Annotated in this window: 98 protein-coding genes, 4 tRNA genes and 1 pseudogene; 36 read left to right on the top strand and 67 right to left on the bottom strand. The window is 52.7% G+C overall.

Annotation, left to right across the window (positions count from 1 at the left end; all coding sequences use genetic code 11):
• Nucleotides 1-277: 277 nt before the first annotated feature.
• The 6 genes from MWU63_RS15165 to MWU63_RS15140 all read right to left on the bottom strand — a co-directional run bounded on the left by MWU63_RS15165 (nucleotide 278) and on the right by MWU63_RS15140 (nucleotide 9,168).
• Nucleotides 278-1,039, bottom strand: a complete 762-nt coding sequence (locus MWU63_RS15165; protein ID WP_213890834.1) for a hypothetical protein — start codon at nucleotides 1,037-1,039, stop codon at nucleotides 278-280.
• A gap of 297 nt (nucleotides 1,040-1,336) precedes the next feature.
• Nucleotides 1,337-2,731, bottom strand: a complete 1,395-nt coding sequence (gene lpdA, locus MWU63_RS15160; protein WP_213890833.1) for a dihydrolipoyl dehydrogenase — start codon at nucleotides 2,729-2,731, stop codon at nucleotides 1,337-1,339.
• A gap of 116 nt (nucleotides 2,732-2,847) precedes the next feature.
• Nucleotides 2,848-3,420 carry a DUF924 family protein gene (locus MWU63_RS15155; protein WP_213890832.1) on the bottom strand — a complete coding sequence of 191 codons (573 nt, stop codon included), beginning with the start codon at nucleotides 3,418-3,420 and terminating at the stop codon, nucleotides 2,848-2,850.
• A 72-nt stretch (nucleotides 3,421-3,492) separates the two neighbouring features.
• Complete coding sequence (locus MWU63_RS15150; protein WP_213890831.1) at nucleotides 3,493-4,767, bottom strand: MFS transporter; 1,275 nt, start codon at nucleotides 4,765-4,767, stop codon at nucleotides 3,493-3,495.
• Between the two features lie 70 nt (nucleotides 4,768-4,837).
• Nucleotides 4,838-5,905 (bottom strand): tRNA preQ1(34) S-adenosylmethionine ribosyltransferase-isomerase QueA, encoded by a 1,068-nt coding sequence (queA, locus tag MWU63_RS15145; RefSeq protein ID WP_213890830.1) that lies wholly within the window; start codon nucleotides 5,903-5,905, stop codon nucleotides 4,838-4,840.
• Nucleotides 5,902-9,168: a DUF3971 domain-containing protein gene (locus MWU63_RS15140; RefSeq protein WP_247078563.1), complete on the bottom strand. Its 3,267-nt coding sequence runs from the start codon at nucleotides 9,166-9,168 to the stop codon at nucleotides 5,902-5,904. The genes queA and MWU63_RS15140 overlap by 4 nt, the downstream gene beginning before the upstream one ends.
• A gap of 134 nt (nucleotides 9,169-9,302) precedes the next feature.
• On the opposite strand from MWU63_RS15140, the gene MWU63_RS15135 reads away from it, so the two are divergent.
• From MWU63_RS15135 to MWU63_RS15120, 4 genes are all read left to right on the top strand, one after another.
• On the top strand, nucleotides 9,303-9,764 hold the full coding sequence (locus MWU63_RS15135) for a peroxiredoxin (RefSeq protein WP_213890828.1): 462 nt from the start codon (nucleotides 9,303-9,305) through the stop codon (nucleotides 9,762-9,764).
• 17 nt (nucleotides 9,765-9,781) lie between these two features.
• Nucleotides 9,782-10,576, top strand: a complete 795-nt coding sequence (locus tag MWU63_RS15130) for a ferritin-like domain-containing protein (RefSeq protein ID WP_213890843.1) — start codon at nucleotides 9,782-9,784, stop codon at nucleotides 10,574-10,576.
• A 300-nt stretch (nucleotides 10,577-10,876) separates the two neighbouring features.
• On the top strand, nucleotides 10,877-12,199 hold the full coding sequence (locus MWU63_RS15125; protein WP_246531823.1) for a M23 family metallopeptidase: 1,323 nt from the start codon (nucleotides 10,877-10,879) through the stop codon (nucleotides 12,197-12,199).
• The gene (locus MWU63_RS15120; protein WP_213890827.1) at nucleotides 12,189-12,689 is read left to right on the top strand and encodes a polymer-forming cytoskeletal protein; all 501 of its coding nucleotides are present in this window, start codon (nucleotides 12,189-12,191) and stop codon (nucleotides 12,687-12,689) included. Before MWU63_RS15125 ends, MWU63_RS15120 begins: the two co-directional genes overlap by 11 nt.
• Nucleotides 12,690-12,746: 57 nt before the next feature.
• Here the strand turns inward: MWU63_RS15120 and MWU63_RS15115 are convergent, their stop codons facing one another.
• The 5 genes from MWU63_RS15115 to MWU63_RS15095 form a co-directional block, all read right to left on the bottom strand.
• Nucleotides 12,747-13,532 carry a DUF2189 domain-containing protein gene (locus MWU63_RS15115; RefSeq protein ID WP_213890826.1) on the bottom strand — a complete coding sequence of 262 codons (786 nt, stop codon included), beginning with the start codon at nucleotides 13,530-13,532 and terminating at the stop codon, nucleotides 12,747-12,749.
• A 158-nt stretch (nucleotides 13,533-13,690) separates the two neighbouring features.
• Nucleotides 13,691-14,818: a peptide chain release factor 2 gene (gene prfB / locus MWU63_RS15110; RefSeq protein ID WP_213890825.1), complete on the bottom strand. Its 1,128-nt coding sequence runs from the start codon at nucleotides 14,816-14,818 to the stop codon at nucleotides 13,691-13,693.
• A 63-nt stretch (nucleotides 14,819-14,881) separates the two neighbouring features.
• Nucleotides 14,882-17,440 (bottom strand): penicillin-binding protein 1A, encoded by a 2,559-nt coding sequence (locus tag MWU63_RS15105; protein ID WP_247078561.1) that lies wholly within the window; start codon nucleotides 17,438-17,440, stop codon nucleotides 14,882-14,884.
• 149 nt (nucleotides 17,441-17,589) lie between these two features.
• Nucleotides 17,590-18,834, bottom strand: coding sequence for an N-acetylmuramoyl-L-alanine amidase (locus MWU63_RS15100; RefSeq protein WP_213890823.1), 1,245 nt, complete (start codon nucleotides 18,832-18,834; stop codon nucleotides 17,590-17,592).
• A gap of 70 nt (nucleotides 18,835-18,904) precedes the next feature.
• Entirely contained in the window at nucleotides 18,905-20,053 is a 1,149-nt protein-coding gene (locus MWU63_RS15095) for an aminotransferase class I/II-fold pyridoxal phosphate-dependent enzyme (RefSeq protein ID WP_213890822.1), read from the bottom strand.
• Between the two features lie 58 nt (nucleotides 20,054-20,111).
• Between MWU63_RS15095 and MWU63_RS15090 the strand changes: the two genes are divergently transcribed.
• Nucleotides 20,112-21,449 carry a M48 family metalloprotease gene (locus MWU63_RS15090; RefSeq protein WP_213890821.1) on the top strand — a complete coding sequence of 446 codons (1,338 nt, stop codon included), beginning with the start codon at nucleotides 20,112-20,114 and terminating at the stop codon, nucleotides 21,447-21,449.
• Between the two features lie 2 nt (nucleotides 21,450-21,451).
• Nucleotides 21,452-22,216 (top strand): DsbA family protein, encoded by a 765-nt coding sequence (locus tag MWU63_RS15085; protein WP_213890820.1) that lies wholly within the window; start codon nucleotides 21,452-21,454, stop codon nucleotides 22,214-22,216.
• 9 nt (nucleotides 22,217-22,225) lie between these two features.
• Here MWU63_RS15085 and ispG read toward each other — a convergent pair whose 3' ends face one another.
• The 3 genes from ispG to hemA form a co-directional block, all read right to left on the bottom strand.
• Nucleotides 22,226-23,356 (bottom strand): flavodoxin-dependent (E)-4-hydroxy-3-methylbut-2-enyl-diphosphate synthase, encoded by a 1,131-nt coding sequence (gene ispG / locus MWU63_RS15080; protein WP_213890819.1) that lies wholly within the window; start codon nucleotides 23,354-23,356, stop codon nucleotides 22,226-22,228.
• An 87-nt stretch (nucleotides 23,357-23,443) separates the two neighbouring features.
• On the bottom strand, nucleotides 23,444-24,685 hold the full coding sequence (locus MWU63_RS15075; RefSeq protein ID WP_343229477.1) for a RodZ domain-containing protein: 1,242 nt from the start codon (nucleotides 24,683-24,685) through the stop codon (nucleotides 23,444-23,446).
• A gap of 96 nt (nucleotides 24,686-24,781) precedes the next feature.
• The gene (gene hemA, locus MWU63_RS15070) at nucleotides 24,782-26,005 is read right to left on the bottom strand and encodes a 5-aminolevulinate synthase (RefSeq protein WP_213890818.1); all 1,224 of its coding nucleotides are present in this window, start codon (nucleotides 26,003-26,005) and stop codon (nucleotides 24,782-24,784) included.
• 360 nt (nucleotides 26,006-26,365) lie between these two features.
• Here hemA and MWU63_RS15065 point away from each other — a divergent pair, with 360 nt between their 5' ends.
• Nucleotides 26,366-27,751 carry a M20/M25/M40 family metallo-hydrolase gene (locus MWU63_RS15065; protein ID WP_247078559.1) on the top strand — a complete coding sequence of 462 codons (1,386 nt, stop codon included), beginning with the start codon at nucleotides 26,366-26,368 and terminating at the stop codon, nucleotides 27,749-27,751.
• A gap of 21 nt (nucleotides 27,752-27,772) precedes the next feature.
• Here the strand turns inward: MWU63_RS15065 and MWU63_RS15060 are convergent.
• The 12 genes from MWU63_RS15060 to MWU63_RS15005 all read right to left on the bottom strand — a co-directional run bounded on the left by MWU63_RS15060 (nucleotide 27,773) and on the right by MWU63_RS15005 (nucleotide 37,798).
• Nucleotides 27,773-27,849 (bottom strand) — tRNA-Asp (locus MWU63_RS15060).
• A gap of 35 nt (nucleotides 27,850-27,884) precedes the next feature.
• Nucleotides 27,885-27,961: transfer RNA gene (locus tag MWU63_RS15055), tRNA-Asp, on the bottom strand.
• 346 nt (nucleotides 27,962-28,307) lie between these two features.
• Complete coding sequence (locus MWU63_RS15050; protein ID WP_213890816.1) at nucleotides 28,308-28,685, bottom strand: hypothetical protein; 378 nt, start codon at nucleotides 28,683-28,685, stop codon at nucleotides 28,308-28,310.
• Nucleotides 28,686-28,824: 139 nt separating this feature from the next.
• Nucleotides 28,825-28,900: transfer RNA gene (locus tag MWU63_RS15045), tRNA-Val, on the bottom strand.
• A gap of 400 nt (nucleotides 28,901-29,300) precedes the next feature.
• Nucleotides 29,301-29,888: a histidine phosphatase family protein gene (locus tag MWU63_RS15040; RefSeq protein WP_213890815.1), complete on the bottom strand. Its 588-nt coding sequence runs from the start codon at nucleotides 29,886-29,888 to the stop codon at nucleotides 29,301-29,303.
• Nucleotides 29,889-29,983: 95 nt separating this feature from the next.
• A complete protein-coding gene (locus MWU63_RS15035) occupies nucleotides 29,984-30,328 on the bottom strand; it encodes an HU family DNA-binding protein (protein ID WP_247078557.1) in 345 nt (114 codons plus the stop codon).
• Nucleotides 30,329-30,637: 309 nt separating this feature from the next.
• Nucleotides 30,638-33,058 carry an endopeptidase La gene (lon, locus tag MWU63_RS15030; protein WP_213890813.1) on the bottom strand — a complete coding sequence of 807 codons (2,421 nt, stop codon included), beginning with the start codon at nucleotides 33,056-33,058 and terminating at the stop codon, nucleotides 30,638-30,640.
• Between the two features lie 227 nt (nucleotides 33,059-33,285).
• On the bottom strand, nucleotides 33,286-34,413 hold the full coding sequence (gene tgt, locus MWU63_RS15025) for a tRNA guanosine(34) transglycosylase Tgt (RefSeq protein WP_213890812.1): 1,128 nt from the start codon (nucleotides 34,411-34,413) through the stop codon (nucleotides 33,286-33,288).
• Between the two features lie 95 nt (nucleotides 34,414-34,508).
• On the bottom strand, nucleotides 34,509-34,847 hold the full coding sequence (locus tag MWU63_RS15020) for an RcnB family protein (RefSeq protein WP_213890811.1): 339 nt from the start codon (nucleotides 34,845-34,847) through the stop codon (nucleotides 34,509-34,511).
• A gap of 95 nt (nucleotides 34,848-34,942) precedes the next feature.
• Complete coding sequence (locus MWU63_RS15015; RefSeq protein ID WP_213890810.1) at nucleotides 34,943-35,806, bottom strand: methyltransferase domain-containing protein; 864 nt, start codon at nucleotides 35,804-35,806, stop codon at nucleotides 34,943-34,945.
• A gap of 137 nt (nucleotides 35,807-35,943) precedes the next feature.
• The gene (tig, locus tag MWU63_RS15010; protein WP_213890809.1) at nucleotides 35,944-37,275 is read right to left on the bottom strand and encodes a trigger factor; all 1,332 of its coding nucleotides are present in this window, start codon (nucleotides 37,273-37,275) and stop codon (nucleotides 35,944-35,946) included.
• Nucleotides 37,276-37,456: 181 nt separating this feature from the next.
• Nucleotides 37,457-37,798, bottom strand: a complete 342-nt coding sequence (locus MWU63_RS15005) for a helix-turn-helix domain-containing protein (RefSeq protein WP_246531822.1) — start codon at nucleotides 37,796-37,798, stop codon at nucleotides 37,457-37,459.
• Nucleotides 37,799-37,995: 197 nt separating this feature from the next.
• Between MWU63_RS15005 and MWU63_RS15000 the strand changes: the two genes are divergently transcribed.
• The 6 genes and pseudogenes from MWU63_RS15000 to MWU63_RS14975 form a co-directional block, all read left to right on the top strand.
• A complete protein-coding gene (locus tag MWU63_RS15000) occupies nucleotides 37,996-39,414 on the top strand; it encodes a sigma-54 dependent transcriptional regulator (protein WP_213890808.1) in 1,419 nt (472 codons plus the stop codon).
• Nucleotides 39,415-39,421: 7 nt separating this feature from the next.
• Entirely contained in the window at nucleotides 39,422-41,401 is a 1,980-nt protein-coding gene (locus MWU63_RS14995) for a cache domain-containing protein (protein WP_213890807.1), read from the top strand.
• A 236-nt stretch (nucleotides 41,402-41,637) separates the two neighbouring features.
• The gene (locus MWU63_RS14990; protein WP_213890806.1) at nucleotides 41,638-43,341 is read left to right on the top strand and encodes an OFA family MFS transporter; all 1,704 of its coding nucleotides are present in this window, start codon (nucleotides 41,638-41,640) and stop codon (nucleotides 43,339-43,341) included.
• Nucleotides 43,342-43,453: 112 nt separating this feature from the next.
• Nucleotides 43,454-45,148 carry an NAD(P)H-dependent oxidoreductase subunit E gene (locus tag MWU63_RS14985; RefSeq protein ID WP_213890805.1) on the top strand — a complete coding sequence of 565 codons (1,695 nt, stop codon included), beginning with the start codon at nucleotides 43,454-43,456 and terminating at the stop codon, nucleotides 45,146-45,148.
• Nucleotides 45,145-47,952, top strand: coding sequence for a formate dehydrogenase subunit alpha (fdhF, locus tag MWU63_RS14980; protein ID WP_247078554.1), 2,808 nt, complete (start codon nucleotides 45,145-45,147; stop codon nucleotides 47,950-47,952). The genes MWU63_RS14985 and fdhF overlap by 4 nt, the downstream gene beginning before the upstream one ends.
• A 46-nt stretch (nucleotides 47,953-47,998) precedes the next feature.
• Nucleotides 47,999-48,163: pseudogene (locus MWU63_RS14975) on the top strand (IS3 family transposase); the annotation flags it as partial.
• Nucleotides 48,164-48,365: 202 nt separating this feature from the next.
• On the opposite strand, the gene MWU63_RS14970 reads toward MWU63_RS14975, so the two are convergent.
• A tRNA-Leu gene (locus MWU63_RS14970) sits at nucleotides 48,366-48,450 on the bottom strand.
• Between the two features lie 235 nt (nucleotides 48,451-48,685).
• Between MWU63_RS14970 and MWU63_RS14965 the strand changes: the two genes are divergently transcribed.
• On the top strand, nucleotides 48,686-49,717 hold the full coding sequence (locus MWU63_RS14965; RefSeq protein WP_247078552.1) for a Hint domain-containing protein: 1,032 nt from the start codon (nucleotides 48,686-48,688) through the stop codon (nucleotides 49,715-49,717).
• Here the strand turns inward: MWU63_RS14965 and MWU63_RS14960 are convergent.
• Nucleotides 49,714-51,354, bottom strand: a complete 1,641-nt coding sequence (locus tag MWU63_RS14960) for an NAD(P)H-hydrate epimerase (RefSeq protein ID WP_213890801.1) — start codon at nucleotides 51,352-51,354, stop codon at nucleotides 49,714-49,716. The two genes, MWU63_RS14965 and MWU63_RS14960, sit on opposite strands and share 4 nt — an antisense overlap.
• A gap of 168 nt (nucleotides 51,355-51,522) precedes the next feature.
• On the opposite strand from MWU63_RS14960, the gene MWU63_RS14955 reads away from it, so the two are divergent.
• From MWU63_RS14955 to MWU63_RS14945, 3 genes are all read left to right on the top strand, one after another.
• Complete coding sequence (locus MWU63_RS14955) at nucleotides 51,523-51,861, top strand: P-II family nitrogen regulator (protein WP_213890800.1); 339 nt, start codon at nucleotides 51,523-51,525, stop codon at nucleotides 51,859-51,861.
• A 51-nt stretch (nucleotides 51,862-51,912) separates the two neighbouring features.
• Nucleotides 51,913-53,319 (top strand): type I glutamate--ammonia ligase, encoded by a 1,407-nt coding sequence (gene glnA / locus MWU63_RS14950; RefSeq protein ID WP_213890799.1) that lies wholly within the window; start codon nucleotides 51,913-51,915, stop codon nucleotides 53,317-53,319.
• Nucleotides 53,320-53,472: 153 nt separating this feature from the next.
• The gene (locus tag MWU63_RS14945; RefSeq protein WP_213890798.1) at nucleotides 53,473-54,546 is read left to right on the top strand and encodes a hypothetical protein; all 1,074 of its coding nucleotides are present in this window, start codon (nucleotides 53,473-53,475) and stop codon (nucleotides 54,544-54,546) included.
• Between the two features lie 52 nt (nucleotides 54,547-54,598).
• Here the strand turns inward: MWU63_RS14945 and MWU63_RS14940 are convergent, their stop codons facing one another.
• Together MWU63_RS14940 and MWU63_RS14935 are read right to left on the bottom strand one after the other, a co-directional pair.
• Nucleotides 54,599-55,801, bottom strand: coding sequence for a class I SAM-dependent methyltransferase (locus tag MWU63_RS14940; RefSeq protein ID WP_247078550.1), 1,203 nt, complete (start codon nucleotides 55,799-55,801; stop codon nucleotides 54,599-54,601).
• Nucleotides 55,798-56,604, bottom strand: a complete 807-nt coding sequence (locus tag MWU63_RS14935; RefSeq protein WP_246531821.1) for a DUF3445 domain-containing protein — start codon at nucleotides 56,602-56,604, stop codon at nucleotides 55,798-55,800. The genes MWU63_RS14940 and MWU63_RS14935 overlap by 4 nt, the downstream gene beginning before the upstream one ends.
• Before the next feature lie 109 nt (nucleotides 56,605-56,713).
• On the opposite strand from MWU63_RS14935, the gene dddP reads away from it, so the two are divergent.
• On the top strand, nucleotides 56,714-58,042 hold the full coding sequence (dddP, locus tag MWU63_RS14930; protein ID WP_213890796.1) for a dimethylsulfonioproprionate lyase DddP: 1,329 nt from the start codon (nucleotides 56,714-56,716) through the stop codon (nucleotides 58,040-58,042).
• A 99-nt stretch (nucleotides 58,043-58,141) separates the two neighbouring features.
• Here dddP and MWU63_RS14925 read toward each other — a convergent pair whose 3' ends face one another.
• Nucleotides 58,142-59,041 carry an endonuclease/exonuclease/phosphatase family protein gene (locus MWU63_RS14925; protein WP_213890795.1) on the bottom strand — a complete coding sequence of 300 codons (900 nt, stop codon included), beginning with the start codon at nucleotides 59,039-59,041 and terminating at the stop codon, nucleotides 58,142-58,144.
• Between the two features lie 172 nt (nucleotides 59,042-59,213).
• Here MWU63_RS14925 and MWU63_RS14920 point away from each other — a divergent pair, with 172 nt between their 5' ends.
• Nucleotides 59,214-60,431: a bifunctional alpha/beta hydrolase/OsmC family protein gene (locus tag MWU63_RS14920; RefSeq protein ID WP_247078542.1), complete on the top strand. Its 1,218-nt coding sequence runs from the start codon at nucleotides 59,214-59,216 to the stop codon at nucleotides 60,429-60,431.
• Between the two features lie 10 nt (nucleotides 60,432-60,441).
• On the opposite strand, the gene MWU63_RS14915 is transcribed toward MWU63_RS14920, so the two are convergent.
• Both MWU63_RS14915 and MWU63_RS14910 read right to left on the bottom strand, forming a co-directional pair.
• On the bottom strand, nucleotides 60,442-60,855 hold the full coding sequence (locus tag MWU63_RS14915) for a DUF6314 family protein (protein ID WP_213890793.1): 414 nt from the start codon (nucleotides 60,853-60,855) through the stop codon (nucleotides 60,442-60,444).
• A gap of 20 nt (nucleotides 60,856-60,875) precedes the next feature.
• Complete coding sequence (locus MWU63_RS14910) at nucleotides 60,876-61,208, bottom strand: hypothetical protein (protein WP_213890792.1); 333 nt, start codon at nucleotides 61,206-61,208, stop codon at nucleotides 60,876-60,878.
• A gap of 81 nt (nucleotides 61,209-61,289) precedes the next feature.
• Between MWU63_RS14910 and purB the strand changes: the two genes are divergently transcribed.
• From purB to nthA, 5 genes are all read left to right on the top strand, one after another.
• Entirely contained in the window at nucleotides 61,290-62,597 is a 1,308-nt protein-coding gene (purB, locus tag MWU63_RS14905) for an adenylosuccinate lyase (protein WP_247078540.1), read from the top strand.
• A gap of 75 nt (nucleotides 62,598-62,672) precedes the next feature.
• On the top strand, nucleotides 62,673-63,746 hold the full coding sequence (locus MWU63_RS14900; RefSeq protein WP_213890790.1) for a FliG C-terminal domain-containing protein: 1,074 nt from the start codon (nucleotides 62,673-62,675) through the stop codon (nucleotides 63,744-63,746).
• Nucleotides 63,747-63,794: 48 nt separating this feature from the next.
• Nucleotides 63,795-64,133 carry a ScnB-like protein gene (locus tag MWU63_RS20490; RefSeq protein ID WP_343229476.1) on the top strand — a complete coding sequence of 113 codons (339 nt, stop codon included), beginning with the start codon at nucleotides 63,795-63,797 and terminating at the stop codon, nucleotides 64,131-64,133.
• Nucleotides 64,126-64,407: an SH3-like domain-containing protein gene (locus MWU63_RS20485; RefSeq protein ID WP_213890789.1), complete on the top strand. Its 282-nt coding sequence runs from the start codon at nucleotides 64,126-64,128 to the stop codon at nucleotides 64,405-64,407. Before MWU63_RS20490 ends, MWU63_RS20485 begins: the two co-directional genes overlap by 8 nt.
• Nucleotides 64,397-65,035 carry a nitrile hydratase subunit alpha gene (gene nthA, locus MWU63_RS14890; protein ID WP_213890788.1) on the top strand — a complete coding sequence of 213 codons (639 nt, stop codon included), beginning with the start codon at nucleotides 64,397-64,399 and terminating at the stop codon, nucleotides 65,033-65,035. The genes MWU63_RS20485 and nthA overlap by 11 nt, the downstream gene beginning before the upstream one ends.
• 83 nt (nucleotides 65,036-65,118) lie before the next feature.
• Here the strand turns inward: nthA and MWU63_RS14885 are convergent, their stop codons facing one another.
• On the bottom strand, nucleotides 65,119-65,820 hold the full coding sequence (locus MWU63_RS14885) for a DUF1223 domain-containing protein (protein WP_213890787.1): 702 nt from the start codon (nucleotides 65,818-65,820) through the stop codon (nucleotides 65,119-65,121).
• 219 nt (nucleotides 65,821-66,039) lie between these two features.
• Here MWU63_RS14885 and acnA point away from each other — a divergent pair, with 219 nt between their 5' ends.
• Nucleotides 66,040-68,727 (top strand): aconitate hydratase AcnA, encoded by a 2,688-nt coding sequence (gene acnA / locus MWU63_RS14880; protein WP_213890786.1) that lies wholly within the window; start codon nucleotides 66,040-66,042, stop codon nucleotides 68,725-68,727.
• Nucleotides 68,728-68,923: 196 nt separating this feature from the next.
• On the opposite strand, the gene MWU63_RS14875 is transcribed toward acnA, so the two are convergent.
• Genes MWU63_RS14875 through yajC form a run of 11 tightly spaced genes read right to left on the bottom strand, consistent with a single transcriptional unit; the run spans nucleotide 68,924 to nucleotide 76,195 of the window.
• Nucleotides 68,924-69,352: a DUF3995 domain-containing protein gene (locus MWU63_RS14875; RefSeq protein WP_213890785.1), complete on the bottom strand. Its 429-nt coding sequence runs from the start codon at nucleotides 69,350-69,352 to the stop codon at nucleotides 68,924-68,926.
• A gap of 25 nt (nucleotides 69,353-69,377) precedes the next feature.
• Complete coding sequence (locus MWU63_RS14870) at nucleotides 69,378-69,905, bottom strand: DsbE family thiol:disulfide interchange protein (protein ID WP_213890784.1); 528 nt, start codon at nucleotides 69,903-69,905, stop codon at nucleotides 69,378-69,380.
• Nucleotides 69,898-70,053: a heme exporter protein CcmD gene (ccmD, locus tag MWU63_RS14865; RefSeq protein ID WP_343229478.1), complete on the bottom strand. Its 156-nt coding sequence runs from the start codon at nucleotides 70,051-70,053 to the stop codon at nucleotides 69,898-69,900. The genes MWU63_RS14870 and ccmD overlap by 8 nt, the downstream gene beginning before the upstream one ends.
• Nucleotides 70,053-70,781, bottom strand: coding sequence for a heme ABC transporter permease (locus tag MWU63_RS14860; protein ID WP_213890782.1), 729 nt, complete (start codon nucleotides 70,779-70,781; stop codon nucleotides 70,053-70,055). The genes ccmD and MWU63_RS14860 overlap by 1 nt, the downstream gene beginning before the upstream one ends.
• Nucleotides 70,782-70,836: 55 nt before the next feature.
• A complete protein-coding gene (gene ccmB, locus MWU63_RS14855; RefSeq protein WP_213890781.1) occupies nucleotides 70,837-71,493 on the bottom strand; it encodes a heme exporter protein CcmB in 657 nt (218 codons plus the stop codon).
• Entirely contained in the window at nucleotides 71,490-72,104 is a 615-nt protein-coding gene (gene ccmA, locus MWU63_RS14850; protein ID WP_213890780.1) for a heme ABC exporter ATP-binding protein CcmA, read from the bottom strand. Before ccmA ends, ccmB begins: the two co-directional genes overlap by 4 nt.
• Nucleotides 72,105-72,146: 42 nt before the next feature.
• The gene (locus MWU63_RS14845; protein ID WP_213890779.1) at nucleotides 72,147-72,500 is read right to left on the bottom strand and encodes an Mth938-like domain-containing protein; all 354 of its coding nucleotides are present in this window, start codon (nucleotides 72,498-72,500) and stop codon (nucleotides 72,147-72,149) included.
• A 10-nt stretch (nucleotides 72,501-72,510) separates the two neighbouring features.
• Nucleotides 72,511-73,260 carry a sulfite exporter TauE/SafE family protein gene (locus MWU63_RS14840; protein WP_247078538.1) on the bottom strand — a complete coding sequence of 250 codons (750 nt, stop codon included), beginning with the start codon at nucleotides 73,258-73,260 and terminating at the stop codon, nucleotides 72,511-72,513.
• 1 nt (nucleotide 73,261) lies between these two features.
• Nucleotides 73,262-74,230 (bottom strand): protein translocase subunit SecF, encoded by a 969-nt coding sequence (gene secF, locus MWU63_RS14835; RefSeq protein WP_213890777.1) that lies wholly within the window; start codon nucleotides 74,228-74,230, stop codon nucleotides 73,262-73,264.
• 3 nt (nucleotides 74,231-74,233) lie between these two features.
• A complete protein-coding gene (gene secD / locus MWU63_RS14830) occupies nucleotides 74,234-75,895 on the bottom strand; it encodes a protein translocase subunit SecD (RefSeq protein ID WP_213890776.1) in 1,662 nt (553 codons plus the stop codon).
• A 21-nt stretch (nucleotides 75,896-75,916) separates the two neighbouring features.
• Nucleotides 75,917-76,195, bottom strand: a complete 279-nt coding sequence (yajC, locus tag MWU63_RS14825; protein WP_213890775.1) for a preprotein translocase subunit YajC — start codon at nucleotides 76,193-76,195, stop codon at nucleotides 75,917-75,919.
• A gap of 185 nt (nucleotides 76,196-76,380) precedes the next feature.
• On the opposite strand from yajC, the gene serS reads away from it, so the two are divergent.
• Together serS and MWU63_RS14815 are read left to right on the top strand one after the other, a co-directional pair.
• A complete protein-coding gene (gene serS / locus MWU63_RS14820; RefSeq protein ID WP_213890837.1) occupies nucleotides 76,381-77,673 on the top strand; it encodes a serine--tRNA ligase in 1,293 nt (430 codons plus the stop codon).
• A 37-nt stretch (nucleotides 77,674-77,710) separates the two neighbouring features.
• Nucleotides 77,711-78,436, top strand: a complete 726-nt coding sequence (locus MWU63_RS14815) for a hypothetical protein (RefSeq protein ID WP_213890774.1) — start codon at nucleotides 77,711-77,713, stop codon at nucleotides 78,434-78,436.
• 48 nt (nucleotides 78,437-78,484) lie between these two features.
• On the opposite strand, the gene der is transcribed toward MWU63_RS14815, so the two are convergent.
• From der to MWU63_RS14800, 3 genes are all read right to left on the bottom strand, one after another.
• Entirely contained in the window at nucleotides 78,485-79,951 is a 1,467-nt protein-coding gene (gene der, locus MWU63_RS14810; RefSeq protein ID WP_213890773.1) for a ribosome biogenesis GTPase Der, read from the bottom strand.
• A 48-nt stretch (nucleotides 79,952-79,999) separates the two neighbouring features.
• The gene (locus MWU63_RS14805; RefSeq protein ID WP_247078536.1) at nucleotides 80,000-81,361 is read right to left on the bottom strand and encodes a PQQ-like beta-propeller repeat protein; all 1,362 of its coding nucleotides are present in this window, start codon (nucleotides 81,359-81,361) and stop codon (nucleotides 80,000-80,002) included.
• Between the two features lie 69 nt (nucleotides 81,362-81,430).
• Complete coding sequence (locus MWU63_RS14800) at nucleotides 81,431-82,084, bottom strand: tetratricopeptide repeat protein (RefSeq protein WP_213890772.1); 654 nt, start codon at nucleotides 82,082-82,084, stop codon at nucleotides 81,431-81,433.
• A 240-nt stretch (nucleotides 82,085-82,324) separates the two neighbouring features.
• Between MWU63_RS14800 and MWU63_RS14795 the strand changes: the two genes are divergently transcribed.
• Together MWU63_RS14795 and MWU63_RS14790 are read left to right on the top strand one after the other, a co-directional pair.
• Complete coding sequence (locus tag MWU63_RS14795) at nucleotides 82,325-83,428, top strand: efflux RND transporter periplasmic adaptor subunit (protein WP_247078534.1); 1,104 nt, start codon at nucleotides 82,325-82,327, stop codon at nucleotides 83,426-83,428.
• Nucleotides 83,425-87,147, top strand: coding sequence for an efflux RND transporter permease subunit (locus MWU63_RS14790; protein ID WP_247078532.1), 3,723 nt, complete (start codon nucleotides 83,425-83,427; stop codon nucleotides 87,145-87,147). Before MWU63_RS14795 ends, MWU63_RS14790 begins: the two co-directional genes overlap by 4 nt.
• 31 nt (nucleotides 87,148-87,178) lie before the next feature.
• Here MWU63_RS14790 and MWU63_RS14785 read toward each other — a convergent pair whose 3' ends face one another.
• On the bottom strand, nucleotides 87,179-89,017 hold the full coding sequence (locus MWU63_RS14785; RefSeq protein ID WP_213890769.1) for an ABC transporter ATP-binding protein/permease: 1,839 nt from the start codon (nucleotides 89,015-89,017) through the stop codon (nucleotides 87,179-87,181).
• Between the two features lie 124 nt (nucleotides 89,018-89,141).
• Complete coding sequence (locus MWU63_RS14780) at nucleotides 89,142-90,668, bottom strand: LysM peptidoglycan-binding domain-containing protein (protein WP_213890768.1); 1,527 nt, start codon at nucleotides 90,666-90,668, stop codon at nucleotides 89,142-89,144.
• A gap of 105 nt (nucleotides 90,669-90,773) precedes the next feature.
• On the opposite strand from MWU63_RS14780, the gene MWU63_RS14775 reads away from it, so the two are divergent.
• Nucleotides 90,774-91,328 carry a TIGR00730 family Rossman fold protein gene (locus MWU63_RS14775; RefSeq protein ID WP_213890767.1) on the top strand — a complete coding sequence of 185 codons (555 nt, stop codon included), beginning with the start codon at nucleotides 90,774-90,776 and terminating at the stop codon, nucleotides 91,326-91,328.
• Between the two features lie 140 nt (nucleotides 91,329-91,468).
• Here the strand turns inward: MWU63_RS14775 and MWU63_RS14770 are convergent, their stop codons facing one another.
• From MWU63_RS14770 to MWU63_RS14750, 5 genes are all read right to left on the bottom strand, one after another.
• The gene (locus MWU63_RS14770; protein ID WP_213890766.1) at nucleotides 91,469-92,077 is read right to left on the bottom strand and encodes a superoxide dismutase; all 609 of its coding nucleotides are present in this window, start codon (nucleotides 92,075-92,077) and stop codon (nucleotides 91,469-91,471) included.
• 105 nt (nucleotides 92,078-92,182) lie between these two features.
• Nucleotides 92,183-92,749, bottom strand: coding sequence for a sarcosine oxidase subunit gamma family protein (locus MWU63_RS14765; RefSeq protein ID WP_213890765.1), 567 nt, complete (start codon nucleotides 92,747-92,749; stop codon nucleotides 92,183-92,185).
• Nucleotides 92,742-95,753, bottom strand: coding sequence for a sarcosine oxidase subunit alpha family protein (locus tag MWU63_RS14760; protein WP_247078530.1), 3,012 nt, complete (start codon nucleotides 95,751-95,753; stop codon nucleotides 92,742-92,744). The genes MWU63_RS14765 and MWU63_RS14760 overlap by 8 nt, the downstream gene beginning before the upstream one ends.
• Nucleotides 95,750-96,082, bottom strand: a complete 333-nt coding sequence (locus MWU63_RS14755; protein WP_213890763.1) for a sarcosine oxidase subunit delta — start codon at nucleotides 96,080-96,082, stop codon at nucleotides 95,750-95,752. The genes MWU63_RS14760 and MWU63_RS14755 overlap by 4 nt, the downstream gene beginning before the upstream one ends.
• Nucleotides 96,083-96,320: 238 nt before the next feature.
• Complete coding sequence (locus MWU63_RS14750) at nucleotides 96,321-97,568, bottom strand: sarcosine oxidase subunit beta family protein (protein WP_213890762.1); 1,248 nt, start codon at nucleotides 97,566-97,568, stop codon at nucleotides 96,321-96,323.
• A gap of 247 nt (nucleotides 97,569-97,815) precedes the next feature.
• Between MWU63_RS14750 and ccmI the strand changes: the two genes are divergently transcribed.
• The 3 genes from ccmI to MWU63_RS14735 are packed head-to-tail and all read left to right on the top strand — an operon-like array spanning nucleotide 97,816 to nucleotide 99,745.
• Complete coding sequence (ccmI, locus tag MWU63_RS14745; protein ID WP_213890761.1) at nucleotides 97,816-99,039, top strand: c-type cytochrome biogenesis protein CcmI; 1,224 nt, start codon at nucleotides 97,816-97,818, stop codon at nucleotides 99,037-99,039.
• Nucleotides 99,036-99,503: a Holliday junction resolvase RuvX gene (gene ruvX, locus MWU63_RS14740; protein ID WP_213890760.1), complete on the top strand. Its 468-nt coding sequence runs from the start codon at nucleotides 99,036-99,038 to the stop codon at nucleotides 99,501-99,503. Before ccmI ends, ruvX begins: the two co-directional genes overlap by 4 nt.
• Before the next feature lie 11 nt (nucleotides 99,504-99,514).
• Nucleotides 99,515-99,745, top strand: coding sequence for a DUF1289 domain-containing protein (locus MWU63_RS14735; protein WP_213890759.1), 231 nt, complete (start codon nucleotides 99,515-99,517; stop codon nucleotides 99,743-99,745).
• Between the two features lie 49 nt (nucleotides 99,746-99,794).
• Here MWU63_RS14735 and MWU63_RS14730 read toward each other — a convergent pair whose 3' ends face one another.
• From MWU63_RS14730 to MWU63_RS14695, 8 genes are all read right to left on the bottom strand, one after another.
• Nucleotides 99,795-100,586, bottom strand: a complete 792-nt coding sequence (locus tag MWU63_RS14730; protein ID WP_213890758.1) for a hypothetical protein — start codon at nucleotides 100,584-100,586, stop codon at nucleotides 99,795-99,797.
• Nucleotides 100,583-101,401 (bottom strand): sulfite exporter TauE/SafE family protein, encoded by an 819-nt coding sequence (locus MWU63_RS14725; protein WP_213890757.1) that lies wholly within the window; start codon nucleotides 101,399-101,401, stop codon nucleotides 100,583-100,585. Before MWU63_RS14725 ends, MWU63_RS14730 begins: the two co-directional genes overlap by 4 nt.
• Nucleotides 101,402-101,409: 8 nt before the next feature.
• Complete coding sequence (gene dusA / locus MWU63_RS14720) at nucleotides 101,410-102,411, bottom strand: tRNA dihydrouridine(20/20a) synthase DusA (RefSeq protein ID WP_247078528.1); 1,002 nt, start codon at nucleotides 102,409-102,411, stop codon at nucleotides 101,410-101,412.
• A 302-nt stretch (nucleotides 102,412-102,713) separates the two neighbouring features.
• Entirely contained in the window at nucleotides 102,714-103,601 is an 888-nt protein-coding gene (locus tag MWU63_RS14715; RefSeq protein WP_213891368.1) for an MBL fold metallo-hydrolase, read from the bottom strand.
• Between the two features lie 14 nt (nucleotides 103,602-103,615).
• Nucleotides 103,616-104,032, bottom strand: coding sequence for a DUF6691 family protein (locus tag MWU63_RS14710; RefSeq protein WP_247078526.1), 417 nt, complete (start codon nucleotides 104,030-104,032; stop codon nucleotides 103,616-103,618).
• A 1-nt stretch (nucleotide 104,033) separates the two neighbouring features.
• Nucleotides 104,034-104,468: a YeeE/YedE thiosulfate transporter family protein gene (locus MWU63_RS14705; RefSeq protein ID WP_213891364.1), complete on the bottom strand. Its 435-nt coding sequence runs from the start codon at nucleotides 104,466-104,468 to the stop codon at nucleotides 104,034-104,036.
• Entirely contained in the window at nucleotides 104,465-104,683 is a 219-nt protein-coding gene (locus MWU63_RS14700) for a DUF2892 domain-containing protein (protein WP_213891363.1), read from the bottom strand. The genes MWU63_RS14705 and MWU63_RS14700 overlap by 4 nt, the downstream gene beginning before the upstream one ends.
• A 94-nt stretch (nucleotides 104,684-104,777) precedes the next feature.
• Nucleotides 104,778-105,434, bottom strand: coding sequence for a Crp/Fnr family transcriptional regulator (locus MWU63_RS14695; protein ID WP_213891361.1), 657 nt, complete (start codon nucleotides 105,432-105,434; stop codon nucleotides 104,778-104,780).
• 206 nt (nucleotides 105,435-105,640) lie between these two features.
• Between MWU63_RS14695 and MWU63_RS14690 the strand changes: the two genes are divergently transcribed.
• A complete protein-coding gene (locus MWU63_RS14690; protein ID WP_213891359.1) occupies nucleotides 105,641-106,816 on the top strand; it encodes an MFS transporter in 1,176 nt (391 codons plus the stop codon).
• Nucleotides 106,817-107,171: 355 nt separating this feature from the next.
• Here MWU63_RS14690 and MWU63_RS14685 read toward each other — a convergent pair whose 3' ends face one another.
• The 3 genes from MWU63_RS14685 to MWU63_RS14675 form a co-directional block, all read right to left on the bottom strand.
• Nucleotides 107,172-107,555 carry a hypothetical protein gene (locus MWU63_RS14685; RefSeq protein WP_213891357.1) on the bottom strand — a complete coding sequence of 128 codons (384 nt, stop codon included), beginning with the start codon at nucleotides 107,553-107,555 and terminating at the stop codon, nucleotides 107,172-107,174.
• A gap of 263 nt (nucleotides 107,556-107,818) precedes the next feature.
• Complete coding sequence (locus MWU63_RS14680) at nucleotides 107,819-108,523, bottom strand: hypothetical protein (RefSeq protein WP_247078524.1); 705 nt, start codon at nucleotides 108,521-108,523, stop codon at nucleotides 107,819-107,821.
• 461 nt (nucleotides 108,524-108,984) lie between these two features.
• On the bottom strand, nucleotides 108,985-109,224 hold the full coding sequence (locus tag MWU63_RS14675) for a hypothetical protein (RefSeq protein WP_213891353.1): 240 nt from the start codon (nucleotides 109,222-109,224) through the stop codon (nucleotides 108,985-108,987).
• 245 nt (nucleotides 109,225-109,469) lie between these two features.
• Between MWU63_RS14675 and MWU63_RS14670 the strand changes: the two genes are divergently transcribed.
• Nucleotides 109,470-110,147: a TVP38/TMEM64 family protein gene (locus MWU63_RS14670; RefSeq protein WP_213891351.1), complete on the top strand. Its 678-nt coding sequence runs from the start codon at nucleotides 109,470-109,472 to the stop codon at nucleotides 110,145-110,147.
• A 51-nt stretch (nucleotides 110,148-110,198) separates the two neighbouring features.
• Here MWU63_RS14670 and MWU63_RS14665 read toward each other — a convergent pair whose 3' ends face one another.
• Nucleotides 110,199-110,642 (bottom strand): YqaA family protein, encoded by a 444-nt coding sequence (locus tag MWU63_RS14665; RefSeq protein ID WP_213891349.1) that lies wholly within the window; start codon nucleotides 110,640-110,642, stop codon nucleotides 110,199-110,201.
• Between the two features lie 323 nt (nucleotides 110,643-110,965).
• On the opposite strand from MWU63_RS14665, the gene MWU63_RS14660 reads away from it, so the two are divergent.
• Nucleotides 110,966-111,553 (top strand): hypothetical protein, encoded by a 588-nt coding sequence (locus MWU63_RS14660; RefSeq protein ID WP_246531870.1) that lies wholly within the window; start codon nucleotides 110,966-110,968, stop codon nucleotides 111,551-111,553.
• Nucleotides 111,554-111,768 lie beyond the last annotated feature (215 nt).

Raw genomic sequence — 111,768 nt, 5'->3', positions numbered from 1 at the left:
CGACCTGAAACAAGAGTATGCAAGACCAATGAAGTGATGGAACTTTGTCAGCCCTAAAACCAAGAGGCCCCGTGCTTTGTCCTGAACGCTTGCTGTTCGATGTGCGGAATGGGACTTGGTTGGTGGAAACCATCAGGGCCAGCGGCCATGTGCGTCGCGCTAAGAGGCCGAACACAAGACTGCTTCTGACAAAACGCCAAGCACAAAATTGTACTTGCAAAAAGGCGGGGTCCATATACATCCACACAGGACAAAGCGGTTATTACATGCTACTCTGTTACGGCAGGAAAACGTCGCGCGTGTAAACAGGGATGGCGAGTACACCCGTCAGAGCCTCACTACCATCAAATATTTCTGCCAACTCCGGAACGCTGGATTGTAAGGTAACTTCACCTACAAGCTCACGCCCAAGAGCTGTGCTCATGGCTAGATCTGCCAATTGTTCATAGCGGTAAATCCGATGAAAATCCGGGTTGGCCGCAGAGTATGGCGTAGTCTCGGACTTAGACCATACGGGACGTCCGGTCTGATATGCCAGGCTCAGATTTAGCGTACCACCAGTTTCAGGTTCGACAACCCAGGTTTCTCTGTGGTTGCGAGCCCCTTCATAGGGGCCACTAAAGGCCAAGTCCCGGCTAATTCTTGCCGCCACTCCGTTGTCATAACTGCTCGCAACTGGTGGCGTTTCGTAAACACGAGTGACAAACATGCGTGCACCCTCAAACCCCGGATTGACACCATAGGCCACAATGGCCACTGACCTGCGATTGTGTGGAGCAAGCGGCTTGCCTTCTGGATCAAGTGCCAAGTGGCGGTCAATGAAGGCTACAAGCAGGTTAGTTCCTGCAAACGGTCCTTTCGGAAGGGTTAGTACGACCCATCTGTCTGGCAGCATCGACTGAACGGCGTCGTCGTTCACTTTGAAAGCCAAGACAACACGACTATCGATATTCGACCCGACTGACGTTTCGGCCGTAGCCGGGATGACACTTGTCAGAACAAACACCAACGCGAGAGTTCTGGCGCGCCATTTAGCCATTAATTTTCTCATGTTTCCTCTACCTCTTGTCACTTCACCTGCAATGAACCCGGAGGCTCAGAGTTCGACTCAAAGCTAAACCAGAATAGAGGATTTACTCTTTGATATGCGTCAATGGTAAACTGTTGTGAATATTCCCGGGTCAATTGCAGTGCAGCGGTTGTCAAAAAGAGTTCGAAGCAGTCATCTGACTCTTTCGATCAGTTTACCAATCCTGAGCCCTAGGACACAATTGAACTGCAAACCACAACGGCCCGCAATCTTCACGCGGGCCGCTTATGGTCATTACCGAATGGATCACATGTGAATGACGCGCCCGTAGGCATCCAGAACGGATTCATGCATCATTTCAGACAGGGTTGGATGCGGGAATACGGTGTTCATCAGGTCTTCTTCCGTGGTTTCCAGCTGGCGCCCGACGACGTAGCCCTGAATAAGCTCTGTCACCTCGGCCCCGACCATATGCGCGCCGAGCAGTTCGCCTGTCTTTGCATCAAAGACCGTTTTGACCAGCCCTTCGGGTTCCCCGAGTGCAATCGCCTTGCCGTTCCCGATGAACGGGAAGCGGCCAACCTTGATCTCATAGCCCAGTTCTTTCGCCTTGGCTTCGCTATAACCGACACTGGCAACTTGCGGATGACAGTAAGTGCAGCCAGCGATACTTTCGGGTTTAACCGGATGCGCGTGTTTACCGGCAATCAGGTCTGCGACCATCACGCCCTCGTGGCTGGCCTTATGTGCAAGCCATGGCGCACCCGCGATGTCGCCAATCGCATAAAGCCCGTCGACACCTGTGCGGCAGAACTCATCCGTCACAACATGGGTTCGATCGAGTTTCACGCCAAGCGATTCGAGCCCTAGGTTTTCGACATTGCCGACAATGCCAACCGCAGAAATCACCGTATCAAACTCTTCTTTGACAATCTTGCCGCCCGTTTCGATGTGGGCCGTGACCTTGCCCTTGCCGCGATCAAGTTGCTTGACCATGGCTTTTTCCATGATCTTCATACCCTGCTTAACAAACTGTTTCTTGGCAAATGCGCTGATCTCTGCGTCTTCGACGGGAAGCACTCTATCCATCACTTCGACAACAGTCGTATCGGATCCGAGGGTATTGTAGAAACTTGCGAATTCAATTCCGATTGCGCCCGAGCCAATGACCAGGAGTTTTTTCGGCATCCGAACCGGGTCAAGCGCGTGTTTGTAGGTCCAGACCAGATCACCGTCAGCCTCTAGTCCCGGCAGTTCGCGCGCCCTTGCACCCGTTGCCAGAACGATATTCTTGGCTGTCAGTTCTTCGACACCCTTATCAGTTTTCACACTAACCTTGCCCTTCACAGGCAATGTGGCTGTCCCCATGAAAACGGTGATTTTGTTCTTCTTCATCAGATGGCCAATGCCGCCCGAAAGCTGCGCTGCGACACCGCGTGAACGTTTCACAACAGCCTTAAGATCATAGCCGATGTTATCTGCCTTAAGGCCAAAATCCTTGGCCCGTTCCATAAGGTGAAAAACTTCGGACGAGCGCAGCAGCGCCTTGGTTGGGATGCATCCCCAGTTCAGGCAGATACCGCCTAAATGCTCACGCTCCACAATCGCGCAACTCAGCCCTAACTGGGCGGCGCGGATCGCTGCTACATACCCGCCGGGGCCAGCCCCAACAACGACAACATCGAATGACTTGGCAGACATCTGCGCCCTCCGTTAAAAAAGTAGTTTGATATTAAACTATCCGGAGCGCAGCAGCAACCAACCACACTAACGCCTTAGTGACGCAGTCTTAAACTGTTGGTTTATAAGCTAATGTACTAAGCCTGTACCAATTCAACCGCTTTACGATACCCACCTTCAGCCAAAAATGCGGCTTCCGGCGTTGTGTCAGCACGTTCCAAAACTTCATTTCGGTAAGGGAATCGGCCGAACTTACGGATCACTTCCCGATGCGCTTTTGCATGCAGGAGGTTTTCCTCTTGCGTCTCAGGCATTCGCGTCAGCATCAGACGTACGCAACGTTCCTGATCACACAAGCATTCTGAGTGCATCAGCGGCAGATAAAAGAACTGCCTTTCAGGTTCCGGAACGCGCATGTCCCATCCCTTATCAATCGCCTTTTTCGCAGCCGCACGCGCCAATCCATCCGTCGCAAATGCGCGGCTGTCATTTCGGAACATGTTTCGCGGGAACTGATCAATAAGTATCAGATATGCAAGTGTGGTTTCTGAGCGCATTGCCCAATCCGCCATCTTGCCTTCTTTCGCCGCATACCAGGATTTTTCAAACCTGTTACGGATTTTGGTATCAAGCGCTACCCCGCCCTCGTACCAACCATCTGGACCGACTTCCTTAAGCCAGAAGTCCAGCACTTCACTTGGGTTCAGCATCGGACCCTCCTCCGTAGCAATAAAACCCCCTAGACATAGGAAGCGTTACAAAACATTTACACATTTACAACATTAATTTTCATCGAGATTCAGATTGTTGCTTTCTTCATCCATCGACGCCTCTATGAATATCTCCTGGGCAACTTCAAGCGCGACAGGAGATGAGGAAGGCATGAGAGTCGCATAAGAAACGGTATCTTCCACATTTGCCGCTGGCCGCTGCGTCATGCGATAGGCCGAGTAGGCCGCAAGCGCAAGCAGCAAAACTACCATGAACATGAAATATCCATGCGCCCCGATCATTCCCATCAACCACCCGGTTATGACCGGTCCTGCGATTGCGCCAAGGCCATTCACAAAAATCAAACCTCCCGAAGCAGATGCCATGTCCTCGTGTTCAAGAAAGTCGTTGGTATGCGCGATCAGCAGCGCGTAAAGCGGGTTCGAGGTTCCACCAATCAAAAACGCGGAAATCAGCAAAAGCTCAAATACGCCGCCCGCCATGAACCCGATAAAAGACGCCAGCCCGCCAATCAGCGCGACCACGGCAATCAATATCCGCCGGTCCATCCTGTCTGACAACCAACCAATCGGGTATTGCAACAAAAGAGCACCGATGTAGAAGGCCGACACGAACAGCGAGATTTTACCAAGCGACAATCCGATTTGCGCACCATAAACGGCTGACATCCCAAATTGCGCTGAAAAGACACCACCAAGTAGAAACTGTCCTGTGCACCCCAACGGAGATCGTGAGAACAACTCTCTCAGCGACATAGGTTGCGTGGTGTCAAACGCAGGTGTCGGACTGATCGACAGCAGAATTGGTGCAAACGATATCGAGACCAGTACTGATGGAATAATGAAAAGAATGAACCCTGATGGGTCACCCGCCGCGATCAGCGCTTGTGCAGAAACGATCCCGATCATCTGCACCATCATATAGAGCGATAGCGCCTTACCCCGATTTTCGTTTGTGGCTGCGTTGTTAAGCCAGCTTTCTGCTGTGACATACACACCGGAAAAGCAAAACCCGATCAGAACACGCCCCAATGCCCATGCAATTGGGTTGGCAAAAGAGGGGTACAAGATAAGAACCGCAGAAATAAATGACGCCAGTGCTGCAAAGACCCGCACATGGCCAACTCTTCGGATCATTTCGGGTGCAAGGCGCGAGCCACCGAGAAATCCGACAAAATACGCGGACATGACGATAGACATCTCAAAGGTCGAGAACTGCTCAAGCGCGCCGCGCACACCCAACAACGTCCCCTGCATACCGTTGCCGACCATAAGCAAGGTCATACCAAGCAAGAGCGCCCAAGAGCTTCCAAGCACCTGTATCATTTTAATCCTCGCGCGTATTTAAGGGGGGTGTACCCACATTCTGGGCGCGCATACCGCATCGATACGACATTTAAAGTCGCCTTTTGCTTTCAGGCACCAGAAAAGACGCATCGCCATAAGAAAAGAACCGATATTCCTTCGAAATTGCGTGTGCGTAAATTTCTCGGATTTCTTCGACCCCCATAAGTGCTGAAACAAGCATCATGAGCGTCGATTTCGGCAAATGGAAATTGGTCATCAGCGCGTCAGCAGCGCGAAAACTGTAACCCGGCGTTATGAAAATATCGGTATTGCCACGCCGCGCTTGCATCTGGCCATCTGGCGAGGCGGCAGATTCTATTAATCGCAGTGCAGTCGTTCCAACCGGGATTATGCGCCCGCCTTGCGCGCGTGTCTCGTTGATTTCATCTGCGGCTTTCTGTGATACCTCGCCCCATTCAGAATGCATCTTGTGATCGCGTACATCGTCAACTTTAACGGGCAAAAACGTTCCGGCGCCGACATGTAACGTTACGTAGGTGATCGAAACACCTTTCCGAGAAATCTTCCGAAGCAAAGCCTCATCAAAATGCAACGAAGCGGTTGGCGCAGCGACCGCGCCTTTTTGGCGGGCAAATACAGTTTGGTAGTCAGATTTGTCCTGCTCGTCCGCAGCTCGTTTTGCCGCGATGTAGGGCGGTAATGGCATAGCACCGGCAACAGCAAGTGCATCGTCAAAATCCTGACCTGTCAAATTGAACTCAAGATGGGCAGCGCCCTCATCTTTGGCTTTAAGAACTGCTGAAAGCCCTGAAGAAAAGTGAATTTCTTCGCTTTCCTTCACTTTCTTGAGGGGTTTTACCAAGGCGCGCCACGTGCCGTCACCACGCGGGTCCAACAAGGTGACTTCTATTTTCGCTTCGGTCTCACCCTCGGCACCCAGGCGGCGGCGCACACCAAAAAGGCGCGCTGGGATCACCTTTGTATCATTCAAAACCAACCTGTCGCCTGCCCGCAATAGATCGGGCAAGTCAAAGACATGTAGGTCGCAAATACGTCGGTCTTCGGCAACCAGCAGACGTGATGCAGAGCGTGGCTTGACCGGCCGCGTGGCAATCATATCCTCCGGCAAGTCGAAATCGAAATCCGAGAGTTTCATTCGTCGACCTTTGGCGGCGGGCGACGGAATATTTCGCGAAACATGCCGGGTGTAAAAATCGACAGTGGGTTTACCGAAACGCTTGGGTCATCCGATGATCCGGTAAGGCGATAATTGAAGCCAAATATCCCCTCCCCCCGGCGCGTGAAAATCGCCCCGATTCCGTTCACAATGTAGACTGGTGAAATCACACCCTGCATATCCAAAAGCTTTGTTCCCAAGCTATACACACCGTCCATCGACACCCCGAGAGAGGCACCAACTGCGCTGCCTCTCGTGATAATAACCCGGGTTGGCGTCAAGCGGAAATTGGCTTCGACATCACTAAAAACGATACCTTGACCATTCAATTGTTCCAGCAATCCGATAACACTTATTGCGCCCAGCAAATCGGCCAAAGCCGGTGCGTCCCGAACACGAACGGTTGTTGCTGTTAATCGCCCATTGTAACTACCTGTTTCCCCAAGTGGGATCAGGATCAGATCCATATCCCCGCCATGTGCTTTGTCCAAAACACCTGCGGCGCGCATAACCGCCCCCGCGTCCGAACTCCGAATCCTGATAGCGGTTCCGCCTTCCTGAGGGGCCAGTGTCCCAAGAATATCCACCTGGCCATTCACTTTCGCCTGAAATGTTCCGTTGAAAGCCGGGCTTGTCTGAAAATTCCCGCGCAGCCCTGTCAGCGTAATCCCCTCAGAGACAACAAGACGGTCCAACGCAAGAGAGATAGGCCCACCCTGCCCGGTCCCGCCTCCGCGACCAAAGGTTGTTTGACGAATATCGATCATGCCGCCTTCGACCGATACGGCCGGCGTAAGTCCGATACCGCGCCCGCGTAGCACAACAGGTGCGTTTAGCCATTGTCCGACCTGAACGCTTGAAAAGCGGGCAGCATCCAAAGCGCCGCCCTCTTTTAAGGTCACACTGCCCGTTGCGTCCAACCCGGCGGCGTTGATCTTCAGCAACTCTATACGCACTGGATTTCCCAATGAACCGGAAACAAGCAGTTCTCCGGTTACATCTCTTGGCTTCGCCCATCCAAGATCGTTTAGTCGCATCCCTAGCTGGTTGAGGTCAGAGGTCAGGGTGAACAACGACGGCGCGTCTTTTAGCAGCTCTATATTGATCGCGGCACGACCAACACCACTTATGCTTCCGTCTGGTAATCCAAGGTTAAACTCATTTACAAAAACCTGCGATAGCTCCACCGTACCTTCAACCTGCGAGCGACCTTTGTTTGCTTCCCCGAACCCCTGTGTCCATGTGGCGTTAAAAGGCAGGGAGCCAAATTTTCCCATCCCCGAAATTTCGATTCCATCAGGTGATGCGCGCAACGCAAGCTCCGGCGCACTTAGAACCCGATCCTGAACCAATTTGTCTGATGTAACGTCCTGCAACTGACCCGAGACCTCAAAATCCACATCTTCCAGCAAAACGGTATCGGCCAGCGGAAGCCGGATATCTGCCTGCACATCGGCCACGCCTTCTGCCAGATCCGTGGGTTGATCCGCCTTTGACAGAAACTCAAAAGGTGGTTCATCGAGCAGCGAAAGAACAGACGGAATTGTCCCTTTGGCACGCAGAGCGACAACTGCCGGAGGTTCCCGAACAAACACATCAGGTATACTGAAGACGGTGCCTGTTGCATCAAGAAGTCCACCGTTTGGTGCTGTTACAATGCCATTTTCGACGACAAGCGATAGTGTTTTATCGCTTATCGTTGCATATCCATTCCCCTGCTCAACTGGTGGCAGTTTTCGCATGTAGCGAACCGTTGCGTCGTGAAACCGAAACCCGAATGACATCCGTACGTCCTGGCCCTGTGACAGACGCAACGCCCCCGTCACATTACTGAGGTGCCCTGAGTAAACATTTTCTTCCAGCCAGTCCCGGGTTTTCGAAATCAAAACCACTGGCCACAGTTCCATCAGCCGCTTTTGCTGAATCTCATTAAGGTTCAGGTCAAGTGCAACCGCCCAACCGGCTTCATCAACCGCCACTCCGCCACGCACCTGCAAATGTGTATCACCGTCTATTAGCACAAGCTGCCCGATTGTCAGTGAAAAGGGATCCAAGCGAAGTCGAATGTCCAGCGCACCACCATCAAAGGAAACCGGAGCGACAAATATACCAACGGGATTTGCAGAAATTTGCGAAAATGAAAACTGAGCCAGCAAAGTTGAGGGCCAGCCATCAATCAAATCTCGAAGATAGGCTTTACCCTCTGCCTTGAGCTCAGCGGCATCTGTCGACACTGACAATTCGCTGAATGTAATTTTCTGAAGATCGGGGTCGTACGTGAAATACGCCTTGCCAGTGTTAAAACCAATGGGACGTGTCTGCTCTGTCGGTTGCAGCACACCTTTTCCGATTTCAAGGGTTCCGTTCATGGAACCAAGTTCACCGTCCTCTGAAATCTCGGCCCTTACCGCGCCTGACACGGGCGCGTCTATCACCGCAAGCCACGCAAGCGCGGGTGCCTGTGTCGCAAAGTCGTCGGCCGGAACGTCCTTTAGATTTGCCGAAATCGTTGCACGCGGCGACCCTTTGAAAGATCTGAACGAAAGCGACGCTTCTGCCGGTGTGTCTTGACCATAGAAAAGTTCAAACCCGAGGCGGATATCTAGCTTTTCAGGGTCCTGCGTCAGCTCCAACACGCCATCGGTTGCAACCCAGTATCGTGCGGCGCGGGCATCTTCATACTGAAAGGTAACATCGCTGATCTGCACGTTTTCAATGGCGGCCAACTGCGGTGTCGCAAAAAGTCTGTCGATACTTTTCAGAACATCAGAGAGTGATCCGTTCGTCCCCAGCGTTTGCTCCGGATCATCCAGAGATAAATCGAACCGCCCGTTCGGCTCTCGTCGCATCGAAAATTCCGCGCCCCTGACCATCAGCGCGGTGGGTTGAACGACACCTTCAACAAGCTTTGACATCGCAAGCGTAACTTCGATATCCGAGAAGGAAGCGATCGGCAGCCCTGTCCGGTCTTCTAAAAGCAAATCATCAAGTCTGATAACCGGAACCCAGTTGTCTGAAACCTGAAGATTTACGGCACCCAGGCCAACGCGCCCACCCGCCAGCGACTGGTTTATACTCGTCTCTATCCGCGTCTTTACCCAGTTCGGAACCTCGATCGAGCGCCCCAACAAGGCTAACGCAACCAGACCAGCAACCAAAGTCAAAAGCGCAAGACTGAGTAGCATCCAGAGGCCAAAGCCCCTGCGCCTCCGCCGCTTACCTTCTGTCGCGCCGTAGCTCATCTTGCCTCTTCTTATCCGCCGAACCGAATCTTTCGACGGCTGCATTTTTTCGTCTTTTGCCGACATGCTCTTTATCTTCGCAAGTTCCGCGTTAAAACAGAACCAGAAACTTTGCCAGCAGGACATTGATCAACATGGTAGATATAGGCGAGATTGCCCCGGACTTCACCCTACCACGCGATGGCGGCGGCATTTTAACGCTTTCGTCTTTGCGCCCGGATAACGTTGTTCTATTTTTCTACCCTAAAGATGACACGCCCGGATGCACAAAAGAGTCCATCGCCTTTACGCAACATCTTGATGCGTTCAAAGCCGCCGGAACGCAGGTGATCGGTATTTCCAAAGATACTGTCGCAAAACATGATAAATTTCGCGACAAGCATTCGCTAGGTGTTCCGCTGTTGTCAGATGCAGAGGGTACGGTCTGCGAAGACTATGGCGTCTGGGTTGAAAAAAAGATGTATGGAAAAACATTCCTCGGGATTGAGCGCACGACAGTTCTGATTAACGAGTCCGGCGAAATCCTGCATGTCTGGCGTAAAGTGAAAGTGCCGGGTCACGTCGAAGACGTGCTTAACATGGCTGAATCCCTGTGAGCATAACGCTCACAGAGATGGCGGTCGAGGTGCTGAATTGCGCTGACGGCGTGGCAAAAACTACGCTGTCGCGGGCGCATGCAGCAAGCTGGTTCGCGTCCCGCGAGGCCGGGCCAGCATTGGAAATTGGCCATTGCTCTCCACCCTCATTTCCAGCACGCCCAGACCAACCTGTTTTGCTTAGCCCGCGTGATGTTCCGCGCAGAAAGCCTGGCACACCTGCGGGGCGCATCGCGCTTTTGCATGCGGTGGCGCATATTGAACTCAATGCCGTAGACCTACACTGGGACATTATTGCGAGATTTTCGGACGTAAAGATGCCGATTGGGTTTTACGACGATTGGGTTAAAGCAGCTGATGAAGAATCCAAACATTTCAATCTGATCTGTGAATGCCTCAAAGATAGAGGCAGCCACTACGGCGCGCTGGCCGCGCACGCAGGTATGTGGCGTGCGGCAGAGGACACTGCAGAGGATTTCATGGGCCGACTTGCTGTTGTGCCAATGGTTCTGGAGGCACGTGGACTGGATGTGACGCCCGGAATGATCGAAATTTTTCGAAAATCCGGCGAGGCAAAGGCGGTCGAGTCGCTTGAAGTGATTTACCGCGAAGAAGTTGGACATGTTGCTTATGGCTCAAAGTGGTTCAACTTTCTCTGTGGTCGTCATGAGAAGGACCCAAAGGTGGTATTCCATGCCTTGGTCCGCAAATATTTTCATAGCACTCTCAGACCACCGTTTAATGAAGAGAAGCGCGCAGAAGCAGGATTGCCACCGGATTTTTACTGGCCGCTGACGGAAAAACTTGAGTGAAAAACAGATTGAGAAATGCAGCAGATACGCGCGAACTTCGTTGAAATACCGTTGAACCGTCGTGGAGAAAACACTTTTCCGCTCAGTCGATATACTGGTATTTCTACCTTCGCTACGTGTGGATCAAGCCATCAATCGGCAAAAACCCGCCGGTTTTGATAGCTTATTAACCATCTAAGCCCATTAAATACCTGAAATTTCTTGCGACAAAGCGAGCGGGAAGGTAACACTTCGGCGTGCATCGCGATGTGGGGACAAGCGCGTTGCAATATCTGGGGATCGGAGTGAGGGACGGGCAGTTTGACCATAACTATGTTCAACAAGCTAAAAGCAGTGATCGAGCGACGCTTTCCAGAGCGCAGGGTATTCCTGAGGTCTGACACTGAAACACGTTTCATACGTCTCTCTCCCATCGCGCAGGTTACATCACTTCTTGGTGGCACCGCGCTCGTATCCTGGGCCATTGTTGCAACCGCGATTTTGTTGATGGACAGCATTGGGTCCGGCAATGTCCGTGATCAGGCGCGGCGTGAACAATCCATCTACGAAACGCGCCTGAATGCCTTGTCTTCAGAACGTGATTCCCGCGCCGAAGAAGCATTGGCCGCACAGGAACGGTTTAATCTCGCGCTTTCGCAGATATCGCAAATGCAATCCTCTTTGCTCGCCTCTGAAGATCAACGCAAAGAACTGGAAACCGGGATCGAGGTCATTCAACGAACGCTTCGGCGAACGATGAATGAACGTGATGACGCCCTTGTCAAAGCCGATACGCTGAGCGCGGAACTCGAAGGCACAACCGGATCTGTACGTACAGATTCAGGCCGTATTCAGGACATTGAGAGCACCGTAGATTTTCTAACGTCAGCACTTGAATTAACGGCGGGAGAACGGGACGAAATTGCTGATACAGCCTCTGAAGCACAAGCCTCTGTCGAAGAGTTGTTGCTGCAGGCGCGATTGGCTCAGGAGCGTAATGATCGCATCTTCCAGCAGTTGGAAGATGCAGTTTCAATCTCACTCGCTCCATTGGATGAAATGTTCCGCGCTGCGGGGCTCCCGACGGATCGAATTATCGAACAAATTCGCCGCGGCTATTCAGGCCAGGGTGGACCGCTAACACCGCTATCATTTTCGACCAGAGGCGAGCCACCGAGTGCCGAGAGCCTTCGTGCAAACGCCATTCTATCTGAAATGGACCGGGTGAATATCTATCGGATCGCGGCGCAGAAAACGCCATTTGCAATACCTGTCAAATCTGCATTCAGGTACACGTCGGGTTTTGGCCCCCGCTGGGGACGGATGCACAACGGTACAGACTTTGCAGGTGCAAGTGGCACACCCATATATTCAACCGCCGACGGGGTGGTCACACACGCAGGCTGGTCATCTGGTTACGGGCGTCTCGTAAAAATCCAGCATGAGTTCGGAATCGAAACACGCTATGCGCATATGTCAGCCGTTCGCGTCGAGGTTGGTCAAAGGGTCTCGCGCGGAGACCGAATCGGTGATATGGGGAACTCTGGTCGTTCTACCGGAACTCATCTACACTACGAAGTCCGGGTGGACGGCAACCCAGTTAATCCCATGAACTACATCAGGGCAGCAAACAATGTTTTCTAAGAGCAGAATAAATGAACCTGGCCCCAAACAGGGCGGCGACGAAAAAGCAAAAGAAAAGCCGGCAGCACCTCCTGCGTCCGAAATTCCTGCGGCACCCAAAGCAAAACCACCAGCATCGACTTTGTCGCCAGACCTTTACGTAAAGGGCAATCTTAAAACGACTGGCGACATCCAGATCGAAGGACAGGTTGAAGGCGATATTCGTGCTCATCTGTTAACAGTTGGCGAAGGAGCAACTGTAAAAGGCGAAGTCGTCGCTGACGACGTTGTTGTCAACGGGCGTGTTGTCGGCCGTGTGCGTGGTTTGAAAGTTCGTCTGACATCTACAGCACGCGTTGAGGGCGACATCATCCACAAGACGATCGCAATTGAATCGGGCGCTCACTTCGAAGGTTCTGTCCAACGTCAGGATGACCCGCTGAGCACCGGTGCCAAAAAAGCGGCCCCAGCGGCACCCGCCCCTGCCAGCAAACCGGCAACCGGTTCGTAGACCAAAAACAAATTTAAAATCTGGGCGCGTGCAAATTTTGCGGCGCCCATTTTCGTTCTATTTTCCCGGTCGCAATGCGCTGCGATAAAGATGCCAGCTCGCATGTCCCAAAACCGGAACGACAATTAACAAACCCAAAAATCCAGGTATCATCGCCAAAAACATGATTGCGGCAATAAAGACAGCCCACGCAAGCATGACTGGTAAATTTTGCGCGACCGTTTGAAAGCTCGTTATCATTGCAGTTACAAAATCGACCTCAAGGTCCAGAAGAAGCGGCAAGCCCGTCACAGTAATAGCGTAGATCAAAAAGGCTAATACGGCGCCAACCAAAGAACCAATCGCCAGCATAGTCAGGCCATTTGCACTTAGGAAAACATCATAAGAGCTTGAAACATTTGTCATGGTCGACAAACCCAGAAACAGTGCAAAAATCATATGTGCGATGAAAAACCAAAACATAAAAATCAAAATAATGATCGCGCAAATAGACGGGACTTGCCTGTCCTTTTGTCGGTAGATCACGCCCAGAATTTCGCTCCAGTCCAGCGCTTTACCCTCTTCAAGTCTGTGGCTGACCTCGTAGAGCCCGACTGCCGCAAATGGACCAAGTAATGGGAAACCAAACGCCGCAAGGACAAGCCAGTAGGTTTGTCCTGTGCTTATGGTAACCCAGGCCATCAACATACCACCAAGAACATAGACACCTCCAAAGAAAAGGCCAAACTTGGGGGCTTTCAGAAAATCCTGCCAGCCATTTTTCAGGGCAGCGCGCAGCATCTGAATTGTGATCGATTGAATCTCTGGAACGGGTGATGCCGCTTTATATTTATCTTGTGTCATTCTCGCTCCTCCCGAAGTCAGTCTACGTCCGAAATTGCACAAGAAAAGACGTAAGATACGCGCATTGGGAAATTAATTTGTTAAAATTCCCTTAACGGACCTTGCAAGCTAAGAAGCCTCCCAGTGAGCTGTCCATTTTCGATAGAACAGAATTCGCCTTAATTGTCTGCTTGCGCTTCTGAGCGGCTTTTGCCGGCAACATCCAACGCGAGAGTTGCAGCCATAAACCCATCCAGATCACCATCCAGAACGCCTTGTGTATCCGATGTTTCGAAATTCGTGCGCAAGTCCTTCACCATCTGGTAAGGCTGCAAAACGTAGGAGCGGATCTGGTTGCCCCACCCTGCATCGCCCTTCGCCTCATGTGCTTCGAGTATACTGGCATTTCGCTTATCGAGTTCCATCTGATACATGCGCGATTTCAATGCCTTCATCGCGATATCGCGGTTCTGGTGCTGAGATTTCTCAGAGCTTGTAACCACAATCCCCGTTGGCATATGCGTAATCCGGACGGCAGAATCGGTCGTGTTGACGTGTTGCCCGCCTGCCCCGGAAGATCGGTATGTATCAATCCGTATGTCAGCGGGGTTCACGTCAATCTCAATGTTGTCATCAACCACCGGGTAGACCCAAACAGAACAAAATGATGTGTGGCGTCGGGCTGACCCGTCAAACGGGGAAATACGAACTAGCCGGTGAACGCCGCTTTCAGATTTCAGCCAGCCATATGCGTTAGGGCCGCTTATTTTGTAAGTGGCAGATTTGATCCCCGCCTCTTCGCCTGCGGTCTCGGACTGAAGTTCAACTTTGTAGCCCTTCTTCTCTGCCCAGCGAACATACATCCGCGCAAGCATCGACGCCCAATCACAGCTTTCGGTGCCACCCGCACCAGAGTTAATTTCGAGAAAGCTGTCATTGCCGTCCGCTTCGCCGTCCAGCAGCGCTTCGATTTCTTTCTTTGCAGCCTTTTGTGCGAGCTTTTTCAGTGCATTTTCAGAGTCGCGAATGACCTCTTCGTCCTCTTCCATCTCACCCAGTTCGATCAGTTCGATGTTATCTGACATATCCTGTTCAATCGATGAGCAAACACCAATAGCGTCAACAAGCATCTGACGGTCGCGCATCAGTTTTTGCGCTTTTGCAGGATCATTCCACAAATCAGGGTCCTCAACGCGTGCGTTAAATTCCTCTAGCCGATGCTCTGCAGTTTCCCAGTCCAACCTTTGCTTTAGCAGCGCCAGTGACTTTTCAATTGCTTCAACAGCATTCTGTGTATCGGCCCGCATCAAGCTGCCCTTTTCTTGTTCGTCAGTACTGTGTGATAACAATGCTTGCCGGTATCAGCAAGATCAGTATAGCCCACCGGAACTTAGCGTTCCAAACGTTGCCCGCTCTCCGATACGTGCAGTATCACCGGTTGAGGTCGTGACAGTGCGATCAGTGATAAGGGCATCATCACCCGGCGCAAACAATGGCAGGTTAGCCCCCATGGCGAAACCACCATCAATCAGCGCACCCAAGCCAAAGATCGGCTCTTCACCGTCTCTGAAGTATTCAGCAACAACCATTTCGCCGCCCGCCTCATCCGGAAGGCGCTCTCCGGTGAACCGATCAATCTTGATGAAATGCCCACCTGGAGGAACCTCAAATTCACCACCACCATATTTGGCCGTTGCTTCCAGCATGAAACGATTGAAAACCGGGCCACACATGCTGGCCCCATATGCCCCGCGGCCCAACGGGCGCGGACGATCATGACCAATGTAGCAGCCCGCAACAATGTTAGAGGTGAAGCCAATGAACCAGACATCCTTTGCCTCGTTCGTGGTTCCGGTTTTACCAGCGACTGGCACGTTAAGTGTTATGCGTCCCGCTGCGGTGCCACGCTGCACCACGCCGCGCATCATCGACGTCAACTGATAGGCAGTGACAGCGTCCATCACCCGCTCGCGGTTTGACGTGACGCGCGGGGCGCGGCCACCTATCAGGCTTGCATGCTGACATTCCTCGCAAACACGCTGGTCATGCCTGTAGACAGTTTCGCCCCAGCGGTTCTGCACCCTGTCAACCAGCGTCGGTTCAACCCGTTCACCGCCATTTGCAAACATCGCATAAGCAGCAACCATCTTAAAAAGTGTCGTTTCTTCCGAGCCAAGCGCGTTCGAAAGATAAGGATTCATCCTGTCATAGACACCAAAACGCTCAGCATAAGAGGCGACAACCTCCATGCCGATTTCCTGCGCCAAGCGAACGGTCATCAGGTTCCGGGATTGTTCAATTCCCGTGCGTAGCGGTGTTGGACCATAATACTGATTTGAAGAGTTTTGGGGTCGCCAGATACCGGCACCTGTATCAACTTCGATAGGCGCATCAACGATGATCGTCGCAGGTGAAAACCCACTATCAAGCGCCGAGGCATAGACAAAAGGTTTGAACGATGAGCCGGGCTGCCGTGCAGCCTGTGTCGCGCGATTAAATACCGAATGCTGGTAGGAAAATCCGCCCTGCATTGCGATAACCCGCCCGGTGTTCACGTCCATCGCGACGAAACCACCCTGTACTTCGGGAATTTGCCGCAAGGTCCAGCGAATGAACGAGCCATCTTCATCCTTGAACATTGCCCGCACATGGACGACGTCACCAACGTCGACCAGATCACCGACATTGCGCGCGGTATTTGAAAGGCTGCCGTCTTCGCGTAGCTTTTTAGCCCAGGTCACATCGTTGGGCGGAATCCAATGGCCGTCTTCATCTTCTTCGACCTCTTCGATTCCGATCCTTGCATGTGTCTCACCAACTTCGAGAACGACAGCAGGGAACCATCCCTCGATATCACGCGGAACGTCAGCTTCAGAAAGCGCTTCGCGCCAGGTTTCTTCGTCTTTCAGAAGATCACTTGCAATTGTAACGCCTGTGCCTCGCCAAACCCCTTGGGTGCGATCATATTCTTCCAAACCACGACGCAGAGATTGCGCCGCGACAGGTTGCAATTCCGGGTCAACCGTGGCGCGCACTGTGTACCCTTCAGTAAAGAATTCACCTTCACCGAAATCTCTGCTGAGTTGGCGCCGTATTTCATCTGTGAAATAATCACGCGGAGGCAAAGAGGCACGAAATGCCGGATAATCACCATTCTGTACTGAAAGAAGCGGCTTGGCTTCTTCAGCCTCATAGGTCGCCTGATCGATGTAGCCGTTCTCAAACATCTCCTGCAGGACAAAGTTACGACGCCCGGTTGCGCGTTCAGTCTGCAACACCGGGTGGTAGTCGTAAGGCGCCTTTGGCAGGCTTGCCAAATATGCGGCTTCACCGGCGCTGAGTTCCGTCAATGTTTTGTTAAAGTAGGTCTGTGCGGCAGACATCGCCCCAAAACTTCTGAAACCAAGATCAATCTCGTTCAGATAAATCTCCAGAATTTTTTCGCGGCTGATGGTGTTCACCAAGCGGTTTGCAAGAATAATTTCCTGTATTTTGCGTTCGATCGTTCTTTCCCCACCTAGCAGCATGTTCTTTGCGACTTGCTGCGGAATTGTCGAAGCCCCGCGAAGACGGCCACCGCGTGTCTGGATCGCCTCTAAAATTGCGGCTGCGATTCCGCGAACGTCAAACCCGCGATGGGTATAGAAATTCTTGTCTTCCGCAGAAATAAACGCGTGCTTAACCAGTTCTGGAATTTCTTCTATCGGTGCAAAAAGCCTGCGTTCCTGCGCAAATTCATCGATGATACGTCCTTCACCCGAGTAAATCCGGCTGATTGTCGGCGGTGTGTATTGTGCCAATTGTTCGTGGTTCGGCAAATCGCGGCTGTACATCCAGAAAATAGAGACGACGCCCAATACAGCCATGACCGCACCGATCGTCAGCCAACTGAAGATTGCGCCAAAAAAGGACATTATAAACCGGATCAAGACGGCGCTCCTATTCGTATTCCTGCTCTATATAGGCGCGCAGCGGCGCAGGGTCAAAAGAGATCAGCTATTTAGTGCCTGCTAATCACATCACAATAAACTTCAGGTTTCTCTTCTCAGTAAACCTGTTACCGGGCGCTAGGAGTTACCTACTGCCGAATAAGCTGGGCTTCGGCGGCGTCTGCCTTGGCCCATTCCTGCAGCGCGCTGGTGATACCTGCAACTGCCTTGCTGCGCCATTCTTCAGACTGAAGGTTTTCCAGGTCTTTCGAACTGGAAAGAAACCCAAGCTCTATCAAAACTGAAGGTATATCCGGGGCTTTCAGAACAGAAAAGCCAGCCGTAAGTCGGGGGTGTTTGTACATCTCGCCCACGGACTGCATGATCCCCTCGACCAGAGCATTCGCCAGCCTGTCATTTCGTGGCGCGGTATCACGCCTTGCAAGATCCATCAAAACTGACGCAATCACATCGTCCTGATCGGAAAGGTCAACACCTGCAAGCAGATCTTCACGATCATGACGTTCCGCCAAACGTGCCGATGCTTCATCAGTTGCCGTATCGGAAAGCGTATAGATCGTAGCACCGCTTGCGCGCCCCTCTGGCAAAATATCTGCGTGCAAAGATAAAAACACATCGGCCCTCGCGGCGCGGGCAATCGAAACGCGTGCTTCCAGAGGAACGAAAACATCAGAGTCGCGCGTCAGCAATACTTCAAACCCGCCCGTACGGATCAAGGATTCCTTAAGGCTGCGTGCAAAGGTCAGCATAAGGTTGGCTTCGCTCAACCCCTCGCGTTCTGCGCCCGGGTCAATTCCACCGTGCCCCGGATCAAGAACAACGACAAGAGGACGATCCCCGGTCTGCCTTTGGATTGGCTGTTCCAGAGCTTCCCCTTCAAATTGTCCCCAAATCGCCGCGTCAGGTACCCCAGCAGACGCTGCAAAGGTTTCAGCGCTCGTTGGTGTTAACCTTAACTGCACAACTGCGCTGCCTTCGGATGGATTTGTCTCCATTCCGGCTTGCTCCACCCACATAGGTTCTGAAAGCTGCACAACAAGCCGGGACCAGCCGGGGCGAAAAAGGCCGGATCGAAGATCGACGATATGAGAAGATTCAGTAAAGGCGTCACGGTTCAAACCGCTCCAGTCGACTTCTCGAAAGTCAATAACCAGACGGGTTGGGTCTGTCAGGGTAAACAACCGGAAAGGCACCGCCTGTGTCAGCGCAATATCGATTTCAAGGGACCCGTCAATATCTTCAACCGTTGTTGCGCCGCTGTCGACACGGGCAAGCGCCGAAAGCTGCTGCGCTTGTGCTGCCCCCGTCAGAAAGACCATGGCCAACACAAACCGTGCCGTTTTGCACAGGAATCGTTTAAAAATACTGCTCATGCCGGGCTCTTGTTTTCCGCCCTCTCTCTGGGGCTGCTTATCCTCAGTATAAGCTTTTGTCTGAAGCAAGTCACCTGCCACGCGTTGCCATGAATTTTTGCAAGCGCTTCAATCCCTCTTTGATATCTGCTGTTGATCGGGCATAGGAAAAACGCAGGGTCCCTACCCCACGAACTGGATCAAAATCCATCCCTGGAGTTACCGCAACACCGGCCTTTTCAAGTATTTCTGCTGCAAAAGCACGGCTGTCATCCGTGTAGGCACTTACATCTGCGTAAAAATAGAAAGCGCCATCAGGCGGAGCGATCTTCGTGAACCCAGCCTTGGGCAGACCGTCCTGCATCAGTTTGCGGTTTTTGGCGTAAACTTCGAAATTGGTTGTCAGTTCATCGTCACAATCGATTGCGGCCAATGCTGCAACCTGCGCTGCGTGTGGCGCACAGATAAACATATTCTGTGCCAGCCGTTCTATCGTTCGAACATGATCATCCGGAACAACCATCCAGCCAACACGCCAGCCGGTCATCGAAAAGTATTTTGAGAAAGAATTGATGACATAGACCTCGTCCGAGATCTCCAGAGCGGAAACCACCCGCCCCTCGTACTGAATTCCATGGTAAATTTCGTCCGAAATGAAGGCCATATTTTTCGCCTGACAGGCCTTGATAAGCGCGGCAAGCGCATCACGATTCAGCATTGTTCCAGAGGGGTTTGCCGGCGAAGCAACGATCAAACCGTCCAAATCTATACCTGAAAAATCTTCGGGCACCGGTTGCAAGCGATTTTCTGCCGAGGTTTGCAACCCAACTGGAACCAGATCAAGAGCCTTTAATATCTGACGGTAAGATGGATAACCCGGCTCACCCAGGGCAACCTTCTCTCCGGCTTCAAACAATGCTGTGAACGCCAGGATAAACGCACCGGATGATCCCGGCGTCACAATAATGCGCGCGGGGTCGACAGTTACGCCATACCAGTCCTTATAAAGAAGGGCGATGCGGCTGCGTAGCGCTGGCAAGCCCAGAGCAACGGTATAGCCCAGAGACTCTGTTTCCATGGCCTCTGCCAAAGCTTTACGCGCTGCGCGTGGCGCCGGTGTTCCGGGTTGCCCAACTTCCATGTGGACAATGTGGCGCCCGGCCTTTTCAGCCTTGCGCGCTGCCTCCATCACATCCATCACAATGAAGGGATCAACTGAACCACGCCTTGAACTTCGCATCAAACCCTCCTTACACTGCGTCTAGCTGGTGTTGTTCCAGCGCGGAAGCATAAGGTCAATGGCAGGCAGAGTTCTTATTTTCTTAACTGCAGTTGGATTGGCGTTTGTTGCGATATTGCAGCCAGCGCGCGCTCAGGGTTTGATACGCGATGCTGAAATAGAATACTCGCTTCAGCAACTGGCGCGACCTCTTCTAAATGCTGCCGGTCTTTCCCCAAACAGGGTGAAAGTTTACGTCCTTGCTGACAGCTCGTTGAACGCTTTCGTGATCGACAGCGAACATATCTTTGTTCACTCTGGGCTGATACTGAAACTTCAAAAACCCGAAATGTTGCAAGCTGTCTTTGCACACGAGATCGCACATATCGCAAACGGCCATATCACACGCCGACTTACAAATGCCGCGAACTCACGCACAGCAGCGGGGCTTGGTATTTTGCTCTCAGCAGCTGTCGCCGCAACCGGAAACGGCCAGGCCGCCGCAGGTGTTGCTGCCGGGACCAGCGGGACCGCGCAGCGGCTGTTTCTGGCACACACCCGGAGCGAGGAAAGCTCTGCCGATCAGTCGGGTGCCCGTTTCATGGCAAGCGCTGGCGTAGACCCCGCTGCAATGATTGAAGTGCTCGAGATTTTCAGAGGCCAGGAAGCATTGGCTGTGTCACGGCAAGACCCTTACGCACAATCGCATCCGTTGTCTCGGGACAGGCTGCGTGCAGCGCGGGGATATGCCGCCGCGTATACACCTCGTAACAACCCGGAAAACAACAACGCGTACTGGTTCGCACGGGCGCGCGGCAAACTTGAAGCCTTCATCCGCAATCCTTCCAGCACGCTTCGTAAAATCGACCGTAACGATAATTCGGATATTGCGTTGATGCGCCGCGCGGTTGCGTATCATAGAATGCCTAACCGTTCAAAAGCTCTGGAAAACATCAATGCGCTGGCCGCGCGACGCCCGTCTGATCCTTTTGTTCACGAACTCCTGGGCCAAATACACCTTGAATCCCGTGATGCGCGTTCTGCCGTTCGTGCCTATAGCCGGGCTGTTGAATTATCTCCACGACATCCGCTTTTACTTGCTGGGTATGGTCGGGCTCTTTTGGCACTCGATACAGCAGATGGCAATCGGCGCGCATTGCGGGTTCTTGAACAGGCGCGCGCGCGCGACGCACAACAACCGCGCATGTTGCGCGACCTTGCCGTCGCCTACGCCAAATCCGGCAATAACGGCATGGCATCATTGACAACTGCAGAACGTTACGCTCTTTTAGGGCGACTTTCAGATGCACGCATACACGCTACACGTGCTGAAGCGTTACTACCCAGAGGTTCAACAGGCTGGAACCTCGCTCAGGATGTGTTAAGAGCGGCAGACGCCGCAACCCAACGGAGATAAAAATGTTCCGCACCTTCTTTACCACCGCTCTTGTGGCACTTTTCTTTTTGACAGTGACTGCAGCATCACCTGCGAACGCGCTTGATCTATCCTCTATGACCGATGAAGAGCGGGCAGCTTTTCAAACAGAAGTCCGTGCTTATCTTTTGGAACACCCAGAGGTGATTATGGAAGCGGTAGCCGTCCTTGAACAACGTCAGGCCGAACAGCAATCTGCAGCGGACGAAAACTTGGTCCGGGTTAATTCCGACGCTCTTTTCAACGATGGGTATTCCTTTGTCGGTGGCAATCCGAACGGGGACATCACGATTGTCGAGTTTGCAGATTATCGCTGTGGCTATTGCCGCCGGGCGCATCCTGAACTTAATGAGCTACTTGCAAGCGACGGCAATATACGCCTGATCGTAAAGGAGTTTCCGATCCTCGGGGAACAATCTGTGCTCGCGTCGCGGTTTGCTATTTCAACGTTGCAACTGGCAGGGCCCGAAAAATATGCAGTGGTGAATGATGTACTGATGACCTTCCGAGGCGACGTAAGCGTGGATTCACTCGGGCGTATCGCGGCGGAACTCGGGCTCGATTTTGAAGCAATTTCCGCACGGATGAACAGTGACGAGGTTTCCAAGGTAATCTCTGACACCTACGCGCTTGGCCAACGAATGCAAATCAGCGGCACCCCAACTTTCATCCTGGAGGATGAATTGTTGCGCGGTTATCTGCCTCTTGAAGCGATGCGCGAATTGGTTGCCGCGGCGCGCAAGGGATAGGCTAAGCTTTTATTCAGCCGCCTCTTTGGCTGCTTGTTCGGCCTCAATTGCGGCGGCCTTTTCCTCGACTAGCCCGACGATATGCTCGACCATCTGATCGTTGCTAAGTTTGTGGCTTTGTGCGCCGGCGAGGTAAACCATACCAGCGTCCTTGCCTCCACCGGTAAAACCAATATCGGTCATCAAAGCCTCGCCCGGCCCGTTAACCACGCACCCGATTATTGAAAGGCTGAGCGACGTTGTAATGTGCGCCAGGCGGTCTTCCAGTTTCTCCACGGTCTTGATCACATCAAAGCCCTGACGCGCGCAACTGGGGCAGGAAATGATTGTAACGCCCCTGTGGCGCAGGCCGAGCGATTTCAGAATTTCGAAGCCAACTTTCACTTCTTCCACAGGATCGGCAGACAGGCTGACGCGCACCGTATCGCCAATGCCCATCCAAAGAAGATTGCCAAGCCCGATTGCAGATTTGATCGTACCGGACCTTAGTCCCCCAGCCTCGGTTATACCAAGATGGATGGGTGCGTCTGTTGCCTCTGCCAGTGATTGATACGCGGCGGCTGACAGGAACACATCTGACGCTTTGACGCTGATCTTAAACTCGTGGAAATCATTATCCTGAAGAATTTTGATATGCTCCAGACTACTTTCGACCATGGCTTCCGGGCAAGGTTCCGCGTACTTCTCCAACAGGTGACGCTCCAGGCTTCCGGCATTCACGCCGATGCGAATTGAACAGCCATGATCTTTGGCCGCCCGGATCACTTCTTTCACGCGGTCCTGATTTCCGATATTGCCGGGGTTTATCCGAAGACATGCTGCGCCTGCCTCTGCTGCCTCAATCGCGCGCTTGTAGTGGAAATGAATGTCAGCAACGATTGGTACAGGGCTTTCACGCACGATTTCGCGCAACGCTGCTGTAGACGCCTCGTCAGGGGTTGAGACGCGAACAATATCTGCACCGGCTTCCGCGCAGTCGACGATTTGTTTGATCGTCGCTTTGGCGTCCGACGTGTCAGTATTGGTCATCGTTTGCACAGCAATTGGTGCATCCCCACCAATCGGGACATTACCGACAAATATCTGACGGGATTTTCGACGATATACATCGCGCCATGGGCGCACTGGGTTGAGCGACATCGGCCGTCTCCGCCAAATTGGTAAGTTTCGTTTTAGATAAGGGATGGTCACGCCAAGGGCAACGGCCAAAGCTCGTAAGCTCAGGCTCTATTCACCAGCGGTTGGCTGAACTTCTGCTTGAGCGGTTTGCGCTTCTGCAACCATACGCGCCAAATCAGAATCCTGGTTGAGGTCAGCGATGCTATAAGTTTCGGTCAGTTTTTCAGCAGTCAGAACAATATTGGACGTCACGATACCGTCTGGGCCGCTCGGCCCATAATGCTGTCCGTTCACCGCGAAATAAATAGCGCCGGATTCGCCCACGCGCAAAACTGGCGGTTCTTCCGTTTGGGGTAAGACATACTCTTCACCCGCATCCATGACTTTCTCAAAAATCACAGTCCCGCCTGCACCGCGAACCCGTACCCAAGCAGGACGTGCTGCAACCAGTACAAGTTCCGGGGCGTCATCTGCTACGACCTGAATGGAAGTGTCTTCTTCCGTCGCCACGTTTATTTGTGCTGTCTGGGTCGTCGACGGTAAAACCTGGGTGTCGGCAGCAAGACCTGCAAAAGTCCCAAATCGAGCCGGGTCGAGAGCAACGATCGGTCCGTCGCGGGCAACCAGCACGGGCACATCAAGCGCTTCTGGCCGATAAAGCCGCTCTAGCGCTTCTGCATTTGGTGACTGCGTCTCAGTCTCGCCGCTTGCGACAATAATGTTGCTGGTGCCAACCAGTGGGTCAATGCTTGTTGCGATACCGGGTGTTTGTTCCACAGGAATAAACTGGACTTGCTGTACTTCTCGTAAAACTGTCCAACCACCAAAGCCAATCAGCCCGATCAGCGCAGCTAAGACTGCGATTGAACCTAATGCACCGGGTTCGACCTGTGAGAACATCGCGTCGCCACGCGGAACAAAGCTTACGTTCGGATCAGCAAAAGGATCACGAGGGGGTTTGATCCCAGAAAGTTTCTCTGCGCGCCTTGATTTTGCTGTGGACGCCTGAACGGACATCCCGTGGGCCGTTTCAAAATTGCTTTCCTTGCAAAAAGTCGAGAAAGCATTGTCTGGGTCCATGCTCAGATATCGTGCATATGATCGCACATATCCCGCGATAAAACCGGGCGTTTCAAACGCGCTTGGGTCGCAGTTTTCGATAGCGGCAATGTATGTAGCTTTGATTTTCAGCTCTCGCTGCACATCCAACAGGGATTTTCCCATCGTTGCGCGTTCGCCGCGCATGATGTCACCAAGGCGCAGGTCGAAATCATCAAAGCCCTTAAGCGCTTCGGTTTCGGCCTCTCTAGGCGACAATATCCGCCCGATCATCTGCCCTGCCCCTGACATGTACTTCGTTATCCCTAAATGATCGACGCCTGCCCCAAAGCCGACCTACTTAGTCAACAATATCACAGAGCAATCGATTCGACACCAGCCTATAGGTTAACCTGTTAGTTCGGCACGATTTAGCGCACATTGCGACCACAATGCGTCAAGCCCGCGAACAAGCGCATCCATTTCCTTTGGGCCGTGCACTGGGGACGGTGTAAAACGAAGCCTTTCGGTACCACGAGGAACAGTCGGGAAATTGATTGGTTGCGCGTAAATACCGTGATCTTCCAATAACTTATCAGAAATCATTTTACACTTTACGGGGTTGCCGACATGCACCGGAACAATGTGACTGCCATGGTCGATAATTGGTAAACCCAACCCTTTAAGGCGTGTCTTTAAAATTTTCGCCTGCGTTTGCTGTTGCTCGCGCAATGTGCCGTCATTCTTCAAATGGCGCACCGAAGCTGTCGCACCCGCAGCAACTGCGGGAGGTAGTGAGGTCGTGAAAATAAAGCCCGGCGCATAAGAGCGAATCGCATCTACCATCTTGGCGCTTGCAGCAATATAGCCGCCCATCACGCCAAAGGCTTTCGCCAGCGTACCATTGATAATATCGATGCGATGCATCAGGCCGTCACGCTCTGCAACACCCGCACCTCTTGGTCCGTACATACCTACGGCATGCACTTCGTCAATGTAGCTTAACGCATTAAATTCTTCTGCAAGATCAAGTAGTTCCCTGATCGGCCCAAAGTCGCCGTCCATCGAGTAAATGGACTCAAACGCAATTACCTTTGGTGCCTCTGGGTCCAATCTTTCCAGGATCTCACGCAGATGCGCAACATCGTTATGTCTGAAAATGTGCTTCTCTGCGCGACCGTTCCGAACGCCTTGAATCATTGATGCATGGTTAAGCTCATCCGACAAAATTATCAGCCCCGGGAAGAGCTTTGGCAGAGTCGAAAGCGTCGCGTCATTTGCGATGTAAGCCGAGGTAAAGACCAGCGCAGCTTCTTTATGGTGAAGGTCTGCGAGCTCTGCCTCAAGCTCTTTGTGGTACACGGTTGTACCGGAAATGTTGCGCGTTCCGCCCGAGCCAGCCCCAACGTTGTCCAGCGCCTCATGCATCGCGTCCAACACTGCCGGGTGTTGACCCATACCCAGATAATCGTTTCCGCACCAGACAGTTACAGGCTGTTCTTCACCGTCCGGACGGCGCCACGTCGCGTGTGGAAATGCGCCGCGCTTGCGTTCGATATCGATGAACGTGCGATAACGGCCTTCTTCGTGAAGACGTTCGATCGCAAGGTCGAGTTTGGCCGTATAGTCCACTGACGAATCTCCCGGGTATGGTACGGCGTGTTGACTAGCCGCTTTTTGCTCCGAAGCCGAGACCCCGGTTTAGTTTTGTGTACGAAAAAATCAACTGTGACACCAGTAATAGTAAGTAATCAGAATGTAACAATCTGTCGCGGGGTTTTGATTTGCCAGATTGCATCTTTCTGTTATTTGGACGACCCGCAGTCGGCCGCACTGTAACAATCCATTTCCTACAATGTAGCACACGTTTCCGCTGGTTGCGATTTCAGGAAGTTTACTGGCTTTGCACAACCAGTTTCCGTGCGTCTCTGGACATACTTGCACGCCTTGATAGGGTTGCCAAAATTCCAGCATCGATCAGGAGCACCCCCGATGAGTCTCGACGCCGTTCTTTCCCGAATTGACCAGGATCTTGAGGCGGCGACAGACCGTCTTCTGACCTTGCTGCGCATTCCATCAATCTCGACAGACCCAGCCTTTAAAGCAGATTGCGACGCCGCGGCTGACTGGCTGGTGGAAGACCTGACATCCATTGGCTTTGACGCCACGAAACGTAAAACACCCGGCCATCCGATGGTTGTCGCGCATGATACTGAAGTAGCTGATAACGCGTCTCCGCACCTTATGTTTTACGGTCACTATGATGTGCAACCTGTCGATCCACTCGACCTTTGGGATACTCCGCCATTTGAACCTGCGATCGAAGATACCGCTAAAGGCCGGGTAATTCGTGGCCGCGGGTCCTCTGATGACAAGGGTCAACTCATGACATTTGTCGAAGCGTGCCGCGCCTGGAAAGCAGTTAACGGGACGCTGCCCGCACGCATCTCATTCTTTTTCGAAGGCGAGGAAGAATCCGGTTCCCCCTCTCTCGTGCCATTCATGACGGAAAACGCAGATGAGCTGCGCTCTGATGTGGCGTTGATCTGCGATACTGGGCTCTTTGGGCACGACACGCCGGCTATTGTGACAATGCTGCGTGGCCTGCTTGGCGAGGAGTTGACGATCACCGGCCCCAGCAAAGATTTGCATTCCGGCATGTATGGTGGTGTTTCGATGAACCCGGCCCGCGTTCTGGCCCGTATCATCGCAGGTCTGCATGATGATGAGGGGCGTGTCACAGTTGATGGCTTTTACGATGATGTTCCGGAACTGCCCAACTCTCTGCGTGCGCAGTGGGAAGATCTGAACTTTGATCACAAAAGTTTTTTGGGTGAAGTCGGCCTGTCTGTTCCCGCCGGTGAGACGGGGCGTAGCCCGCTTGAAATGATCTGGTCGCGTCCGACCTGCGAAGTGAATGGCCTTTGGTCGGGCTACACTGGTGACGGCTTTAAAACCGTTCTGCCCTCGCAGGCCAGCGCCAAAATCAGCTTTCGCCTCGTCGGACAACAGGACCCGCTCAAAATTCGTGAAAGTTTTCGCGCCTATGTACAGTCGATGTTGCCTCAAGATTGCAGCGTTGACTTCAAAGACCACGGCGCATCGCGTGCTGGTCATATGTCAACAGATCACCCGGCCTTTGAGCAAGCCCGCATAGCCCTGTCCGAAGAATGGCCAAACACGGCAGCCTACGTCGGTTGTGGTGGATCAATCCCCATCGCCGGTCACTTCAAGAATATCCTGGGCGTTGATGCCATGCTGGTCGGATTTGGCCGTGATGACGATCAGATCCATTCTCCGAACGAGAAATATGATCTGGAGAGCTTTCACAAAGGCATCCGCAGCTGGGCGCGTATTCTTGACGCCATGTCAAAATAAAGCGAAAAATTCAAAGAAAAATGGCGCGGTTGACGGGACTCGAACCCGCGACCCCCGGCGTGACAGGCCGGTACTCTAACCAACTGAGCTACAACCGCGCGTTTTACGCTTTGAACTCTCTTGGGCTGGGCAGTGGCGCGGTTGACGGGACTCGAACCCGCGACCCCCGGCGTGACAGGCCGGTACTCTAACCAACTGAGCTACAACCGCTCGCTGCCCGCCCGAGGTTAAACCCAAGCGTGAGGTGCGTTCTAAGCGCGGCGGGCTTCCCCGTCAAGCGGCCATAGCATGTAATTTAAGCGCCTCGTGAAGATTTCTTTCTGACAATTCCATCTTCCCTCTTGTGTAAGCTTTTTTTTAGCTGTCAGAACATCTCACTTAAGCGCCATGAACTGTAAAACAGACCGGAACATTCTTAGTATCCAGCCCAGTTTCCGGGAAACAGAAGAAGATCCAAAACCCACTCAACGAAGTTTACGAAAGACCGCAGGTTTTCGTAGATTTCAGCGTGTTCACACTGAACGAATGTGCCCTGAAATTAAGTAAATATTTCGCTTTAATCTACACGCCGCAACGCAATGCAGCCCTTTGTAGACTGGTAAAACACATAGATAAAAAACACTTTGGGCACTATTCCCAAAACCAGAAGCGGGATGCTGGTGGTAAAAGAAAAATAGAGCAGATCAAGACAAGCGACAAGCACGAGCACCACACCTGCAAAAATCCAGTATTTACGTAGCGCTAACGCAAAGACGACAAGGATGATCGCAAAAACTGCGATTCCGGCAATCTTACAATACACTAAAAAGTCGAAACTGCCCGCTCCCGCCAATGGCAGCACTGTATTAAGTAATGAAAACAAGCTGGTAATTGTCAGGATAGCAGCGATAACGACACCGTTTTTAACTGCGAGTTCGGCTTGTTCTTTTTTCAATGTAGAGCCTATCGCCGTTCTTCTTAAAGAAATATTTGGTTGTTATAATACTACCTTAGCTAGAAAACAATAAAAACCAAATTTGCGTCACAGCTTTCGATTCCTGCACAGAATAAATCTGAAATGGGCTAAGAAATGATGGTGGGTGATGAGAGGCTCGAACTCCCGACATCTTCGGTGTAAACGAAGCGCTCTACCAACTGAGCTAATCACCCGTCCGACCGTCTGATAAACCAAGTTGCCTCTGGTCTGCAAGCCCTCTTTCGCTGAATTTAGTTTCGTTCAAAACAATTTTACGAAGTAAACGAGAGTGGATCGGAAATCGGGAAACATATGCAACGATAAAGATATCCTCTGTTAGTCTTTGATGGTTTTAATTCTTTGATTTAAACGGCTTGCTCAGACATCTTAAGGAAGGTTTTTGCAATTCCCTAACTGCTACTGACAGCAACAAAGACTTTTTATGACACGCACTTCCTTGTCAGGACATACAGGCAAACTAAATTGATCTTGTTAGCCCCATGGAATCGGGCACCGTTTGAAACAAAATATGCGTTGAAACACAGCGCTTTATCAACGCACAGAGGATTTAAGTTTGTCGATCTGCCTTTGGTTTCAGCTTTCTCTAAGGCAGGTTTCTGCACCATTTTCCAGCCTGTAGATGCATCCCTGCCCGCGTTCCAGCTTGTCCATCTCATCGATTGGCAGATCAAGAACCAAGCCACGTAAAACGCAGCCCGTTATGCCGTGCGTTATGATTGCTGTCGGCCTTGTCAGTTCCTGTAACACAGACAGACACCGGTCGTGCAAATCGTCAAAACGTTCGCCGCCGGGTGTATTCAGGAATAAATCAAATTCCGTGACAAAATCTTCCATCGGATTCGGAAACTCTTCCCGAATGACGGCGCGTGTCTGCCCCTCCCACTCTCCTGCAAAAACCTCTTGAACACGATCTTCAAACGTCAGAGAAAGATCCAGCCCCTCGGTGGCGATTTCCGCAGTCCTGCGCGCGCGGCCCTGTGGGCTGCTAATTACAGTCAAATCAGGATAATCCGTATGAACCTGTGCCAGCAGCCGCCTTTGTATTTGCGCCTGCTGAATGCCGAGGTCAGTCAGTGGTGAATCCTGCCTGCCTTGCAGTCGACCTTCGAGATTCCACTTTGTTTGACCGTGGCGCAAAATGAAAAGTGGTGGAAAATGCACCCTCGGCTCCCGTATTTTACCTAGGAAATGCTTTGACAGAATATCATTCGGTCAAAGAAACAAGGTACAGATCATCGCTTCATCAATAAAATTTACTATTCAGCAGCATCAATCAGTGGATTAACAAGTGGCGTTGTCCAACTGTCAGATTGGCGAATGCGGCATGTGAAGACTTTTGCGCCAGGCTGCTCTTTTGTCCGTTTTACTTTCACCTTTCCAAATGGTGGCAAAACGAAATCATCGCCATCAGCCAGAGACGCACCCAGAACCGCTAGCATTGCTTCGATTACAGGTTTCGCATCTTTCTTTTTGATACCGGACCGCGCAACAACCCTTTCGATCAGTTCTTTCTTACGAAGCTCTCTCACTTCTCCGATTTGCACTGAATCGCTCGCCGTAGTCGCGACAACAGCTGCCGTTTTCGTAGCTGCGGTTTTCACTGCTGCTTCCGGGCTTACCGAAACCATTGTTGCAGGTTTCGCCGTCGCCGCGGGCTTTTTCGCTGATCTGACACTGGTCGGTTTTTTTCGTGTCTTTACTGAGCGGGTTTTTGTGGTTGTCTTTACCATTGCCTAACTGGACCTCACTGTTTTTGATTTTAACGTCACCTTAGCGCGAATAGTGCGGACAATCCACCTTGGTAATGTCGGCACCAAACAAAAACATTCAAAATATGGTGTTGTGGGAAGGTCGTGAAACGAAAAAGGCGCGCCTGATCTGGCGCGCCTTTCTGTCAGACTGTCAGCCTATTAGTGGGCCGCACCATGTGTTGTATTCTGTGCGCCACTCTGACCGGAGATCGCAGCTTTTGCTGCTGCCGCATCTTCAGCTTCCTGATCCCATTCAACTGGCTTAGGGACTTCTGCCAAAGCGTGTTTCAGAACCTCTGAAACATGCGAAACCGGTATGATCCGCAAACCGTCTTTTACGTTATCCGGTATTTCCGGCAGGTCTTTGGCGTTTTCCTGAGGAATAAGCACGGTCTTAACGCCGCCCCTCAAAGCTGCCAGAAGCTTTTCCTTAAGCCCACCGATTGCAAGCACATTACCTCGGAGCGTTACCTCGCCCGTCATCGCAATATCCTTTTTCACCGGAATTCCAGTAAGCACGGAAACGATAGATGTGACCATGCCTACACCGGCTGAAGGGCCGTCCTTTGGTGTCGCCCCTTCTGGCACGTGAACATGGATATCGACCTTTTCAAAGACGGGCGGCTTTATGCCCAGTTCAGGACTGATAGAGCGCACAAACGAACTTGCCGCTTCGATGCTTTCTTTCATCACATCGCCGAGCTTGCCGGTCGTCTTCATCCGACCTTTGCCAGGCAACTTCAGCGCTTCGATCGAAAGCAACTCTCCGCCCACGGAGGTCCAGGCCAAGCCGGTTACGACGCCGACCTGATCTTCCTGTTCAGCCAGTCCATAACGGAAACGTTTGACACCAAGATACTCTTCAAGGTTTTCCGGTGTTATAACAACGGTTTCCTCTTCTTTCTTGATAATTCTTGTTACCGCCTTACGGGTTAGTTTCGCGATCTCGCGCTCCAGATTTCGAACACCAGCTTCGCGCGTATAGGTACGGATCATTTCCATTAAGGCCGCGTCGGTCAGTTCAAATTCGCCTTTTTTCAGGCCGTGGTTTTTGATCTGTTTTGCGATCAGGTGTTGCTTGGCGATCTCGGCTTTTTCGTCCTCTGTATAGCCAGACAGAGGAATAATCTCCATCCGGTCAAGCAGCGGGCTTGGCATGTTGTAGCTGTTCGATGTGGTCAGGAACATCACGTTCGACAGATCATATTCCACTTCCATGTAGTGGTCGGTGAAGGTCGAGTTCTGTTCCGGATCAAGCACCTCAAGCATTGCACTTGCAGGGTCGCCCCTGAAATCCTGACCCATCTTGTCGATCTCGTCGAGCAAGATAAGCGGGTTCGTCGTTTTCGCTTTTTTCAACGCCTGAATGATCTTACCGGGCATAGACCCAATGTAAGTCCTGCGGTGTCCCCGAATTTCGCTTTCATCACGTACACCACCCAGTGAAATACGGATGAATTCACGCCCGGTCGCGCGTGCAACCGATTTACCAAGGCTGGTTTTACCCACGCCAGGAGGGCCGACCAAACACAGGATTGGGCCCTTCAGTTTTACTGAGCGTTGCTGAACAGCAAGATATTCGACAATCCGTTCCTTGACCTTCTCAAGGCCGTAGTGGTCGTCATCCAGAACCTTTTGCGCATTCCCAAGATTCTTTTTAACCCGCGACTTTACACCCCAGGGAATGGAAAGCATCCAATCAAGATAGTTGCGCACAACGGTCGCCTCTGCCGACATCGGAGACATTGATTTCAGCTTTTTAAGCTCAGCATCCGCTTTTTCGCGGGCTTCCTTGCTCAGCTTGGTCTCCTCGATGCGGGCTTCGAGTTCTGCGATTTCGCTAGCACCCTCTTCGCCGTCGCCCAGTTCCTTCTGAATGGCTTTCATTTGCTCATTCAGATAGTATTCACGTTGCGTACGCTCCATCTGGCTTTTGACGCGGGTTTTGATCTTTTTCTCGACCTGCAGAACACTCATTTCGCCCTGCATCAGGCCGTATACTTTTTCGAGCCGTTCTGCCACGTCCAGCGTTTCCAAAAGCTCCTGCTTTTGGTCCACTTCAACGCCCAGATGCCCGGCGACCAGATCAGCAAGCTTGTCACTTTCGCGGCTTTCAGCAACGGCTGCCAGTGCTTCTTCCGGTATATTTTTCTTTATCTTCGCGTAGCGTTCGAACTCTTCGCCGACAGAGCGCACCAAAGCTTCGACAGATGCAGGATCACCTGGTGTTTCTTCCAGAAACTCAGCTTGTGCTTCGAAGAAATTATCGTTCTCCAGGTATTCGGTGATGCTCACGCGGTTGCGCCCCTCGACCAGCACCTTCACGGTACCGTCAGGCAATTTCAGCAATTGCAAAACATTCGCAAGTACACCGACCTGATAAATGCCTTCTGCCTCTGGGTCATCAATGCTGGGGTCAATCTGGCTAGACAGCAATATCTGTTTGTCGTCCTGCATCACCTCTTCTAGTGCGCGGACAGATTTTTCGCGCCCAACAAAAAGCGGTACGATCATATGTGGAAACACCACAATATCGCGCAGCGGCAGGACAGGATATGATTGGTTGAGTTGCTCGTGCATGCTCTTTCCTTCTTTGCAAGAAGACGCGTGTCCCGGCTTGGCGGCAACACATTGGTCTTCTCCGGTCTGGTTTTAGGAAGTGGGGCTTGTTCGCCCTTCTTTCAACCCGGACTCATTCAGTTGGACGTTACTTTGCACGCACTGATTGCCGGGGGCAAGGGAGCAGTCTGCAAAACGTCAGGATTTCCGCCTAAAAACCAAAATCTCAGCTACTGTTTCCCCCTGCATTACAAAGGCTCGATGTCGCCTTCAGTTCGTTGAGAAAAAAATGTTTTCTGAAACGCGTCAAAACGATTTTCTTGAATTGCATCGCGCATTCCCTGCATCAATTCCTGATAATAGTGCAGGTTATGCCAGGTCAGCAGCATGCCAGAGATCATTTCCTGTGCTCGAAATACGTGGTGCAGATAGGCGCGGCTGTAATTTGAACAGGCCGGACATGTACATTCCTCGTCGAGCGGTCGCGGATCATCCTGATGACGTGCATTCTTTATGTTTACGACGCCGTGGCGCGTAAAAACCTGCCCCGTGCGGCCCGAACGTGAGGGCAGAACGCAATCCATCATATCGATACCACGGGCAACCGCCCCCACGATATCATCTGGCTTGCCAACCCCCATCAAATAACGTGGTTTATCCGCAGGCAGCATGTCTGGTGCATAGTCCAATACGTCAAACATTGTGGCCTGGCCCTCACCCACAGCGAGCCCACCGATCGCATATCCATCAAATCCAATTTCCTTTAGTTTTTCGGCGCTTTCGGCGCGTTGCTCAGAAAAAATGCTGCCTTGCTGGATGCCAAACAGTGCATATCCCGGCCGGTCACCAAAGGCCGCGCGCGAACGTTCGGCCCAACGCATCGACATGCGCATACTTTCAAGCGAAACCTTCTCTTCTGCCGGAAACGGTGTGCATTCATCAAAACACATCACAATATCAGACCCAAGCATTCGCTGTATTTCCATAGAGCGTTCGGGGCTAAGGTGATGCTTGGACCCGTCAATATGAGATTTAAAGGTCACCCCTTCTTCCGACATTTTGCGCAGGCTCGAAAGGCTCATCACCTGAAACCCGCCGCTGTCTGTCAGAATAGGTTTGTACCAGTTCATGAACTTGTGAAGGCCACCCAGCCGTTCAATCCGCTCTGCCGTTGGCCGGAGCATCAGATGATAAGTATTTCCAAGCAGAATATCAGCGCCAGTCGCGGCAACACTTTCAGGCAGCATCGCCTTTACAGTTGCAGCAGTTCCAACAGGCATAAAGGCCGGGGTTCTAATTTCGCCCCGAGGCATCTGAATGACGCCTTGACGCGCTTTGCCATCGGTGGCGTTCAGGGAAAATGAAAACTGAGTCATTCGCGCCAGATACGACAGGAATGAGAGAATTGCAAAGCGTTGCAGAAGAAAGAAGCCGTCTTCCTAAAATACAGCTGGGATATGATGTGTGCAGATCAATCCAGAACGGCGGCCACTGCTTCGATCAACTCAAGAATTTCACGGGTTTCCCGCTCAACTCGCACGTAGCTATCACCAATCCGATAGTAGCTTTCCCCGCGTCTTAGCCTTGGCAAACGATATCGGTCCGGATTGCGAATGACGTAGTAGTCACCATGCGGCAACCTATCGCCTACACGAAGGCCCTGCATCGCCAGCCCTGGTGGAACACATGGTGGGTTTTTATTCGCAAGACCCGGTGGGCAATGACCATAGCCGTTCTTTGACAATGCGACAGACGGGGCAAAAGTGACCGTTGCCAACAATAAACCGAGTGATAAATACTTAAATTGCACCGAAGCCTCCTATGTTACGCCAAAGATGTACCTTCCGCATTTGATTTACCAGAGGGGCACCTTACGGAAGCGGGAAATCGCCGCCACCTGCAACCTCAGGCTTTAACCGCCGTAAAATAATGTACACGCGCGGGAACACGCATTGCCCCGTCCACCGCAAAAGGCGCGAAGGCCTTGGTCGTTGCCGCGGCGATTGCCAAGCGATCATCCTCTGTCCCGTTATACTCATTCATAAGCCGCGAAACTGGTCCGATATTAGTCGCCAGTTCTGCCGCATCTTCTGGCGTACCTTCAATGTGAAGAAAAAGGTTTAAAGTTTCTGCCTGGCATTGCGTAAATCCGGTAGCCGACAGAATTTCCAATACATAATCTGTTTCGGCAAAAGCAAACTGGCCGGGCGCGCGTTTTGGTTCAACCGGTGCATCACCAAGTTGCGCTATCGCCGCACGTTTGGTGAGGAAAGACCATGGGTTACGTTGCGGCGCATCCCATGTCACGAAAACGGCTCTGCCCCCCGGACAAAGCGCCGACGCAAGGTTTGAAAATGCCGCTACAGGGTCGGCAAAAAACATCAACCCAAACCTTGAGGCCAGAAGATCAAATGCCTCAGGCTCAAACCTGTACATTTGCGCGTCTTCCTGCACGAGGTTTACGTTCTTGATGCCGAAAACGCGGTCTTTCGCAAGAGAAAGAAGTGTCGGAGAAATATCAGCGCCCAGGACTTTGCCGTCAGCCCCCACAGACGCAGCAAGCGCAAGCGTTGTCTCGCCGGTTCCGCACCCGATATCCAACACGCTTTCCCCTGCTCTCACATCACATCGCGCGAGCAGGTTTTCCTTGATTTCTGTAAACAGAGTGTCGAGCTTTTGTTGATGCACCACCCATTTCTGACCGAACTCGGAGCTCCAAAATTCTTGCTGATCATGGTTTGCGGCTAATTTCAAACTGTCCGATGGCATTGGAAGACTCCTGCTGGAAGGCCCAAATAGAGCTATCAGAAAAGGTTAACGCTATTCCGGCGCAGCAATCAAATGCCGAAAACAAAAAAGGGCTGCCCCGCAAAGGGCAGCCCACAAAATCTTCGTGATCTAAAACGTTACTCTTGTTCGAGCGCTTCAACCGCTTTCTGAAGGTCGTCTTTGGTCACTTCTTTATCTTTGACTTTTGCCAGTTCAAAAACGTAGTCGACAACTTTGTCTTCGAAAATAGGCGCGCGCATTTGTTGCTGCATTTGCTGATTTTTCTGAACGAATTCAAAGAACTGGCGTTCCTGACCTGGGTACTGACGGGCTTGGTTCATGATCGCCTGCGTCATTTCCTGATCACTGACCTGAATATCAGCTTTTGTTCCCAACTCTGCCAGCAACAGCCCCAGACGTACACGACGCTCTGCAAGCCCAACATGGTCATCAGTTGGTGTAACTTCAGGGTGATCATGCCCTTCTACATCAGGGTTATCTTCATGCCACAGCTGATGCGCAATCGCTTTGGCTTCGGAGTCAACAAGCGATGCCGGAAGTGGGAAGTCTACTTTCTTGTCCAACACATCCAGAAGGTTACGCTTCAGGATGGCGCGTGCTGCACCCTTGTATTCTTCTTCCAGGCGCTCAGAAATCTGCCCTTTGAGAGCTGCGAGGTCTTCTGCGCCAAATTGTTTGGCAAGCTCGTCATCAAGCTCTGCAGCTTTTGGCGCTTTGACTGCCTTCACGGTGCAATCAAAAACAGCGTCTTTGCCTGCAAGGTGCTCTGCACCATATTCATCCGGGAACTTCACATTAATGGCAACTTCGTCGCCTGCCTTTGTACCAACCAGCTGTTCTTCGAAACCGGGGATGAAAGAATTTGAACCGAGGACCAACGGGTAGTCTTCGCCCGTGCCACCCTCAAAAAGTTCGCCGTCAACTTTACCGGCAAAGTCGATAACGACCTGATCGCCGTCTTTCGCCTTCGCGCTCTTTTTGCGGTCTTCAAACGATTGTGCTGTTTCAGCAAGGTTTGCCAATGCTTCTTCTACGGAAGCATCGTCTGCTTTGACAACAAGACGCTCAAGCTTGATGCCTTTCATGTCAACTTCTGGAATTTCAGGCAGCGCTTCGTAGGTCATTTCTACGGCTACGTCGTCGCCTTCTTTCCAGTCTTCGTTGGTCATTTTAACTTCGGGCTGCATCGCAGGGCGGTCGCCCGAGGCTTCAAAATGCTCGCTCATCGCACCGTCAATGGCTTCCTGCATGGCTTCGCCAAGAACGCTTTGACCAAACTTCTTTTTCATCAGGGCCATCGGCACTTTGCCCTTACGGAACCCTTTCATCTCGACGTCTGGCTGAGCATCTTTCAGCTTTTCGGTGACTTTAGCGTCCAGTTCAGCGGCAGTCAGGGTGATGGCGTATCCGCGCTTCTGACCTTCGTTCAGGGTCTCGGTGACCTGCATATTCGTCCTCATCTCTTACGAAAGGCCGCGCGCGCGCGGCGTGGGTATAAATCAGGGGACCTTCTATTGGCCCAAACGCTGTGTTGCAAGTGGAAACCGGGGTATCGCCAAGGCCGGTCCGATCGCCCCTCGTTCCACGCGAAAGCCCAATCAATGCGCGCAAAAGTGATCTGATCCGGTATCAAAGGTTTTGAGAGAACAGATGGTGCGGGTGTCTGCCTTTGTGCCGCTTACATTCCAGGAACCAAGCAGCGCTCGGGTGACTATCAGCGACACAGCGTACGATCAGTTGTTCTTTTGACTCGCCAGCCAGTTCTTCTATGCGCCTGTACAGCCAGTTCCGGAACCATTCCTCCCTCAAACGCAGCACAGCCAGAACCAAGTCATCTTTCGTGCAAAAGTGATTATAGATCGACGTCTTGGAGATGCCTGTCTCCTCGCCAATCCGATCCATGCCCGTCGCGCCAAAGCCGTTCTGGTTAAACACCTTTGCAGACGCGTTCATCTCTGTTTGAATATCCAATGAGAATTATCATTTACCGTTCGGTAAATGTATGAATAGGTGGATTAAAATATATATAACATTGTATTACATGATATCAACCTTGACAAATTGTGATATTTATTGGCTATTTACCATACTGATCTGTAACTTCTAAATATACCCCTCAACACCTTCCAACTGAGAACAGGCACAACACATTTGGAAAGGAATCACACATGGATCTTCCGCTTCGTCAAAGAAGTTTTGAGCCGCACAGAGTGGCTGTGACTCAACACAAAACAGCATCTCAGGCGTCGCCTGAAGGATTCAAGGATGTGTTGTCAAATGCCTCTGTGCTTGTCATTGATGATGAGCCGGGCATGCGAAACTTTCTCAAAAAGACCCTGACGGAATACTGCGCACGCGTTGACGTGGCAGCCGATACAGACGAAGCAGCGTTATTTCTGGATCAGGCCAACTATGACATCATTATCCTAGACAATGTCATGCCCAAAAAGAAGGGAGTCGATTGGCTGGCAGAGCAAAAGAAAATCGGCCTCTATTCCGATGCGATTCTGATGACAGCCTACGCAGATTTGGAAACAGCGATCGCGGCCATTCGCGCCGGAGCCTCTGATTTTCTACTGAAGCCATTCCGCTCAAATCAGATATTGAATGCCATCACTCAAAATCTGAAACGATCCAATCTGAGCCGACAAAACTTAATTCTGCGCAACGAACTTGAAGCAGGTCAGGACCTGCTGCGCCACCGTCACGCGCTGATCGGAAATTCCGATCTTATTCAAAAAGTCCGGAATACGATTGAACACGCAGCTTCAATTGATGCCCATGTAGTGATTTGTGGTGAGGTTGGCGCCGGAAAGCAAATCGCAGCACGCATGCTCCATGATCGATCCGCACGATCTGACTGCCCGTTCGTCTGGCTTCAATGCCACGGCTTGAACGAGGAAGCTTTCAAATCAACTCTGTTTGGCCGTGTGGATGCATCAGCAGAAAGCGACATGGAAACCAGAGGTCTGTTGCTAAACGCCAAAGGCGGCACATTGTTCCTTGAGGATGTCGAGCGTTTACCACCCGCCTGTCAGAACCTCCTTGTGGAGCTTTTGACAACGGGCCGGTTCCGCCCCATTGGCGCAGAGCGTAGCTTTCCAGTCGATGTTCGCATTGTCTGCTCGACAACGCTGGCACTAAAGGACGCAGTACAGGAAAGCACCTTTCGCACCGATCTTTATTATTTGCTCAATATTCATGAGATCACACTTCCTCCTTTGAGAGAACGTGTTGAGGATATTGTCGCCTTAGCGGAATTTTTCCGGGAAAAGCTCGTTGCACGCATGGGGGTTCCCGCACCAGAGATTTCCGCGTCGGCGAAACGCAGACTCATGGCACATGAATGGCCGGGCAATGTGATGGAGCTGCGCAACATTGTCGAGCGGGCCCTGATCCGTGGCACGTTTGATTCAGTGGTCGACATTGGACAAAACAATACCGAGCCGCAAAGCCTTGCGGCGGTTGAGCGCCGCCATATCCTGTCGGTTCTGGATGCGTGTAGCGGCAACAGGGCCGAAGCAGCGCGACGGCTTGGTGTTGCCCGAAAAACAATTGACCGGAAATGTCAGACATGGGGGGTATAGCCCTCGCATGCGCTCTGTTCGCCTCAGACTTCTGATCCTCGCCCTTCTGCCTCTTGTTGTGTTACTGCCGCTTCTTTTGGGCGTCACGATGGTGCGCTGGATCAATAAATTCGATGAACTTTTGCTGGCCAAGGTGGCCAGTGATCTCAGGGTGGCGGAACAATACTTTGGCCGCATTGAAGCGACACAGGCTGCTGATATAGCCGCTTTGGCACAATCAGGCCGATTTGAGCGTGCGCAGATGGGCGGAGACGCTGGGCTATTGGGCTTCCTTGAAGCGGAGCAAGCCAGAATGGGCCTTGATCTTCTGATCTATGGCGCGCTCGAGGGAAACGATATCCCAAAAAGCGCACATGCGGTTGCTGAAAGGGCACGGCCTGACGCACCAGGCGCAGGGCTCGCGATTTTTTCAGGTCAGGAGCTTGGCGCAATATCACCTGGACTTGCGCAGAAGGCTGAACTGACTCTTGTGGCCACGGAGGCGGCTCGCAAGATCGATCGCACAATTGAGTCGCGCGGCATGATGCTGCTTGCAGCGCACAGATCCCCCAACACCGGAAACATCCTGATCGGCGGGCGATTACTGAACCAGAACCTTGATGTCATCGATACGATGAACAAACTGATTTACCGAGAAGAGGAAAATTCCGAAACCCGCCAGGGCACAACCACGCTGTTTCTCGACGATGTGCGCATATCCACCAATGTCAGGCTGTTTGAAGGTTCACGAGCGCTTGGGACGCGGGTTTCAGAAGTGGTCTGGCAACAGGTCATGCAAGAGGGCAAGCCGTGGTTGGATCGCGCCTTTGTCGTCAATGATTGGTATATCTCAGGCTATGTCCCGGTGACCGATAGTGATGGAGCCCGGATTGGGATGCTCTATACGGGGTTTTTGGAATCTCCTTTTACAAGCGACCGCAACACGACGATTCTCTCACTGATCCTCGCGTTTATTGCGGTGATTTGCATCTCGATCCCTTTGTTTCTGCGGCTTGCGCGCGGAATATTTTCACCACTTGAGCAAATGACGGCGACCATGGCCCGCGCCGAGCAGGGTGAGTTTGCGGCACGCATCGGTAAAGTGGATGCCCGCGATGAGATCGGAACCGTTGCGCGGCATCTGGATCGACTTCTTGATCAGGTCCAGGAGAGGGACGAAGCGTTGCGGGGTTATGCCGACAACCTTAACGAATTGGTGGACCAGCGCACCGAAGAGTTACAGAACGCGAAACAAAAACTGGAAGCGACATTTGCGCAATTGGTGATGTCTGAGAAGCTGGCGTCTATAGGTGAGATTACAGCCGGTGTAGCGCATGAAATCAACAACCCGGTTGCCGTAATTCAAGGCAATCTGGATGTCCTGCGCCGAACGATGGATCCTGGCTTTCAAGCGGAACATAAAACCGAACTCGATCTGATTGATGCCCAAACACATCGGATCAATGTGATCGTTGGCAAACTTTTGAACTTTACACGGCCTGAAGAAATATCTGATGTGAGTTCCCATGTGGATGTCGCCAAATGCGCCGATGACGCGCTGGTTCTTGTGACACCGGACCTGAGGAAACATTCCATTGAAACAGAGACCGCGCACGCCCCAGCCCCGTCGATCATGATTGTTGCCTCCGAACTGGTTCAGGTGCTCGTCAATCTGATGATCAATGCATCTCAGGCCATGCCTGATGGCGGCAGCTTGCGCATCACAACGCGGGCAGCAAAACGCGACGGTGTTCCCGGAGCCGAGATCATTGTCGCGGATTCAGGTCCGGGCATCCCGAAAGAGAAACTGGACAATGTCTTTGATCCCTTTTTCACGACAAAGCCCGCTGAGGGAACGGGCCTTGGGCTGTCAATCAGCCAGACTTTGATCACGCACGCAGGCGGTTTGATCACCGTAAAGAGCGAAGAGGGTGTCGGCTCAAAGTTTTTTGTATGGTGCCCTATCGCGGACAACTCGTCTGACCCTCATTTGAAAACAGCCAAATAAGTGGACATTTTGTCACTCGCCCAACTTTACAAGCGGTGTTTTATGGACATTTTAACCTTTTCTCAGTACAGCCAAATTACTCTAACATATTGTTTTTATTAATTAATAAGTTGACAATCAAAAAAATTAAACGCCTAAAAGCAAAGAAGAGGCTGCTCATCATAATGTTCGTGTAGGAAAGGCAGTTTCCGAAACCGGGGGCTCGGCGTCCCCCGCAACTTGGGAGGACACTTGACATGTCAGAGTCAGCAAGCGGGCCCTTAGGGTTCCTGCGAAAAGAAAATATCGTAGCGCCTGAGGGCTATAACCGGTGGCGCGTACCACCCGCCTCAATCGCAATTCACCTTTGTATCGGATCCGTCTACGCATGGTCCGTCTTTAACCCACCGCTCACGCGCGAACTTGGCATTGTTGCGTCTTCGGGTGCAGACTGGAGCCTGTCTTCGGTCGTTTGGATCTTCTCAGTGGCAATCGTTGCTCTGGGGCTTGCTGCGGCCTTTGGTGGTAAGTGGCTGGAAAAAGTGGGTCCACGCTATGTAGGTGTGGTCGCCGCCACGCTTTGGGGCGGTGGTTTCATCATTGGATCTTTGGGTATCTCATCCCATCAGCTCTGGCTCGTCTACCTAGGCTACGGCGTCTTTGGGGGTGCAGGCCTCGGGCTTGGCTATGTCTCGCCCGTTTCGACACTGATCCGATGGTTCCCTGACCGCAGAGGGATGGCAACCGGAATGGCGATTATGGGCTTTGGCGGCGGTGCTATGATTGGTGCGCCTTTGATTGGATGGTTGCTCAGCAACTTCCAAAAAGCACCAGAGTATCTAGGAGCAGAAAGCACGCTTAATCTGATCACGGAAGGTGGTCGGCGTTTTGCAGAAACAGCCTCCGGGAAAGTCGAAATTGTTCTGGCCACGGCCCAACAGGCGGCAGCCTTTGGCGGCGAAGCAGGCGCCTATGGCGTTGGAACCGGCAACACAGGCGCAGCGGCAACCTTTATGGCGCTTGGCATTGGCTACTTCATCGTCATGATCATCGCAGCTTTCCAGTATCGCGTTCCCAAAGAGGGCTGGAAGCCTGAGGGTTGGCAACCGGCCCCATCGGCCTCTGGTATGGTCACTCGCAACAACGTGCATATTGATCAGGCTTTGAAGACACGTCAGTTCTGGCTGCTCTGGATTGTACTGTGTTTCAACGTGACAGCTGGTATCGGCGTGATCGGGGTTGCCAAGACCATGATCAACGAGATTTTCGGTGAACTGGTAGTTGTGACAGCGGCATTTGCTGGCACATATGTTCTGATGATCTCTGTGTTTAACATGGTTGGCCGGTTCTTCTGGGCCTCGACCTCGGACTTTATCGGTCGCAAAAACACCTATCATTGCTTCTTCATCCTTGGCACGATCCTCTACTTGTCCATTCCCTTCTGGGCGGGAATGGGAGGCGGAGCCGCTCTGATCGGCTTTTACATTGCGACAATGATCATTTTCACAATGTATGGCGGCGGCTTTGCGACCATTCCGGCCTATCTGGCGGATATGTTCGGCACGATGCATGTGGGCGGAATCCACGGGCGTTTGCTGACAGCCTGGTCCACAGCTGGAGTGCTTGGTCCGTTCGCAATTACCTATTTGCGGGATCTGTCACGCAACAACGCGATTTCTGATCTGGTGGCAAGGATGGATCCGGCGGCTTTTGCCGAGCGTTTCGGGGCACCTGTTTCCAGTCTTCAGGAATTGGTCGATGCCAACACGGTGACCATTGCACGGCTGATGGAAATCGCTCCGGCTGGTACCGCTGATCCGACTCCGTCGCTCTACAACACGACGATGTACGCCATGGCTGCCCTGCTGGTGATTGCGTTCTTCGCCAATCTGTTCGTGCGCCCCGTCGGCGATCGACACCATGTAGAGAAGACACATCCGCGGGCGGTGGCCGCTGAATAAACCTTCTTACTCTGCGGCGGTCTTTTCCCTCTAAGATCGCCGCGGTCTATTGCTAGCCACCAGGTGGCTCGCCTTTTTCCTAAGTTCAGATACACCGAAAGGGCCTATTCCGATGGATCAGATCGTCCGACAAAAATTCAAGCGTCGCGATCCTTCGCTGCCAAAGGGACGCCAGATTTCTGATGAGAATGTTGAGGAGATTGCAAAGCTCTTCGGAGATATGCCCCGGCGCAAAGATATGGTGATCGAAGCGCTGCATATCATTCAGGACACGCGCGGACATATTACGGCCACCGACATTGCCGCGCTGGCTGAATATCTACGCCTGGCCCAGGTTGAAGTATATGAAGTTGCCAGCTTCTATCACCATTTTGATATTGTCCGGGAGGGACAAACACCCCCACCGCCGCTGACAATCCGTGTATGCGACGGCCTGTCCTGTGAGATGTCCGGGGCCAAACCTCTTATAGAAGAATTGAAGGCTGCGCTTGGCGAAGACATCCGTATCGACCCCGTTCCATGTATCGGCCGGTGCGATAGCGCTCCTGCGGCGCAAGTGGGCAAGAGGTTGATTGAGCACGCCAGTGTTCCAAAACTGACCGAGGCCGCAACGGGACCGATCACTCCAGTCATTCCAGACTATCAGACTATGGAAGAATACCGCGCTGAGGGTGGTTACGACGTCCTTGCCCAGGTTCTTGCAGGAGACATCACTGCCGATCAGGCGACAGAGACCATGTCGAATGCGGGACTGCGCGGTCTCGGAGGTGCCGGTTTTCCTGCTGGGCGCAAATGGGGATTTGTGCGAAGCTATGCTGGTCCCCGGTTTATGACGATCAACGGCGATGAGGGCGAGCCTGGAACGTTCAAAGACCGTTGGTGGCTGGAACAAGCCCCGCACCGCATGATCGAAGGTGCGCAGATTTCGGCCCGTGTGGTAGGCTGTGAACGTATCTACATATACATGCGCGATGAATACCCGGCTGTGCTGGAGATCCTGAAAACCGAAATCGCGGTGCTGGAGGCTTCTGATATCGAGATGATCCCGATGGAACTGCGCCGTGGCGCAGGCGCGTATATCTGTGGTGAAGAAAGCGCGATGATCGAGAGCATTGAGGGCAAACGCGGCCTGCCCCGCCATCGTCCACCTTATATCGCCGAGGTCGGCCTCTTTGGGCGTCCGACTCTGAACCACAATGTTGAAACACTTTCATGGATTGCGGATATCCTCAAAAACGGTCCAGCCTGGTTTAAGGATCAGGGTTGGTCTGAGGACCACAATGGTCCACGGGCGTTTTCTGTTTCAGGCCGCGTCAAAAACCCGGGCGTCAAGGTTGCCCCCGCTGGCATTCCGCTGATCCGCCTGATTGAAGACTATTGCGGCGGCATGGCCGACGGGCATGAGCTGAAAGCCTTCTTCCCAGGCGGTGCATCCGGTGGGATTTTCCCCGCCCATATGGCCGACCGGCCTATGGATTTCGGGACATGGGAGCCCGAAGGCGGTCTGATCGGATCCCATGCCGTTGTGATCCTGAGCCAACACGACAGCGTGCGTGATGCGACGCTCAACACGATGCGCTTTTTCAAACATGAAAGCTGTGGCCAATGCACGCCGTGCCGTTCCGGGACCGACAAGATGGTGCGCATGCTGGAAGCGCGCGAGGCGGACCGTGCACTTTATGACGATTTGCTGGAGGTGATGGGCGATAGTTCAATCTGCGGTCTTGGACAGGCGGCAGGTAATTGCGTGAAACATCTCATGACGCATTTTCCGGAAGAATTTGAGAATGGGGAGACAACCCAATGAGCCTTGATAATGCAACTCTCCCGACAGTAAGCTTCGTGCTCGATGGTGAAGAAGTCACCGCGCAAGAGGGAGAAACGATCTGGCAGGTGGCCAAACGTGAAGGGACGAATATCCCGCATCTCTGCTGGAAAGACGCGCCGGGATATCGCGCCGACGGCAATTGCAGGGCCTGCATGGTTGAAATCAAGGGTGAACGGGTCCTCGCCGCATCCTGTATCCGCAAACCAACCGAAGGCATGAAGGTCATGACAGCCGGTGAGCGTGTCGAGAAAAACCGCAATATGGTTTTCGAACTTCTCGCCTCTGACATGCCTGCCCGTAACCAAAGCCCTGACCCGGAAAGCCATTTCTGGGATCAGATGGATTTGGCAGGCATGTGCACAAGCCCGCGTTACCCTGGTGGCAGGCCCGGTGCCCAGAAGGACATTCCGGTGGATAGCATCTTCCATGATGCGTCCCACCCGTCGATAGCAGTCAATCTGGATGCCTGCATTTCCTGTGGGCTCTGCGAACGTGCCTGCCGCGAGGTTCAGGTCAATGACGTGATTGGCATGAGTGATCGCGGCATGGGGGCTGTTCCTGTCTTTGACGTCAACGACCCAATGGGTCTCTCCTCCTGTGTGGCCTGCGGCGAATGTGTACAGGCCTGTCCGACCGGGGCCCTGATGGAAAGAACGTTGCTGGATGAAACGGCGACGAAACGGGAAGTCTATCCAGATACGGTCAAACCCTCCGTTTGCCCGTTCTGTGGCGTTGGATGTCAGACAGAGATCAGCCTGAAAAACAATGATATTATACGCGTAGAAGGGCGTCAGGGGCCTGCCAACCGCGGCAAACTTTGTGTGAAGGGTCGATTTGGCATGGACTACGTCATGTCGCCCGAACGACTGACCAAACCACTGATCCGCCGTGCGGATGCGCCCAAGAACGCGAAAGCCAAGCTGACCTTTGCTGATATTCCGGACTATTTCCGCGAAGCTTCGTGGGAGGAAGCCATGGCGCTTGCGGCGGGAGGCATGACAAAAGTACGTGACAGCATTGGTGGAAAGGCCATTGCAGGGTTTGGCTCAGCCAAAGGCACCAATGAAGAAGCTTATCTCTTTCAAAAATACATCCGGCAGGGCTTTGGCACGAACAATGTCGATCACTGCACACGCCTGTGTCACGCCTCATCGGTGGCCGCTTTGATGGAAGGCGTCGGCTCTGGAGCGGTCTCTGCCCCATTTACGACGGCGGATGAGAGTGACTGCATCATGACGATCGGGTGCCGTCCGGAGCAGAATCACCCTGTAGCAGCTACCTATTTCAAACAGGCTGCAAAGCGGGGCACGAAACTTCTTGTCTTTGATCCGCGTAAACAGGAACTGATGCGGCACGCCTCTCACCCTGTGGTATTCGAACCGGGGCGGGATGTGCCTATGCTGAATGCGATGATCCACACGATCATTGAAGAAGGCCTTTTCGATAAGCAGTACATCCAGGCAAATGTCGATGGCTTCGAAGCACTGTCTGAAAAAGTCAAAGAATTCAGCCCGGAGAATATGGCGGAAATTTGCGGCGTCGAGCCGGATTACCTGCGTGAGCTTGCCAGAACCTATGCAACGTCTGAGCGCTCGATCATCTTCTGGGGCATGGGCGTCAGCCAGCATGTCCATGGAACCGATAATGCGCGCTGCTTGATTGCACTTTCCCTTATCACCGGTCAGGTAGGCCGGCCAGGCACCGGGTTACATCCGCTGCGTGGCCAAAACAACGTGCAGGGCGCATCAGACTCTGGCCTGATCCCGATTGTATATCCAAACTACAAATCGGTTGAGGATCCCGACATCCGCGCCAAATATGAAGACGCCTGGGGCCGTTCCCTAGACCCGGCGAAGGGTCTGACGGTGGTCGAGATCATGGATGAAGTCGCCAAAGGCAATATCCGTGCAATGTATGTGCAGGGCGAAAACCCAGCAATGTCTGACCCCGATCAGACGCATGCAAGGGCGGCTTTGGCGAGCCTTGATCATCTGATCGTGCAGGATATTTTCTTCACGGAAACAGCGTGGTTTGCGGATGTTATCCTGCCAGCCACGGCGCAGCCGGAAAAACCTGGCACCTACACAAATTCCAATCGTCAGGTGCAGCTGGCCATGCCCGTGCGCAAAGCGCCGGGTGAAGCCCGCCAGGATTGGAAGCTGATCGTGGAGATGGCCCAGAGATCCGGGCTTGATTGGGATTATTCTGATATCAGTGAAGTCTATGCGGAGATGGCCAGTCATATGGCGTCTTTGGACAACATCAGTTGGGATCGCCTGTTGCGCGAGGGCTTTGTCTGCTATCCGGCCAAGGACAAGGACGGCCCGGGCGAGGAGATCATCTTCTATTCTGGTTTCCCGACCAAAGATGGTCGTGCCAAGCTCGTGCCGACGGACCTCTTGCCACCGGATGAGCTACCGGATGAAGAGTTCCCGATGGTGCTGACAACTGGCCGGATGCTCGAGCATTGGCACACGGGCGCAATGACACGACGGGCTACGCAGTTGAATGCACAAGAAGATGAACCGGTGGTATCGATGCACCCAAAGGATATTGGTCGCAAAGGGTTGACCCGTGGTCAGAAGGTCAAAGTTGCGACCCGGCGTGGTGAAGTCACGTTGACGCTTAGAGCAGACCGCGATGTTACGCCGGGCATGTTGTTTATGCCATTTTGCTTTGTCGAAGCGCCTGCGAATTTTTTGACAAATCCGCAACTTGATCCCTATGGAAAAATCCCGGAGTTCAAATTCTCGGCGGCGAAAATTTCAGCTGCGAGCGACTGATCCTCCCCCACTGAAATGGTCCGCCTCTATAGTCAGGAAATAGAGGATCAAAGACGGAAAAAAACGCCGCAAGCCTAAAGAAATTATTGCTAAATTACGGCAGGTTGAAGTGCTGTTCGGTCAAGGAATGGCGCGTATAGGTGCCATTCGTGAAGTGCAGATTGTTGAACAAACTTATTATCGCCGGCGCAAGCGATTTGGCGGCATGGGAAAGTGCGGAATTTGTCGCAGAATTTTCTCGTATTGCCACAACATCCGAATTCGGGGTGCCTCTTTCGAACGCACCTTTTATTGTCGCCAGAACATGCCAAGGATTTTCGTTTGCAGGCGTCAGTCCGGTCATTTCGATTTCCTCAACAAATGCCAAACTATCCTATCGGTAAGATATCATCGGTCAATCATTTGAAAGAAAATGGTGCGGGTGAAGGGACTTGAACCCCCACGCCTCACGGCGCCAGAACCTAAATCTGGTGCGTCTACCAATTCCGCCACACCCGCACATGGAACAGCAAAGTCTGCCCAAGATTCTGCCCGCCTTCTAACAAAGCCACAGACCAGAGGGAAGACCCCTCCGCAACTCTTTTTACAACACCTCACTCTGCTAAATTCTCCCATTCATCCGAAGGTCTTTCTTAATCGGGATTATGGTAATAAATTTCAGATTGGACCCTTGGCAGCTTGAAGTTCATAAGCTTGTCGGGAATGTTCTATTTTGTTTCAATCGGGAAACACGATGCCGCAATACACCGTATGGGTTCTGCCCGACGATAATATAACGCTCTCGTCAGGGCAGCTTGACGGTATCACGCAGGGTGATGGCTCGCATCTGGTTGGAAAAACCCTGACAATAAACGACAATACTTATCAGCCTATCGTGATCGACGATAACGAAGGTTTCTTTGCGGACAATGATGGCTCACAAAGGCTTCAGTCCGAAACAACGCTGAATGGCGTGACCTATGCCGCAAACACGCGCGTTGAGGCCGAGTACAAGTTTACCGCAACCTACGACGGCGTCACTTATGAAGGGCTGGGGTTCAATGTGCGCGACAGCTATCCATCCTATGCAACCATCGAAGGTGTCGCATGGTTTGGACCCAATGGTGTTCCCCCCGGCAATGTCTCCTTGCTGATTGACGACGCCAGCGAAGGAAACGCGGGTGGTGCGGTCAATGAGACTAATCTGGCGGTACCATGCTTTACACCCGGCACAATGCTTGACGCACCTGATGGTCCAGTTCCTGTCGAAACAGTTGCCACCGGCGACTGGCTGCTTACGCGTGACGACGGCCCGCAGCAGGTTCTCTGGAGAGGTTGCTTGCAACTGTCTGCGTTGGATCTGCATATCGCGCCGCAACTGCGACCGGTTATGATCCGAAAGGGCAGCCTTGGCCCAAACCGCCCATCGCGTGACATGGTTGTTTCACCACAACACCGCGTGTTGCTGGATGATTGGCGGGCCGAATATTTCTACGGCGAAAGTGAACTTCTGGTGCCGGCGAAGCACCAGATCAATGACCAAACAATTAGGCGCATCACGCCCGAGAACGGCATATCGTACATCCACATTTTGTTTGAACGGCATCAGATCGTATTTTCAGACGGGTTACCAAGCGAAAGCTACCACCCTGCGCCAAACAATCTTGGCGCATTTTCCCAAGACACGCAGGAAGAATTTTACGCGCTGTTCCCTGAGTTCGTCGCTTACGGGCCTTCTGCGCGACCTTCCCTGAAAGCTTGGGAAAGTGCAGTGCTCTCGATCTAGGTTTTGTCGATCTCAAGCGCGCGAAACACCTTTGGCAGTTCTTCGGGCAAATCCTCCGCAATCAGACCGGGGCCAAAACTGCGCGCACATTCCACATGCAGCCAGGCGGCGGTTTCTGCGGCTTCCATTGGAGCAAATCCGCGGGCGAGCAACCCGGTGATGAACCCGGCCAGCACATCCCCTGACCCGGCTGTGGCGAGCCATGGGGCCGCGCGTTCGTAGTGGGCTGAATTAATGGAACAACGCCCCGACGGGTCTGCAATCACCGTGTCCGGCCCTTTGAACAGCACCACGCACCCTGCCCGTTTTGCGGCCTCGCGCGTCGCATCGACCTTGGAATAGGCCGGACCTTTGGTCGCCGGAGCGTTCAGTTTCTCAGCAATATCCGGGAACAGACGCGCGAATTCACCGGCATGTGGGGTGAGGACACATTGGTCATGCAGTGCAGAGAAAAGAGTAGCATCGCCCGCGATAAGCGTCAGCGCATCAGCATCCAGAACGATCGAACGCAAGGGCAATGATGCGTCCGGCCCGGGGGTGGGTGCAGAATGCGCCCGCCCTTGGGGGCGGGTCGGTCGCATCCCGGATCGTTCACGACCCGGGGGATTTGGTTTCAACGCTGTCGCAACAAGCGCCGCCTGCGCCTCGCCCGTCCCCAAACCGGGCCCAAGGCAAAGCGCGTTCAGACGCTTGTCTTCCAGAACCTCCGCCAAACCTTCAGCATCCGCGATAAGTTTCAGCATAATCGCGGTCAGATGACTGGCGTTTTCCTGCAGAGCTTCTGGCGGGCTACCGACCGTCACCAATCCTGCCCCAATACGCAAAGCTCCCCTCGCCGCCATACGTGCCGCTCCGGTTTTACCGGAACCACCTGAGAGGATCAGCGCGTGGCCTTCCGAATATTTGTGTGCCAACGTCGCCTTACCCAGGATGCCGCCATCTCGCATCTCGTTCAATACGGCGGTTTCGCTTGTAACGATGTGGCGCAATCCAATATCAGCCACAACTGTCTTACCAGATTTGAATGACCCCCAAGCTAGGTAGTGACCCAACTTCGGCGTGTGAAACGATACTGTTAGCCCGGCAAGAACGGTTTCCGTACTCAAGTTCAGCTCACGACCGCTATCGCTACAAAGCCCTGAAGGGATATCTATGGCAACAGTTCTAGCCGCAACGTACGGGTCAGCCGTGCGATCTGCTGCCCAGTCGAAAACCGCTCCTTCAAGCGGGCGTTGCAAGCCAGTGCCAAACAAACCGTCCACAAAAATATCCGCTTCATGCGTGTATTTTGGCGCTTCTTCAAATGTACCGACCTCCCCCATCTCCAACCACCGCGCACAATTCACCTTCGCATCCGGCGGCAGTTTTTCGGGATCTCCGTAAAGGAAAACCTCCACCTCCCAGCCCCATTCCTTCAACAGGCGCGCGACGACAAACCCGTCGCCACCGTTGTTGCCGGGGCCGCACAATACCACCGCTTTGTGTGAGGTTTTCGCAAGCTCTGGCCATTCCTCGAATATCGCCTCGACCACGCCGCGCCCGGCGTGTTCCATCAGCTCTAGCCCTGTCACTTCGCCCGAGGCGATTGCGGCCTGTTCGATCTCTCGCATTTGCGCGGCGGTCAGCAATTCTGTCATGGCTCTTTGGCCCTTTTCATAAACTGCACAACAATTGTGCAATTTGTTTATTTTTTATGCATTTGCCTTAAAATCATTCAAATGCCTGCACCTGCGCCATCTTAGCCAATTGTCGCGCCTCATTGAAAGTGGTCTGACGCCCCTGAAGCATTAAATGGAGTCGCGACCGTGAAGAAGATCGAAGCCATCATCAAACCGTTCAAACTGGACGAAGTCAAAGAAGCGCTGCAAGACGTCGGCGTTCAGGGGCTGTCGGTGATTGAGGTCAAGGGCTTTGGCCGCCAGAAAGGCCACACGGAACTTTACCGTGGTGCCGAATATGTCGTCGACTTTCTGCCCAAAGTTAAAATCGAGATCGTGCTGGCCGATGATCAGGTGGATGGCGCGATCGAAGCTATTATCGCCGCCGCCAAGACCGACAAGATCGGCGATGGCAAAATCTTTGTTTCCCCTGTCGAGCAGGCCATCCGTATCCGGACCGGTGAAGCAGGCGAAGACGCATTGTAACTCTGCGGATATTTCCGCTTCAACGAACACACGAAAGAAAAGGAAACCCTTATGAACAACGCTGACGTTCTTAAGCTGATAAAAGATGAAGATGTTGAATATGTCGACGTGCGGTTCACAGACCCGCGCGGCAAGCTTCAACATGTAACCGTTATCGCGGATCTGGTTGATGAGGATTTTCTGGAAGAAGGCTTCATGTTTGACGGCTCTTCCATCGCTGGCTGGAAGTCAATCGAAGCGTCTGACATGAAACTGATGCTTGATCCATCGTCTGCATATATCGACCCTTTCTATGCGGAAAAAACACTCGCTGTGCATTGTTCCGTTGTCGAGCCAGACACGGGCGAGCCTTACGAGCGTGACCCGCGCGGAACAGCGCAAAAAGCCGAAGCTTATCTGAAATCAACAGGTATCGGTGATGTCGCCTACATGGGCCCGGAAGCTGAGTTCTTCCTGTTCGATGACGTGCGCTATAGCGTTGAGATGAACAAGGTATCTTACGAGATCGACGCCCAGGACGCGTCATGGAACACAGACACCCAGTACGAAATGGGCAATATGGGCCATCGCCCCGGTATCAAAGGTGGCTATTTCCCGGTTAATCCGATTGACGACGCACAAGACATCCGGTCTGAAATGCTGTCCACCATGAAACGCATCGGGATGAAAGTTGACAAGCACCACCACGAGGTTGCGTCTTGTCAGCACGAGCTTGGGCTGATCTTTGGCACACTGACCCATCAGGCAGACGAGCTTCAGAAGTACAAATACATCATCCACAACGTTGCACATGCCTACGGTAAATCGGCGACTTTCATGCCAAAGCCGATCTCTGGCGACAACGGCACCGGGATGCACGTGAACATGTCAATCTGGAAAGACGGCAAGCCGCTGTTCTCTGGCGATAAATATGCTGATCTTTCAAGTGAAGCACTTTGGTTCATTGGCGGTATCCTGAAACACGCGAAAACACTGAACGCGTTCACCAACCCGTCGACAAACAGCTACAAACGCCTGATCCCCGGCTTTGAAGCCCCTGTTCTGCGGGCCTACTCTGCACGTAACCGGTCTGGTTGCGTACGTATTCCATGGACAGAAAGCCCGAAAGCAAAACGTGTAGAAGCACGCTTCCCTGATCCGGCAGCTAACCCATACCTTTGCTTTGCCGCGTTGCTGATGGCTGGCCTTGACGGTATCAAAAACAAGATTGATCCGGGCCCGGCATCAGACAAAGACCTATATGATCTGCCACCTGAAGAGCTGGCTGAAATCCCAACTGTTTGTGCCTCCCTGCGCGAAGCACTGGACAGCCTCGAGGCAGACCATGACTTTCTTTTGGCCGGTGACGTGTTCACCAAGGACCAGATCGATGGCTACATCGCACTGAAATGGGAAGAGGTTTACGCTTACGAGCACACACCGCATCCCGTTGAATTCAAGATGTATTACAGCTGCTAACTTTGGTGGGCCTTGCCCCATCTCAAGACAGATTAGAAAGGGCGCTCAGTTGGGCGCCCTTTTTCTTTTGCCTTTGGAATTCCTGCAATCTGCCTGATTTCCGGCCTATTTCGCCCCTAGGTTGAGGTTGAAACATCTTAAGGCAGACTGCCCATGACCTTGAATTGCCCAGATAAAATAGAAGCGGCTCTTTTGTATCACAGCTTGGAGCCCGTGAATTTTAAACAACTCAATGCTTTGTTAAACGCGCATCTTTCCGAGACAAAGCTTCAATTTGAAACGACCGAAATTGAAACGGGTGTCTACGCCGTATACTCTAACGGTGAGTTTTCAATCCGGATTCGTGATGAAGACCAGCCGCTTACTGCCGAAAAATTCAGCGATGTTCTGAACTCCCCAGTGACATCCCTGAGCCATGCTGAGATGACAGCAATCATAAGTGGCCATACTAAGCACATATCCGTAACGGTCTGGGACGGGCAGGATTGCGCACCGCAGATCAGTGAAACCCCTTCGCCTTCCGAAAATAATACTTCGGAAACTTTTCAAACAAAGCTGAACCTCTGCCAAAACGCCGTTACGTCGCTCATTTCTTTCAATAAGCCTGACGCGGTTCTGTGGCACCAATCAAAACAGATGTTCTGCCCACAACAATTTCTGTCGATGCGTGATATTGATTTTCCGCTGGCGCTTTATGTCCATCCAAAACCGTTTTCAAGTGGTGAAAAGCTGGACGACACATTGCTTGCAGGATTTCGTGTCGATCATATTTCACAATTTATCGGCAAACCGCTGGTTTATAATGAAACCTTCCTGCCATTTGAGAAAGCTTTTGAACATCTGAGCGAATTCATGGCGTACCACCGAAACACAGGCGAAATAATGCCAGACGGTGAGTGTTTCGGACGTGATAAAAAGAATCAGGTGCGTGTGAACCATATCGCCCCTGATGACGATCATCCGAACGGCATTGTAGAACTTACCTATTTACACACCCAAAAACCAAAACCAAAACCAATCAAAAAAGACCGGTCTCAACGACCGGAAAGCTTGGCCCCGAGATCTGCAGTGACCTTTAAGAGGCCTGCACAGGTCATGACACAGGAAGCTTTGCTAAAAATTGTTTTTCGGGGCGATCCTCGCAAGCCCTTGTTCGATGATGGAACGGTGGAAGACAACCCAGAGGGCAATACACTGTTAAGCCGGCTGCCCTTCGGGTCAGTTTAGAACCCTGACACGTCCTCGAAATCAGCAAGCCGGATAGAAAGACTGTCTAAAGTCAAACAAGCAACCGGGAATAAAGCAAAAGCCCATATCCTGCCAATGCCTTGGCCGCAGGTCCCCACTGCGCGTTGAAACTGAATTGATCCAGCTCCACTGTTTTTGCGATCAAACCCAAGGATTTCCGACCGTCTACCTGTGCCAGCAATGGTGCGGCGTTCTTTGGAATTTTCAGAATGGTTTTATCGGCACCCAAAACCACACGAAGCTGCCCATTAGACGCCACTTCACGTGCCAGCGCCTGCGGATTCACCCCTTTCATATGTGGAATCTGGTTGGGATCACTGTGTTTTGCGAGCGCATCAGGCGCTTGGGCGATCCGGGTCGCATAACCGACATGGGTTTTTATTGTCCCACGCAGTTTTTCCGCAATCTCCATCGCGTCGGTTCTATCTTCTGGCGCCAAGCAACCATCCGGCAACAATGGCGACGGATCGTAAAGCGCTGGCTGGGTGAATGATACCAAACCCAACCCGGCATGGTTCAGCGCTTCAGTTATATCCCTCACGGTATAGGGGCGGTCCTGACTATGAAGCAACAAATCAAAGAACCCCGCATCACTTTGATTGTGATCATCAAGATGTGGATTACGCTTAAACGGATGTCCGTCTGGCAGTGCACGGAATATTTTTTTTGCCTGCGCCAATTGGTTTTCAGGAGACAAACCATCAAGCAGCTGACTAAAGGCTTCCTGCAGCGGATAAACCCCGTTTCGCCCGTAAGGTGCATAAACCATAAAACCCAACCCGCCCCTTGGCGCGAGCGCGGCTGCCAGGGCATCAAACCCAAGCTGGGGTTCGGGCAAGTGATGCAAAACACCACAGCAATCAATATAGTCAAACAAGCCAAACTCAGCCACGTCGAGTAGGCTACCGGTCACGAAATTGATGTTTTTCAAACCTCTGATGCCTGCACGTTTTTCAGCAATCTGGCGTGACGCAGACGAGAGATCAATATAGGTGATTTCATAAGGGCGGTTTACAGAACTCAGCACCTGCGCCAACTGGATCAGCGCATCCCCTGTGCCACCCCCCGCAACCAGCGCACGCAGCGGTTTTGACCAATCACGCTTGCCCCCAAATACGAAATGATCAATTTCCAGCGGATGCGAAGGTGAACCGGTAACGAGCCGCTTTTTTTCATCTTTTGGGTCACGTTCAGGGTACGGAAAGACCTCATACTGCTCTTGTACTTTGCTCATATGCCTACCTCGTCAATCTGAAAGCAGAGTAAGCCGTTTTTCTGTTCCTGCGTAAGGTTCTCATACCGAACAAGGCAGGTGTGGATCGCGAAAACAACTGTATTTGTTTTGGGTAGACGCACCAATGTCTGCCGTTCCGAACGCAGATACTTTGCACGCCCTTTCGGCCTTTGCCTCGGAGCTTCTTCAAGTCGCGGCTGAAAAAGGGCCGGATCATGATAGTGTAATGCATTTGCACGCCAGATCGGGCGACCAACCTTTATGCCGTCAAAAAGACGCTGCACACGTTTGGCGATGTTTGTGTCATACGACTCGACAGGTTGATGAACCGCGACCAGAGGCTTCAGGAATTTCTGTGACAAGGTCCAACTGGCTGGAAAACACAAAAGTGCGCCTGTTATGACATGTTCGTCGTCCTGTTTTTCAAGGATAACAAAATCTTCCTGAACAAGTTTGCTCAATGTCACAAGCGGTTGTTCTTTTAAACAATCGACGCGGGCGCCATCCGGTCGGATAACAAACCTATCCCCGACTTCAAAACCGGATATTTTTGACAATTCAGAAACGACAACATCCAGCAATTCTCGCGCTGCAGGCATCGCCGAGGTTGATACAGCATGAACTTCATCAAAACGGTGTTTCAACAGTTTTTCTTTTAGCTTCAGTTGCCCTTTGTAAGCCTCGTCGATCGTCAGCCAAACAGGGCGCTCGAGCGGCATAATGCCCGGCAATTTGCGCGCTCGCGCATCAAGCCAAGGCGCAAATGGAAGTCTTTCCTGTAAAACCAATTCGTCTTCTTCCATCAAAAACTGCCCTATTATACCAAAACCGACCCCTGTTTTGGTCGGTTTCAGGCAGGACAATGCGGGGAAAGCATTTCATCGTTTTGCCAGCACCGACGGAGCCAAAGCTATGAACACGCATTATCGCGAAAGAAGAAAGATCGACCCAACACGCGGCGACAAACTGCCTGACGGTTCTCCAAATGACAATGACCGGGTCGAAATTGGGCCGACGCAACTTGCCTTTCGCGAATGGGAAGCAGCGGAACTTGTTCTGCCCAACCTTGAAAAGATGCGTGCTTACAGGCTCCAACGATTGGTAAGCCACATCAATGCCCGAGACTACGGCGGCGTTTTGATGTTTGATCCGATGAACATCCGCTACGCAACCGACAGCACTAATATGCAGCTTTGGAATACACATAATTCCTTTCGTGCGGTGCTGGTTTGCGCGGATGGGTATATGGTGATCTGGGACTACAAGAATTCCCCTTTCCTCAGCAAATTCAACCCATTGGTGCGCGAGCAGCGCTCTGGCGCGGACCTGTTTTACTTTGACCGGGGCGACAAGGTGGATGTGGCGGCTGATGCCTTTTCAAACGAAGTGCGTATTCTGATCGAAAAACATTCCTGCGGAAACATGCGGCTTGGTGTCGACAAACCGACAATTCACGGAAACCGCGCCCTTGTTGCACAGGGGTTTGAAGTCATGGAAGGCGAGGAACTGACCGAAAAGGCCCGCTCAGTCAAAGGCCCGGACGAGATTCTGGCAATGCGCTGCGCCTCGATCGCCTGTGAAAATGCTGTGGCAGAGATGGAACGCGCTTGTGAACCCGGAATGAGCGAAGATGAAATCTGGGCTGTCCTTCATGCTGAAAACATCAAGCGGGGCGGCGAATGGATCGAAACCCGGCTTCTGTCCACGGGTCCACGCACCAACCCGTGGTTTCAGGAATGTGGCCCACGTATCCTTCAGAACAACGAAATTCTTTCATTTGACACTGACCTGATCGGCTCCTACGGAATCTGTGTTGATATTTCGCGCAGTTGGTGGGTCGGTGACGCGGACCCCCGCCCGGACATGGTTTACGCCATGCAACACGCCCATGAACACATCATGACAAACATGGAAATGCTGAAACCAGGTGTCCAGATGCGTGATCTTACGCACAACTGTCACAAGCTTGACGAACAGTTTCAAAAACAAAAATACGGCTGTTTAATGCATGGAGTCGGGTTGTGCGACGAATGGCCCCTGATTGCTTATCCAGACCAATTCGTTGAAGGAGCCTTTGAATATGAACTGGAGGCCGGGATGGTGCTTTGCTCTGAAGCATTGGTTAGCCCGGAAGACGGTGATTTTTCAATCAAGCTCGAAGATCAGGTCTTGATTACAGAGGACGGTTTTGAAAACCTGACGACTTATCCCTTTGACTCGCGCTTGATGGGGTATTTTTAAGCAGATCAGAGCAACCTTTGATCCTGCTAAACCTGTTCAGCGAAAATGCTCACGTAGTTAACAATATATCGTTTTAAATCATAAGCTAAAACAACGTAGTTAAAGTTTAAACCGCGCCAAAATGCCCATATGATCCGACCCAAGAAGTGGTCGAAGCTGTGTGCGTGTTTCCTGTCCTTCAGTCGCCGGGACCAAAACGTGATCGATCGGCAATTCAAGAAAACCATTAAAGAGCGAATAGGTGTAACTTACAGCACCTGCCCGCTCCGTTTCCGTTAAATCCAGCAGAGAATGCATGGCGTAGGACCACGGTACCATGTTGAAATCTCCACCAACAACGACCCTCCCGTCAAGCCCATTCAGAAATGGCCGAAGCCGTTCAATCTGTCGGGCCTGGGTATGAGGATACGGCCAGTGCAGGTGTACCGAAACAAGCCAGAGAGGCCCATCAGCGGTTATCACCTGTATCGCAACCGCGCCCAAACGCTCAATACAACGCTCGCTCCCTTCAACCATCGGCCAGCGCGACGCAACGCTAACGGCCCCCACCCATAAAAACCCGCACGTGAGTTGGCTTTGATATTGCCCAGCCAATGCTGACAGCACTTCGGTATTCGCTTCATTGACCTCCTGAAGCGTCACGAAATCCGGGTTATGCTGTAAGATATCGGAGACAACAGCTTGCTTGTCAGCCAAACGAAAGGACAGGTTTTTCTGGTAGAGACTGTATTTTGCCTCTTCCGATACTCGATGTTCGAGCCCGGCCCAAAGGACACCTGTGCCAAAAAAGATCGCCACACCAAACCAGACAGCGGCAACACCCTTTAGCCATTTCCAGCTCATGGTGAATAATATCAAAGCACCAAGGCCGGTCAAAACGGCGAAATGCCAACGGAAAACCGCAAAAGAATCGCCAATTGGATGAAGACCACCAGTCAGACCCAGTACCAAAGGCAGAACTGGTGACAAACACAGCGCGACACCCAAAAATCTTAACATTCAAAACCTCTGATCATACGAAAGCCAATCGCGTATGACATTGACATAGTCAATAAAGGCGACAACCGCAATTCAGTCACACACCCTCACCTTCATGTTACGCAACCGTGACATACCTTGTGTTAAATGCGGTTGCAGCCCAATTTGTGCGGGCAGATAGAAAGGAATCCCAATGGCGACCGAGCGCGTGACTTTTACGGGACATTCAGGCATTAAACTTGCCGCCAGGCTGGATCTACCAGACGGACCACATCTGGGAACCGCTTTATTTGCACATTGTTTTACGTGCTCAAAAGATATTCCCGCAGCACGCAGGATTGCAGGGCGGCTCGCGGGAATGGGCATTGCTGTCTTGCGCTTTGATTTCACCGGTCTTGGGCATTCGGAAGGTGAATTTGAAAATACCTCGTTCAGTTCGAACGTTTCTGATCTTGTTGCAGCGTCCAACTATCTGAAAGAGCGGGACATGGCTCCGGGGATGTTGATTGGTCATTCTCTTGGCGGAGCTGCGGTTTTACGTGCTGCAGATTCGCTGCCAAGTGTAAAAGCTGTTGTAACCTTGGGTGCACCGTTTGACCCCGGTCACGTCACGCATAATTTCGCGGATGCCTTGCCGAAAATACAAGCCGAAGGCACCGCCGAAGTTAACCTTGGCGGACGCCCCTTTCGCATCGGGCGCGCGTTTGTTGAAGATGTCGCCGCCGAAAACCTGGCACCCGCCATCGCCGGGCTGAAACGCGCTTTGCTTGTTATGCACGCCCCGCGCGACACAATTGTTGGCGTCGAAAACGCAACGCAAATTTTCACCGCAGCGCGTCATCCGAAAAGCTTTGTCACGCTCGACAATGCGGATCATCTGATAACCAATTCGGCAGATGCGGAATATGCGGCCGAGGTGATCGCAGCTTGGGCAGGCCGCTACATGGACCTGCGCCCGCCTGCACCCCCAATAGGTGCCCCTGAGGGTGTGGTTCGCGTAGCAGAGGCTGATCCCGAAGGTTTCTTGCAGGATGTGAACGCTGGCCCGCTTCATCATACTGTTGCGGATGAACCACTAGCCTATGGTGGCACCAACAAAGGCATGTCGCCCTACGGCTACCTGGCTGCGGGTCTTGGGGCCTGCACATCGATGACAATCCGCATGTACGCGCGTAGAAAAGAATGGCCGCTGGAACACGTCAGTGTGGATGTAACGCACGACAAGGTTCATGCCCAGGATGCGGGCAATGGCGCCAACACTAAGATCGACACCTTTCAACGAAAAATTCACCTGACTGGCAACCTGACAGATGATCAGCGACAAAGATTGCTGGAAATTGCTGATAAATGCCCGGTGCACAAAACGCTTGAAAGCAGTTCAGAGATCGAAACCTCTTTAGCCACGGCGTAGGCAAAACGCCTTAACCGATATCACCTGCGGCGTAATAGCTGGATGTCATAGTGTAGAGTTTTCGCGGTCCGGCAACATGCCATGTGGCTGACCAGACTGGCCACTCCGAAAAGTCATACAATACGTTATAAGTATCCTCAGCACATACGTGTTCTGCCTTTGTGGTGCGTTGCGTTATATCAAGGCGATGAAAGAATTGCCCATTGTCAAAACAGATATCAATGCCACCGGGGCGTGGTTGCCACCAATACCGACGCGACGCCCGCAATTGAGGTTGCCCTGCATAGACCAAACGCCCGACTTCGATGTACCGAAGCGACGAACTGTCGGGTTCAAATGTTGCCATTCCATCCATATATCCCCGCAGCCCGGTTTTTAGGTCGATTATCTCACGACCTAACCACCAGGAGCCGCAAAAATCCATAAGCTGCTTTGGCCCCCTTCTCACTCCGCCAGGACTCCGATAGTGATATACCCATGTTCCCCCAGAAACCGAATACTCTGACCAGATATTTCCATATCATAGCATGCCCAAAGGTCACTGGGTGGCCACTGAGAGCAATAGCGGTCTTCTTCAACACGCCAGTATCCCCAACTATCTGCGCCTGCATTATATAGGGTTCGACCAGAGGCATAAAAATACTGTGTTGCGGCCTCATAAGTTATGCCTTTGTCGATCAGCGCCTTTTTGATACCTTCTGCTTCAAGTGGTTCCCAGTTTTCGGCAAGGGCAACCGCAGGCCAAATAATCGAGAAAATAAGGACAGCGCGCCGCATGGGACCTCCGGGGTGCTTGCTGTAGACACCGCGTCAGTCTAAGAGAACCCGCGCCCTGTCTCAATTCAAAAGGCCTTTAACATGATCCCCCGTTATTCCCGCCCTGAAATGGTTGCCATCTGGTCGCCAGAAACCAAATTCCGCATCTGGTATGAGATCGAGGCACATGCCTGCGACGCACAGGCCGATCTGGGTGTGATCCCGCGCGCGAATGCTGACGCCGTCTGGAAAGCCAAGGACGTGGAATTTGATGTAGCGCGGATCGACGAGATTGAGGCCGTGACAAAACACGACGTTATCGCCTTTCTTACGCATCTCGCGGAACATGTCGGAAGCGATGACGCGCGTTTTGTTCATCAGGGGATGACCAGTTCCGATGTGCTGGATACCTGTTTCAACGTGCAGCTTGTCAAGGCGACCGATATTCTGATCGAAGATATGGTCAAATTGCTCGCCGCCCTGAAGCGCCGCGCCTATGAGCACAAGGATACGGTGCGCATCGGCCGGTCCCACGGAATTCATGCCGAACCAACAACAATGGGCCTGACCTTCGCGCGGTTCTATGCAGAGATGGACCGCAACCTGAACCGGTTGAAGAAGGCGAGGAAAGAGATTGCGACGGGTGCAATTTCGGGTGCTGTTGGCACATTCGCAAATATTGATCCTGCGGTAGAAGAACACGTCTGCGCGAAACTGGGATTGGAACCAGAACCAATTTCAACTCAGGTCATTCCGCGCGACCGTCACGCGGCGTTCTTTGCAGCCCTTGGGGTGGTTGCGAGTTCAATCGAGAATGTCTCCATCGAAATCCGCCATATGCAGCGCACCGAAGTGCTTGAGGCCGAGGAGTTTTTCTCAAAAGGGCAAAAGGGATCATCCGCGATGCCGCACAAACGCAACCCTGTGTTGACCGAAAACCTTACCGGTCTTGCGCGCCTTGTCCGCATGGCGGTTGTTCCCGCGATGGAGAATGTTGCGCTCTGGCACGAACGCGATATTTCGCACTCATCCGTTGAACGCAATATCGGACCTGACACCACCATTACGCTCGACTTCGCACTCGCGCGCCTGACCATGGTCATAGACAAGCTGGTGATCTATCCCGACAACATGCTCGCCAATATGAATAAATTCCGTGGCCTGGTTATGTCTCAGCGTGTTCTGCTGGCCCTGACGCAAGCCGGTGTCAGCCGCGAAGACAGCTACAAGCTCGTGCAAAGAAACGCGATGAAAGTCTGGGAAGAAGGTAAAGATTTCAAGACAGAGCTACTGGGTGATGCGGATGTTCTAAAAGCGCTAAGTGCAGAAGAAATCGAAGACAAATTCGACCTTGGCTATCATACCAAACATGTCGATACGATATTTGCGCGAGTCTTCGGCAAGGACTAGGTCACTTAGAAACGTTTTAAGGGGTCTCTTAACGCTTCGCTGCCAATATACCGCGACGTGAACCGGAGAGACCCCATGAGCCCCCCCCAACCTGAACTTTCGGGCGGCCCTGCCCCCAGCTTTCCAACGACGGCGAGCAATCTTACCCGCAAACAAAAGGCAGCAATCGTTGTTCGGCTCCTGCTTGGTGAGGGGGCGACACTTTCCTTAGCAAAACTGCCGGAACAGCTTCAGGCCGACCTGACAGAACATATTGGCGCTTTGCGTCTGGTAGACAGGAAAACGCTACACGACGTACTCCAAGAATTCTTGACAGAACTGGAATCGGTTGGGATGGCGTTTAGTGGCGGGCTGGAAGGTGCTCTTTCCTTATTGGATGGGTCAATCAGCCCCGTCGCCGCCGGGCGACTACGGCGTGGAGTTGGATCACATAGCCAAAACGATCCGTGGGAACGTATAGCGGAAACTAAAAACTCAGACCTTTTATCCATCCTTTTTGAAGAAAGCGTTGAGGTCTGTGCTGTTATTCTTTCAAAGTTAAACGTTGCAAAATCAGCAGAACTACTGGGCCTCATTCCAGGTCCAAAAGCGCGACGCATTGTCTATGCGATCTCCATGACAGGTGGTGTCACTAAAGATGCGTTAGAACGAATTGGAAAATCTGTCGTCACCCAAATTGATGCGCGTCCGGTCTCTATCTTCTCTGAAGAACCTGTGGAGCGCGTGAGTGCAATATTAAACTCCTCCTTTTCGACCACGCGTGACGATGTCTTGGTCGGGCTGGAAGAAACAGACGCAGAGTTTGCAAGCAGAGTGCGAAAAGCCATTTTCACCTTTGCTGACATTCCGTCACGCATTGATGCGCGCGATATCCCAAAAATTATACGCGGGCTAGAACAGAAAGATCTGGCAACTGCATTGACGGCTGCCCAGGCAAATGACGATGGATTGGTTGTTGACTATGTGCTTGATAACATGCCGAAACGTATGGCTGACCAACTTCGGACAATGATTGAAGATATGCGTGCGGTTCAAGAACCTATTGCGGAAACGGCAATGAGTGTTGTCATTGCGGAGATCCAGAAACTTGCCACCAGCGGGGAGATTACGATTGCGATCGAAGAAGATGCCGAGAGAAACGAAATCTGAACAAAATGTGATCTGGACAGTTCCGGAACCTATGCTTAGCCTTACTGCATGAAACAGAATGATGGACGCCGCTGGCACGATATGGGGGGACAGGCCGCTGGGCCGGTTCCGAAGGAAGATCACGACTTTGCGCTTTGGGAAAAGCGTATCGACGCACTTATGGTGCTTTGCTCTGCCAAGGGACATTTTACCGTAGATGGCCTGCGCCGTGCTCTCGAGGATATGGGCGAAGACGCATTTGAAACGATGAGCTACTACGAACGGTGGGTTGCTTCGCTCAATCAAAACCTTGTAGAGGCCGGGGTTTACACCCCAACCGAACTTGGCGAGCGCATGGAAGAGATCGCAACGCGTGGTGAAACCTACGGCGAGGCCGCGCATGGCTGAGCGTGTTCGTGTAAAACACATGATGCCCCCTGGGCATGTGCGAGCGCCCGCATATCTGCGGGGAAAAACTGGCTTTGTCGAGCGCAAGCTTGGCGCATTTGGCAACCCTGAACAGCTTGCCTATGGCTTGCCTGCCGAAAAAATCCCGTTGGTCCGGGTACGTTTCTCAATGGCTGAAGTCTGGGGAAGTGACACAGAATACCCGAACGATACGCTGGACGCAGAAATCTTTGCCCATTGGCTAGAATATCCGGAAACACATGATGCCCCATGATCACCATGACCACCTGAGCCCTTCGGGGCACCCGTACCGCAAAGACAATGACGAACCACTGACCTATTGGCAGTGTATGGAGATCGCGATGCGCGAACTTTTGATCGAAAAGGGTGTTACAACGGCCACTGAAATTGCCTCTCAGATAGACACGATGGATGCCCGGTCTCCTGCGAACGGCGCCGCTGTCGTTGCACGTGCCTGGGTAGATCCAGCCTTTAAGGCACGGTTGCTGGAAAACGCGTCCAGAGCCAGCCGTGAAATGGGTTTCGACATCGGCACGTTGCGCCTTATTGCGCTGGAAAACACTGAAGATATCCACAATGTCGTAGTTTGCACTTTGTGTTCCTGCTATCCGCGCAACCTGCTTGGCTTGCCACCCGATTGGTATAAAACAAGGGCCTACCGGTCACGCGTTGTGAAAGAGCCGCGCAAAGTTCTGGCTGAGTTTGGTTTGGAACTACCCGCCGAAACAACGGTTCGGGTTCATGATTCAACTGCAGATATGCGCTATATTGTAATACCTGTGCGCCCGGACGGAACAGAGAACATGACCGAGGAAGAACTTGCTGAACTGGTGAGTCGCGACAGCATGATTGGCACAGGTATCGCAAAATTACCGTCCTGACCTGCATACTTATTTAACAAGAAACGGTAGAACGAAACTCGGTCTGCCCCTGTTTAAAGGCTAAGTTTTATAAATGCAGAGCTTCAGCGTAAACGCGCGGATGCAACGATCGCCCCATGATTAGCCTTTTGCACGATCACGACGACCGGGTCAGAGCCAAGTGCTGGAACAGGAAAAGAAAGTGCCCGGCGGCCATCCCAGTTTCGGATATTTTCCCACGACGTTACAATATTCGAATAGGTGATTGACCGTCCAGCATTCTCTCCGCGTCGAATGTTAACTGTTGAAGATGGCGTATAGCGAACCAGTTGCACAACAAGCGGTCCAAGCACCTGGCCGGAAGGCTCCAAAGTAACATTCAATGATTGCCCCCGTCGTTCCAGAGAAACGCCCGGATTGTTTGTTTGTGAAGCGTGTCGCTGCAGCGTTGCAGCCACTTCTTCAGGCTCGTGACCAACAATATGGTCCTTTCCGCCGACAATCATCTGCGGCGTGTAAACCATCCGTTTGTTTGCAGCGCGTGCATAGGCTTTTTGTCGCGCGGTATAAGCAGGATCTCCGAAACTATCGACCCAACCGATGTAGTCCCAGTAATCAACATGAAGCGCAAGCGCGATCACATCCTCCCGGTCTGCAAGTGATGTAAGCAACGCGTCGGCCGGTGGGCATGAAGAACACCCTTGTGAGGTGTAAAGCTCAAGCACAACCGGATCGGATTGCGCTTGCGTACCGCCTGCAACCGCGACCCATAACCCAATAATTGCGCTGAACAGCTGTTTTCTCATGCTTACTCTTCCTTCGTACTTACCCCTTGCTAAATCACAGTTGCGCCGAACACCAATCAAGGTTTTGCGAGAATACTCTAATTCTTGTTACAAACGCGTGAGGATTGTGATAATTGTGTACAATAGTATACAAAAGTGCACATCTCCTCTTGAATGAACGCCAATGTTAAGGCAATACCAGCCTTAACAATACCCCGAAATCATTTGAGGGAGGCCACGATGCCCATCACCGTTGGACGCGATAGTTCTAAAACCCGCAAAACATTGAAAGTCGGCTCTGAGAGCATTTCCTATTATTCCATCCCTGCCGCCGAGGCGGCCGGACTTGGCGATTTTTCCAAATTACCCGCCGCGCTTAAAGTGGTGCTTGAAAATATGCTTCGCTTTGAAGACGGCAAAACCGTTTCCGTTGATGACATCAAGGCGTTTAGCGAGTGGGCAGTCCAGGGTGGCAAAAACCCGCGCGAAATCGCCTATCGCCCCGCGCGTGTTCTGATGCAGGATTTCACTGGCGTTCCTGCCGTTGTTGACCTTGCAGCCATGCGCGACGGAATCATGGGCCTTGGTGGTGATCCTGAAAAGATCAACCCGCTGAACCCGGTTGATCTTGTGATCGACCACTCGGTCATGATTGATGAGTTCGGCAACCCCCGCGCGTTTCAGATGAACGTTGACCGCGAATATGAACGTAACATCGAACGCTACACATTCCTGAAATGGGGCCAGTCCGCGTTTAACAACTTTCGTGTTGTTCCCCCCGGAACCGGTATCTGCCATCAGGTGAACCTCGAATACCTGTCGCAGACGGTCTGGACCGATGTGGACCAAAACGGCGAAAACGTTGCCTACCCTGACACGCTCGTTGGTACCGACAGCCACACCACAATGGTAAACGGCCTCGCCGTTCTAGGCTGGGGTGTTGGTGGCATTGAGGCTGAGGCTGCAATGCTTGGCCAGCCCATTTCCATGCTGATCCCCGAAGTAGTCGGATTTGAACTGACCGGTGACATGAGCGAAGGCACAACAGGCACTGATCTGGTTCTCAAAGTTGTCGAAATGCTGCGCGCCAAAGGCGTTGTCGGAAAATTCGTCGAGTTTTACGGTGAAGGGCTTGATCGCCTGCCGCTGGCAGATCGCGCGACCATTGCCAACATGGCGCCCGAGTATGGCGCGACTTGTGGCTTCTTCCCGGTCGATAACGAAACGCTGCGCTACCTGCGCACGTCTGGCCGCGACGAGGGCCGGATAGCGCTTGTCGAAGCCTATGCAAAAGAAAACGGTTTCTGGCGCGGCGATGACTACGCTCCGATTTACACGGATACGCTGCATCTTAATATGGGGACAATCGTACCTGCGATTTCGGGTCCTAAACGCCCACAAGACTATGTCGCGCTTGATCAGGCAAAGACTGCGTTCCAAAAAGAAATGGAAGAGACCTTTAAGCGCCCCATGGGCAAGGAGGTTGCTGTTGCCGGTGAAGATTACACGATGGAATCCGGCAAGGTTGTGATTGCCTCGATCACCTCTTGTACCAACACCTCCAACCCTTACGTGATGATCGGAGCAGGCCTTGTGGCACGCAAAGCAGCGGCACTTGGCCTGGGCCGTAAACCTTGGGTTAAAACCTCTCTGGCACCCGGTTCACAGGTCGTGAGCGCCTATCTTGAAGCGGCGGACCTGCAAAAAGATCTGGACGCCATTGGTTTCAACCTTGTTGGCTATGGCTGCACAACTTGTATCGGCAACTCTGGCCCGATCCAGAAAGAACTGTCCGAAGCGATTGCCGAAGGTGATCTGGTGGCAACCTCTGTGCTTTCTGGCAACCGGAACTTTGAAGGCCGCATCAGCCCGGATGTCCGTGCAAACTATCTTGCCTCTCCGCCGCTTGTGGTTGCTTATGCGCTTGCTGGCACGATGGACATCAATCTTGCGTCAGACCCGATCGCACAGGACAAAGACGGCAACGACGTCTACCTGAAAGACATCTGGCCAACGACACAAGAAATTGCGGAACTGGTTGAAAAAACCGTCACACGTGAAGCGTTCCAGTCGAAATATGCCGACGTCTTTAAAGGCGATGAAAAATGGCAATCTGTCGAAACGACTGACAGCCTGACCTATGACTGGCCCACCACATCAACCTATGTGCAAAACCCGCCTTACTTTCAGGGCATGTCAAAAGAAGCTGGCACTATCTCAAACGTGACAGATGCAAAGGTCCTGGCAATCCTTGGCGACATGGTCACAACCGACCACATCAGCCCCGCTGGATCGTTTAAGGACACGACACCGGCCGGGAAGTATCTTGTTGACCGGCAAGTGCCCGTGCGCGAGTTCAACTCTTACGGATCGCGACGCGGAAACCACGAAGTTATGATGCGCGGTACATTTGCCAATATCCGTATCAAAAACGAAATGCTGGATGGTGTTGAGGGCGGCTACACCAAGGGCCCGGATGGGAAACAAGCAGCGATTTTTGATGCTGCAATGGCCTATCAGGAGGCAGGCACTCCGCTGGTGATTTTCGCTGGCGAACAATATGGTGCAGGGTCTTCCCGTGACTGGGCAGCCAAGGGCACAGCCCTGTTGGGTGTGAAAGCGGTGGTCGCAGAAAGTTTTGAACGCATTCACCGTTCGAATCTTGTCGGAATGGGGGTTATCCCGTTTGAATTCACTGGTGGAGACAATCGTACCTCTCTCGGCCTGAAAGGTGACGAAACTGTGACAATCACAGGTTTAGACGGCGATCTCAAACCGCTTTCAAATGTTCCTGCAACAATCAAATATGCCGACGGATCGTCGAAAGAGATACAGCTGAAATGCCGTATCGATACGGAAGTAGAGATCGAATACATAGAAAATGGTGGTGTTTTGCACTATGTGCTGCGGAATTTGGCCAAAAGCTGATCCTCAACGAAACACATTGTTTCCAGTTTTGGGGGGCGTTTTCGAGCGCCCCCTATATTTTTGTTAAGAGTTATACTTTAGATAGAAAGGCATGATAGATCTAAGAGTGCCACAAAATCGCCTCATTATTAAGTTCGGGATCCCGATTGTCCTGCTGGAAGCTGCTGTGCTTCTTGCACTGGCTCTGTAAGTTCTGTCACCCCAAGATCAAAATCATAACAATACCGACGCCAAGCAGAATGCACAGTGGCGAATAGTATTTTCTGTCTAAAGTGCGAAATGGAAATTCCGGTGTAAGGCCCGCCCAAAACTGCGTGAACCCTAAAACACCCCTTGTCAGAAACACTGCTGCAATAAGCGCACAAAGCGTTTGCAGCCAGACTGACCCACCAAACGGTGACCCTGCCCCTAGATAAATGACTGCAGCGGCAGCACCCACCATCGCAAACGATACGGCGCCACATTGCAATGCACTGGGCATCTTTCTGATGTTTCGAAATCCTGCAACGCTGCGCGCGAGGCTTTCTTCGTCCCCGCCGGGCCACCAGATCCGAAAGGCCCAGATGAGATGTATCGCTGCAATCAGGAAGAGGATTGCGCCAATGAAAAGTGCGAACCAGAACATCACGTCCCTTTGACCTCAAACCTATCTATTTGGCGGCTTCTATCGCTGGTCGAACCGTACTTTCCAGAACCCGTTGCGTGATTGGCCCGGCAAACCGCAAGACAACGATACCTTCGCTGTCGATGATAAAGGTCTCCGGCACCCCTGTCGCACCCCATTCAATCGCGGTGCGAGCACCCTGATCCATGCCAAGCGCAGTATACGGATTGCCAAGCTCCTCCAGAAAATCAAGCGCCTTGTCCACATCCGTATCACGGTTGATCCCGTAAATCGGCAAGCCTTCTTCGGCCAGCATCACGAGGATTGGATGCTCAGCGCGGCAAGGTGTGCACCAGCTGGCCCAAACATTTACCAGTTTTACTCCCGGTTCGCGCAACTCTGCATCACCAAAGGTGGGTTCAGGTCCAACAGGGCTTAAAAACAAAGCAGGAGCAGGCCCTCCCTGTCTGGCAGAGGGGTGGCTATCATCCTTACCAAGGCCAAAATAAAACATCAGCGCGAACGCAGCGAAAACCAACGGTGGAGCAACCATCAGGGGATTCAGTTTAGTCACGTTTTGCGCGCCTCTTTTCCAATTCTCTAAGTTGGTGGCGTACTTTACGCCCTTTTGTCCAACTCATTAGAACTAGTGACAGCAGAAGCAAAATACTAGCGCCGTAGGCTGCAGAAACTTCTAAAGCATATTTTCCAAGATCGGGCATCATCCAAGCCTCTCTCGTGCCATGATTGCCTGTATGCGGCGTGAGCGTATCTCTGTCCGTGTGCGCAGCAGAACAAGCGCGACAAACAACAGAACAAACCCCGCAATACAGAAAAGCAACGGCAGGTAATATTCGTTATGAACGTTGGTTTCTTCATCAAGCGAAAGTGAAGCGCCTTGGTGCAGCCCCTGATTCCAGAAATTCACTGCATAACGGCTAAGCAGCGCAAAAACGGACCCAACAAGACATAGAATCGAGGTAAGGTCCGCAGCGGTATCAGGGTTTTCCACCGCTTCCCACAACGCGATATAGCCAAGGTAAAACAAAAACAGGATCAGGAAAGACGTAAGTCTCGGGTCCCAAACCCACCATGTCCCCCACATGGGCTGTCCCCAGACCGCACCTGTTATCAAGGCAATCAAAGTCATCACAAGCCCAATCGGCGCTGCCGCCTTTGCCGCCAGAGCAGACACATGGTGACGCCGCACAAGCCAGACCAGCGAAGTGATCAGCATCATCACCCAGGCATTTATTGCCATCATCGCAGCGGGAACATGCAGATATATGATTTTGACTGTGGCACCCTGCCGATAGTCGTCAGTGGTAAAGAAAAATCCCCAGACAAGACCGATAACCAGACAAACCGCAGCCAGCACAGCAAAATATGGCAGCAAGACCTGCGAGGTCTGCATGAACTTTTTCGGATTTGCATATTCCCAAAGCGACATCGCGTTTACCTATGGTTCTTTTTGGTTGTTGCGGGTGATCATAACCGCATTCGGCCTATCGTAAATTGATGCGGATTGCCGCAGCCGCGGCGAAGGGTAGGATTGCAATGACTCCAAAGGTAATTCCTGCCAGCATCAGAAGCGGTGTCGCGTTATCTAGACTGGCTAAGCCACGGGTCAGCGCCTCCGCACCAAAGATCAATGTGGGCACATAAAGTGGAAGAACAAGCAGCGAAAGCAACAGCCCACCGCGTTTCAACCCAACCGTCAAAGCGGCGCCAAAGGTGCCAATCATCGAAAGTGCCGGTGTCCCGAGAGCCAGCGTCAGGACAAGCCAGCCATACCCACCCTGAGGTAGGTTCAGCAAGACCCCAAGCGCAGGTGCTGCAAGTGTCAGCGGCACCCCAGTGACCAGCCAATGCGCCAATGCCTTGATAACCACAACCGCCTCCATGGGGATTGGCGCAGTCGCCAGCAAATCGAGCGAGCCATCCTCGAAATCCAGCGCAAAGATGCGGTCAAGCGAAAGCAGGCAGGCCAAAAGTGCGCCAACCCATAAAACGCCCGGAGCGATGCGCGCCAGGACCGCACTCTCAGGACCTACGCCAAATGGAACAAGAACCGTGACGATCAGGAAGAAAGCCAGCGCCAGACCAAAGCCGCCGCCTGCGCGTGTTGCCTGTCTCAGATCTCGTATCAAAAGCGCGATCATAAAAACGCCTCATCAAAATGATCTTCTGACTGCCGATCGGCCCGAAACTGCGTCAGGTCCAGAGCCTCGGCTTCAATGCCAAGGTCGATATGTGTCGCAATCAGCGTTATGCCCCCTGCCCGGCAATGCGCGGCAACAGCTGTGGCGAACAAGCCAACACTTTCCTGATCAAGCGAAACCGTTGGCTCATCAAGTGCCCAAATGGGCCGCCCGGTCACCAAAAGCCGCGCGAGCCCAAGGCGGCGTTTCTGGCCAGCAGACAGGTTGTGCGCAAGTCGCGTTCTGAGCTCTGTCAAGTTGAACGCGACAAGCGCGGGTTCGATATCATCACAGCCAAAAACATCTGCCCAAAACCGCAGGTTTTCTTTGACAGTCAGGGTCGCCTTCAACCCATCTGCGTGCGCGGCATATGCGATCTGATCTGCGCCAGGTGTAATTGATCCGTGAGCAGCAGGCTGTAGCCCAGCAATTGTGCGCAACAGCGTTGTTTTTCCAATACCATTTGGCCCGCGCAACAGCAGCGTTTGCCCTGCTTCCAGCGTAAAAGACACCCCTTCCAGCACCGGAATGCCGCCACGGGCACAAGCAAGGTTGGAAATGGAAAAACTCATGGGTAAGGGCTTAGCCTAAAGAAGCGACAGCGAAAAGCGCGATCACACACATAGTAACGCGGCTGCGACTCTACGGCCTTCTGACAACAAAACATTATAGGTTCTGCAGGCAGACGGGCTGGCCATGGTTTCGACGCCAATCTCTGCAGCTTCAAGCGCCGTCCTAAGGTGTGCGGGTATATGGGCTATTTCAGCGCCTGTGCCGATGAACAGCACGTCAATCTCGTCGGCTTTCGCCAACAGTGATTCCGAATCGTCGTAGCCCTGCCATTCCACTACCCCGGTAGGCATCACCAGAATGGCGTTATTGTAGACCTTCCCGCCGACCCTAAAAAAGCCCGGACCGTATCCTTCTATTGGTAAAGCGTCGGCAAAGTTCATTTCGTTCAGTTGCACAGCAGCATCCTTAGTCAAACAACGGTAGCCCAGACAGGGCGGAAACCGCGATAATCAGATAGGCAACAGTACGGTAAACCCGTTCCCGGCCCGGTTTGAAAATAGCAGCCCCAGCGAGATTGGCCAACAGGTACGGAACGACCAAAATGATACCCGTAAAGATTGCCGAAACCACAAGATGACCACCGATCTGGAATACGACAATCATAGAGATATCTGCAAGGATGAGGAACAGCAGCGTATTTGCGCGAATGACTTCGGCTGGATGTGGGCTCGCCATGTAAAGCATGATCACCGGGGGCCCGGCCAGGCCAACACTGCCACCAAGAAATCCGGCAAGTCCGCCTGCGGCAAACATCATGTGGTTTTTTAAAGGTTTATTATACCTCACACCTGCAACAAGAAGACCTAGCAGTGCAAGCGACACAAATGAAACGCCATATCGAAAGACTTCTGCAGCGATCACGGATAACAGCAAAACACCAAGGGGCAGCGTAACAACCATACCCATTCCCAGCCGCAGGACATCGCGCGGATGACCATCACGCAATGCGCGCGGCACAATGGGTATTGGGCCGAACATATCCATAATGACCATCGTGGTCAGCGCCTCAAAGGGCGGTATGACCTGCCCTGCTAACGGCAGGTAAACCATTGCGGTTCCAAAGCCTGAAAAGCCCCGCACCAAACCTGCGATAGAAGCGCCAATCACCAGCAGCCAAATACCGTCAATGGTAAAAACGGCGCTCAGCGCCTCCATATCAGGCGTCTATGCCGGAAAACTGGGTACCTGCGTTAGCATCTTGCTTGGTCCAGTCACGTTTCACACCGAGATACAGCAAGAAGGCGGATGCAACGAAGATTGAGGAATACGTCCCAACGATCACGCCCCAGATCATCGCGAAAACAAATCCGCGGATAACATCTCCGCCCAGAATGTAGAGCGATACCAGCGCAAGCAAGGTCGTGACAGATGTCATCATGGTTCGCGACAGCGTTTCGTTGATTGAAAGGTTCAGAACCTCTTTCAGGTCCTTCTTCTTGTATTTGCGCAAGTTTTCACGAACCCGGTCAAACACAACAACAGTATCGTTCAGCGAATACCCAACAATTGTCAAAAGCGCCGCGATGATCGCAAGGTCAAATTTTATCTGAACCTCAGAAAAGACTCCAATCGTCAGGATAACGTCGTGGATCAAGGCCGCGACTGCCCCAAGCGCGAACTGCCATTCAAACCGCAGCCAGATATAGATCAGCACCGCCCCGATCGCCAAAGCGACGGCAAGGGCGGCGGTCTGGATCAACTCGCCTGACACCTTTGGCCCAACGGATTCGACAGATGGAAACTTCATATCCGGATCAATCTGCAACAAAGCTCCACTCACGCTCTCTAACAGGTCTACGGTCACGCTTTCCTGATCGTCCTGCGCCTGAATACGGATCATCGAAACATTCTGCTTTGGCCCAAACGTCGGGTCAAAAACTTCGGTAATTGAAACATCACCAAGGTTCAGCGGCTCGAGCGCCGAACGATAGGCGGCGACATCCAAAGCCTGTGCGCTTTCCGTTCGAATGGTTGTGCCACCGCGAAAATCGATGCCGTAGTTCAGGCCCTGCAACATGAAGGAAACAAAGGCCACAACCATCATCACTCCCGAAACACCAAGCCACAGCTTCCAGCGCTTGAAGAAATCCCAGTTCGTCTCGGACGGTACCAGTTTAAGACGCATCTCTCAGACCTCGATTGTGTTGGGTTTGCGGCGTTCAAACCACATGATGATCATCACACGGGTTACAAAAATCGCAGTAAAGACAGATGTGATAATTCCCAGCCCCAGCGTAATGGAAAAACCCCGTACAGGGCCTGAGCCCATGACAAACAGGATGACGGCCGTGATAAACGTGGTGATGTTGGCATCCAGAATGGCGCTGAGCGCCTTTTCATACCCAAGCTCGATCGCACGGGCTGGTCCTTTTGCGGTTTTAAGCTCCTCACGGATCCGCTCAAAAATCAGCACATTGGCATCTACTGCCATGCCGATTGTCAGAACAATACCTGCGATACCTGGCAAGGTCAGCGTCGCACCAATCATGCTTAGCAATCCAAAAATCAAACCAACGTTGATGATCAGTGCGATGTTGGCGAAAAGACCGAAAAGTCCATAACTTAGCGCCATAAAGATCAACACGGCAGCAAACGCCACGATACAGGCCAGCTTGCCCGCATCAATGCTGTCTTGTCCAAGTTCCGGGCCAATGGTGCGCTCTTCAAGAAAGGTCATTTTCGCTGGCAATGCACCTGCGCGCAGCAGCACGGCAAGGTTGGTCGTCTCTTCAACCGAAAAACGCCCGGTGATTATGCCTGATCCGCCCGGAATATGGGACTGAATAACAGGTGCTGAAATAACCTCTTCATCAAGCACGATAGCAAAGGGAGAACCAATATTTTCAGCAGTATAAGTTCCGAATTTTCGTGCACCCGTCGGATTAAAGCGGAAATTGACAGCAGGGCGCCCATTCTGGTCAAAACTGGGCTGTGCATCGACGAGTTCTTCACCTGACACGACAGCAGCGCGTTCAAGAATGTAAAACACGCCTTCTTCGTCAATCGAAGGCAGTAGCTCATTTCCAACACCGGGGTTGGCGTTGCTATCCTGCGTACGCCCAACAACCGGTTTGAATTCCAGCTTTGCCGGTGTGCCGATAATATCCTTCAGTTCAGCTGCCGAGCCAACGCCGGGAACCTGAATCAGAATTCGTTCTGTCCCCTGACGCTGAATTGTTGGCTCGCGGGTGCCAACCTCATCCACACGACGGCGGATAATCTCAAGCGATTGCTGAACTGTACGTTCATCTGTCGCAACCTTTTCGGCATCTGAAAGGTTCACGACGATCACATCGTTTTCAGCGCGCACCTCAATATCACTGGCACCGACACCCGCCAATGTTGTGACAGGGCGCGCAAGACCGCGAACGATCTCCAGCGCGCGCGCCATACCCTCTGGCTGCGAGATACGCACACGAAGTTCGTCGGCGGCGCTGTCCTGAAGGCGGATTGTGCCAACGGTTGTACGTTCCGGGCGCAACGCATCGCGCACTTCAGACCACATTCCTTGAAGACGCGCTTCGTAAACATCGGAAACATGCACTTCGGCCAGCAAATGTGCACCCCCCCGCAGATCGAGCCCCAGATTGATAAGCGACGAAGGCAACCAATCAGGCCAACTTGCCTGATCTGCCAGTAATTCCGGCGTTTCCCCCGACAGCTCAATGGCCTGAAGGGCATCATTGTGGGTTTCGACCTTTGTGTAAAATGCGTTTGGCATCGCCATCAGCAGCCCAAGCGCACAAAACGCCCAGATCGTGACCCGCTTCCAAAGAGGGATTTGAAGCATGTTTTCTGCCCGAATAAAGGATTAAGACGCAGGTTCGGTTTTGCTGATAACCTGCGCGATCGTGGCCTGCACAACACGCACTTTCACGCCGTCAGCAATTTCCACTTCGATCTCGTTGTCTTCTTTGACCTTAGACACTTTTCCGATCAAACCGCCCTGCGTGATCACCTGATCGCCCCGACGCAATGCCATCACCATTTCCTGATGGGCTTTTGCCTTTTTCTGCTGTGGGCGGATCAACAGGAAATACATGATCGCAAAGATCAAAATGAGCGGAATAAACTGGCCAATGGCTTCCATAGGTTCTCTTTCGTTCTGTGACCGGGCTTTGGCCCGCAATTTGAATAGCGGGCACCCTATATGTGGCCCAATTGCTTGGCAAGGCGACGAACATGCATTTCGAAATGCATTTTCGCGGTTCAAAACCCCGTATGCTTGGTGCATATGGGGGTTGAATGACAATGATCAATCCAAGGAACGGACAAATGCACGACATCCGCGCGATCCGCGAAAATCCCGCAGCCTTTGACGCAGCTATGGCGCGTCGTGGTTTGTCCGGTGTCTCAGCCGAGGTTCTGGCGATTGATGAAGCGCGCCGCGCCAAAATTCAGGCTGCCGAAGAAGCCAAGGCAGAAAGCAACGCTGCTGCAAAAGAGGTGGGTGCTGCGAAGGCACGTGGTGACGATGCAGAATTTGAGCGCCTGCGTGCTCTGGTTTCTGAAAAGAAGGCTGAAATTGCCAATCTGACGGATATGGCAAAGACCGAAGACAAACGCCTGACAGACCTGCTTATGGCGCTGCCGAACATTCCAATGGATGATATCCCCGACGGGGCTGATGAAGACGACAACGTCGAAATCAGGCGCTGGGGTACGCCGCGTGAGTTTTCTTTCAAACCGAAAGAGCATTACGAAATTTCGGCGGCACAGGACGGGCTCGACTTTGAGACTGCGGCCAAATTGTCAGGATCGCGTTTCGTTGTGATGTCTGGGGCAATTGCCCGTCTGCACCGTGCTCTGGCGCAATTCATGCTCGACACACATATCGATGAAAACGGGTTGACAGAAACCTGGACCCCGATCCTTGTGCGCGAAGAAATGATGTACGGCACAGGCCAACTGCCAAAATTCGGCGAAGACAGTTACCAGACCACCAATGGCTGGTGGCTGATTCCAACGGCAGAGGTGACACTGACAAACATCGTGAATAGTCTGGTTGTGGACGAAAGCTACCTGCCCCGCCGCTATGTTGCCCATACACAGTGCTTCCGCTCAGAAGCGGGCAGCGCCGGGCGTGATACCGCAGGCATGTTGCGTCAGCATCAGTTTGAAAAAGTCGAAATGGTGTCTATCACCCATCCGGATAAATCACAGGAAGAACACGCGCGCATGACTCGGTGCGCCGAGGGTATTCTTGAAAAACTGGGCATCCCTTACCGGACTGTTGTTCTTTGCACCGGCGATCTTGGTGCCGGTATGCGCAAAACCCATGATATCGAGGCATGGCTTCCGGGACAGAACATGTACCGCGAGATCAGTTCCTGTTCGGTCGCTGATGCCTATCAGGCACGGCGTATGAATGCGCGGTTCAAACCGGCGGATGGTGGAAAACCTGAGTTTGTTCATACGCTCAACGGCTCTGGCCTAGCGGTCGGGCGTTGCCTGATTGCGGTTTTGGAAAACTTCCAACAGGAAGATGGCTCTGTTTCGCTGCCAGACGCGCTAAACAGGTATCTCGGTGGAAAAACAAAAATTTCGGCAGAGGGAATATTGGTCTGAAAGTGATCCAAGAGCAGCTTTCTAGCGTATCCAACGTATGACAACGTTGAAAGCCTCTCTCACGCTCTTTGCCGCGCTTGCTTTTATAGCTGCGCCACTTTTTCTGATACCCGGGTTTGGTGGATTTGATCCGAACCGCTATCCGATTCCGCAAATCAATCCGCCAATACAGCCTGCAGGATATGCGTTCTCCATCTGGGGTTTTATCTACACGTGGCTTCTGGCGATGGCGACCTATGGTATTATCGGGCGAAGAACTGATGCAGAGTGGGATAACACGCGCACGCCACTGATCCTGAGCCTTGCAATAGGTGCTAGCTGGTTGTCCGTTGCGCGTGTTTCGCCGCTTTGGGCGACAATCCTTATCTGGATAATGCTTATCACTGCGCTGATTGCGCTGTTTCGCACCCCAACGAAGGATCGTTGGTGGCTTGAAGGGCCAGTTGCGCTTTATGCGGGCTGGCTTTCTGCCGCGAGCTTTGTATCAATCGCGCTTCTTGGAGCCGGGTATGGTTTCTTGACTGACATGACTGGCTGGGCGTGGATCTGCCTGTCGGCAGGTGTTATTTTTGCGGCAGCGATACAAACAAGTCTGGCTCGCGCGCCGGAATACGCGGCGGGGGTGGTTTGGGCTCTTGTTGCGATCGCGGTCACAAACTGGTCTCGCGACACCGGCATAACCATTGCCGCATTGCTCGGGTGTGTGGTTATGATAGTACTTGGCGTGAAAGCGTTGTTAGGACAACGTAGCTTAGCCCGCTAAATGAAAAGAAGCGCCTAAAGGCGCTTCTCATTCGCATAGGCGGATTGATCATTCACCGTGCGGCTTTTTATTGAGGTGCTTTCTAAGACGAGACGGCTTTGTCTTTTTCTTGTTTTTATACGGATTAGCTTCAGACTGGCTGCGTACGTAAAGCCTGATCGGCGTGCCAGGCATATTAAAGCTTTCACGCAACCCATTGACAAGATAGCGTGAATAGCTTTCCGGCATCTTCTCGGGGTGGCTACACATCACGACAAATCCTGGCGGACGTGTTTTTGCTTGTGTCATGTAACGAAGCTTGATCCGCTTTCCGCCAGGTGCGGGCGGCGGGTGAGCCTCCAGCATTCCCGACAGCCAGCGATTTAGCTGAGCTGTGGTAACACGGCGGTTCCAGGTTTCATGCGCTTCCAGCACTGCCTCGCGCAATCGCTCCAATCCCCGGCCAGTCTTGGCTGATACCGTGATAAGCGGCGCGCCCCGAAGCTGCGGCAACAAACGTGTGAAAGCTTCTTTCAGATCACGTAGTTTTTCCTGCTTGTTTTCTTCGATATCCCATTTGTTCACGGCCACAACAACAGCACGCCCCTCGCGTTCCGCGAGATCTGCGATCCGTAAGTCCTGCTGTTCAAAGGGAATCTCTGCATCCAGCAGCACCACGACAACTTCGGCAAATTTTACCGCGCGAAGACCATCCGATACTGACAGTTTTTCAAGTTTGTCCTGAATTTTTGCTTTTTTGCGCATTCCCGCCGTGTCAAACATCCTGACTGGCGTATCACCCCATTTAAAACGTAATGAAATCGCATCGCGTGTGATCCCGGCTTCGGGTCCGGTCAGAAGGCGTTCTTCGCCCAGTAATTGATTTATCAGCGTCGATTTGCCCGCGTTTGGACGCCCGACAACAGCAATTTGCAAAGGTTTTCCCTTTGAAAAATCACGCGACTTACCCTCTGCTTCGTCATCGTCCTCAGAAACATCTACGTCGGTTTCAGGAGTGAGGTCTTTTTCACGTTCCGCGAACTCATCTGAAAGCGGTAGCAGGGTGGTATAGAGATCCTCGAAACCTTCACCGTGCTCGGACGATATGGCAAGGGGTTCGCCCAGACCAAGCGCATAAGCTTCTAGCACACCGGCCTCGCCAGCCTTGCCTTCGGCCTTGTTCGCAGCAACGATGACATGCGCATTCTTTTTGCGTAAAATTTCAGCAAAAACCTGATCAGCTGCCAACACCCCTGCCCGCGCGTCGATCATGAACAGGCATACGTCCGCCATTTCAACAGCGCGCTCGGTGAGCCTGCGCATCCGACCCTGAAGGGATTCGTCTGTCGCCTCTTCCAACCCGGCCGTGTCGATAACAGTAAACCGCAAATCGCCGAGGCGTGCATCGCCTTCTCGCAAATCACGTGTGACACCCGGCTGGTCATCAACCAACGCAAGGCGCTTGCCGACAAGTCGGTTGAAAAGCGTAGATTTGCCCACATTGGGGCGCCCTACAATGGCAAGTGTAAAACTCATTTCGGCTCTCCGAGGCGGTCCAAGTCGCCCCGATACACCATTCTTTCGTCAGCGGAAAGCGTGGAGTGTTCCTGAAGAGGAAACAACATAAAGCGTACCGTTCACAACGATGGGGTTCGTCGTAGCGCCCCCTGGCAACCCAACCGAGGATAACAGGCTTCCGTCGACCGGATTATAGGACCGGATTTGTCCATCGCCTGAGGCGACGATCAAACGGTTTCCGGCAAGAATTGGCCCGTAATGTGCATAAACACCTTTGCGGCGGCGTTCGCGCCTTGTTGTGTAATACGGCAGTTCAACAGCCCAGATTCGGGCACCTGTTTCTGCGTCGAGGCGAATAAGCTCTGCCTGATCAGAGACAAGAAAGACCGACCCGCCTGAAGGCCACACCGGGCTGTAGGTTCCTTCTGTTGCGGTCCATATCCGCTCGCCGCTGCGAGCGTTCAGCGCAATCACACTGCCAGATGAGTTACCCGTGTAAACAACATCGCCGTCAATGACCGGGTCACCGCTTACATCGTTGACAGTCGCGTAAACACGCCCACGGCGCTGCCCCGCGACGCGCGCGCCCCAAAGCCGCACACCGGCCTGCGGGAAACCGGCAACCAAGTCACCAGACCCAAAAGGAAATACTGCGACTTTGTCATTCACAGCGGGGCCTGCACCTCCAACCATAACAGATTGAGTTGGCACGCCCGGCAATTCCCAGCGCACACGCCCATCGGCGATGTTAACCGCCCAGGCGCGGCCATCTCTGGAAACAACATAGACAAGATCGCCCAGAACGGTAGGTGCACCCGTTGCCGGTGCATTCAGGCGCTGCGTCCAGCGCATCTGCCCGCTGGCTGCATCAAGCGCGTTCAGCGTTCCAAAGCCCGTTGTTGCGAAAACGATATCGCCTGAAACCGCAAGCCCGCCACCTGATGCGTCACTTGTCCGGTCGGATCCTGGAGTCAAATCCCTGCTCCACAGCAAGGCGCCATCGGTTGTATGTGCCCTTACGCCCGATTGCGAATCCATGGTGAAAAGACGACCGGCAGACGCAACCGGATCAGCCGTGATTCTGAATCTGCGACTATCACCCGCACCAATGTTTGAAGACCAGACGCGGGAAAGCTCCTGTCCAAGCGCAGGATGGATAATCCTGTGCGTTGCAGTGCCATTCCGGTGGGTCCATTCTGAATGATTTACAGCGGCCGGCAGCGTGATCGGAAGCGCAATGTTTCCATCGGTTCCCAGCGCGTTCACTGCTGGAGTGACCCCGTCCTCGGTCTCGCCGGTGGCCGCTTCATCGGAACGTGTTAAAGGCGTCCGCAGATCAAGCCGCTCACCTTTTAACACCGGCTCCCTGGAACAGGCGATCATCGTAAGGATAAGGGCCAAAATTCCGGCGCTCTGGATCAGCTTCACTGCTCACGTCCCCTTAGTGCTCCGAGGTATAAACCACCCCGGACTTCTATTACTCTTTACCACCAACAGCTAGCTTGCTGCCAATGACCCTCCTAGCGCCACAATCAACTGAGACGCACGGCGACGCAAGCCCGCTGTTGCTTCGGTGTCAACCATAAGCGATTGCAGACGGGCAATTGCCGCGTCTATCTCACCGGTCTCCACATCAATCATCGCGAGCTGTTCTTCCGCCAAAAGACGATAAGGCGCACCAGGCGTCGCAATGCTCTCAAGCGCTGCACGCCGGTTTTCCACTGGGGATTCTGTGCCCTCAAGAAGTACCAGCTTGAATGTTGCAAGATCGCGGTAGACTTCCGGTAATATCGCGTCCGATACAATAGATTCCAGTGCTGTGCGCGCGGTTGGAAGATCCTCAGCGATTTGCGATTCAGCAGCCGTTAGCAGCGCCAGAACCGCAGCTGATTCTGCGTCGGCTGAAATTCCTGACAACGCAGAAACTCTTTCGCTTGGATCGTCTGCTTCCAGCGCTGCAAGCACACCATTGCCCACGGCCTCGGCGGCTGCAATTTTGCGCGCCTTTTGCCATTCATTGTAGGCAGCACCGCCAACCACAAGAACAACAAGCAAAGCCGCGATCCAACCATAGCGCCGCATAAGCAGAAACAATCTGTCGCGCTGAACCTCTTCGGTTACTTCTTCAATAAAGCTCTCGGTATTGCTCACGTTCGCCTCCGCATCGGGTCTTCACCCCGTATTCGGCCCTCATACCCCGGAAGACATCGCTTTGCCAAGGGCTCTGACATCAAAGCTTCTGCAGGAAAGAGCGAACCTTGAACCCTGCTGCAGAAAGGACTATTCTAAACCGGATAGTTCAGAATTTAAGTTGGAACGCATTGTACCAGGAAAATGCGCGCCTACATGCAAAATCACATTGTGCCGTGACGGCAGCCAAACGAGGTTAAGATGCGGTTCTTTTCAGTTCTCACCGCAATTTTAGTGGCGGGATTTCTTTATGCGCTGATTATGGAGCGCGAATCGCTGCTTAGCTTTGCTTCCGGTGATCCGTCGGTGTCGGAAGCCCCCGCCGGCGAAGCCGAAGAAGTGCCATCAGAACCGAAACGGTTGGTCTCGGTTGTCGCATTAAGAACGATGGCTCAAACTGTTGATCAGGCAGTACTTTTACGAGGCCAGACCGAGGCGGCAAGGCAAGTCGAAGTCCGGGCCGAAACGTCGGCGCTTGTTCTTTCTGAGCCGCTCCGAAAAGGCGCCCATGTCGAGGCAGGACAGGTTCTTTGTGAACTTGACCCCGGAACGCGGGTAGCCACGCTTGCAGAAGCAGAGGCCCGCCGCGCCGAGGCACAAATAAATTTCACCGCTGCTGCCAAGCTTGCCGAAGACGGGTTTGCCTCTGAAACAAGGGCGGCTGCCGCGCGTGCCGCGCTTCAAGCTGCAGAAGCCGGTGTGGAGGCCGCCAAAAAAGAAATTGAAAGGCTGCGTTTGCGTGCCCCCTTCGCCGGGCTCCTTGAAACAGACACGGCGGAACTTGGCGCGCTGCTGCAACCCGGTGCGCTTTGCGCAACTGTATTGCAGCTAAATCCGATCAAATTGGTTGGCTTTGTTCCGGAAACAGAGGTCAGCCGCGTGTCCCTTGGTGCGATGGCCGGGTCAAGGCTTGCGACCGGGGATGAAGTCGTGGGTCAGGTCACGTTTCTTTCACGCTCTGCTGATCCGTTGACCCGCACCTTCAGGGTCGAAATTGAGGTTAACAACGTTTCATTGAACATCCGCGACGGCCAAACAGCCGAAATCATTATTTCTGCAGAGGGCACATCGGCGCATTTGCTACCTCAATCCGCCCTGACGCTAAATAATGATGGTCGGCTTGGTGTGCGGCTGGTTGGCGAAGGCGATGTTGCAGTCTTTGCCCCTGTCACAATTTTACGTGACACCATCGAAGGCGTGTGGGTAGCCGGCCTTCCCGACACGGCAAGCGTTATCACCGCCGGGCAAGAGTATGTAACAAGTGGCACCAGAATTGCAGTAACCTACAGCGAGGTTGCGCAATGACAGGTTTGGTCGATTGGGCTGCTGAACACGCCCGAATGGTTCTTGCGTTTATCGTCCTGTCGATTCTGGCTGGTGGGCTGGCCTATGCCAACTTGCCGAAAGAAGGCGAGCCTGACATCGAAATTCCTGCTCTTTTCATTGCGGTTCCCTTTCCGGGGATTTCAGCTGAAGACGCAGAAAAATTGCTGCTGAAACCCATGGAAACAGAGCTTTCTGACCTTGATGGTCTGAAATCCATGACAGGAACCGCTGCAGAGAATTATGCAGGGATCGCGCTTGAATTCGAATTTGGCTGGGACAAGAGTCAGATCATCGCGGATGTCCGCGATAAGATGGGTACTGTGGAGGCAGATTTTCCGGATGGCGCGGAAACCTATACCATTACCGAAATCAACTTTTCCGAATTCCCGATCATCATCGTGAACTTGACCGGTGACGTGCCGGAGCGCACCTTGCTGCGCGTGGCGACCAATCTGCAGGACCGGCTGGAAGGTTTGGAACCTGTGCTTGAAGCCGGTTTGGCCGGTCATCGGGACGAAATGCTTGAAGTGGTGATCGATCCGCTGCGGCTGGAAGCCTATAACGTCACGGCGGATGAGTTGATTGGCGTTGTGACACGCAACAACCTTTTGATCGCCGCGGGCGAAGTTGAATCCCCGACCGGTGCGTTTTCGGTTAAAATTCCGTCTTCATTCGACGAGGCGCGGGATGTTTACGACTTGCCAGTCAAAACAAATGGCGACCGGGTTGTTACGCTTGGCGATCTGGCTGACATTCGACTGACCTTTGAAGACCGTCAGGGAACCGCGCGTTTTAACGGAGAGACAACCGTCGCTTTACAGGTGGTGAAGCGCAAAGGCTTTAACATCATCGATACCGCAGCCTTGGTCCGGGCCGAGGTGGAAGCCGAACGCGCCAGTTGGCCGCCAGAATTGCAGGTCGCGATTGATGTTGGCGCGTCAAATGACCAGTCGCGCACCGTGAACAGCATGGTGCGCCAGCTTGAAGGGTCTGTTCTGACCGCAATTGCACTTGTCATGATTGTGATTCTGGCAACGCTTGGAATCAGGTCCGCGCTGCTGGTTGGTTTTGCGATCCCGACATCGTTTCTGCTGTGTTTTGTTTTGCTCGCGATCATGGAGGTTTCGGTTTCAAACATCGTGATGTTCGGCCTTATCCTTGCTGTTGGGATGCTGGTCGACGGCGCAATTGTTGTGGTTGAATATGCCGACCGGCGTATTTCCGACGGCGTTGGCCCGATGCACGCCTATGTCGAGGCGGCCAAACGGATGTTCTGGCCAATCATTTCATCTACGGCAACGACCCTCTGCGCCTTTCTGCCAATGTTGTTCTGGCCCGGTGTGCCGGGGCAATTCATGGGGATGCTGCCGATAACACTAATCTTTGTGCTTTCGGCATCTCTTGTGGTGGCGCTGATTTATCTGCCGGTGATGGGCGGTGTGTTTGGCCGCGCGTCCCGCACCTTTGGCAGGGGTTCAAACGCGTTAAAAGGGTTGCCATGGCTTGCGCGGGCCTTGCTCGTTCCACCCTCTCTTTACCTCATTTTTCTGGGTGCAATGCTGACTCTAAACCCGGTGAATCTGATTAGCGGCCCGTCCCTACTACCACCGGTGATCAACTTGTTACCGGGCGCTTTGCTGTTCTTTTTAGGAACAGTTCTTTCCTCGATCACGGTTGGCGCAGCTAAAATCGAACGGCGCGCAAAGAAAGTCGACGCGGGCTATCGGCGCTCCTTCTTTGGCTGGTTCATTCATTTTATCGCCGGCAACCCCGTGATGCCGCTGATATCTATTGCTGCGGTCGGTACCTTTGTTGCCGCGACCTTCATCACCTTTGGTGAAAACAACAACGGCGTTGAATTTTTCGTCGACAGTGAACCGGAGCAGGCCATCATCTTTGTGCGCCAGCGCGGCAACCTTTCTCTGGTGGAAAAAGATGCAGCGGTCGCGAAGGTTGAAGAAGTTGTCCTGCAAACCGTTGGCGTGGAAACCGCCTTTGCCTTTGCTGGCGCTGGTGGGCTGACAAACAATGACCGTGGCTCAGGAGCGCCGCTTGATTCAATCGGCCAGGTCCAGATCGAACTTATCCCATGGGAGAACCGCGCAAACGACGCCAACCTTGACGGAGATCTGGTGCTAGAGCGACTGGAGGCATCGCTTGCTGAAATACCCGGAATACGGACGGAAATCCTGAACCTCAGCCGCGGTCCGGCCTCTGGCAAACCTGTTCATCTGCGCCTGAAAAGCGACAATTGGGAAAATCTGCAAACTGCTGCAGGCCTTGTTGCAGACCGCTTTGAAAACACAATCGGATTGGCTGACGTCGAAGACACCCGCCCCCTGCCTGGCATCGACTGGCAAATTAACGTGGATGTCGAAAAGGCTGGACGCTACGGCGCCGATGTTGCGACTGTCGGCGGAATGGTTCAACTCGTCACGCGCGGTCTGCTGCTTGACACGATGCGCGTCGACAGTTCGGACGAAGAAATCGAAATCAGGGTGCGCCTGCCCGAAGCGGACCGGGTGCTATCAACACTTGATACTCTAAAACTGCGTACCTCTGACGGGCTCGTCCCGCTTTCAAATTTCATCACCCGTGAGCCGGTTCAAAAACTTGGCCAGATCGACCGGGCAGAGCAAAGCCGTTACTTTGATGTTAAAGCAGCCGTAGACGATGGGTTATTTAACGAAGAAGGCGCACCGATAACTGCGAACGAACGCATCGCGTTGCTGACAAGCTGGTTAGAAACGGAACGCCCCCTGCCACAAGGCGTGAGCTGGGAATGGACGGGCGATCAGGAAGAAGAAGCCGAATCCGGCGCGTTCCTTATGAAAGCTTTCGCAGGTGCGCTGGCACTGATGTTCATTATTTTGCTGGCGCAATTTAACAGTTTTTACAATGCCACACTCGTTCTATTGGCGGTCGTTCTGTCCACGGCTGGTGTTCTGATCGGAATGCTGGTGATGGATCAGGCCTTTTCAATCATTATGACGGGCACCGGCATCGTTGCGCTGGCCGGGATTGTCGTGAACAACAACATCGTGCTGATCGATACCTATCAGGAATATAGCAAGTACATGCCGCGGATTGAGGCGATTACCCGAACGGCACAGGCGCGTATTCGCCCTGTTCTGCTGACAACGATCACAACAATGGCAGGACTTGCGCCAATGATGTTCGGTCTGTCGCTCGATTTTTTGAATGGTGGCTATTCGATCAACAGCCCAACGGCGCTCTGGTGGAAACAGCTTGCAACAGCTGTTGTGTTTGGGCTTGGCATTGCAACTGTGCTGACACTGATTTTTACGCCATCAATGCTCGCACTGAGGGTATGGATATCAATCGGAGCCTACAAGTCTTTCGCAGGTTTAAAAGCGCTTTCCATGGGCCAATCGAGCCGCGCTGCGCGTGACATCGCGCTCAATCGGGCTGCTCGCAAAATCAAACATCCGGAAATCCTTTGGGAAACAGACGTTATGGTCGACGTAGAAGCCGCTGTTCAGACTGACAAAAAGGCTGAAACAGTAGCTGAGGTGAAAGATGTTAAAACGTCAAAAGCAAAGGCGAGCCCTAAACCCCGCAGGAAACCCACGGCTAAAGCAAAAGCGAACACGAACGCAGAGCCTGAAGCCGCTGAGAGCTCCCAAAATCAGGATAACGCCGACAAAGCGACCCTTCCCATTAAAGCTGCGGAATAATTCATTTCGTATCGCCACGCCCTCCGGGCGATCAGGCAACAGCGATAACGTCGTCTTCGCCCTGCTGTTGGCGGTGCCACATCTGCGAATAACGCCCACCACGTTCCAATAGCTCTTCATGGCGGCCCTGTTCGACAATTACCCCATTTTCCAGAACCACAATCTGGTCTGCGTCTGCGATGGTGGACAGGCGGTGGGCAATCGTGATCACCGTGCGCCCCTCAGCCATTTCATGCAGGGAATCCTGAATATTGCGTTCTGTCTCGCTATCAAGGGCGCTTGTCGCTTCATCCAGCAACAGGATCGGCGGGTTTTTCAGCAGCGTCCGGGCGATACCAACACGTTGCTTTTCGCCACCGGAAAGTTTTAGGCCACGTTCTCCCACAGTGGTTTGATACCCATCGGGAAGGCTTTTGACGAAATCATGGATTTTGGCTGCCCTGGCCGCGTCTTCGACTTCTTCCCGGCTCGCATCTGGCTGGCCGTAGGCAATGTTGTAGTAAATTGTATCGTTGAACAGAACGGTATCCTGCGGAACGACGCCGATTTGGGCATGAACGCTCTGGCTTTTGACATCGCGCACATCCTGACCGTCTATGCGTAGCGCGCCGTCAATCACATCATAGAACCGAAACAACAAACGCCCGATGGTTGACTTCCCTGATCCTGAAGGACCCACGATTGCCAGTGTTTGCCCGGCTTTGACCTTTAGGCTGACGCCTTTCAGAATTGGGCGTGACGGCTCGTACCCAAAGACCACATTGTCAAAGCTGACTTCCCCATTCGTAACCGAAAGGGCTTTGGCATTGGGTTTGTCTTCGATCTCTGCGGGTTGTTCCAAAAGGTCAAACATTTCCCCCATATCAACCAGCGCCTGACGAATTTCGCGGTACACGGTACCCAGAAAATTGAGCGGCATGGTGATCTGAACCATATAGGCGTTGACCATAACAAAGTCGCCAACCGTCAAATCACCTGACTGAACACCAATCGCCGCCATGACCATCACCCCCACCAATCCGGAGGTGATCAGCAAGGACTGGCCAAAGTTCAAAAACCCAAGCGAATAAGATGTTTTGAGCGCCGCAGCCTCATAGCCTTTCATTGAGGCGTCATAGCGCGTGGCCTCTCTCTCTTCAGAGCCAAAGTATTTCACCGTTTCAAAGTTCAGCAGGCTGTCGATCGCTTTTTGATTGGCATCAGTGTCCTGATCATTCATTTCTTTTCGAATTTTGACGCGCCATTCAGTGACTGAAAATGTGAACCAGATATAAAGCGAAATCGTAACAACAACGACTGCCAGGTACCAGACATCAAACACAAAAAACAAAATTGCTGAAATCATCAAAAGTTCCAGCACAAGCGGGCCGATGCTGAACAAAAGGAAGCGCAGCAGAAAATCAACGCCCTTCACACCACGTTCGATAATGCGGGACAGGCCACCGGTTTTACGCCCGATATGATACCGCAACGAAAGACGGTGCATATGGCGGAATGTCTCTAGCGCAAGCGAGCGGAGCGCGCGTTGTCCGACCTTTGCGAAAATTACATCGCGAAGCTGTTGGAAACCCACAGTAACCAGACGGGCACCCCCGTAAGCCACCGTCAGACCGACGGCACCGACACCCAGCATCCAGGGGGCGTCCGTACCATCCCCGGCCAACACATCAACTGCCGCTTTGTAAAGAAATGGGGTTCCCACCGCGACAACCTTCGCCAGCAGCAACATAAACATTGCTGCGAAGACCCGAAACTTTACCCAGCTCTGATCGGCTGGCCACAGGTAGGGCACAACCTTTTTAATCGTGCGCAACCCACTGACACGGGCAGTATCGCTTAGGTTTGCATCCGTATGGGTTAATCTGCGCATTCTGCGGTCTCCGCCTGCCTGAACGCAGAAAGTAGTCACCCTCGTCCGGGATTGCCAGTGGATTAACACATATTAACAAGCAGTGTCGCTGCAGCTTACATGCGGAATTGTTTTGGTCGCAATCTCAATTCGGTACAGTGAAAATCTGGCCGGGATAGATCAGATCAGGGTCACGAATACGATCTTTGTTCGCCTCGTAAACCCGAACATAAAGCAACCCGTCGCCGTAGTTTTCCTTGGCAATCCCCCAAAGTGTGAAGCCGGGCTGCACGGTTACTACACTTACTTGAACACGGCTTGCCGGTGCCGCTGTCGCAGTCACTGTTTCTGACGCAGATTCCGTCTCCGTCTCAGCTACTGTTTCAGCGACTGTTTCAGCTTCTGCAGCCGCTGCGGCTTCGTCGCGCGCAGCAGCTAAGACCTCTGCAGCTTCGCGTTTGAAAGGAGTTTCCACCCGTGATGTCACCGCCCCTGCTTCGTTCAGCTGATCAATGCGCATTGCATAGACGCCAGGTTCGATTCCAGACAGTTCGACCGACCAGTTACCGTTATCTTGTATTTCTGTCGCTCCAACCGGCGCGTTGTTCAGATAAATCCTGATAAAGCTGTTTTCCTCACCCCTGCCGCTAACAGAGACTTCTCCTGCAGCGCCGTAAGAAATGGCGTCAATTATAACATCTTGCAAAACGTCGGGTTTTGGAATTGCAGGTTGTAAGACGCGCACACCGGTTGCATCAGCCAGCAAAACGGCTGGAGCTACTGGTTCTGGATCGGCAGATTCAGTTTCTACTGTTGTTGTTTCGGTTGCCGCTTCTGCAACTTCAGCAACCGGCTCTGAGATCTCTTCAACCTCTAGCGCCGGATCTGGCGCGTTTTCCTCAGTTGCTATCGTCGCGCCTTCGCTTGCGGACGCTGTCTCATCGACTTCATTTTCTGTCTGCGTCGAGTCAGCCATTGCCACATCAACACCTGTTGCATCTGCCTCCGCTGCAGCTTCATCTTCAGGCAGTGTTTCTTCCTGTGTCACTGCCTCTTCTGCCGGGGCTTCTGCGACAACAACAGGGGCAGGTCTTGGTGCTAAGATAACATTCTCGTCGGACACTATCGTCTGACCGTTCGCATCAGTTGCCCGCAACGTCAAAACCTGTGGAAGATCGCTTGGTTCAATATCAAACAAAGCGACAAATTTTCCCTGCCCATCGGCAACCGCTTCTGCCGCGACGCTACTATCAACAAGAATTTCGACAGACGATCCAGCGGGGGATTGCCCGGCAATCAACGCAGCACCGTCCGGATCAACGCGCACAACATCAAACGTCGGCGGCTCGGGCGTTACATCAGCCTCGGTCGCTGTGTCGTCGACCGGCATTTCGCTGACAACTTCTTCTGTCATTTCAGCCTCTTCAACCGCTGCCGTATCGTCAGTTGCTTCACCTGCACCCGTTGCACCGTTGTTTTCCGAAGGCTCTGAAGCCTCGGGCGCCACCAGCGCGACTTGTTCTGTTTCTCTGTTTCCTTCTGCTATCACAACGGGTTCGCGTGCAGCTTCCAACGCCTTATACCCAAAATGCCCCAGGAATGCCGTAGCGGCGGCAACGGTGCCACCAACTAGCATTCCTTTACTTACACCGGAAAGTTTTCCGTCTGCCATTCCCCAATCTCCAAGATAACGCCGCCCCCCCAAAGAGCAGCGCTTGTACGACCATAACAACGCAGGTATCACGGGTCAAAACAACCCCTTTCATAGGCCTGTGCTATGCTTCCGTTTTCTGTCTGTGTCTATTGTGGTTCCCGAAAAGGTGAAAACCCGGCATTCGAAACCGCGGCAATCGAACTTGGCGAATCAATTGCAAGGGAAAACTGGCGTCTCGTCTATGGTGCCGGTGATGTCGGGCTCATGGGCGCCGTTGCAAATGCCACGCAAAAGGGCGGTGCCGAGACTTTCGGCGTAATCCCTGTCCACCTGATGCAGCTTGAGGTCGGGAAACGCGATCTGTCACAATTCATTGTGACCGAGAACATGCATGAACGTAAAAAGATCATGTACATGAATTCAAACGCAATAATCGTACTGCCAGGCGGCGCCGGTTCATTGGACGAATTTTTCGAAGTTCTAACATGGCGTCAGCTTGGACTGCACCAAAAACCGATCTTTCTGCTGAACTTGGACGGCTATTGGGATCCGCTCATTGCCTTGCTTGATCATGTAATTGTCGAGGGGTTTGCGGACCCTTCGCTTACAACCTACCTGCGCAGTGTGAACAGCGTTGAAACACTTGTCTCCGAGCTAAAAACCACAATTCCTTCTTAAAACGCTCTGCACCTCTGCAAGAACAGCTTGTCTGTCACGGCACTCGATACCCACACTAAACACGAAACCCCGCAGTCTTGGCTGCGGGGCTGAGATATGTCTTGATCCGGGCCACAGGCCGGATCTCAATTCTTCAAAATTCAGGCGTTAGAAAGACGCTCAGCCACGTTTTCCCAATTGACCAGATTATCAAGGAAGTTGGTCAGATAAGCCGGGCGCTTGTTGCGGAAATCGATGTAGTAGGAATGTTCCCAAACGTCACAGCCAAGCAGCGCTGTCTGGCCAAAGCACAGCGGGTTCACGCCGTTTTCCGTTTTGGTCACTTTCAGGCTGCCGTCTTTGTCAGCGACGAGCCAGGCCCAGCCAGAACCAAACTGGCCTGCACCTGCAGCGCTAAACTGCGATTTGAAATCATCAACGGACCCAAAGGCGTCCGTGATACGTGATTGCAGCTCACCCGGCATTGCTGATTTGCCCGGACCCATCATTTCCCAGAACTGGTTGTGGTTCCAAAGCTGGCTGATGTTGTTGAAAATACCGTTCTGCGCAACAGACAACGCGTCATAGGTACCAACGATGATCTCTTCGAGAGATTTGTCCGCCCACTCTGTGCCATCGATCAGCTTGTTGCCGTTATCGACATAAGCCTTGTGGTGCAGGTCATGGTGATATTCGAGTGTTTCTTTCGACATACCGGCGTCAGCCAGCGCATCATGGGCATAAGGAAGTGAAGGAAGTTCGAAAGCCATTGTTGGACCCCTTTGTTCGCGTGTGAAACTCATCGTCTAAATGGCGGTTAGCTGCCCCAAAGGTCAAGGGGCAAGCCAGAGATTTCCAACAAACCTGCGCACCGTTCAGAGGTAACCCACCTCGGACCCCGGCTGCGCCCCGATTTTGAGAACGCCAAAGACATAATCGGCGACTGACCGAAAGGCGACCAGTGTAAATTCATCCTCGCCGGACATCCAGAAGGCTGCCGCAACCTGTGCAATCCGGCTGCGGCGCAGGTCACCTTCTCCAAATGCATCAGATGACAAATCAACCGGGGCAACCTTGGCCAGCACTTCGCGTGCACCAGCACCCTTCAGGCGAAACATGACCCGAGCGTCCGAAACATTGACCGCCATGAAATGTGCCTTGGCGAGCGTTTTTTGCAGGCCAGTAACGGTCTTTTCAACCTGAGCGTACGGCACGAGTAGCAAAAGCTCGTCCGGCGACATCCAGCCAGCGCCCTTGCCGTCGGCCATAGCCATCTTACGCTGTTCAGGAACGCCCACCCCTACGGCAGTTTTGACAGCTTTTTTGATCGCGGCAGAAGACAGATCACCGCGTAGCGTGATCATGCCCTGAAGGCCCATTTCCGTGACCTCGACAAAGCCCGCGTAGCTTGCGTTATTCAATGCGCTGACTGCTTCAGACATTTTGCTTCTCCCCGTCTTTGTCGTAGAAAACCGGATCAACGATCTTCGCCTTCACCATGGTCTGATCGGTTTTGCCGAATTCGATGACTTCCCCCATCCGGTCCGGTCCATGCAGAACCAACCCCATGGCGATGCCACGGTTGAGCGTTGGGGAATGATAGGTCGAGGTCACCCGCCCAACCATGTTGCGCTGAGCGTTATCGTTGTTGCCCGGCGCGATCGCGTAGGCGCCATCTGGCAGCACAGACCCGTCAAGCGTTTCAAGCCCGACCAGTTTCCAGCGGTTCGGGTCGGTCATGTGACTACGCTGTTGCGCACGTTTGCCAAGGTAGTCTTCTTTCTTCTTGGAAAGCGCCCAGTTCAAACCCAGATCCTGCGGAATGATCGTGCCATCGGTTTCGTCACCGATCATGATAAAGCCTTTCTCGGCCCGCATGATGTGCAGCGCTTCCGTGCCATAGGCCATCGCACCAAACTCGGCCCCGACTTCATGCAGCGCATCCCAGAATGCCCGCCCCTGCGAGGCAGGCACCGAAATTTCATAGGACAATTCGCCTGAGAACGAAATCCGGTAAACCCGCGCATCAAACCCGCCGATCTTACCTTCGTTCCATTCCATGAAGGCCAGCGCCTCTTTGCTAACGTCCATACCCCCCAGTTTTTCAAGAACCTTGCGTGCGTTGGGGCCAACAACTGCGATCTGCGCGAATTGTTCGGTCAGGTTGGCGACATAGACTTTCCAGTCCCACCATTCGGTCTGAAGCCATTCTTCCATCCAGGCGTGAATGCGGTCTGCCCCGCCAGAGGTCGTGTGGCAAAGCCATGTATCCTCGTCGATGCGCGCGACAACACCATCGTCGGACAGAAAACCGTTCTCTGAACACATCAAGCCATAGCGGCATTTGCCGACTTTCAGGTTCGACATCATATTGGTGTACATCATGTCGAGGAAGCGGCCTGCGTCCGGCCCCGTGACCACCAGCTTGCCAAGTGTCGATGCATCAAGCAGACCTAGGTTTTCACGTGTGTTTTTCACTTCACGGTGCACAGCCTGCTCAACGCTCTCACCAGACCGCTGAAAGCAGTAAGGACGCCGCCAGTGACCGACAGGTTCCCAATAAACACCGTTTTTTTCGTGCCAGCCGTGTATCGGGGTTTTGCGCAGGGGTTGGAAAATCTCGCCCCGCGCCTCACCCGCAATCGCTCCCATCGAGATCGGCGTGTAAGGCGGGCGGAAGGTCGTGGTTCCAACTTGCGGAATATCAGCATTCAGGCTGTCGGCCAGAATTGCCAGACCGTTGATATTGCTTAGTTTACCTTGATCCGTCGCCATACCAAGCGTTGTGTAACGCTTGGTGTGCTCAACAGATTCGTACCCCTCGCGCGCGGCAAGCTGAACGTCGGAAACCTTAACGTCGTTCTGATAGTCGAGCCACATTTTCATCCGTGCCTTGGGGCCAGCGCCCTGTGGCATGATCCAGACCGGTGAAAGAGCAGCTTCGTCAACCTGCACGGCTTTCGGTGCTGCTGTGCGTTTCGCAGTGAAGCCGGCAGCTTTGGCCGCTGCTTTACCTGCCTTATCTGCATCCACCAGAACATCGGCCGTTCCCATAGCGCCATTGGCGATCCCTGCGGGAACGACAAAGGCAGCGCCATCAGCACCTGTTGGCGCACGGTCCGCGTCGGGGCGGAAATGGGCCTGTTCGGTATCCCAGATCAGCTTGCCACCGCAGTGTGACCAGAGGTGCACCACAGGGGACCAGCCGCCGGACATGGCAACCGAATCACATGCGATTTCTTCCAGAACCGCGCCTTCGCCTGCTTGCTGACAAATCGCAACACCGGTCACGCGTTTGCCGCCTTTGACCTTGGCAATTGCTTTGCCAGTCTCGATCCGTATGCCAAGTGCGCGTGCCTGATTTGGCAAGTCGCCGTTAGCCTCGGCTCGGGCATCGATGATGACAGGAATATCAAGCCCCGCTTCTTTCAGCGTAATCGCTGTTCTATATGCATCGTCATTGTTGGTGACAACAACCGAGCGGTCGCCAACCGACACGCCCCAGTTAACCGCATAGTCGCGTACAGCACCTGCCAGCATTACGCCGGGAATGTCGTTTCCAGCAAACGACAATGGCCGCTCAATCGCACCAGTTGCCGTAACAATCTGCTTTGCGCGCACCCGCCACAGGCGGTGACGCGGACGCCCGTCGCCCGGAGTATGGTCTGCGACCTGTTCATACGCCAGCACGTAGCCGTGGTCATAAACACCTGAACCCATGGTGCGCGTGCGGACAGAAACATTGTCCATCGCTGCGAGTGCAGCAAGCGTTTCTGTGATCCACTCATCCGCCGGCTTGCCGTCAATCTTTGCCCCGTCAACCGGCGCACGACCACCCCAGTGTCTGGTTTGCTCAACAAGCAGAACCTTGGCGCCAGAGTCACCCGCTGCTTTCGCAGCCTGAAGACCGGCGATACCGCCACCAATGACCATTACGTCCACATAGGCGTAGAAATGTTCGTACCGGTCGGCGTCGCGGTCCTTTGGTGCTTTACCAAGACCCGCTGACTGGCGGATGATCGGCTCAAACACATGCTTCCACGCGGCACGTGGCGCCATGAAGGTTTTGTAGTAGAACCCGGCTGGCAGAAAGCGTGCGACGTAGTTATTTGCAACACCCACATCGAACTCAAGACTAGGCCAGTGGTTCTGGCTGGTCGCCGTCAGACCATCAAACAGCTCTGTCGTGGTGACGCGCTGGTTTGGCTCGAAACGTCCATCCTGCCCCATGTTCACAAGCGCATTCGGCTCTTCTGCACCGCTCGCGATAATCCCGCGTGGGCGGTGATACTTAAACGACCGGCCAACCATCATCTGATCATTGGCAAGCAGGGCAGCGCCCAGCGTGTCGCCCTCAAATCCCTTAAGGCGCTTGCCGTTAAAGGTGAATTCCACGGCCTTGCTGCGGTTCAGCAGGCGGCCAGCGTTTGGCAGACGTGTGCTCATTTTTCGGCTCCATATCCGGGCCATTGGGGGCGTTTCTTTTTGATTTTCGCGAGCAGTGCCTTTGGTGGCTCTGTCGTTTGCGCGCTGTAGGTGCCGAACACCTCAAGCGTCATGGTGCAGCGCGCGGCATGAAACCACTTGCCGCAACCATTCACATGCCGCCAGCGTTCAAAGTTCACCCCCTTGGGGTTTTCACGCATAAACAAATAGCCTTCAAAATCTTCGTCCGAAGAGGCTGGGCCAAAGCGTTTCAGATGCGCCTCGCCCCCGCCGTGGAGTTCGGTTTCTTCGGCGGCCACGCCGCAATATGGGCAGTCTAGAGTCAACATTGCATCAACGCTCCAATTGGACCATTCTTGATGGCATGAGTATCGGTTGGATTATAACTATTTTGACTTTGGGGCTGGTGGTTTTCGGATGTGTTCTGATTGTTCGCCGTGAAAAACGCGCGCAACAACAACGCATTGCGAACCAAAAGCACGAAGCTCATAAACCCAACGCTGGCCTTAACCGCGCTGAACAAATCAACAAAGGTGGATTCGGAGGAGATACCAGTCAATTGTAGCATCAGTGCGCCACCCCCGCAGCAACGCTTTCGTCGATAAACCGACCCTCTTTGAAACGGTCCATACCAAAGGCAGCAGCCAGTGGTCCGGGTTCCCCTTTGGCAACCAGTTCCGCCATCGCCCAGCCAGACCCCGGAATGGACTTAAAGCCCCCGGTTCCCCAGCCGCCATTCATGAAGCAGTTGCCAAGCGGTGTCTTGGTGATGACCGGTGAACGGTCACCCGTTACATCCACGATCCCACCCCACTGGCGCAGCATTTTGAGGCGTGAAATCATCGGGAAGGTTTCGACCAATGCGCGCACGGTTTCCTCGATATGATGGAACGAACCACGTTGGGTGTAGTTGTTGAACCCGTCTGTGCCGCCGCCAATCACCATTTCGCCTTTGTCAGACTGGGACATGTAGCCGTGCACGGTGTTGGCCATGACCACCACATCCATGCAAGGCTTGATCGGCTCAGACACCAAAGCCTGAAGCGCGACAGATTCCATTGGCAGACGGAAGCCAGCCATACCCGCCAGCTCACCGGAATGCCCGGCAACAACAATCGCCAGTTTATCGCAGTCAATCGCGCCTTTGGTTGTGTCAACGCCAACCACCTTACCAGCGTTCTGACGAACACCCGTAACTTCGCATTTCTGGATGATGTCCATACCCATGTCTGAACAGGCGCGTGCATACCCCCATGCAACGGCGTCGTGACGTGCTGTGCCGCCACGCGCCTGCCACAGTGCGCCAAGCACCGGATAGCGGGGGCCATCGATGTTTATGATCGGACACAGTTCTTTCACGCGCTGAGGGCCAATGAATTCTGTCTTCACGCCCTGATAGGCGTTTGCATGTGCTGTGCGTTCATAGCCGCGGATTTCTGACTGGGTTTGCGCCAACATCATCACACCACGCGGGCTGAACATCACGTTGTAGTTCAGATCCTGTGACATGGTCTCGTAAAGGCTGCGCGCCTTTTCATAGATCGCGGCAGAGGGGTCCTGCAGATAGTTCGAGCGAATGATCGTTGTATTCCGGCCCGTGTTTCCGCCACCCAGCCAGCCTTTTTCGATGATCGCGACATTTGTGATACCAAAATTCTTACCAAGGTAGAATGCTGTCGCAAGCCCGTGCCCACCGGCACCGACAATAACAACATCATACCGTTTTTTAGGCTGCGGAGAGGCCCAGGCGCGCTCCCACCCTTGATGGTAACGAACAGCTTCACGGGCGACTGCAAAGGCGGAATAGCGTTTCATTGGCACGTCCAGATTGGGGAAAGCAGGCCCATACCTGCCTATCCTTCCTTGTGCGGCAGAACTCGGCTGCTAAGGACACCCCCAGCGGCATAAATGATAAAAGATGCGACATAGCGCCCCTAATTGAGGCAGAACTCATGCCGCGTCCCTTCAACCAACTCTTAAATTGTACCGAGTTGCGACCCATCGCCCCTTTTTATCCCTCGGCTTCGCATATAGATGTCTTGCAGGAAATTCGGAGGGGCCAATGGGGTTCTGGATCACATCTGCAAGCCTGAGCATTCTGGTGCTGGCATTGATGCTAACAGCACTTCTGCGGCGACGCGAAAGTGTTGATGCCCCCGCAGCCCATGATATGCGGGTCTATCGTGATCAGCTAAAAGAGCTTGAACGCGATCTTGCCCGCGGCGTTGTACGCCATGATGAGGCAGAAAGAACAAAGCTGGAAATCTCGCGCCGCATTCTGAGCGCTGATAAAGACGCAGCAGGGCGTGACGCAGCCATCAAAGCCCCTGAAAAAATGTCGCGCTTCACTGCTTTGCTTGTGTCGCTGGTTCTGCTGGGTGGCTCATATGCATTGTACCATCAACTGGGTGCTGCAGGTTACCCCGATTTACCACTTCAGGCACGCTTGGAAAATGCGGCAGAGGCCCGCGCCAGCCGACCGGATCAGGCCACAGTAGAATCGAGTGTTCCCGCAACAGCGATCCCGCGCGATCCACAGTTTGTTGAACTGATGGTTCAGTTGCGCAGTGCGCTTGAACGCCGCCCCAATGATCTTGAAGGCTTTCGCCTGCTCGCCTCGAACGAAGCCATCATGGGTAATTTCGAAGCCGCCTACCGCGCGCAAGGCCGGGTTCTGGAACTGAAGGGCGACAGCGCGACCGCGGATGACTACGCAAAATATGCTGATTTCCTCGTTCTGGCCGCTGGAGGGTATGTTTCCCCCGAAGCAGAAAACGCACTCATGCGCAGCCTGCAAATTGACAGGGAAAACGGAACGGCGCGCTATTATTCAGGATTGCTTTTTGCTCAAAACGGGCGTCCTGACCTTGCTTTTCAGTTCTGGCGTGGCCTTTTGGACGGCAGCCCGCCGGACGCCCCCTGGGTTCCGGCTATTCGCGCTCAAATCGAAGATATCGCCTATCTTGCCGGGGTGAAATACACCCTGCCGCCAAAGGAAAGTGCACCCATCGGTCCAAGTGCTGCAGATGTTGAAGCAGCGCAAAACATGAGCGTTGAAGAACGCACGGCAATGATCCGCAACATGGTTGAAGGGCTTTCAGCGCGGCTCGCCTCTGAAGGCGGGACACAGTCGGAATGGGCACGTCTGATTACGGCCCTTGGTGTTTTAGGTGAACAGGATCGTGCGCAGGCTATATGGGTAGATGCACAGGAGGTCTTTGCAGACAGCCCAGCGGCGCTTGCGGAAATCGGTACCGCCGCCAAAAACGCTGGAATAGCTGAATGATCTACGACGATATTTCCGAATTCGCCGCCGCATTGCCATCGATGCAGGCGATCGCCGGGATCGACTTTGGTGAAAAAACAATTGGTGTGGCGGTCTCTGACAGCTACCGCGCGGTTGCTACCCCGCTTGAAACCATTCGTCGTAAGAAATTCACGCTCGACGCCGCTCGTCTGCTCGAAATTGCCGATGGGCGCAGGCTTGGCGGGCTCGTGCTTGGTCTGCCGCGAAACATGGATGGCTCTGAGGGCCCGCGCTGCCAGAAAACCCGCGCCTTTGCCCGAAACCTAAGTCGTCTGACAGATCTGCCAATCGGATTCTGGGACGAGCGTTTGTCGACTGTGGCCGCCGAAAAAGCGCTTTTAGAGGCGGATACGACACGAAAACGTCGCGCAGAGGTCATAGATCACGTCGCGGCAGGGTATATCCTGCAGGGTGTGTTGGACAGACTCGGCCATTTGAAATAGGGCGCCACAAGATGAAAGACGATGTTTGGAAAAGAGATGAGGTGCAATCGCCCTGCATCAAAATCTGCGTCGTCCATCCTGAAGCGCGGATTTGTACGGGCTGTTACCGCACAATGGATGAAATTCGGGACTGGTCGCGGATGACCCCCGAAACACGCAGCGATATCATGTCAGAATTGTCTGGCCGCGCCCCAAAACTCGCCAAACGACGTGGCGGACGTGCGGCACGGCTGAACCGGTAGCACCCAAAAAGTTTTCAAAACTTTTTTAAAACTCTTTGCAAGAGTTTTACTACGGCGCATCCAGCCATTCTTTCACGCCGCCTGTGAATTCCGGTCTGAAATAGCAGATCATCCGGCCCTCGTCAGGGGCTTCTGCCCCCTCTTCCCACGAGCTGACACCGTGCAATGCGTGGCGATGCAAAAGATAGGCCTCACCCGGTTGGGCGGTAACTTTCACCCGCGGGCAGGTTTCAAAAACCTCGCGGCGGGCGGTCTGATACACATTGGTCAAATCGACATCCATCCAAGTTTCAACAGGATGCGCCTTCAGCGCAGTTCTGAAAACACGCTGCATGATCTTGTGGCTGCCTTCCCAGATCACCAGAGGAGCTGTGCGATCATTGCAAGCGGTCATCGGAAGCCCAAGCACGAAGGCATGGGGTTCTTTCACCATGCGGCGCCGGGCTTTCCCAACAGGCTTCAACCCATCAACATGTGCGGCGTCCCGGTTTTGTCGATACCAAAAGCCAGCGTCACTTTCGCCCATGCGCGGACGCGGATACCCCGGATAAACAATGGAAACCTGCCCCTTATCAAAGGGCAATAAAGCGCCCCCAAGATAGCTGCGTAGAAACTCCAATACTGTTCCCTTTAGTGGGCCGGACCCTTCGACCGCGCCGCGTTCATCGGCGTTCAGGGCATCAACGCCAACAAACCAGGTGCCTTCACAATCCAGCCAGTCCCGCACAAAAGCAAGGTCACGCCGTGCCTTCAATGCGACTGGAACTGCAGATTTAAGCCACTCAAGTACCGCCGGATCGCTCGCAAATTTCTGCCAACCCTTATCCAGCAGCGCATTCATAGTCCGGCAGCCTTTCGCAGCATGTTAAGCGCAACCAATATCAGAAAAAATGAAAACACGCGTTTCAGTGGTTTTGGATCCATGCTATGCGCGATCTTTACCCCGTAAGGCGCTGTTATCATGGTCATAAGTATAACAAGTATAAACGCAGGAGCATTAACTGAACCAATGGTATAGGGAGGGCGAACATCCGGAACACTTAGCAAAAACCCAATAACAGAAGGGACCGCAATGATCACGCCAAAGCCCGCAGCTGTTGCAACGGCGCGGTGAATTGGCTGCGCGTAAAGGCTCATCAAAGGAACACCGAATGAACCGCCACCGATTCCCATCAAAACTGAAAGAAACCCTAGTATCGGGGACAGGATAATCCGGGTCAAACCACCCGGCATAGCCGCGCCTAACCGCCAGTTTTCACGCCCAAATCCAAGGTATAGTCCGACGATAATTCCCAGGACACCGAATATGCCCTGCAAAACAACCGACCTTAACGAAGCCGCGACCATCACGCCCAAAACAGCCCCGACGACGATGCCCGGGGCCCACCGGCGCAGAATCTCCCAGTCAACCGCGCCCTTTTTGTTGTGGCTGGCCACCGATCTCAGCGATGTCACAATGATCGTTGCCAAAGAGGTTGCCAGACAGATTTGCATCAGCTGAGAGCTTTGATACCCAAGTGCGCTGAACGTATAGAAAAATGCAGGCACCAGAATGATGCCGCCGCCGACCCCTAAAAGGCCGGCCATAACGCCTGCGAATGCACCAATGACAAGCAATAGACCCGCCATCTGCAAAAGTATCGACATCTCTGGCATGGTGGCTCCTAGGCTGTGGTTGCGGCACTCTCAGGGAATTCTTCAACACAGTCCAGTGCCTGTTCGATCAAACCCCAGTCAGCGCCCGCACGGTGCCCGTTTTCAGAAAGCATCCGTCGCCACCCACGCGCGCCCGGCCGGCCGGCAAACAGCCCAAGCATATGGCGACTGACCGACATAAGCTTGCCACCTTCGGCTATATGCGCGTCGATATAGGGGCGCATTTCGCGCACAACCTGGTGGGCAGATTTGTGGGTGATTTCACCAAATATTTCGCGGTCGACGTCAAGCAGAATGTCAGAAGGTGTATGATAAGTCGCCCGGCCAATCATCACACCATCCAATCCAGCCGCCAGCATTTCTTTTGCCTGAGCGAGGCTCGAAATACCACCATTTATTGATATATCAAGATCTTGAAAGGCGTCTTTCATCTTAAAAACAAGCGCATAGTTAAGCGGCGGTATGTTCCGGTTTTCCTTGGGGCTCAGCCCCTGGAGCCAGGCTTTGCGTGCGTGAATTTGCACGCGACGCGCACCCGCATCCCTGACGCGTGCCAGAAAGTCAGGCAGGACCTTGTCGGGGTTCTGATTATCTACCCCGATCCGGCATTTTACCGTTACTTCGACGGATGAGGCTTTGATCATTGCAGCAACGCAGTCAGCAACAAGCGCCGGGCGCTCCATCAGAACCGCGCCAAAACATCCCGATTGCACCCGGTCAGATGGGCACCCGACGTTGAGGTTGACCTCATCATAGCCTTCCTCGCAACAAATTGCGGTCGCGTCGGCAAGCTCTGCCGGGTCAGAACCACCCAATTGAACAGCAACAGGATGCTCCGCAGGGCTGTAACGCAGTAAATGCCGCGCTCCGCCACGCACCAAAGCAGGCGCTGTCACCATTTCGGTATAAAGCAAGGCACGCCGGCTCATTAACCGGTGCAGGTAGCGACAATGTCGGTCTGTCCAATCCATCATAGGGGCAATAGACAGGCGGTGGGCGGGGTAAGTCATTACAGGACCCGGCAGAAACTTCTTTGCCGTTCCCTAAGCCTTTCATGAAGATTTGCCAAGATCACTCTGCGATGACCGATTCAATTTGCCCATCAGTTTTCGCTTCGCCTGTGCCTGGGGCTATAAAACATTGCATGTAAGTTCATCCAGAAAACAAGTGCGACACAGGCGATCGACCAGCGGGGCATTTGTAAATGAACGCGCAGCAACCATTTATTGCATGCTGCGCGACATCAGACGTTCAGATTTGGGCCGGCACCAAAAGCGTGCCGACAATTTTACGAATACCTATTCTCAAGTTTTCAGAGCTTATTTACAGGAACTTTGAGGAAGGTATTGCCGTCCTCATCAGCTGGCGGCATGTCCCCTGCCCGCATGTTCACCTGTAAAGAGGGAATGATAAGTCGCGGCATATCAAGTGTCGCATCGCGATCTTCACGCATTTTCACAAACACTTCGCGCGATGTGCCGCCACCCACATGAATGTTTGTGGCCTTTTCTTCGCGCACCGTCGTTTCCCAGCGTATCTCGCGCCCGTTAGGCCCATAATCGTGGCAAATAAACAAGCGCATGTCATCCGGCAATGAGAGCACTTTTTGAATTGAATCATAAAGCTCTCCAGCGTCACCACCCGGGAAATCCGCGCGGGCAGAACCGCCATCGGGCATAAACAATGTGTCGCCTACAAAGGCTACGTCGCCAATGACATACACCATACAAGCCGGCGTGTGGCCGGGAGTGTGAATGGCAACCCCCTGCATCGAACCGATCTTGTATGTGTCACCATCTTTAAACAACCGGTCAAACTGGCTGCCATCGCGCTGGAACTCTGTCCCTTCATTGAAAACTTTACCAAAAGTTTCCTGTACCACAGTGATCTTGTCACCCACGGTGATATCACCACCCAGCTTTTCCTGAATATAAGGTGCCGCAGACAGGTGATCTGCATGAACATGGGTCTCGATCTGCAAGATCAGCTTCATACCATTGCTCTGGACAAAATCGATGATTTTATCTGCGCTGTCTGTTGTTATACGACCGGCCGCATAATCGATATCCATCACTGAATCGACGATGGCACAAGCATCAGAGGACGGGTCCTTCACCACATAAGAGATTGTATTCGTGTCCGGGTCAAAAAACGCCGTCACCTCTGGCTTAACATCCATGTTTACCGGGTAATCTGACATTGAATTCTCTCCTCTCATAACAAACGCGCCTGAAACTGTCTGGCGACAAAAATGCCGGCCAGCAGCGCCGCGATAAAATACACTACTTCGATTTTACCAGTTCCGATCACTGGCAGGGCACCGCCCGGGCAAAACCCGCCAATCCCCCAGCCAATGCCAAATATGATCGCACCGCCAACGAGTGGCAGGTCTATCTCTTGCTTGCTTGGCAACAAAAACTCTTTGGCCATAGCGGGCTTAGGTTTGCCCAGCACAACCCGATATCCGAGAAAGGTCACAACAAGTGCGCCCCCCATCACAAAAATAAGGCTGGGATCCCAAGTTCCCGCGATGTCAAAGAAGTTCACGACCTTAGCGGGGTTTCCCATCCCGGAAATGGAAATACCCAATCCAAAGATCAGCCCAACGAGGTAATATGTGATCAAACGCATTTTATCCCGCTCCAAGAAAATGTCGTATTACGAAGACGGTCACAAAGGTCGTCAGCATGAAGGTACATGTCGCTACGATCGAGCGCAGCGAAAGACGTGCCATTCCACATACGCCATGGCCTGACGTGCACCCAGACCCCAACGTTACACCAATTCCAACAACAAACCCGCCAACCAGAAGCATTGGCAGTGAAACCGGCACCTCAACCGCTGGAAAACTTCCTGTCAGCAGCAAATAAAGGACCGGTCCTGAAACCATGCCCAGAACAAGCACTGCGCGCCAAAGCCAGTCGCCAGAATTGGAAGGAAACAGCACGCCCGACAAAATGCCTGTCGCGCCAAAAACGCGACCGTGCAATAGCATCAGGAGAACGGCCGCTAAGCCGATCAAAAAACCGCCGAACAGCGAGGCCCAAGGGGTAAACTCTGTCATCATTTTGAAGACCGGCAGGTTTTAATACCAAAGATCAAGTAAAGCGGACAGACGCGCATTGCCGATGTTGCGAGCATGACCAACCCAACAATAATGGCCCCCCACTTCATCAGGCCACTTTCAAACAAGGTTATATTGCTAAACAAGGCCAATCCCAGCAACACGACGCCAATCAAGGCGCGCAGGCCGCGGTCCAGACCGCCAACATTCTTAGACATTTACTTGCTCCTACTTGCTCCGATTCTTTCTACTCCCATTATTATACAACACCACCGTTCGTCGGTCGGTGATCTTGTCACAGAGCAGTGGTATTTATTCGGAACGCGCTAATTTTTCGAGCGCTGCAGTATCGGTGAGTGTGACCACAGCGCGGCTGAGCACGACCCAACCGCGGCGCTGAAAGTCCTGCAACTGGCGCGAAATCACCTCGCGCGCGGTGCCAAGTTCTGTTGCGAGTTGCTGGTGTGTGGTGTGCAAAGATCCGGTGTCACGACCAAGCTCCAGCAGTTTTTGCGCCAGACGAATATCTATCCGGCGAAAAGCGATTTCCTCGATAACGTAAAACAGGTCGGTAATGCGTCTTGAGTAGGCAGAGAATACAAACTGCCGGAAGTCAGTCGAGTCTGAAACGAGCTTGTCAAATACATCACGCGGAATCGCTGCGGCGACAACATCGGTTTCGGCAATCCCTTCTGCCGAATAATCCTCGTAGGCGAGCAGACAAGCCGTTGTCAGAACGCAGCTTTCGCCAGCGTGCACCCTGTAAAGCACGATTTCACGCCCGCCTTCGGTTGTCTGGCTGACGCGAACAGTTCCTTCAATCAGCAAAAGCAGGTTTTCTGGGGCTTTTCCTGGGCCAAATATCACGGTGTCTTTCGGCACCTTGACGATCATGCTTTTCTCGACGAGCAAATCCCGGATTGGCGCGGGCAGTTTGGACAGCCCGGCAAAACGATCAATCCAATCCATAAAATTCGCTCCTGACATTTGCGCCACTCAAACTAAAACGCGCTGTATGGATGGGCAAGCATGCCATTTCTTTTGTCTCTGATTTGTTCCGGTGCAACCGTTCAACCAAGAAAGAATTGGGAAAGCTCGTTCGTTGCATTTAAAATTCTCATTTTCTTGTTCCCCTATCTAAGCCTAGCATGCAGCTATTAAAGCAGGAGAGCCTTATGCCTAAAGATCGCGCCATACTGCATCTTGCTTTGGGGCAGACACTGGTCTGGGCGGGGCTTTACTATATCTTCCCAGCCTCCCTGCTGAGATGGGAGCAGGAACTAGGATGGTCCAAAACCAGTCTCACCGCCGCGATCACTCTGGCGGTTCTCATATCAGCCATGCTCTCTCCTTTAACTGGCAGGATTATCGACAAGGGGCGCGGGCCGTTGATGATGGCAGGGTCGGCTTTTTGTGGCGGAATCGGATTGCTTTTTCTATCAATGGTTACAGAGCTTTGGCAATTCTATCTGGTTTGGGCCGCTATCGGGATGACGATGGCCGGGTGCCTTTATGAACCCTGCTTCGCCCTGATCACCCGCACGCGGGGAGAGAAGGCAAAAAGCGGGATAATCTTCATCACGCTTGCCGCAGGGTTTGCAAGCACGATTAGCTTTCCGGTGATGCACACACTGGCAAGCCAGCTAGGCTGGCGCACGGCGACAGTCATGTTCGGGCTGATGGTGATCCTTTTCGTTACGCCGCTGCTCTGGAGCGGGGCCCGTGGCCTTGAGCAGGGCCGCATGGATAGCACGAAAAATGAGGAACATGAGACGGGCAAGAAAGACGGATTTTTGAAAAGGCCTACCTTCTGGTTTCTGGCGATCGGTTTCGCCTCAATTGCTTTGGTGCACGGGGCCACTTTGCACCACCTTCTCCCAATCCTTGATGAACGTGGCATTTCGGGCGAAATGGCTGTGCTCGCCGCCTCCTTCATAGGTCCGATGCAGGTTGCTGGCAGGCTGGCGATGATGGCCTCTGAAAAATACACATCTCACCACGGTATCGCTGTCGTGGCTTTTGTGCTGATCGGATTGTCGATTGTTTTGTTAGCGGTCAGTGGTGCGTCGCCCGCCTTCCTGTCGTCCTTTGTCATACTTTTCGCAGGAGCGTATGGAACCGTCAGCATCCTGCGTCCTCTGATTACAAGGGACATACTCGGACAGCGGAATTTTGGTGCCAAATCAGGTGCCCTTGCCCTGCCCTACCTCGGTGGCTCGGCAACAGCGCCCTATCTGGGCTCTCTCATCTGGGAGCGCGGTGGATATGATGTAATGCTCATTATTTTGACGATCCTTACCGTTATAGGGTGTTGTTCCTATCTTGTGGCACACCGGCTTTCAGGCTCTTAACGACCACGACCGGTCCTACTTAGCCAACTTATGACAAAGTGTTTTTCGAAATGGTGATCCCATCAGGCACCGAAGTAATTGTCCCAAATCATACCACCCTGCCCCAATAGCCTTTTGAAGAAGCATGTAAATAAGGTGTTTGGGGTCGCCGACTGTTTCATAGTGTTTCACAATGCCCCTGGCAGTTCCGCGAAAATTGGGGAATATGTGGGGAATGAAACGAATGGCAAAGCTGGCAGCGAACATTCTAAGCACCGCAAGCGCAGGAAAGCATTCCGACGGTGGTGGCCTCTACCGGCCTCATGGTGTTTGATACACGAGACACATAGATGTTAGCTTGAAGTTTCTTGATGTGTTACGTCGGGTCATCTTTTGATCGTATTTTGATGCCCGGACGTTTCGGAATAACTTCCTCCGAACTATTCATGTGCAGATCAACTGGAGCATGAACCTCTTCAACCACTATCTCATCCCCCTGAATACGCCGAAAACCTGCATCGATTGAAACAATTCCTTTGTACCCAAATCTGAATCGGCCCCCGTGGCTTGGTAAGTACCCTTCCGCACCGCGATATGAAAAAGCACAACAGTTCGGATAGTCTGCCAAAAACTCGTCCTTTGTTTCATAGACTTTGTAGGAAACTTGCTCATGTCCGTCTTCGGGCACTTTGACCCGAATGCGGATTGGGAACGCTCTTTCGTTTTTGGCTTTCTTGGGGGAGCGGGAACGAGTTTTCATAGGGAAACCTGTATCAGCAGGAAACGCTTTGTTTCAACATAAGCTATATATCCTTAGGTTGTATTGCAGTTACACAGCCGCATGATTGATTTTACTGTCCCTCAGAACCGTAGGTACTGTCTCGGTGTTCCGATGCTCTTGGTAGAGCTTACAGCGCTGCTGTTGCTCGCATCTTGGCTAGTGTGAGCGATTCTGCTTTCGAACAACACTCACAAGCTTCCATCAGACATCACATGAATCGTTATCGCATCTAGCAGATGGCATCACCGAGTAGCTTTCCCCATCCGCCAAATCGCGACGGTGCTATTCGAACGTCTCACAATAATTGTCATGTCTGCTTGGGGGAAATAGTAAGCATCGTGTAGGTTCAGGTCCGCCTCTGACTTTGCGTATTCTCCCAAAACTTTCACAAATTGGCTCTCATTCCATTGTGTTCCAACCACTACGTTTTCAATCACCCACTTCTGCGCCACATTCCGTTGGTCGGCTTGGCCCTTACTCTCGCCAGAACCCGTCAATTCAATTTCCGCGATTCCTAAAATTTCCTCTCTGATCTCCCTCGCAGCGCTGGGACCATTTTCCGCACCCCACCTCGGATAGAAGGTAACTTCTGCTAAATATTCGCCAGCGGGTAAGTTTTCGCTTTCACCGTCGAGAATTACGGTTTGCACGGGAGACGTAATAGTTACGCGTTTTGACACACCAATGTATGTGTCAGTTGGGTTTTGATCCTTGATCGAAAGACTTGCCATGACCTCAATCGGTAAGGGGATATTAGTATTGACTGTAAGTTCTGCGGTGAAGGCAGAGGCCGGGGATGCTTCAACGAAAATTTCAAAACCAGTCGTGATATCCTGAACCGCAGCATTTGCGGGTGGAGTCTCTTTTGCAACCTCAGGCTCTTCAAAAAAAACGCCAAGAACAATTATCAAAGCTCCGATTGCAACTAGTAAACTAAGTTTTTTCATGATGTTACTTTCAAATTTTTTTATAGACCGTGTGAAGATATCATGTCCATTTCCACTCGCCTAAAGACGAACCTAGACACCCGAAAAGCTGAGGATCTAGTAAAATTCAGCAGAAATTTTCACAAGGAACCCCATCGTTATCCCCATCCAAGCGGCCTCCCCAAGAGCAATTCCGGAACAACCAGTAGGCTTCTTCACAACTTCTAATCGTCCGGGAGCAAGTCTTTTTTGGGCTGCAAGAATAAGATTGTGCAAGTTGCATGACCCTTTCACGCGGTGGTTTGTTTGATTTTTGTACATCGCCTTGTTGAAGGGGTGCAACGGAGGCTGGTAATGAGAGTAAGGCAATAACTGCCAATGTATTTATTTAAACAAAGACCCGCATTTCAAAATTCCAGTATTAGTTTAGATTAACAATTCATGAACAACTTTAAAGTGAAACCAAGAGCGTATCAATCATGCTAAAACAGACTTCGATTTCTGCTCTGGTTTTCGTAGCATCCTTTCAACCCGTTGTTGCTTTCGAGACTGTGGCTCAGTTGAAAGGCATAGCCGTCGTTGCAGACGGTGACGGCGTGCTGTTTGATCAGGTAGAAGTCCGTCTGCAAGTTATACCCGTCTTCAGGCACTTTCACCCGAATGCGGATTGGGAACGCTTGTTCGACTTTGGCTTTCTTGGGGGAGCGGGAACGTGTTCTCATGATAGGGGAACCTAAAGCGAGCAACGAATTTGGAGCCAGGCCAACTACAACAAGCCCTTGTCAATTCTTCGAAAACGATTTTTCTCAAGGCGGTTACCCTGATTGGTCGCCACCATTGGTGAGCGGGCTTTATGGACTGCGGGCGGGTGTTGCGGGCGCGGCTAGGATATTCTAATTTGCACCAACCGGAAGCGGTTGTGGGTTTAAGCTGCTACCTGTCTGCCACAGCAATCAAGGTCAACCAGATGCCCAGTTCAATCAATTGGCGTAGAATTTTGCTGCTCGCATTTTGCCTTCTTCTTGTGGGGGTATTTTTTGTGGTTTGGCAGGTGCCTTCATTTGTCGAGTTTCGCAACAATTTCGATAGTGAAACTATCAAAAAAATGGTGCAGCGAGCCGGGATTTGGGGGCCATTGCTCGTAATCGCTCTGATGACGTTCGCTGTAGTGATGAGCCCACTACCAAGCGCCCCTATTGCACTTGCATCAGGAGCGGCCTATGGCCACTTTCTGGGCACCTTATACGTTCTCGCTGGCGCAGAGGCAGGTGCTTTGATCGCATTTGGATTAGCGAGAGTGTTGGGGCGGGAAACACTACACCACTGGTTTGGTGAACGGCTTGAGATTGGTCTACTGGGATCACAAAATACACTGATGTTAACTGTTTTTTTGAGCCGCCTATTGCCTTTCATCTCCTTTGATCTGGTCAGCTACGCTGCAGGACTTAGCTACCTGCGATTTTGGCGTTTTGCCTTTGCTACTTTGGCTGGAATCATTCCTGCTAGTTTTCTTCTTGCCCATTTTGGGGCCGAGATTACCACTACTAATTTTTCGGGCGCCGCCTGGAGTGCACTGTTGCTTGGCGCTATCACAGGGCTTCCAGTTTTGTGGATCGCATTGCGCCGAAATAATGGGAGGAAATGAATTACCTTCTTTGAGACACACGACATGTCAGTCAGCGTAAGTTTGGCGCGTTCAAGCCCCACTCCATTTTTGAAACACACCTGCAATAAATGCGTAACGGGAAGCTTTGCTAATAGAGACGAGGAGGAGAAAACGAAGCACATCGACGCGTAACGCACCCGCGACGACGGTGATAGGGTCTCCAATCACAGGCAACCAAGAAAGAAGCAAAGACCAGACCCCATACCGATCATACCAAATCTCTGCTCGTTCATAGGCTTTTTCTTTGACAGGGAACCATTTTCGATCGCGGAACATGGAAAAGGTTCGTCCAAGAAACCAGTTAACCAACGAACCAAGTACATTCCCCGCTGTCGCTACGAGAATTAGCATCATTACTTCTTCGCTGCCGCCTGCCAGAAGCGTAAGAAGCATTGCTTCAGATGATCCTGGCAAGAGTGTTGCTGAGGTAAAAGCACTAGCAAAGAGAACGGCAAAGGCAGCAATGGAAGTCATAGGAGCATCCTTTCACGTTCAGAATGCACTGTGCCGAAACGGGTTTGGCCCTTATTGCGCAGCCTGGTACGAGTTACCTGAAAACAAGGAAAGAGGAAAGAAAGTGCATTGCGCTACCTTGTGAAATTTTTCCACAGCAAACTGATTACTGAATAAGGGAAAACTGGTGAAAGGACGCATTAAATGTATTCAGAGTTTCGGCTTCTTTTACATTTCACCTTTGTGCAACAAATAAATGCGGTAAACGAAATTTCGTGATATGCTGTTTAGCTTAGGCCGCTTGCGGCACTCAAGCTGCTTGGCCGCCATTCTGGGGGACAGTCATGAAGCTTATTCATTCAACAAGTTTAGTAATTATATTTTCTCTGACAACGACCGCTGCGCTGTCAGACAGCTATGACCTTAATGCTCTTCGAGCCGCCACTGAAAAATACAAAGATGTAAATGTGGCACTCGAGGAGGGGTTCATACCAGATCCTTCCGGGCATTGTGTATCGGCTGCTGCTGAAGGCCTGCCTGCTGAATGGGGGGCAATGGGCATTCACTACCTTCGTCCAGATATTTTACAGATCACGGGTGATGATCCACGCGTAAATGGAACAGGAACACACACAGATTTTGAGAAACCAGCAATTTTGCTCTATGAGCCTCAGGCTGACGGCTCAATGACCCTTTTGGGAATTGAGAACCTCGTATTTGAAGCGGGGTGGCGAGGAATGGGTCATAATGGGCCGCCAATGACCAATGGCCGCCATTGGGACCATATGGCAGACAACCCGGACACAGAAGGTGACGAAGCGCATGGTTTTATGCCGCATTTTGATCAGCATATTTGGCTTTTCAGGGACAACCCCGCCGGAGATCTCGAGCCATTTAATGTGAATGTTACCTGCGAGCATCACTCGGGATAGGAAACCAGTCCAAGCCAACGCCTAGTGTTCACTTCGTTTTTTCGTGTTCACTACTGACGAAGCCAACAGTCGAAATTGGGGAAGCAGACATTCGTCGGGTTCAGCGGCAATGGCGGCTGAGCAGTGTGGTTTCAACTGATCGCCGCAACACATGCTTCAAATTTCTCTGCTGGCGTTTGGTATTGCAAGGTCTTTCGAGGTCGCTCGTTGAGTTG

This window comes from Pseudohalocynthiibacter sp. F2068 (genome assembly GCF_023015645.1).
GTDB lineage: Bacteria > Pseudomonadota > Alphaproteobacteria > Rhodobacterales > Rhodobacteraceae > Pseudohalocynthiibacter > Pseudohalocynthiibacter aestuariivivens.
This window is presented reverse-complemented; position numbering and strand designations above follow the sequence as displayed.

Coding starts and splice junctions, on each gene's coding strand:
- MWU63_RS15165 (WP_213890834.1), bottom strand. CDS start 1,039: ATGGCTAAATGGCGCGCCAGAACTCTCGCGTTGGTGTTTGTTCTGACA.
- lpdA (WP_213890833.1), bottom strand. CDS start 2,731: ATGTCTGCCAAGTCATTCGATGTTGTCGTTGTTGGGGCTGGCCCCGGC.
- MWU63_RS15155 (WP_213890832.1), bottom strand. CDS start 3,420: ATGCTGAACCCAAGTGAAGTGCTGGACTTCTGGCTTAAGGAAGTCGGT.
- MWU63_RS15150 (WP_213890831.1), bottom strand. CDS start 4,767: ATGATACAGGTGCTTGGAAGCTCTTGGGCGCTCTTGCTTGGTATGACC.
- queA (WP_213890830.1), bottom strand. CDS start 5,905: ATGAAACTCTCGGATTTCGATTTCGACTTGCCGGAGGATATGATTGCC.
- MWU63_RS15140 (WP_247078563.1), bottom strand. CDS start 9,168: ATGAGCTACGGCGCGACAGAAGGTAAGCGGCGGAGGCGCAGGGGCTTT.
- MWU63_RS15135 (WP_213890828.1), top strand. CDS start 9,303: ATGGTAGATATAGGCGAGATTGCCCCGGACTTCACCCTACCACGCGAT.
- MWU63_RS15130 (WP_213890843.1), top strand. CDS start 9,782: ATGGCGGTCGAGGTGCTGAATTGCGCTGACGGCGTGGCAAAAACTACG.
- MWU63_RS15120 (WP_213890827.1), top strand. CDS start 12,189: ATGTTTTCTAAGAGCAGAATAAATGAACCTGGCCCCAAACAGGGCGGC.
- MWU63_RS15115 (WP_213890826.1), bottom strand. CDS start 13,532: ATGACACAAGATAAATATAAAGCGGCATCACCCGTTCCAGAGATTCAA.
- prfB (WP_213890825.1), bottom strand. CDS start 14,818: ATGCGGGCCGATACACAGAATGCTGTTGAAGCAATTGAAAAGTCACTG.
- MWU63_RS15100 (WP_213890823.1), bottom strand. CDS start 18,834: ATGAGCAGTATTTTTAAACGATTCCTGTGCAAAACGGCACGGTTTGTG.
- MWU63_RS15095 (WP_213890822.1), bottom strand. CDS start 20,053: ATGCGAAGTTCAAGGCGTGGTTCAGTTGATCCCTTCATTGTGATGGAT.
- MWU63_RS15090 (WP_213890821.1), top strand. CDS start 20,112: ATGGCAGGCAGAGTTCTTATTTTCTTAACTGCAGTTGGATTGGCGTTT.
- MWU63_RS15085 (WP_213890820.1), top strand. CDS start 21,452: ATGTTCCGCACCTTCTTTACCACCGCTCTTGTGGCACTTTTCTTTTTG.
- ispG (WP_213890819.1), bottom strand. CDS start 23,356: ATGTCGCTCAACCCAGTGCGCCCATGGCGCGATGTATATCGTCGAAAA.
- MWU63_RS15075 (WP_343229477.1), bottom strand. CDS start 24,685: ATGTCAGGGGCAGGGCAGATGATCGGGCGGATATTGTCGCCTAGAGAG.
- MWU63_RS15065 (WP_247078559.1), top strand. CDS start 26,366: ATGAGTCTCGACGCCGTTCTTTCCCGAATTGACCAGGATCTTGAGGCG.
- lon (WP_213890813.1), bottom strand. CDS start 33,058: ATGCACGAGCAACTCAACCAATCATATCCTGTCCTGCCGCTGCGCGAT.
- tgt (WP_213890812.1), bottom strand. CDS start 34,413: ATGACTCAGTTTTCATTTTCCCTGAACGCCACCGATGGCAAAGCGCGT.
- MWU63_RS15015 (WP_213890810.1), bottom strand. CDS start 35,806: ATGCCATCGGACAGTTTGAAATTAGCCGCAAACCATGATCAGCAAGAA.
- tig (WP_213890809.1), bottom strand. CDS start 37,275: ATGCAGGTCACCGAGACCCTGAACGAAGGTCAGAAGCGCGGATACGCC.
- MWU63_RS15000 (WP_213890808.1), top strand. CDS start 37,996: ATGGATCTTCCGCTTCGTCAAAGAAGTTTTGAGCCGCACAGAGTGGCT.
- MWU63_RS14995 (WP_213890807.1), top strand. CDS start 39,422: ATGCGCTCTGTTCGCCTCAGACTTCTGATCCTCGCCCTTCTGCCTCTT.
- MWU63_RS14990 (WP_213890806.1), top strand. CDS start 41,638: ATGTCAGAGTCAGCAAGCGGGCCCTTAGGGTTCCTGCGAAAAGAAAAT.
- MWU63_RS14985 (WP_213890805.1), top strand. CDS start 43,454: ATGGATCAGATCGTCCGACAAAAATTCAAGCGTCGCGATCCTTCGCTG.
- fdhF (WP_247078554.1), top strand. CDS start 45,145: ATGAGCCTTGATAATGCAACTCTCCCGACAGTAAGCTTCGTGCTCGAT.
- MWU63_RS14965 (WP_247078552.1), top strand. CDS start 48,686: ATGCCGCAATACACCGTATGGGTTCTGCCCGACGATAATATAACGCTC.
- MWU63_RS14960 (WP_213890801.1), bottom strand. CDS start 51,354: ATGACAGAATTGCTGACCGCCGCGCAAATGCGAGAGATCGAACAGGCC.
- glnA (WP_213890799.1), top strand. CDS start 51,913: ATGAACAACGCTGACGTTCTTAAGCTGATAAAAGATGAAGATGTTGAA.
- MWU63_RS14945 (WP_213890798.1), top strand. CDS start 53,473: ATGACCTTGAATTGCCCAGATAAAATAGAAGCGGCTCTTTTGTATCAC.
- MWU63_RS14940 (WP_247078550.1), bottom strand. CDS start 55,801: ATGAGCAAAGTACAAGAGCAGTATGAGGTCTTTCCGTACCCTGAACGT.
- MWU63_RS14935 (WP_246531821.1), bottom strand. CDS start 56,604: ATGGAAGAAGACGAATTGGTTTTACAGGAAAGACTTCCATTTGCGCCT.
- dddP (WP_213890796.1), top strand. CDS start 56,714: ATGAACACGCATTATCGCGAAAGAAGAAAGATCGACCCAACACGCGGC.
- MWU63_RS14925 (WP_213890795.1), bottom strand. CDS start 59,041: ATGTTAAGATTTTTGGGTGTCGCGCTGTGTTTGTCACCAGTTCTGCCT.
- MWU63_RS14920 (WP_247078542.1), top strand. CDS start 59,214: ATGGCGACCGAGCGCGTGACTTTTACGGGACATTCAGGCATTAAACTT.
- MWU63_RS14915 (WP_213890793.1), bottom strand. CDS start 60,855: ATGGATTTTTGCGGCTCCTGGTGGTTAGGTCGTGAGATAATCGACCTA.
- MWU63_RS14910 (WP_213890792.1), bottom strand. CDS start 61,208: ATGCGGCGCGCTGTCCTTATTTTCTCGATTATTTGGCCTGCGGTTGCC.
- purB (WP_247078540.1), top strand. CDS start 61,290: ATGATCCCCCGTTATTCCCGCCCTGAAATGGTTGCCATCTGGTCGCCA.
- MWU63_RS14900 (WP_213890790.1), top strand. CDS start 62,673: ATGAGCCCCCCCCAACCTGAACTTTCGGGCGGCCCTGCCCCCAGCTTT.
- MWU63_RS20490 (WP_343229476.1), top strand. CDS start 63,795: ATGAAACAGAATGATGGACGCCGCTGGCACGATATGGGGGGACAGGCC.
- MWU63_RS20485 (WP_213890789.1), top strand. CDS start 64,126: ATGGCTGAGCGTGTTCGTGTAAAACACATGATGCCCCCTGGGCATGTG.
- nthA (WP_213890788.1), top strand. CDS start 64,397: ATGCCCCATGATCACCATGACCACCTGAGCCCTTCGGGGCACCCGTAC.
- MWU63_RS14885 (WP_213890787.1), bottom strand. CDS start 65,820: ATGAGAAAACAGCTGTTCAGCGCAATTATTGGGTTATGGGTCGCGGTT.
- acnA (WP_213890786.1), top strand. CDS start 66,040: ATGCCCATCACCGTTGGACGCGATAGTTCTAAAACCCGCAAAACATTG.
- MWU63_RS14875 (WP_213890785.1), bottom strand. CDS start 69,352: ATGTTCTGGTTCGCACTTTTCATTGGCGCAATCCTCTTCCTGATTGCA.
- ccmD (WP_343229478.1), bottom strand. CDS start 70,053: ATGCCCGATCTTGGAAAATATGCTTTAGAAGTTTCTGCAGCCTACGGC.
- MWU63_RS14860 (WP_213890782.1), bottom strand. CDS start 70,781: ATGTCGCTTTGGGAATATGCAAATCCGAAAAAGTTCATGCAGACCTCG.
- ccmB (WP_213890781.1), bottom strand. CDS start 71,493: ATGATCGCGCTTTTGATACGAGATCTGAGACAGGCAACACGCGCAGGC.
- ccmA (WP_213890780.1), bottom strand. CDS start 72,104: ATGAGTTTTTCCATTTCCAACCTTGCTTGTGCCCGTGGCGGCATTCCG.
- MWU63_RS14840 (WP_247078538.1), bottom strand. CDS start 73,260: ATGGAGGCGCTGAGCGCCGTTTTTACCATTGACGGTATTTGGCTGCTG.
- secF (WP_213890777.1), bottom strand. CDS start 74,230: ATGCGTCTTAAACTGGTACCGTCCGAGACGAACTGGGATTTCTTCAAG.
- secD (WP_213890776.1), bottom strand. CDS start 75,895: ATGCTTCAAATCCCTCTTTGGAAGCGGGTCACGATCTGGGCGTTTTGT.
- yajC (WP_213890775.1), bottom strand. CDS start 76,195: ATGGAAGCCATTGGCCAGTTTATTCCGCTCATTTTGATCTTTGCGATC.
- serS (WP_213890837.1), top strand. CDS start 76,381: ATGCACGACATCCGCGCGATCCGCGAAAATCCCGCAGCCTTTGACGCA.
- MWU63_RS14815 (WP_213890774.1), top strand. CDS start 77,711: ATGACAACGTTGAAAGCCTCTCTCACGCTCTTTGCCGCGCTTGCTTTT.
- der (WP_213890773.1), bottom strand. CDS start 79,951: ATGAGTTTTACACTTGCCATTGTAGGGCGCCCCAATGTGGGCAAATCT.
- MWU63_RS14795 (WP_247078534.1), top strand. CDS start 82,325: ATGCGGTTCTTTTCAGTTCTCACCGCAATTTTAGTGGCGGGATTTCTT.
- MWU63_RS14790 (WP_247078532.1), top strand. CDS start 83,425: ATGACAGGTTTGGTCGATTGGGCTGCTGAACACGCCCGAATGGTTCTT.
- MWU63_RS14785 (WP_213890769.1), bottom strand. CDS start 89,017: ATGCGCAGATTAACCCATACGGATGCAAACCTAAGCGATACTGCCCGT.
- MWU63_RS14780 (WP_213890768.1), bottom strand. CDS start 90,668: ATGGCAGACGGAAAACTTTCCGGTGTAAGTAAAGGAATGCTAGTTGGT.
- MWU63_RS14775 (WP_213890767.1), top strand. CDS start 90,774: ATGCTTCCGTTTTCTGTCTGTGTCTATTGTGGTTCCCGAAAAGGTGAA.
- MWU63_RS14770 (WP_213890766.1), bottom strand. CDS start 92,077: ATGGCTTTCGAACTTCCTTCACTTCCTTATGCCCATGATGCGCTGGCT.
- MWU63_RS14765 (WP_213890765.1), bottom strand. CDS start 92,749: ATGTCTGAAGCAGTCAGCGCATTGAATAACGCAAGCTACGCGGGCTTT.
- MWU63_RS14760 (WP_247078530.1), bottom strand. CDS start 95,753: ATGAGCACACGTCTGCCAAACGCTGGCCGCCTGCTGAACCGCAGCAAG.
- MWU63_RS14755 (WP_213890763.1), bottom strand. CDS start 96,082: ATGTTGACTCTAGACTGCCCATATTGCGGCGTGGCCGCCGAAGAAACC.
- MWU63_RS14750 (WP_213890762.1), bottom strand. CDS start 97,568: ATGAAACGCTATTCCGCCTTTGCAGTCGCCCGTGAAGCTGTTCGTTAC.
- ccmI (WP_213890761.1), top strand. CDS start 97,816: ATGGGGTTCTGGATCACATCTGCAAGCCTGAGCATTCTGGTGCTGGCA.
- ruvX (WP_213890760.1), top strand. CDS start 99,036: ATGATCTACGACGATATTTCCGAATTCGCCGCCGCATTGCCATCGATG.
- MWU63_RS14735 (WP_213890759.1), top strand. CDS start 99,515: ATGAAAGACGATGTTTGGAAAAGAGATGAGGTGCAATCGCCCTGCATC.
- MWU63_RS14730 (WP_213890758.1), bottom strand. CDS start 100,586: ATGAATGCGCTGCTGGATAAGGGTTGGCAGAAATTTGCGAGCGATCCG.
- MWU63_RS14725 (WP_213890757.1), bottom strand. CDS start 101,401: ATGCCAGAGATGTCGATACTTTTGCAGATGGCGGGTCTATTGCTTGTC.
- dusA (WP_247078528.1), bottom strand. CDS start 102,411: ATGACTTACCCCGCCCACCGCCTGTCTATTGCCCCTATGATGGATTGG.
- MWU63_RS14715 (WP_213891368.1), bottom strand. CDS start 103,601: ATGTCAGATTACCCGGTAAACATGGATGTTAAGCCAGAGGTGACGGCG.
- MWU63_RS14710 (WP_247078526.1), bottom strand. CDS start 104,032: ATGCGTTTGATCACATATTACCTCGTTGGGCTGATCTTTGGATTGGGT.
- MWU63_RS14705 (WP_213891364.1), bottom strand. CDS start 104,468: ATGATGACAGAGTTTACCCCTTGGGCCTCGCTGTTCGGCGGTTTTTTG.
- MWU63_RS14700 (WP_213891363.1), bottom strand. CDS start 104,683: ATGTCTAAGAATGTTGGCGGTCTGGACCGCGGCCTGCGCGCCTTGATT.
- MWU63_RS14695 (WP_213891361.1), bottom strand. CDS start 105,434: ATGGATTGGATTGATCGTTTTGCCGGGCTGTCCAAACTGCCCGCGCCA.
- MWU63_RS14690 (WP_213891359.1), top strand. CDS start 105,641: ATGCCTAAAGATCGCGCCATACTGCATCTTGCTTTGGGGCAGACACTG.
- MWU63_RS14685 (WP_213891357.1), bottom strand. CDS start 107,555: ATGAAAACTCGTTCCCGCTCCCCCAAGAAAGCCAAAAACGAAAGAGCG.
- MWU63_RS14680 (WP_247078524.1), bottom strand. CDS start 108,523: ATGAAAAAACTTAGTTTACTAGTTGCAATCGGAGCTTTGATAATTGTT.
- MWU63_RS14675 (WP_213891353.1), bottom strand. CDS start 109,224: ATGAGAACACGTTCCCGCTCCCCCAAGAAAGCCAAAGTCGAACAAGCG.
- MWU63_RS14670 (WP_213891351.1), top strand. CDS start 109,470: ATGCCCAGTTCAATCAATTGGCGTAGAATTTTGCTGCTCGCATTTTGC.
- MWU63_RS14665 (WP_213891349.1), bottom strand. CDS start 110,642: ATGACTTCCATTGCTGCCTTTGCCGTTCTCTTTGCTAGTGCTTTTACC.
- MWU63_RS14660 (WP_246531870.1), top strand. CDS start 110,966: ATGAAGCTTATTCATTCAACAAGTTTAGTAATTATATTTTCTCTGACA.